We start from the raw sequence: 102586 nt of genomic DNA on the forward strand, positions 1-102586 counted from the left end.
CCCTCGCCCCAGATAATAAGGTACAAATAGTTCATATCAGATAACTATTTTAGACGCCTAATAGATAAAAAAATTCATCACTATGTCAATTTGATTCACTTTTTGTCCAATTAACCATCACTATGAATAAATTAACATATCGTACAAACAAAACGAGCGGCTTAATAGCCGCTCGTTTATTTATTCTGCTTATAATCAGCAATACACTTATCGTGTTTTAATCACTAGATTATTTGACTGTTTAACTTCTTCCATTACAACGTAGGTACGCGTGTCATTAACACCCGGTAGACGCAATAATGTTTCACCAAGAAGCTTACGGTATGCTGACATATCAGATACACGTGTTTTTAATAAGTAGTCAAAATCACCAGAAACAAGATGACACTCTTGAATATCTTCAAGCTCTTGAACTGATTTATTGAACTGTTCAAATACATCTGGCGCACCACGATTTAGTGTAATCTCTACAAACACCAATAGTGAAGCATCAAGAAACTGTGGGTTAAGTAATGCGGTATAACCACTGATATAACCTTGACGCTCTAAACGACGTACACGCTCAAGACAAGGTGTTGGAGATAAACCAACACGCTTTGATAGCTCAACATTTGAAATTCTGCCGTCTTTTTGAAGTTCATTCAAAATATTACGGTCAATGCGATCCAATTCCTTGGATGGTTTCTTTTTGGTATCTACCATTTTTTATTCCACCTTCTTACTTCCTTGCAAAAAAATATACTACATTTTATCTATTTTTAGAATCAAATAAGCCACAAGTCAAAATTAATAATCAATAAACACCTATAAATTGACTTGTAACCTAGACAAATTGACTGCCTAACATTATTTTCATGGCAATTTGAGCTTTATGATTCACTACCCACTCATATTCCTTGCCCAATATTACCAGTTGCAGTTTTTCCGCATGCTAAAAACTGAATATTTATAACCTGCTCACCCTGTAATTTAAGATGCGCATCGCTATGTAGTTATAGAAATTTTTACCAGATAAGAAATGATTGTCAAAGTAAAACAGCAGCAAAACTCGTATTAATCACTACGAAAACGCGTAGAAAACACCTAAAACATGTATCTTTGACTTCATTCTATTCGCGACAAAGAGCATTATCATATGAATAATTAACCATATAAAAGCACCTAATCTCTAGTCGACCATTTTTTAACCAAGCCTTCTTTGTTAACGTTTTTTTTCTTTTAACCCTAGCAAGAAACAAGTAAAGTCATTTAAAATCAGAAATTTAAGGTCAAGCCCGAATTATTCTGAACCTTTGACATAGACAATACGGCTAAATATAAAACAATTAATAATAAAAAAACGACGCGATAAAAATATAATCTGATTTTTCATTTTTATCTTTTTTACTTATTCATTTTCTTTCGTGTTTTTTTGTGACCCATATAACGTTTTATTTATTAACCTCTTTGTCTTTACTCAACGTTTTTTTTTCATATATAACGCCAAATTAGCAATAACCTATTCTTAATTCGACTCTTCCTTTACGTCTGCAATTTACCTACAATCAATTCTCAATAACAATAATCTCATTCAGCCTGGAGAAGAAATGAGTAACGTAAAACATTGTGAACTGCTCATCCTTGGTTCTGGTCCTGCGGGCTACACCGCTGCGGTATATGCTGCACGTGCTAATTTAAACCCTGTGATGATCACTGGTATGCAGCAAGGCGGTCAGTTAACCACGACGACAGAAGTTGAAAACTGGCCAGGGGATGCTGATGATCTAACTGGTCCTGCGCTAATGGATCGCATGAAAGCACACGCAGAAAAATTCAATACTGAAATTATTACCGACTACATTGTTGAAACTGATTTCAGCCAACGTCCTTTTTTATTAAAAGGCGAAAGTAATACTTACACATGTAATGCACTAATTATCTCAACAGGTGCGTCAGCAAAATACATTGGCTTAGAATCAGAAGAAGCATTTAAAGGCCGTGGCGTTTCTGCATGTGCGACTTGTGACGGTTTCTTTTACCGCAATCAAAAAGTAGCGGTTGTCGGCGGCGGTAATACTGCTGTTGAAGAGGCGCTTTATCTATCAAATATCGCCTCTGAAGTTCACCTTATCCACCGTCGTGATTCTTTCCGTTCAGAAAAAATCCTGATTGATCGTCTTATGGATAAAGTCGCTAATGGCAATATTATACTTCACACAGATCGCACTTTAGATGAAGTGCTTGGTGATGATATGGGGGTTACTGGTCTTCGCTTAAAAGATACTCGCTCTGACGCAACTGAAAAGTTAGACGTCATGGGTGTGTTCATTGCAATTGGCCACCAGCCTAATACCGCTATTTTTGAAGGTCAATTAGACATGGAAAATGGCTATATTAAAGTGCAGTCAGGCTTAAATGGTAATGCAACACAAACAAGCATTGAAGGTATTTTTGCAGCAGGTGACGTTATGGATCATAACTACCGCCAAGCAATTACCTCTGCAGGTACTGGCTGTATGGCTGCGCTTGATGCTGAACGCTATCTTGACGCCCAATAATCAGTAAACGTCCAAACCGCGACTTGATAAGTGGCGGTTTGTTTACCTCATAGTTAAATGTATGCTCACCATTTAACTATGAGTTACCCACCGTTAATACCGTAATGAAACCCTTATATGGATAAACAATTACAGCGCGATTTAACCAAATGGCTTAAATCCCAAAGCAAGTTAGCAAAACGCTGGCTTATGCTAAGTATTGGATTAGGCTTTTTGTCTGGTTTACTGCTTGTTGGACAAGCAGCATTACTTGCAAGTATTCTGCATCAGCTGATTATTGAACATGCTGATAAATACTCTCTAATTAACCAATTTATTGGTTTATTTGTCATTATCGGTTTACGTTCTCTATGTAGTTGGGGAAGAGAGATTTTTGGCTACCGTTGTGGCGAACAAATACGCTTACATATACGTCAATTAATTCTTAATCGCTTACAAAGCTTAGGTCCCGCCTATATAAAAGGAAAACCTGCTGGTACATGGGCAAGTCTTGTCCTTGAGCAAGTAGAAGAAATGCAAGATTTCTTTGCTCGCTATCTGCCTCAGATGTCATTATCTGTTCTTATTCCTGTCGTGATTTTATTTGTCGTTTTCCCCTTAAACTGGGCAGCAGGGTTAATATTCTTACTCACCGCACCACTGGTTCCTTTATTTATGGCACTGGTTGGCTTAGGTGCTGCAGATGCTAACCGCCGAAATTTTAAGGCATTACAGCGCTTATCTGGTCACTTTTACGATCGCCTTCAAGGGCTATCTACCCTGCGTTTATTTGATCGTGCAGAAGCTGAAGCAGAAAATCTTCATGCTGCTTCTCACGTACTTCGCAAACGTACAATGGAAGTCCTTCGTCTGGCTTTCTTATCTTCAGCAGTATTAGAGTTCTTCTCTGCTATTTCTGTTGCTATTGTTGCGGTTTACTTCGGCTTTGCTTTTATCGGTGAATTAAACTTCGGTAACTATGGTATCCCGATTACTTTATTTACTGGATTGTTCATTCTGGTTCTTGCACCTGAGTTTTACCAACCGCTACGTGATCTTGGTACTTTCTACCATGCCAAGGCACAAGCTATTGGTGCTGCAGAATCTATCGTTGAATTTCTTAATATTGAAGCAGACGAAATGACGGAAGGCACTAAAACATTAACAACGCCAGATAAAATCCAAATATCTGTGACCGAGTTAGAAGTATTAAGTCCAGAGGGTCAAAAGCTGGCTGGTCCACTGACATTTGATATTAATGCTAATGAACATGTGGCACTGGTTGGCCCAAGTGGCGCAGGTAAAACCAGTTTATTAAACGCGTTATTGGGCTTCCTTCCCTATCGCGGCAGTATCAAAGTCAATGGGATTGAACTAAAAGAGCTCAGCCACAGCGAATGGCGTCAAGCAATCAGCTGGGTTGGTCAAAACCCGTTACTTGTACACGGTACGATTTATGAAAACATCACATTGGGTGATCAGTTAGCAGAACAAGCCAAAGTGACTCAAGTTGCAAAAGAAGCTTACGCTGACGAATTCATTAATCGCTTAGAAAAAGGTTATCAACACCATGTTGGTGATCGCTCCGGTGGTTTATCTGTAGGTCAAGCGCAGCGTATTGCTGTTGCTCGCGCCATGTTACAACAAGGTGCGTTTTGGATTTTAGATGAACCTACAGCAAGCCTTGATGCTAACAGTGAACGCTTAGTCCTTGAAAGTTTAGACCGTGCTGTTGAGCAACACACCACATTGATGGTTAGCCACCGTTTAGATCAACTACATGCGATGGATCGTGTTCTTGTAATGGAGAATGGCAAACTTGTTCAAAACGGTTCGTTCGTAGAAATTAGTCAACATGGCTTACTCGCAGATATGCTAAGCCATACAGATAAGAGGGATCTCGATGCGTGATTTAATCCCTTACCTAAAACTTTACCGTAAGCACTGGTTTGGCTTAACACTCGGTATGCTCTTAGGTTTAGCTACAATTCTTGCTGCTATTAGTCTATTAACCCTATCAGGGTGGTTTATTGCCGCTTCTGCAGTTGCGGGCTTAACCATCGCGAGAGAAACATTCAACTACATGTTACCTGGAGCTGGTGTTCGTGGTTTCTCTATGGCTCGCACCGCAGGGCGCTGGGGGGAACGCGTTGTTAGCCACAATGCAACGTTTAAGCTCCTTGCTGATCTACGTTTATTTTTCTTTAGGAAACTCACACCACTGATCCCAGGCCGTCAAGCTAACTTACGTGATGCTGATTTGCTGAACCGTTTAGTTGCTGATGTTGATGCGATGGATCACATCTATCTAAGATTGGTTAGTCCTTTAGTTATTGGCGTATTAGGTATCGCTGCAATTACCGCATTTTTATCATGGTTTGATCCAACGATAGGCTTAACGCTTGGTGGGATCTTACTATCATTAATGTTTATATTGCCTATTCTGTTTTACCGCTTAGGTAAACGTAACGGTGAGCAACTGACAGTTGCAAAAGCAAACTACCGTGTAAAACTGCTAGATTGGTTGCAAGGCCATGCAGAACTCTTGCTGTTTAATGCAGAACCTCGTTACCGCCAACAAGCAGAAGCAGAGCAAGACCAACTACTTGCTGCTCAACGCAAAATGGCGAGTTTAACAGGCTTAGCTAATGGTATGTTGATGGCAGCCACAGGCTGGACCTTAGTGGTCATTCTATGGATTGCTGCTGATGGTATTGGTGGCCATGCGCCCGATCCATTTGTAGCTATGGTCGCATTTGCAACCATGGCAAGCTTTGAGATGATGATGCCAGTTGCTGGTGCTTTCCAATACCTAGGACAAACCATAACGTCAGCAAAACGCTTAAATGAAATCATTGAAGCTACGCCTGATACGGTCTTTGATCCAAACGGTTACCATGGTGATGCACAAGGTGAGCTGAAGATTGAAAATGTCAGCTACACCTACTACGGTAGCACTCAAACTGTTGTGAAGAATGTATCAATAGACTTAAAACAAGGTGAAAAACTGGCATTACTAGGGCGAACAGGTTGTGGTAAATCAACCTTACTTCAACTACTCACGCGTAGTTGGGATCCTCAGCAAGGTCAAATTTCAATTGATGGCAAACCACTTCCTGCATGGAGTGAAGGCGCTCTACGTAAAGCAATTACCGTGGTTAGCCAACGTGTTGATATCTTCAACGGTTCATTGCGAGAAAACCTTGTGTTAGCGAAACCCAACGGCACTGATGCTGAATTTACAGAAGCATTAATTCAAGTCGGTCTATCTCCCCTACTTGAAGATAAAGGGTTAGATACTTGGTTAGGTGAAGGTGGGCGTCAAATCTCTGGTGGTGAAAGACGCCGCTTAGGTATCGCTCGCGCACTGCTTCATGATGCGCCTATCCTACTAATGGATGAGCCAACAGAAGGTCTTGATCGCCGAACTGAGCAGCAAATATTAGCCTTGTTACTCGAACATGCAAAAGATAAAACCGTACTCTTTATCACCCACCGATTAGTTGGACTCGATCAAATGGATCAAATCTGTTTAATGGATGAAGGTGAGATCATCGAACGCGGTAAACACCAAGCATTACTGGCACAAAACGGTCGTTATGCAGAATTGTGTAATCGTATTTAAGTACTGTAATAGCCAAAAATAAATAAAGGCGATACCTGAGTGTATCGCCTTTTTATTATCTGTCTCATCTCACTATCAACTGCGATATAATCATTTAAGATTTACCACTACTATCACTAAAGTATGACTATTTATTTACCAGAGATCGATAGCAGCACTTACCAGTTCCCTCACCCGTCAAACGCCTTATCAGAACCTAATGGGTTACTGGCAATGGGAGGCGATCTCAGCCCCAAACGCTTACAAACCGCCTATCGTGAAGGTATTTTCCCTTGGTTTTCTGAAGGTGAACCTCTTCTTTGGTGGAGCCCTACTCCTCGTGGCGTTTTTCATCCACATACCTTTATGCCAAGTAAAAGCCTGAAAAAGTTTTTCCGCAAATCAGGCTATACCATTACGATTAACAAGGCATGCCATGATGTGATTCGCCACTGTGCAAGTTGTCGCGGACCAGAACAAACGTGGATCACCGAAGAAATGATTTCAGCCTATCAAAGACTACATACCTTAGGTATTTGTCATTCCGTAGAAGTTTGGTCTAATGAAAAACTAGTAGGCGGTTTTTATGGTGTTGAAATAGGAACCATTTTTTGTGGTGAATCGATGTTTTCATTGGCCGATAATGCATCTAAAATTGCATTATGGCAGTTTTGTCGTTATTTCTCTAAGCTTGGCGGTACATTAATTGATTGCCAGATGATGAACCCACACCTTGAATCCTTAGGCGCAAAAACCTTTGAGCGTTCGCTATTTTTAGACCATCTTTACCAGCAGCGAGATATTATACTGCCAGTAGAAACCTATCTTTCTCACGTTTTACCGATTGCACAGGCCTAACCAATGAATCAGTTATCACTACAAATCGGTCTAACACCAGAATCTAATTGCAGTTACTTACCTAATGAAACAGAGCGATTAGGGGTAGTAATAGAGCCACAGTGGCTATCACCCGAAGGCTACGACTTATTGATAGCCTCAGGTTACCGTCGCAGTAGTCACGCCATTTACAAACCTATGTGTGCTGCTTGTTCAGCCTGTACGCCTTTACGTATTGATTGCCAAGGATTCACACCATCAAGAAGTCAAAAGCGTCAGCAAGCTCAAATGAGAAAGCTGCGCTTCGAGTTTAAAACAGAGCTAGATGAAAACTGGTTTGTATTATATGAAAAATACATCCGTCTTCGTCATTCCACAGGATCCATGTTTCCAGCCAATAAAGAACAATTTTTTGAGTTTGTAACTGCCCCTTGGATGGCAACCGCATTTTTGCATGTTTATGAAAATGACAAACTTATCGCCATTGCTGTAACAGATGTATTTCCTGACGCTTTAAGCGCAGTATATAGTTTTTTTGAACCAGAGCATTCTCTCTCTCTCGGAACCTTGTGTGTACTTTTTCAAATAGAGTTCTGTCGCCAATCAAAGCGTCAATGGCTATATCCTGGGTTTCAAATTGATGCTTGTAAGGCAATGAATTACAAAACACGTTTTGTCCCTCATCAAAAACTTATCGATGGTATATGGCAGTAAGTTTGCTTAAATCTAAAGCAATACAAACTGAACACATCAAACAAAAGTCAATTTACGTAGAAAATACGTATTAATCGCGAACAAAAGCTGACAAAGACAACTGGCAAGGGTAAAATTACCACCTAAACTTTACACTTAAACAGTTTCGAGGCATTATCCAGCCCGATCAAGATGAATGGCTGGTAGCCTAAGAGGATTCAATGGCAAAAGAAGACGTAATTGAAATGGCAGGTACTGTACTAGATACACTACCTAATACAATGTTCCGTGTTGAGCTGGAAAACGGTCACGTAGTTACTGCTCACATCTCTGGTAAAATGCGTAAAAACTACATCCGTATTCTTACTGGTGACAAAGTAACTGTGGAACTGACTCCTTACGATCTAACTAAAGGTCGCATCGTCTTCCGCGCACGTTAATTTTCTTTCAAAATTAGCGATGCAGTGAAACCCAGCTAGATGCTGGGTTTTTATTTTATCTATCGAATGATATTTTCATATAGATAAAAAAAACGCCGCAGACTTTTTAGCCTGCGGCGTTCTAGTTTTATCGCATTTAATCACTAATGCGCAGGTTCCATCTCACTGCTGAACTGGAAATCAAGCTCATCATTGATAAAGTCAACACGCACTGAACCACCATTCACTAAACAACCAAACAGTAATTCATTCGCCAACGGCTTTTTCAAGTTATCCTGAATGACACGAGCCATCGGACGAGCACCCATTGATTTATCGTAACCTTTATCTGACATCCAGTTACGTGCACGCTCAGAGACTTCCATTGATACACCTCGCGCATCAAGTTGGGCTTGCAGTTCAACAATAAACTTATCCACTACTTGACTAATAACATCTTTCTCTAGGTGATTAAACCAAATGATATTGTCTAAACGGTTTCTGAATTCTGGTGTGAATACACGTTTGATTTCAGTCATCGCATCATGGCTATGATCTTGTTGAATAAGGCCAATTGATTTACGTACTGTCTCGGTAACACCCGCATTGGTTGTCATAACAAAAATCACATTACGGAAATCCGCTTTACGACCATTGTTATCTGTTAACGTACCGTTATCCATTACTTGTAGTAGTAGATTAAATACATCAGGGTGCGCTTTTTCAATCTCATCCAGTAGCACTACTGAATGTGGATTTTTAATCACGGCGTCCGTTAATAAACCACCTTGGTCATAACCCACATAACCAGGAGGAGCACCGATTAAACGGCTAACTGTATGACGCTCCATGTACTCTGACATATCAAAACGTAGTAGCTCAATGCCTAGCGTACGTGCAAGTTGTACGGTCACTTCTGTTTTACCGACACCTGTAGGGCCAGCAAACAAGAAAGAACCAACAGGTTTATTCTCAGCACCTAAGCCTGCACGACTAAGCTTTATTGCCTCTGTGAGTACATCAATGGCGTTATCTTGACCAAAGACTAGCATCTTCAGTTTGTCATCAAGATGCTGAAGTACATCTCGATCGCTTGATGAAATCGACTTCTCAGGGATACGTGCCATCTTTGCAATCATGGCTTCAATATCACCCACGTTCACCGTTTTCTTACGACGGTTAGCTGGCGCTAAACGACAACGAGCTCCCGCTTCATCAATCACATCAATCGCCTTATCTGGTAAATGGCGCTCATTGATGTATTTAGCTGAAAGCTCTACCGCTGCACGAATTGCTTTATTGGTAAAACGTACTTCATGGTGCGCTTCATATTTCGGCTTCAAGCCCATTAAGATCTTGGTTGTGTCATCAAGAGATGGTTCAATCACATCAATCTTTTGGAAGCGGCGTGAAAGTGCACGCTCTTTCTCAAAAATATTGCTGTACTCTTGGTACGTGGTCGACCCCATGCAACGTAACTTACCACTACTTAGCAACGGCTTAATTAAGTTTGCAGCATCAACTTGACCACCCGATGCTGCACCCGCACCAATAATAGTGTGAATCTCATCGATAAATAGCACGGCATGATCTTCTTTTTCTAACTGCTTTAAAATACCTTTAAAACGTTTTTCAAAGTCACCACGATATTTAGTTCCCGCGAGTAGCGAGCCAATATCAAGAGAGTAGATCACACAATCTTTGATAATCTCTGGCACCTGTCCTTCAACAATACGCCATGCTAACCCTTCTGCTATCGCTGTTTTACCGACTCCAGCTTCACCAACCAACAGTGGGTTATTTTTACGACGACGGCATAACACTTGAACAGTACGTTCTAGTTCTTTATCTCGCCCGATTAATGGATCAATACCACCTGTTTTTGCAAGTTGATTAAGGTTAGTTGCAAAGTTCTCAAGCTTATCTTCAGAATTTGCTTCTGCACGCTGTTCTTCGTTATTTCCCATATCTGATGAATTAACATCATCGTTGTCACTGTCTTTTACAGTGCCGTGAGAGATAAAGTTAACGACATCTAGACGACTAATATCACTTTTCTTAAGTAGGTAAGCGGCGTGAGATTCTTGCTCACTAAAAATAGCGACAAGAACATTAGCACCCGTAACTTCACTACGTCCGGATGATTGAACATGGAAAACTGCACGTTGTAAGACACGCTGGAAACTTAGCGTAGGTTGTGTTTCACGGCTTTCGTCATCAACCGGAATTAATGGCGTAGTTTGTTCAATAAAGGAATCAAGTTCACGACGCAATTGGTCTAAATCAGCGCGGCACGCTAATAAAGCCTCTTGAGCTGCTACATTTTCTAATAGAGCCATCAATAGATGTTCTACAGTCATAAACTCATGGCGCTTTTCTCGCGCACGGGCAAATGCACCGTTCAGGCTCGCTTCAAGTTCTTTGTTTAGCATAAGGCACCTCCCCTAAAAACCACTAAAAATGGCGTGCCGGAAAAAGATTATGCTTTTTCCATAGTACACAACAGCGGATGTTCATGTTCGCGTGCGTACATCATTACTTGCGCTACTTTTGTTTCTGCTACTTCTGCTGTGAAAGTTCCGCAAATAGCTTTGCCTTCATAATGTACAGCTAGCATTAACTGAGCAGCTTTCTCCAGATCCATGGAGAAGAAAGTTTGTAACACTTCTATCACAAAATCCATCGGTGTGTAATCATCATTATTCAAAATTACTTTGTACATCGATGGTGGCTTAACCTGAATCTCTTCCTTTTCTAAAATATCGGAGTCAGGACTAATCCATTCGTATAACTTACTCATAGTTTCATCTTAGTTCATTAGTTCACAAGCTGGCTATAGCGAAGCCAACAAAAAAGATTTTATCAAAATGTTAAAAAGAACACTTGACTGACTTGCTCTTTTTACTAAAGTGTTACCTGTAGTAGATATAATCTGCATCAAAACGCATTAGTATGCAAACTATCAAATGTATTGTTATATGGCTAATGCCAAATGGAAGTTGAATGCAAGAGGGATGTAATAGCATGGCAACAGGTACAGTGAAATGGTTCAATAACGCCAAAGGATTTGGTTTCATCTGCCCTGAGGATGGAGAAGATGATATCTTCGCCCATTACTCTACAATCCAGATGGAAGGATACAGAACACTTAAGGCGGGACAACAAGTTAACTATGAAGTGCAAACAGGCCCTAAAGGCTATCATGCTAGCGAAATCATCCTCGCTGAAGGTGATGAAGCTAAGTAATCTTGTATCTACCACATTGTGTATAATAAAGGTGAGTTTCGCTCGCCTTTAATTTTTTCCCTTCTATCTCAACATCTACAGCATTACTAACAGACAATAATAATAATGTGTTTACTTGTCTACGATCTAATGACTCAATGGACATTAAAAGTACGGCTATCACACGGTTATTCGCTAATCTTGTTCTGTACCAGAGAAATACATCAACATATTATGAATAAAAAGTGCATGACTAAAAAAGCACTCCCCACCGCTCAAATACAAACATATTTTTAACAATTACCCTGCTCTGTTTTCATCATATGCGAAAAAATCAGCGATGAAAACCATTGACTCATAGCCAAATATCACCTTTGAGAAGTTAAGCACGAACCACTGCTCTGAATGCCTAACAAGCAGACAAACTGTGTTTTTTGCATACAAAAAAGCCCAGCAGTGCTGGGCTCATATCTATATGTAATGATTAAATTACATTTGTTCAATCATATCATCCGCAAATTCAGAACACTTACGTAATGTTGCGCCATCCATTAGACGCTCGAAATCATAAGTCACTGTTTTGTTGCTAATCGCAGCTTCCATTGAGCTAATGATTAGATCTGCAGCTTCAACCCAACCTAGGTGACGCAGCATCATTTCAGCAGAAAGGATAAGTGAACCTGGGTTTACTTTATCCTGACCTGCGTACTTAGGCGCAGTACCGTGCGTTGCTTCAAATAGTGCAATGCCATCACCAATGTTTGCGCCAGGTGCGATACCAATACCACCAACCTGTGCAGCAAGTGCATCAGAAACGTAATCACCGTTTAGGTTCATCGTTGCAATAACATCGTACTCAGCTGGGCGAAGTAAAATTTGTTGCAAGAATGCATCAGCAATACAATCTTTAACGACGATCTCTTTACCCGTATTTGGATTCTTTAGAGTCATCCATGGGCCACCATCAAGTAGTTCAGCACCGAACTCTTGTAGCGCAACTTCGTAACCCCAATCTTTGAAGGCACCTTCGGTGAACTTCATGATGTTACCTTTGTGTACCAAAGTTAGTGAGTCACGATCGTTATCGATTGTGTATTGAATTGCAGCACGAACTAAACGCTTAGTGCCTTCTTCAGATACAGGCTTGATACCTACACCACATTGTTGTGGGAAACGGATTTTAGTTGCACCCATTTCTTCTTGTAGAAATTTAATTACTTTATCCGCTTCAGCAGTGCCCGCTTGGAATTCGACACCCGCATAGATATCTTCAGAGTTTTCACGGTAAATAACCATGTCAGTTAGCTCTGGTTGCTTAAGTGGGCTTGGAACACCATCAAAGTAACGAACAGGACGAGCACAGATGTATAAATCTAGCTCTTGACGTAATGCTACATTCAGTGAGCGAATACCACCGCCAACAGGTGTTGTCAGTGGGCCTTTAATCGCTACTTTATATTCACGGATAAAGTCTAATGTTTCTTGAGGTAACCAAGCATCTTCACCGTAAACCTGTGTAGACTTCTCTCCTGTGTAGATTTCCATCCACTCAATTTTACGATCGCCAGCGTAGGCTTTTTTTACAGCTGCATCGACAACTTTAATCATTGCAGGGCTTACATCAACACCAATACCATCACCTTCAATATAAGGAATGACTGGGTTGTTAGGAACGACCAATTTACCATCAGAATCTAGGGTAATTTTCTGACCTTCAACTGGTACAACTACTTTACTATCCATTTTAATCTCCTAGCGTCCATTTGTTATCTTTTTGTAAGATGCGAGCAAATCATACTTGAAATTTTAACGGCACGCCAATTGTGTTATTTTCACGTATAATAGACCTGTCTATACTACAAATCTCCATTACGGCAGTATTTATGAAGCCAAATACCATGATTCGTCAACCTAAACGTTCCAATAATGAGCGCAGGGCATCAAGAAAATTAAATAAACCTAAGCGAGCTCGCGGTCCACAAAAGATCATTTTATTTAACAAACCCTTTAACACTCTCACGCAATTTTCGGGCGAACCCGGCGACAGCACCCTTGCCGATTTCATTCCTGTAAAAGATGTTTACCCCGCAGGACGCTTAGATAAAGACAGTGAAGGTTTGTTAGTTTTAACCAATGATGGTGTGTTACAAGCTAGGTTAACGCAACCCAAGTCAAAACAAGCGAAAGTGTATTGGGTACAAGTTGAAGGCGCACCAACAGAAGCTAATCTGCAAGCTTTACGTGATGGCGTAGAATTAAAAGACGGTATGACACTGCCAGCAGGTGTTGAAGTCATTGAATCACCAATGGTATGGGATCGTAATCCCCCTATTCGCGAACGTAAAAGTATTCCAACGACATGGCTTGCCATTACATTAAAAGAAGGACGTAATCGCCAAGTCCGCCGTATGACCGCGCATATCGGCCATCCAACATTGCGTCTAATTCGCTATCAAATGGCACAATGGACGGTTAATGATCTTGCTCCAGGTGAGTGGCGAGAAGTCACATTAACTACCAGTGAACAATTGTAAACGCTGCTATTGATCTGTGTGATTGTTTCTTATCTCAAATCACACAGATTACCAACTAAAATGTAAAACACTCTTTCTCTTCAAAAAAACTACACATTCATAACTATATCTATTATTATCGACCTAAATAGCAAACGTTTGCGTAGCTAGTAAAACAATCTATTTATACTTTATATTTACGGCTTATTTGGCTGTTACCTATTGTATTAGTAGCGATTTTTCAATTTCGATAATGATATAAGACAGCGCATTACGCTATGTCACTTATTTATTGAAGTGTGATTCTGCTCTCGATCTGTTTCAGCTCAATGCTTTCTGTTAGAATTACGCTCTTAACACTAAATTAGCGACTGAAGAGAAATATGTCAGATAACAGCCAAAAGAAAGTCATTGTCGGCATGTCCGGCGGCGTAGATTCATCGGTATCCGCTTACCTACTCCTTCAACAGGGTTATCAAGTTGAAGGCTTATTTATGAAAAACTGGGAAGAAGACGATAACGACGAATACTGCTCTGCTGCAGAAGATCTCGCTGATGCACAAGCTGTATGTGACAAGCTGGGTATTCCTCTGCACACCATTAACTTTGCAGCAGAATACTGGGATAACGTTTTCGAGTACTTCCTAGCTGAATACAAAGCCGGTCGTACACCAAACCCAGATATTCTATGTAACAAGGAAATCAAATTTAAGGCATTCCTTGAGTTTGCAGACGAAGTACTTGAAGCTGATTACATTGCTATGGGTCATTACACCCGTCGTAGCTTCCCAACTGCGGCAGGCGAAAAGCCACAAATGCTTCGTGGTGTAGATAACAACAAAGACCAAAGCTACTTCTTGTACACCTTAAGTCACGAGCAGATCGCGCGTAGCTTATTCCCCGTAGGTGAACTCGAGAAACCAGAAGTTCGTCGCATTGCGGAAGAGCAAGACTTAATCACAGCGAAGAAAAAAGATTCAACAGGTATCTGTTTTATCGGTGAGCGTAAATTCACTGAGTTCTTAGGCAAATATCTACCCGCTCAGCCAGGTAAAATTGTTACCGCTGACGAAGGTAAAGAAATTGGTGAACACCAAGGCTTGATGTACCACACCCTAGGCCAACGTAAAGGCTTACATATTGGTGGTCAAAAAGGTGGTAATGGTCACGAAGATGCATGGTATGTTGTTGATAAAGATGTTAAAAACAACCTATTGATTGTTGGCCAAGGCAAAGATCACCCGCGCCTAAAATCAAACGGTTTAATTGCGAAGCAATTGCACTGGGTTGATCGTCAACCAATTCGTGAAACAATGGCTTGTACGGTGAAAACACGTTACCGCCAGCAAGACATTCCTTGCACCATCATCCCTGTGGATGATGAAACCATTAAAGTGATTTTTGATGAGCCTCAAATTGCAGTTACTCCAGGTCAATCCGCGGTATTCTACAACGGTGAAATCTGCCTAGGTGGCGGCATTATTGAAGAGCGAATTTAAAGGAGTTTCACCGTGGCTTACACTGTTTATGACCGAACAATCGCCTTTGCTGGTATTTGCCAAGCGGTAAAACTGGTTCAGGAAGTTGCCAAGAATGGTAGCTGTGACAACGATATTCTAGCCGCAACATTAAATAGTATTGTTGAGACGAATCCGTCTAATACTATTGCTGTATATGGAAATGAAGAAAACCTACGTATGGGCTTAGAGTCCATGGTGCGTGATATCGACAATAGCACGTCAGGAAGTGAAATTACTCGCTACTTAGTCAGTGTGATGGCACTAGAACGTAAGTTGGAAAGTCGTCGAGACAGCATGTCGCAGCTTGGTGATCGAATTGATATGCTAAAACGCCAACGTGATCACTTCGAGCTACTTGACGAGCAAATGCTAAGCAACATCGCGAGTGTTTATCTAGATATAATTAGCCCGCTTGGCCCTCGTATCCAAGTATCAGGCACACCTGCGCAGTTACAACAATCTCACGTACAGCATAAAGTCCGTGCGTTGTTACTTGCAGCTGTTCGTGGTGCGGTACTATGGCGTCAAGTCGGTGGTAAACGTCGCCACCTATTGTTTGGTCGTAAACAAATGATCGAGCAAGCAAAAATCTTGCTTGCGCGAAACTAAAAGCGACGATGTAAATATTCATAACATCTAGCTTTGGCTAACCCCTTAGCTAGATGAACAAATTGTTTTAACCCTTATAAATCAGGAGAGACCCAATATGGAACTGTCAGCATTGACTGCTGTTTCCCCAGTAGATGGCCGATACGGAAGTAAAACAAGCGCACTACGCAGCATTTTCAGTGAATTTGGTCTGCTAAAGTACCGCACAATCGTTGAAATCCGTTGGTTACAAAAATTAGCCGCTACTGACGCTATTGTGGAAGTTCCTGCATTCAGCCCTGAAGCTAACGCATTCTTAGATCGTGTTGCTGCTGAGTTTAGTGAAGAAGATGCGTTACGCATTAAAACGATTGAACGTACAACAAACCATGATGTTAAAGCAGTTGAGTACTTCCTAAAAGAAAAAGTTGCTGAGTTACCTGAGCTTCACGCAGTTAACGAATTCATCCACTTTGCATGTACATCAGAAGATATTAACAACCTTTCTCACGCGCTTATGCTAACTGAAGCACGTGAAAAAGTAATGCTTCCAGAAGTACGTAACGTGATTGATGCGATCAAAGATCTAGCAAATCAATTCCGTGATATTCCAATGCTTACTCGTACTCACGGCCAGCCAGCTTCTCCATCTACAATGGGTAAAGAAATGGCAAACGTGGCGTACCGCATGGAACGTCAATACAAACAAATCGAAAACGTTGAAATTCTTGGTAAGATCAACGGTGCTGTAGGTAACTACAACGCTCACCTTTCTGCTTACCCAGAAATCGATTGGCACCAGTACAGTGAAGAGTTCGTGACCTCTTTAGGTATCACTTGGAACCCTTACACAACACAGATTGAACCACACGATTACATCGCAGAGCTATTCGATGCATTCGCACGTTTCAACACTATCCTTCTAGACTTCGACCGTGACGTTTGGGGCTATATTGCACTAGGTCACTTCAAGCAGAAGACGATTGCGGGCGAAATCGGCTCATCAACAATGCCGCACAAAGTTAACCCAATCGACTTTGAAAACTCTGAAGGTAACCTTGGCCTAGCGAATGCTATCTTCGGTCACCTAGCACAGAAACTGCCTGTTTCTCGCTGGCAGCGTGACCTAACTGACTCAACAGTACTTCGTAACCTAGGTGTAGGTTGTGGTTATGCAATTATTGCTTACACATCAACACTGAAAGGCATTAGCAAGCTAGAAGTTAACGCCGATGCACTAGCAGCAGAGCTTGATAAGAACTGGGAAGTACTAGCAGAGCCAGTACAAACAGTGATGCGTCGTTACGGTATCGAGAAGCCATACGAAAAGCTAAAAGAATTGACTCGTGGTAAGCGTGTTGATGGCGAAGGTATGCGTGTATTCATCGATGGTCTTGACCTACCAGAGCATGAAAAAGCACGTCTAAAAGAGCTAACACCAGCAAACTACATTGGTGATGCTGTTAAGCTAACTGACAAGCTATAATTTCGTTATAAACGAGATCATAAAAGGCGAGAAGGTTGACCTTTCTCGCCTTTTCTTTATCTCGAATTTATCGATTAGACTTCCGTGAACATCACCAAACCACGGCGGTTCAATGCATTGGCTTTTAAGCTATGTCCTTTCACTATGGGATTCTTCTCGCCAAAATATTTCACTTCAAACTGGTAATGACTTTCATCAATTCGCGCTTTTAAATAGCTTTCAATCGCATGTGAACGACGCAGCGATAAAGCTTCATTGTAGCTATCACTGCCTTGATAGTCGGTATGACCTGCAATTAATATATCACCTGAAAGTGGCTTAATTTTAGCAATAAAACCATCTAACTCTTTAATATCTTCTGATTTTAAAACCGCTTTATCAAAGTCAAAATGCGAGATCAAAGACAAGTATATTTTCTTATCTTCCGCTATTGTTTTCGACTTAAGCTCTGCAATTAAAAGCTTCTTCACGGTGAGATCATCAAACTTATTGATGTTTTCTTGGCTAACATAAGTATCCGTTGAGCAACCACCCAATAACGCTAATAAACATAATACGAAGAGTGATTTTTTCATTAGAATTTACCTACTAAGTTAATGAAGACGCCTTTCGCGTTGTAATCATCGTTATGTACTAAATCATCATCAAATTTAGAAAAGTTATAACCCACACCAATTTTCACATTATCATTAATATGTTTATTCACAGACACTAATGCACCTTGCTCTAAATCATCGGTCACACGATCTTTTTTCCAGTGATACTCACCCGTTACATCCCAATCTTTCATCACTTTATAGCTTGCACTGACACCAGTTAGGAAGATCTCGTTCTTCACTGGCACATCACTGCTGTCTTTACGTTTATAAAGCTCAGATTTTTTCTTGTAAGCCCCTTTCAAACCAACATCAACATGGGCATTGACCGAATAAATCGTTTCACCTTCAATAATATGGCTCTTCTCATTATTGGTATCTTGCTCTTTTGAACGGTCAGTTTGATCGTAGTCTTCTAAATAGGTGTAGCGAGTTAAAAAGTTCAAGCGATCATTAAAAATAGGACGATAAGCTAAACCCACACTACTTTCTGTGTAGCGTTCAACGACTTCGTTTTTCGTTTCATCTTTAGATTTCGAGTAATTAAACTTACCAAACAAGGTGTATTCATCGGTAAGGTGATGGACATAACGGTTAGTGGTAACAAATTGAGTAACTTTGCTATCACCTTTATCGACACGGTATTCCACTTTATTTTTTAAACTGTAATCGTCTTTATCAACCGATGTATAAATACTAATCCCACTTCGCTCAATATCACCATTATCAGTACTTTTTAAGTTACTCTTTTCAAACGCAATCCCCGCGTCAATGTCATCACTCACATCATAATCAAAACCAAAGGAATTCACTTTCCCTTTGCCATTATTATCATCCACAAACTGATTCTCTTGATAGAACGATAACGAATCAGTTAGATCGGCTTTCTGACCAAAAACAATATTATTTTCGTTATCATAATCTTCTTGGATATAACTCGCATAAGTGGAATAGTCATCGTTAACTTGGTAATCTACTTTCGCTTGCAGAGAATCGCCGCGATCACCTGTGGCATATTCACCGGATAACGTCCAGTCATCATTCAGTGCAAACTCGGCACCCACTGCAACGCTATCGTCCTGATCAAAACTCTGACTGGCATTAACGGTTTTCTGCCCTTTAACGTAAACACTGTTGTCATCATTAAATTCATAATCGGCACGAACGCCTACCAAATCACCAGAGCTTTGCTGAGCATCATTATTAAGCTCATTAACATGACGACCAGCTGCGGCAATTTTTAGATATTCGGTAACTCGGTATTGAGCTTCGACTTCAACACGTTCGGTATCAGTAACTGTTTTACCGCCGCTGTCTTGCTCATCTAAATGATCAAATCGGGTAGTTAATTGTGTACGATCTCCAAACTGCAAACGTAGCTTCGAGCCATAAGCTAATTGTGCCAAGTTATCGTCTTGACTAGCATAGGAGTAATCCAAGTCTTTATCACGGTACCAAGCTTCAATATCGTTACCGACAGCACCAAAAGTTTCAGGCATAAGATCATATAAACTTGCAACAGCATGAACTTGGATCATGTCACCTTGACGTTTAGCACTTGGATCAGTATTTTCAATTTTATCGAAACTTAAACCACCGTCTTTTGATAAATAGTTACTGTCCGTTTGCTGCCCTTCAGAGTGAGAGAACTCCGCAGTTAAATAGCTTCCTTCCGTTGCTTTTAAAGTTAAATCAGCGCCTGATAACTGGTAGTCCTGGTTATCTTTTTGCTCTTGTACGTAAGTACTGCCAAGCGCAATATTATCGGTAAGCCAACCTTTTACACGACCACCAGCAGTCATTTGCTCTAGTGATTCGCTACCGTTTGGCACATATTCATAATCAACCGATAAGTAGTTTTCTAGATCGTTACTGGTTGATGAATCTAATACCCCATCACTACCAGATTGTGACTGCTGACTTAATGGTTTATTTAGCACAATACGACCTTGAAACGGGTTAATGGTATAATCACGACCCGATTGCAAGGTTTTACGGCTTTCCACAACACCTGTTTTACTGTTACGCACAACGAGAGTGACTTTGTCGCTGCCTGGTACAATTTCACCGTGACGAGTGCTGTATAAGCTACCGCCAGTACCTAAGAATTCATCATGAGAAGATAAGGTGTCAGCTTGTGAAGCAAAAGCGGTAACAGCAAGCCGATCATCACCAAATGACGTGGTTTGACGAGTACGATAATCCCCTTTAAAACCATATAAGCTACGGCTGTAATCTGCGTTTTCAGTACCTGTTAATCCAGTATTGAAATTACCCCACATGGCACTAGATTTGTCATATTGCACATCAAGATAGACTTTACCTTTGGTATTAACTACTTTCTCAATATTGGCTTCATCACCATAGTTGCCGTAATACATTTCGTCGTCATCGTCTAAGATGTCAAATACCGTTGTGTCGTCTGCGGCAAACGGATGTTTGAACATATCTTTTAACGCCGATTCTTTGGTATCAACATGGGCAACAACCTGAAGCTTGTCGCCAAACTTACCTTGACCGAAATACGCTAATCGACCACGGTTATAAATATCACCTTGGTATTGTTCATCAACAGCAAGTACGTCTTTATTACCAGAAACATGGTTACGGCCAAAATACAGATCCACTAAACCAGCTTGAGCATAGTAAGTATCGGGAATACGAACAAATAGCTGGTAATCACGCTCTTTGCCATCGTCATATTTCACTTTAACTGGGAACATATACGCATCTGTCGGCAAGTACTTTTCAACATACAATTTGCCATCTTCAACATCATACTCATCATCACCAATGGTTACAGTATCAACACCTTTAAGTCCTGTACCCATCATTTTTGCCATGCCTGATGACGTGGGAATGTTATGACGCATCAATGTTGCACGACCGTAACTGCGCTTTTCATTGTTATCAAGTTTATCGATTTCCACTTGTTTATCAGCACGGACTAAATCAGTAACACCGAGTGTCGATACATCCATGTTGCCATCTTTATCCCAAACCTTGAGTCTAAAGATCAGCTGCTCTCCTGCTTTGAACTGATAGCCAGTCTCTGTATTACCATCCCACTCAATATCAAAGTCATTACTCAGCTCATTACCTTTCAAGACTTTTAATGGCTGAGATAAATGACGATCTTTGCCACGATAAACTGAGAGTTGCCACTGCTTAATATAATGAGAGTAATTAGTTTGAATATTAAAGCGAAGGCTATCTGTCACCTTATTATGCTCAACTTCCACCTCATCACTGAGATCCACATTAAGTTCGGGTGAAAACTTAGTAATATCACGAGTAGCCCAAATAGCTCCCTCATCAAGATAGATACGAGAATTGTCTTTCTGAGTATGAATATCAGTTTTAATATTGGTTGACTCTGAGCTTAATAATGTCAACTCAGGCTCTGATGTTTGAGTCGTATTTTGATCGATGACAGATTGCGCTTGTACCATTAATGGGAACGCTGAAATGATTAATACTGTTATTTGACTTAATTTAAACGTTTTCACTAGAACCTCTTGTCGGTCACTACGCTGATTTAAAAACGTAGTAACACTGATACGAGCACTTTATTCTGAATTTTTTATCCCTTTATTTTGCTCGCTATATATTGATGTTCTGTACAAGCAAAATTACGTAAAGGCTGATATGAAGAGGCTAACAATTGCTGTTAAATGGGTTAACTCATAAGTATTGAAATGTTTTGATTTTGAATTTCAGAGAAAAAAACACTGTTTACGTCAATTAATATAAAATACAGGGCAAAATAAAATCATCATGAAAAATTAAGAGAAGTAGAATTTCTACCCTCTTAATATAAAAAAAATAAACAATTAAAATCATAAACTTGCAAGAAAGATTGTATAAATTTATCATAACGAAAAGTTTTGAATCCAATTTTCAGAATAGTATTAGCAACCAGATTAAAAGCAATTTATTACTACTTCTTATTGTTTTATCTAAAAATTACGATTAAAACCCTTCCGTTCTTTAATCATAAGAAATTAAAATTATTTCGCTGTATCAATTTATTTTTAAATATTTCACATCTCATAGATAGGTGTTAATACTCGTCAAAGCATATAGTGAAATATATCTAGAGATATAAAACAGCAGGACAAGATAGATTAATACGTACACTGTTATTCATTACTATATAAATGATGGGCCAGTACTCATTAAATTAATGGGTATGGGAGCGACTCTTTGATATCAAAAAGAGTCTGTAAAAATAGATATTAAAAAGGCTGATGAGAATGCATCAGCCTTTGATTTATCACTTAACTAATTAATGTTTGGTCTGAACACTGAAGTTAAACTTCGCCAGTGCGTGTGGTGTTATACGCTGCACTTTAGGGTTTTCACTGATCACTTTCATTCCTGTTGGTAAAGAATCAGTATCAACTTTCACAAGGAAGTTCTTACCTTTATTGTCTTTTACCCATTGATCAGGAATATGGTAACGACCAAATTGGTCGGTTTCGATCTTGATCCCTTCCGTGGTAATTAAACGAACTCCAGGAATACCATCTTCATAAATACCCACGTTTTCAATCACGATTTCCCAAACATATCCTGTTTTTGCTTGGTATAGATTACGTGTCACATTGAGGTTCTCCGCTGAAAGCCCTTGTTTGGTATCACCAGTTAATGTGCGCGTGATCTTACCATCAGTACCAAAGTGAACATGAGTACCGTTGCTTGTTGTTACGCTAAAGGCAAACGATGTAGCTGTTGTCGTTTTGAAACGGAGCACAGCTTTGTTACCTTGTTTCAAGGTTCGGTTTTGCGATTGGCCCATCAATGTTTTCACTGTAATAGCACTGCTAATAGGTGCTGCTTGTTTCACATCACTCACTACTGTCGTTTTACCGTCACGCATTAAGGTTGTTGAATTAGCAACATAATCCCCTTTCGGAAAGTCCGTTTTTACAGTAATGCCTTTCGCTGTTGCATCGGCTTGGAAGCCATCGCCATTTAAGTCTTCAAATACTTTACCTATGATGGATGCCGTATCAAATAACTTATCCGCTTCGACTTCAACTGTCGCTTTATCGGTATTCGACTTATCTTCACCTCGTATCTGCGCAACGGCGGTATTCACATATTTACCAAATGTCACCCCGGTACTAACACGCATTAAATAACGTACACGTACTTTCTCATTTGATTTCAGGTTAACTTTTCTAAAGGTTAATTGCCCCGACATCGCTGGCTCTTGGCTCAAAGGTTCATCATCTGGCGTATCAAATTCACCATCAGAGCCACTGTGAACGATTTGGGTTGAACCCTCAACATACTGAAAACCAGCAGGGTAATGATCGACAACCGAGACATCATAGAAGTTCGCTTTATTGTCGTTCTCCACTATCACTTCATACTCAACCACATCACCCACTTGTGCTGTTGCTTTTGATGCTGTTTTTGTTAGCTTCAAGTCGTATTCTGGGAGCATAGGTTTTACTGTTGATGCTAGCTTTCCTATATTAATGTTACGAGGTGTCGCTTTAACAATTGCCTTGTTATCTAAATAAAAGGCTGCATAGTCGATAACACCCACTAAATTTTTATCTACTGTGGTCGTAAAGGTATAAACCACTTTACTGTGTGGAGCGATGTGCAATCCCGTTTGTACATCTTTACCATCAGTGTAACTACCTACCGTTGTACCACGTTCAGTTCCTGTCGCTTTCGTTACGATTCTCCAATCTGTGTAAGCTGGGATTTGACGACCGCTATAATCTGCAGTATTCACTTTTGAAAACTCACTCATAAAGCCAACATTGTTAGCAAATGCGTCCGTATTATTTTCTAAAGTAATGGTATAAACCACGGTTCCACCCAGAACATAGATAAATTCGTCATCCCCCGTATTATTAGCATCATAGTCCGTTGTCGTAACAATAGTACCTGTAATATCAGGTTGTAATGGCGGTACAAAATTACTAGGAATATCCTGATCATTCACCGTTGCAATATTTTGCAAAGATCCATTAGCACTATCAACCACAGTACCAATGACTCTAAAGGTAACAGTCTGCTTTGGAGGCAGATCAAGTAAGAACTGAGTCTCTGTTTGCGCTTGAACCTGTGCGCCTTGTGGAACGGTCTCTACAACAAACTTTGTGCTGCCTTTTACAAAAGCAGGACCTATTGAGCCATCGCGGTATTTCACCTCTATCTCACTCATATCATCATTAACAACCATGTCATCAATCATGTTGTTCGATGTATTAGTGATGCTTAACTCAAAGCTTAAACCCTTATTAATAATATAATGTGATTCAACACTTGCTTTGGTTGCTTCAAAACTAGTTTTCTCAGGCTTTACGGTTGCCGTTGACTCCTGCTTGTTCTCACCAACTGTTATACTCGCAGTGTTAGTAATATCATCGATAATATCATTAGCAGCAGTGCCTATTACGGTGAATATCACAGCATCTAGCGGCGCAATATCCATCACCACATTCACATCTTTATTTTCAGGTAAATCTTGCTTTAGTTTGTTTAAATCGACATCCATCACTTTGGTGTTTTCATCACCAGCAATATAACTCACTTTCCAATGTGTTAATGCGGGTGTTGATTGACCTAAATTTGTTGTTGCTTCTATTTTGCTGATCAGATCTTGTAGCTCTACATGAGCGGCAAAACCTGCACCAGTATTTTCAACTTTAATATCAAAACCTACTTCACCACCATTTTGGTAGGTTGGGTTCATTGCTTCTTTGGTTAAAACAACAGCCCCTTCAATAGGCTCAATTGTCACTTCAGCATTATGATCATCACCATTAGTGTCGATGGCATGAGCGATATTGGTAATAGATCCAATCACGTTCTTATTCACATTTGCAGCAATATTTACCACCACTGAAGCGTTAGGCGCGATATCTAAAATGATACTTTCATTGCTTTCTTGCCTAACAACCTTGCTATCACCTAAGTCAGCAATTTTCATCACAAGCGAATTGGCATCAAAAGCACTGCCTGTTAATGGTGACGTTGGTGTGCCACCAGCAATTTCAGCTTCAATTTTTGATACTTCATCTTTGATATTTATGCTCGTCGCCCAACTCGCTTTGGTGTTATTCACTGTCACTGTGTAATTCACGGTTTGACCTGGAACAAACTCGCTAATATCAGCTGTTTTCTCAATCGTGATTTCAGATGCTTCTGGCGTGATAATCACTTCATTTGAAGCTTGATCATTCGCATAGGCAGTATTGGCAATATTACCGACAACATCGCTTGTAACCTGAGCATCAACGGTTATCACCGCTTCACTGTTTGGCGCTAAGTCCACTAATGCCGATAAACTACGATCAGGATTAGGTTTGACATAACCTTCGCCAGTAGTGACCTTGCCAGATATCACTTTGATTGATGATTTATCAAAAGCTAACCCTGTTCGATGACCTGCAAGTTCAGTTGTAATGCTATTAAATGCATCTGTCACTTTTACATTTGTTATCCATGCATCTGAATTATTCTTCAGAGTTAGGCTGTACGTCATGGTGTCACTCGGTACAAACGTTGGCTTGTTTACGGCTTTCTCTAGCGTAAATTCACCTTGCGTTGGAGTAATTATCGCTTCAGCAGATTTATTACCCGCCATTGCCACATTAGTAATATCCCCAACAATATTGCTTGCAACATTCGCCTCAATGTTAAAGTGTACTTTGCCATGTGGCGCAAGACTTACCATTGCCGATTCACTAGTAGTATTTATATCAACAAAGCTACCAAGGCTACCTTCAGATGTTGCTGAAGCCTTAATCGTTGCTGGATCAAACGCAGCTACTTTTGTACCAGTTGGATCAAATGCTTCGATTTTTGATACTTCATCTTTTAGCAGTACATCCGTTACCCAGCTATCAGAATCATTTAACAATGTAACTGTGTAAGTGATCTTCTGACCTTGAATAAAGGTATCAGTATCAGCGCTCTTAGTTAACGCAAAGTCCCCTTGCTCTGGCGTAATTGTTACCGTTTCAGATGGCGTATTTTCTTCACCTGCATAAGCGGTGTTATCAATTGCACCAATCACGTTATCAGCTACAGTAGCCTCAATCGTAAAAGTAACGTTACCGTCAGGTTTAATATCTGCAATAGCATCAATATTGTCAGTGACGTTATTGGTTACAGATGAGCCATCAGATGCTTTAGCAACTACTGATACAACGCTGAATACCACACCTTTAACGGGTGAACTCGCGCTATGTGCGATATCAGCTTCAATCGCTTTTAGATCATCTTTAATCGGGAAGTTATCTAACCATGTACCACCTGTATTTTTTACTGTTACTGTATAAGTGACTGGTTTACCCGGCACAAAGGTTGCCTTATTAACCGATTTAGTAATAGTAAAGTCACCACTCTTAGGAACAATCGTTACCTCTGCCGTTTTATCATTCGCCGTTGCGACATTGGTAATATCGCTAACCACGTTTTCAGCGACTTTAGCTTTAATTGTTAGCTCAACAGCACCTTTAGGAGCAAGATTCACTACCGCTGATTCATTAGCAAGATCAGATTCGATATAGCTTTTATCTGTTCCCTTTACATGCCACTCATAGCTAATACTTGACGATTCAAATGCATTTTCATCATTACCATCGTGAGATAGAGCCATGATCTTAGAAACTTTATCTGATAACTGAATATCAGTGATCCAGCTATCACTGCTGTTTTCAAGTGTCACTACATAAATCACTTCCTGACCTGTCACGAACTCAGCAATATCTGCCGTTTTCGTTAAGGTAAAGTCACCTGATTCTGGTGTAATTGTCACCATCTCTGATGGTGTGTTGTGATTACCTGCGTAGGCTATGTTATCGATATTGCCGATAACATTCGCTGCTACCGTTGCTTTAACCGTAAATGTCACACTGCCTTGCGGCTTAATGTCAGCCGTTGCATCAATAGTATCGGCTGCTGTGTTAGTAACTGTTGAATCTGGCGTTGAAGATGCTGTTACTTCAATTGCACTAAAGGCATTGCCTTTCTCTTTACTGCCTGAAGTTCCAATCACATCAGTTTGGATTGCTTTTAGATCATCCTTAATTGGAAGATCATCTAACCACGTACCGCCTGTGTTATTTACGGTAACGGTATAAGTAACAACTTGTCCCGGTACAAATGTTTTAATATCCGCTGATTTATTAATATCAAATTCACTTGCTTTAGGAGTAATTGTCACATCTGCGGCTTTATCATTGGCTATTGCTTCATTGATAATGTCACCGACAATGTTGTCAGCTACTTTCGCCTTAATGGTAAAGATCACTTTGCCTTTTGGCGCTAAAGATACCGTCGCTGATTCATTCGCTGAATTAACATTAACAAAGCTCTTAATTGCACCTTCTGATATCCAAGTAAAGTTAATACTAGATGCGTCAAATGCAGGTACTTTTACTCCAGCATGAGAGTCAGCAACAATCTTCGTTACTTGATCTTGAAGTGAAATATCGGAGATCCAAGCATCGCTACTATTACTTAACGTTACGCTGTACGTTACTTCTTGACCGGTTACATATGTCTCAGTATCTGCTGTTTTGGTTACCTCAAAATCACCTTGCTTAGGCGTGATAGTGACAATTTCAGAAGGCGTATTATCACTTCCTGCATAAGCGGTGTTATCAATTGCACCAATAACGTTATCCGCAACGACAGCTGTCACTGTAAATGTCACCGACCCTTTCGGTTTAATATCAGCTACAGCGTCAATGTTATTCGCTACTTTGTTTGTAACAAATGAGCCATCAGATGCTTTCGCTTCTACTGATACAGAGATAAAAGCTACGCCTTCAGTCGGTGATGTCGCATCATGAGCAATATCAGCTAAGATAGTCGTTATTTCATCCTTGATCGGCAAATCATTCAGCCACGCATCACCTGTATTTTCTACTGTGATGGTGTAGTTGATCTCTTGCCCAGGCGTGAAAGTTTTATCTTCATCTGCCACCTTTTTATCAATAATAAAGCCACTACTTTGTGGTGGGATCTCCTGTGAACTGTTATCTAAACCATTCACAAATGCGTGGTTAGGTTCAATCACACCAACCGCGGTATCTTTAATCATTGCCTCAACGGTAAAGTACACGGTTTGTTGTGGCGCAATATCCAGTTCAGTATCAAGCTGCTTATTATCTAAAGGCGTATTTACAGGTACAAAGGTATCAGGCAAGCCAGATACACCACCTTCAACACGATAAGTAATGCGATAATCACTATAAGCAGGCTCATTCTTATCACCCGCTACATCAACGTTTACATGTGATACAACGTCTTTAACCGTGATGTCATTAGCCCAGTTATTTGAACTATTTTGAACCTTAATTTCATATGTCGCTTTTTGTCCTGGAATATAATAGCTATTCGATGTGAACGGCTTACCATCAAGCTCAATCACATTTTTTGATGCACTAATATCTTTAGACTCAGGTGTTAATACAGCATCATCACTCTTCTTACCGAACACTGCTGTATTGGTAATATCCCCCAATGCATCATCGCTAATGGTAGCATCCACTAAAATCGTTATTTTGCCGACTTTAGGCGCAAGCACAGCCTTAGCTTTAATATCATTCTGCCCAGTTGTCAGTGGGATTGTTGTAATGCTACCGTCAAATACAGGCGTATTAACAGTCCAATGGCTGAAAGGAGTAGCTGTTGGATCTTGCTTACCGTCACCTGATAACTCAGCGACATTAGTAAGTAATTTACTTAATTCATCTTTCAATGCCACGGTGTAACTCGTACCGTAACCTTTGTTTGATAACTCAATTTTGTATTGGATTTTTTGGCCCGGTTGGTAAGTCTTGATTTCCTTACCTGCACTATCCATAACAATTTTCATTAGCTCAACATTGGCTGGCAGCATTTTAGAGACAGGAGATTTAGGATGTAGCCTGTCTCCAACATTTGCCACATTTTGGAATGTACCAACAATGGTAGGCTTAATATGCGCTTTAATATTAAACGTCACCACATTTTCAGGACCAATATCAACTTTTGTATCAAGTACTTGAGTTGAAGATGCAAAGCCTTCCACTTTACTAAATGCATCTTGACGAGCAAAAGCGTAGTCAATCAATACATCATCAAAAACAGGCTCTTCTCCACTATCAACGGTTTTTGCAGTGATAGAAGATAGATCATCTTTTATCGATAAATTATCAATATTCGCAGTACTTTGGTTGGTTACCGTCACTTGATACTCAATGTAACCACCCGGCATATAGCCTTTAAGATCTGGCAGTTTATTTTTCTCATCATCGTAATATGCAACTATCGTCTTGTTAGCAATGTATTTTCCGGCAACGGGGTTAGTGACTACTTCGGTGGTATTACCATTCACATCTAAGTTATTGGTAATTGGGCCAACCGCATCCTTATTTACGACAGCATTAACACTATAAACAGCAGTACCACCTAAAGGAATAATGGTGTCCGTTGTATTTATGCTACCAGCTTTGTCATAATGACCAGCGAAATACCATGTTTTATATTCACCACTATATTTGTCCGTTGTTGTAACAGACGAGAACGCAGGAGCTTGATTACCATCAACATCCAGCACCATTACATCAGCAAGTAAATCCTTAACATGCACATCAAAAGCATGAGCTTTTCCCGTGTTTTTAACGGTTAAGGTGTAATGTAATGATTTACCGGGTTCATAACTTTTCTGATCAACCTTTTTTTCAATCTCCAATTTAGGTTCATAAGGCTCCACCACTAAATCAGAATCGTTATTAAAGGTAATATCACCCACAGCATCTTCACGGATCTTACCTGTTACGGTATAGATCACTTTCTCCCCCGGAGCGACATCAATCACCGTATCGATATTCTTATTATCAGCAACGGTACCGTCTACCTTGCCATCTGTTGAAGTTGATGGTGCATCGTGAGTTTTTTTTGATTCTTTTTTTATAACGTCAACCGTGAATTCAGGACCTGAACCATGATCAAACGGATTACCTTCTGAGGTTGTACCGTCTTTATTAATGGTCTTAACTTTCAAGCCTTCTAGGTTCTCCAAAATGGCTTTGTTATTCATGTAGCCCAAGTTTGAAGAAGCCGTGACGGTATAAACGATTTCTGTTTTACCCGGAATATAATGAGATTCACTTAAATGACGAGTGATATTTCCACCGGTTGATGCTCGTTGTACCGATGCATCGGCATAAGCTGTGATCTCTTCCATTCGACCATTTTTAGGTGAACGATAAGTCACTTTAGCAACATTTTGTAGCCAATCATCAACCACATTGTCTTTAATGATGGCTGTAATTTGGTAAGTAACGCTATCACCGTCTTCACCTTTTGCCTTCAGTGAAATGTGATCGCTTAAATCAACATTTGTATCAAATGCTTGATAACTACCACTACCGATCTGCTTGGTTATTTTCCAAGAACGATAGGGTGTTCCTGTCGTATCGGCGTCATGGTTATCACCATTATTTGCTAGTGCAATATCAAGGCCTGAGATCTGATCGCTAACAATGACATGATCAACTTGATGTGCACTGTTATTTACAACATGTACAGTCCAAGTGTACTTATCGCCAGGGTGGTAACGTTTAAAATCAGGATCGCCATACTTATAAATACTAACGCTATTACCCGTCACGCCGTCTTCTTTTACATCCACAGAGGCATCAAAATGTTCACCTGAATTGTCATCAACAGTTGCAACGTTAGTGATTATTCCTTTACCTATCGCATTATGAGACACAATCCCTTTAACGTGGATTCGAAGCGTTTGATGAGGAGCCAAATCAAAACGAGCACGATCTAAATCTTTCGTCCCGTTCATTGCCGAAGATTCCGAGTTAGGAAAACCAAACAGTTCAGTACCTTGACCGCGATCTGTCGTTGATGAGTTTATATCATCATCAATCACTTCCCACCAAATTTTCCACGAATCAAAAATACCCAAACTAGAAATAGAATCAGTAACATGACCATCATTCACATAACCATCACGTTCGTAGTTTTGAATATCAATGGTGTAATCAAGTGGCTGATCAACGGTGTATGTTTCTGTTGAAACTAATTTACGTAAACGAATACGCGGCTCAGCAGGAACGACATCAACGTGAGTTGTTTTGATGACGTCACCTGTACGTGCTAATTCAGCTTGTGCTTGGTTAGTGAATTTTCCCCAAACCACGTGATCTTTACGACGAGGATCAATCTGTGCCGTTACAATAAATGTTACCGAGCCATCAGCTGGAACATTAATAACACTCTCTAAATCTTCATTATTTTCAGACGCTGTAACAACTTCCGCCCCACCGTCAGTATCCGTTGATACGGTCCATGACGTGAATACAGGCACCTCTTCACCCGCTTTTTCAAGTAACTCAGCTTTTATTTGAGAAATAGCATCCGTCACTGTCACATTTTTGGCAAAGCCCGCTGGAGATGGATTGGTTACTTTAATGGTGTAAGTAAACTCATCATCGTTATAACCGTACGCACGCCCCCCATCACGATTGGCGCCTTTAACATGCTTCTCTATCTTTAATTTTTCTAAACGAGGCATAGTAATAACAGTTGATTTACCTTGTTGTGTACCTTCACCGGCATAAGCCGTATTAGAGATAACACCGACAATGTCTTGTTTAGTCATAGCGGTAACAATGTATTTCACCGACTCATTCGGGAAAATAGTTGCTTTTACATCAATAGGATTTTTATTTAAATCACCATTAACATCAGGATTAGAATGTGGTCCCTGCTCTGTCGTTACATGAATATCAGTAAATGGATATACCTTCTTACCGTCAGCATTCTCTGCCGTGATTTCATTTAATTTATCAACCACAGGAATATCAAGTAACAAACCATTCGATGGGTTTTTTACTTCAATGGTATAAGTAATATCTTCACCCGGAGTGAACTTGTCTTGATCTACCGATTTCTTAATTTGGATCTTACCCTTTGGCATATCAATACCAGAGCCAGATTCATCAAAGTCATCACCACAAGCATTAGAATCTTGAATATGTCCAATCGTGGTGTCTTTCACTTTTGCTTTGATCGTATATTCGATATAAGAATTTGGCGCTAAATCGACCACAAAGTTAATGTTATCCGTTCGATGTGCCGACGGGTTATTCGCAGCAACACCAGCATCAGTACCTTTAGCAGTATTTTCTGCATCAATACTGTCGATATACCAATACTCAAATGGCGCCTCATCTGCACCTGTCGATTGCGTAGTGGTAGGACATGTCATCAGTTTATCTAATAAACTAATGTTGTTAGCAAACTTATGCTTATCTTTATTTGTAACTCTTAATACATAAGTAATTTCATCACCCGGTGAATACTCACTTTCAATCACCCTTTTCGTATTCTCTGTCGTGTTTACAAGCTGAGTGTTTGTATTCACTAATGCAGTTTCAGCAACTTGTTGTTTTTTTGCATCAAGCAACAATGCTTTATTACTGATCTCTGCAATAGCAACAGCTGTTGTTGTCGCTGTCACCGTATAGGTAATTTTACCCTTAGCAGGTAATGTCACTGTGTCATCAAGATCAGCATCTTTAAGAGGAGAAGACAATGAAGAATCAGCACCGTTTTCAACGGCGACAATAATATCCCATGATGTAAACGGGCTAGACTTATCTTCATCGATATGTGACCAGTTACTATTGTCGTCGATATTATTATTTGCCGCTTGTGACTGGATTGATGAAAGCGTATCAATCACATGATAATTACGTGCAGTACCGGCATGAGCAGCATTTTCAACCACTACGGTATAGGTAATTTTCTTACCTGTTTGATATGCCGTATTAGCAACGGTTTTAGTAATAGAAAGCTCTGGCTGTAAATAACCAGTGACAACCGCATCTAGTTTCTTTTTAAACCAGAAGCCCTTTTTAAATGAAACATGATCACTGGTATTAATATCGCTGATAGCATTTTCAACAGTCTTAGCTGTAATGATATAAGTAATTAACTCAGAAGGAGCAACTACAATATTTGTCGACACTAGATTCCCAGAAGTATTAAATACACCAGCATCACTATTATTACCAATAGTATCAACTTTATTAGAAACAGAAGAAAAGGCATTACCTTCACCTCCGGAATCAAGCATCGTAGTAATATCTGCAATTGATGCATTTAAATTTATATTTTTATAAGTAGTATCTTCAGAATTATTTTTAATGGTTAATGTATATTTAACTGATGAACCTGCATCATAATTCTTTGGTGCACTTATTGTTACCACCAAATCATCGGTAATATTAGCTTGCGCTGGAAGCACAGATAAACCAGTTATACATATCAATAAAGATAATATGAATCTTACTAATGTTGATAACAAAGGCATAAGCTTTCCGTATATCTTCTTATTAATTATTTCCACACCTTATTAATACTGACTAGGTGTCCCTATAAATGAACATTAACAAGAGAAAGATACAGGGTTAACTCATATGTTATGAATAATATTGAATTAAAAAATCAGAACACCACCGATTAGATAGGAAGCAATTTATAACACCCATCGCTCCAGTAACGGAAAACACAAAACCCAACAAAAACATAAATTTAATAACTTACAAAAGATAATGCAACATAAAAAATGCTAAAAAAACCATAAAGAAAGCTTAATTAACTAATGTTTCAATTACATACTTATCTTATTGATATATAGCCTTCAGTTATGTCTCCTAACGTTATTTCACTATCAATGACTGTTGCTTTTTTTAAATTATACTTTATCAAATATATGTGTAATACAAGATAAGTAGTGAAAAAAGGAATATAATATATTGCTTTTAAATTTGGAAAATCATAATAAAAAGTTAAATATAGCTCTAAAACACAACAAAAAGTCAATCGTTTAATTCTATTTTATCACATTTTTATCAATTTAAGATAACCTACAGTTAAAAGGTAATATCATTTTTATCATCAAGAAAACACATAAAATAACTTAAAATTTTTATTGTAGATATGCCTTATTGAACTTTAATTTTCAGAGGAATTAAGTAGAAGAATTTATACCTTTCTCTATTATTATTTTGATCTTTAACCTTAACTGATTGAGTATAATAACTGTGAAATTAAAGCGTCTTTCTTTTACCTTTTTTAACTTTGCTATTGGTTTTATGACCTTCGCAATCGTCATTATTTTAGTTACACTATCCTCTCAAAAAGTCAGTACTCAGTTATTCAAATCACATTTAAGTTTTTTAGAAGCCCAGCGTTACCATGCTTATATTAATGAGATAAAAACTACCTCCATTTTACTTGATAACTTACAATATCATTTATCATATACTTGCGATAAACATGATATTACAGAATTAGAAAAGATCAGTTATTACTCTCCGCAGATTGCTTCGATTCAACTTACTACTAACAGTGGTAAAAAATGCAGTGACCACCGAGATATCAGTTCACTATATTTATCACCTCTCAAACGTATTAGTCTAGATCCGCAAATAACTTTAATTGCAAACAGAAAAAATAATCAGTCAATTATTCAATACAATAAAAAGCTAATTGGCGGTAGCGTTATTGTTGATATCATACAACAACCAACTAACCCATTGCTCGCTAACTTGCCACAAAATAGCTGGCTACAGATGATTGAAGGTAATCAAACAACGCTATTTACCGGCGACCCAAAAAGTGCGATCAGCAAAATATTCTCTAATAAACATATTAGTAGCGACATTCAAAATATTATTGAACCTATTTTAACCATGTCATTAAACAACAAAGCATGGTTAAAGTATTATTCAACACCAACAGTAATCAATACTTACCGAGCACAGATACAACCCTATTTATTATTATTATTGGTACTGTTTACCTGCGCACTGATTTACTTATGCTATCGCCGCTATCATAGCGCTAGCATCATCAAATTTTTGGTAGAAAATGCGATTAAACAAAATCACCTTATCCCCTATTACCAAGCTATTGTTGATGCCAATAAACAGCAGATTTGTGGCTATGAAGTATTGATCCGTTGGGAAACAAAAAAAGGTAAAGTCATTTTACCTGATGAGTTTATTCCACAATGTGAAGCAAACGGAGTTATCACTCCACTGACTTTTCAACTCATTAATACGGTTGCGAAAGATATTCGAAAACTGGAAATGCTGCATCACGGTAAACCGCTGCCTTATTACTTCAGTATTAATTTAAGTGCAAGTGTGCTTCAAGATCCTGAACTAGTAAAAATCACACGTAATGCTTTACTACATTACAAAGTCAAAGCTCATAACTTAGCCTTTGAATTAACCGAGCGAGCTCCAATAAAAGACATCGAACTTGCCAGCCATGTATGCCAGAAACTTAATGATATGGGAATTCAAATCAAGCTCGACGATGTCGGTAATGGCTATTGTGATTTTCTAGCACTACAAAAACTACAAGCCACTACCATCAAAATCGATAAAATATTTATTGATGAACTAGATTGTAATAACAAAAATTCTATTGTGAGTTCATTGGTGGCGTTTGCTGATAAAGCAGAAGTTGAGGTAGTCGCAGAAGGCGTAGAAACCATTGAACAAGCAGAGTGCTTACTCACTATGGGAGTTCACTACCACCAAGGTTTTCTTTATAGCAAACCACAACCATTCACGAAAATATTAAAAAAATATCAATCTAAAAACGTTATATAAACAACAGCTAGAATATAAAAAAACACGGCTATAATTGCCGTGTTTTCTTTTGTTGGAGAATATTATCAAAAGCTCACTAAGCTACATGTAAACATGATACCGCATGTACATCACCACCTTGCAAAGTTGGTTTTTGCTTTGCACATAATGACGTTGAATTTGGACAACGGGTTCTAAATACGCAGCCTGAAGGGGGATTCATTGGTGAAGGTAAATCTCCTTCCAATAATTCAATGTGCTTATTACGCTCAAGCTCTGGATCGGGAATAGGTACCGCAGACATTAAGGCTTTAGTATAAGGATGTTTAGGATCAGCAAATAATGCATCACTTTCACCCATCTCAACTGCGTTACCAAGATACATCACCAACACGCGATCAGAAATATGCTTCACAACCGAAAGATCATGGGCAATAAAGATCAAACTAAGCCCCATCTCTTTTTGTAGCGATTTAAGTAGATTAACAACCTGAGCTTGAATCGATACATCAAGTGCTGATACCGGCTCGTCACAAATGATCATTTTAGGTTTTAAGATCAGTGCACGCGCAATACCAATACGTTGACACTGTCCGCCAGAAAATTCATGAGGATAACGGTTTATCACGTTAGGTAATAAACCCACTTTAGCCATCATCGCTTGTACTTGTTGCTTCACATCATCCGCTGAAAGCTTTGGATAAAATGCTTTTAATGGCTCCGCAATAATTTCCCCCACCGTCATACGTGGGTTTAATGATGCCAATGGATCTTGAAAGATCATTTGAATTTCTTTGCGTTTCTCTCTTAACGCTTCACGTTTCAACTTTGTCAAATCTTGACCAAGCCAAACCACTTGCCCATCCGTCGCTTCAACTAAGCCAATAACAGCACGAGCAAAAGTGGATTTACCACAACCTGACTCACCCACGACACCAAGTGTTTCACCTTCATAAATACGGATATTAACACCATCAACCGCTTTTAATTTAAGTGGTGGTGTCCATGGCCATGCTGATTTAGCAGCAATATTGAAGTGAACTTTAAGATCATTTACATCTAATAGTAATTTCTTTTCTGTGCTCATTACCATGCCCCCATATCAGAAAAACACGCACGTAAGCGACCATCATCGAACGGAGTTAAGATCGGCGACTCTTGTTTACAGCGCGCCGATACACGATGACATCGATCTTGGTATGGACACCCCGTAGGTAAACGTAATAAGTTCGGCGGATTTCCAGGAATAGTCGGTAACTCCTCGCCTTCAGTATCTAAACGAGGGATAGCACGAAGTAAACCTTCGGTATAAGGATGGCTTGGTTGATAGTAGATATCATTGATCTTACCGTATTCCATCGTTCGACCAGCATACATCACAAGTACCTTGTCGCAGCTTCCCGCAACAACACCAAGATCATGAGTGATCATAATGATTGAAGTATTGAAATCTTTCTTCAAATCATTCAGCAATTCCATAATCTGCGCTTGAACGGTTACATCAAGTGCTGTTGTCGGTTCATCAGCAATCAACAACTTAGGACGACACAATAACGCCATTGCGATCATCACACGCTGGCGCATACCGCCTGAAAATTCATGTGGGTACATGCTAATCCGTTTACGTGCTTCTGGGATCTTAACCGCATCCAACATGCGAACAGACTCTTCAAACGCTTCAGACTTACTCATGTTTTTGTGCAGCATTAATACTTCCATGAGCTGATCGCTCACTTTCATATAAGGATTTAGCGATGTCATCGGGTCTTGGAAAATCATCGCGATTTGTTCTGCACGAATTTTATTTAGCGCCTTTTCAGGCATATTTAAAATTTCATTGCCTTCAAATTTAGCACTGCCACTGATCTTGCCGTTTTTAGCGAGTAAACCCATGATAGCAAAAACGGTTTGGCTTTTACCCGAACCTGATTCACCCACAATACCTAAGGTTTCACCAAGGTTAAGCGAGAAATTTAAGTCATTAACTGCAGTAACAATACCATCTGGGGTAGTAAATTCGACACGCAGATCTTTTACATCTAATAAGCTCATATTACGTCCTTATAAATGAAACTAAGCATTGGAAACTTTATTATTGTTAACCATTTTGTTTCTTGCCTTGCTTCATCCTCTTATCTATCTTTTGGATCTAATGCGTCACGTAGACCGTCACCCACGTAGTTAAAACAGAACAATGTCACAACCATGAAGCTTGCAGGGAATATCAACTGCCAAATAGCCACTTCCATTGTTTGCGATCCTTCTTGTAACAGTGCGCCCCAACTAGTCATCGGCTCTTGTACCCCTAAGCCAAGGAAACTAAGGAAGGATTCAGTCAGAATCATTGACGGAACAAGTAATGTTGAGTAAACCGCCACAATACCTAATACGTTAGGCACAATATGACGAGTGATAATACGCCAGCGACTCACGCCGCAAACATGTGCGGCTTCAATAAACTCTTTGCCACGTAAAGACAGGGTTTGACCGCGAACAATACGGGCCATGTCGAGCCATGAAATGGCACCAATCGCAATAAAGATCAACATGATGTTACGACCAAAAAACGTCACTAAAACAATCACGAAGAACATAAATGGGATTGAATATAAAATCTCTAGAATACGCATCATAACGCGATCAGTTCGACCGCCAATGAATCCCGATGCAGCACCATATAGCGTACCAATCACCACCGCGACTAATGCACCTAAAATCCCGACCATCAGTGAGATCCGCCCACCAATTAGGGTTCGAGTATACAAGTCACGACCCAAACTATCAGTACCAAAAAAGTGTCCTTCAGCACCGAATGATGGCGCGGCATGTAGCGCATACCAGTCGGTATCATCAAACGCATATTGGCTAAACATTGGGCCAAAAATAACGGCAAAGGTAATTAAGAATAAAATCGCTAAAGAAATCATTGCCGCTTTATTTCGCATGAAACGCACACGCGCATCTTGCCATAAACTACGGCCTTCAATCTCCAAGTTTTCAGAAAAGTTCTCTAAGGCTTCTACACTATCTTTTTTCATTAACATCATAATTATTAGCCTCTTAGTAACGGATCTTAGGATCAATTGTTGCGAGAACAATATCCACAATGGCGTTAAAGATAATGGTTAATGAACCAATCAAAATAGTAATACCAAGTACTAAAGAATAGTCACGGTTAAACGCTGCATTTACAAATAGCTTACCAATACCCGGTAAACCAAAAATGGTTTCGATAACGACAGAGCCCGTGATGATGCCAACAAAAGCAGGTCCCATATAAGAAACAACAGGAAGAAGTGCAGGCTTTAAAGCGTGCTTAATTACGATATAAGGGTAACTTAAACCTTTCGCACGCGCAGTTCGAATGAAGTTACTGTTTAACGTTTCAATCATGCTACCGCGAGTAATACGGGCAAACGTCGCGACATAAAGAAGCGCCATACCAAACATCGGTAGCAACATAAATTTTGTAGAACCGTCTTGCCACCCACCCGCAGGTAGCCACTGTAGCTTAATCGAGAAAATGTAGATAAGAACAGGTGCGAGAATAAAGGACGGCATGACCACTCCCGCCATCGCAGTGGACATAATTGTATAATCGAGCCAAGTATTTTGTTTCAATGCCGCAATAGTACCAACAGCTACCCCCATCACTAACGCAAAAATAAAGGCGAAAAAGCCAATTTTTGCCGATACAGGTAAGGCTTTTGCCACCAACTCGTTAACAGTGAAATCTTTGTATTTAAAAGAAGGACCAAAATCACCTTGGACAATATTGCCAAGATAGGTGGTATATTGCTCTAAAACTGGTTTATCTAAGCCGTATTTCGCTTCGATATTTGCCATAACCTCTGGTGGAAGTGGACGATCACTTGAAAAAGGATTTCCTGGCGCAAAACGCATCAAGAAGAAAGAAATTGTGATCAATACCAAGAGAGTCGGTATGGCTTCTAAAATCCGTTTAGCTATGAATTTAAACATAAACGCTACCGTAATTGCTGTGAGTGCAAAGAGCAGCCTTCATTTCCCGAAGGCTGCATATTATTATTTTTATTTATCGCGAATTATTTCGCTTTGAAGTACATATCTTTTGAATAGATATTATCTTCTGGATTTTCCATTGGATACCCACCTAATTGTGGGTTAACCAAACGGGCATTAACATAGTGGTAGATCGGCATAATAGGCATATCTTCGGCTAGTTGCGCTTCTGCCTGTTTATAATCAGCCGCTCGCTGTGCGTCAGATTTTGCTAGAATTGCATCATCGATCGCTTTGTCATATGCCACACTAGAGTATTTCGGGTAGTTTTGTGAGTGACCACTATGCATGATAGCTAGGAATGTTGATGCTTCGTTGTAATCACCACACCAACCTGCACGCGACACGTCAAAGTTTCCTTGACGCTTAGAGTCTAGGTAACTTTTCCACTCTTGATTTTCAAGTACTGCTTTTACACCCAGTCCCTTTTTCCACATAGATGAAATTGCTACAGCAATTTTCTTATGGTTTTCAGAAGTGTTGTAAAGCAAGTTAAATTGAAGAGGGTTGTTTTGGTCGTAACCAGCCGCCTTTAAAAGTTCTTTTGCTTTAGCTAGACGCTGTTTCTGATCTAACTTCGAATATTCAGGCATATCAACTTCTAAACCATTGGTTGCCAATGGTGTAAAGTTGTAAGCTGGTGTCTCACCTTTACCTACAATAAATTTCGCCAATACGTCACGGTCAATCGCATATGACAATGCTTTACGTACATTTGCATCATCAAAAGGTTTACGTTTCGTATTAAATTCGTAGTAATAAGAACATAAATAAGGAGTGACTTTTACGTCTTGCGGATACTCTTTTTCAAGACGTTTAAAATGCTCATTTGGCATTTCATTAGTTATATCTAATTCACCTGCTAAAAAGCGGTTCATTCCAGCCACTTGGTTCTCTATTGGGAGGTATGTAACTTTATTAATAACCGTATCTTTGTTATCCCAGTAATTATCGTTACGAGTCAGTACAATACGCTCGTTTACCACCCATTTATCTAACTTGTATGCACCGTTAGATACGTAATTACCTACTTTCGTCCAATCATCACCAAACTTTTCAACTACTTTTTGGTTTACTGGTTTCATTGAAGTATGAACAAGCATGGATGCAAAGTAAGAGACTGGCTTATCTAATGTTACTTTTAAAGTATGTGTATCAACCGCTTCAACGCCTAATGTATCTGCTGGTTTTTTCCCTGCAATGATATCTTCAGCGTTTGCCATTGTTGTCATTTGAATATATGACGCGTAAGGAGATGCTGTTTTTGGATCCGCTAAACGGCGCCATGTATAAACAAAATCATCCGCAGTAACAGGATCACCATTAGACCATTTTGCATCTTCACGAAGGTGGAAGATCCAAGTTTTATTATCTGCTGTTTCCCACGACTTAGCGGCACCAGGTACTAAGTTACCTTTACTATCTTGGTTTACTAACCCTTCAAGTAAATCGCGAATAACATTTGATTCAGGTACACCTGATACTTTTTGCGGATCCAGCGATTCTGGCTCTGTTCCATTACCGCGAACAAGCTCTTGCTTATCAGCAAGTTTTACATCGGATGGGACTTGTGCCGCAAAAGAAGAAAAAGAAGTGGCGGCTACGGCAAAACTTGCACTCACCATGAGTGCTTGAGTGATTTTATTCTTGTACATGCATTACTCCAATACATCAGTTTATAACGTCCGTGACGTTCTTCATTTGGCTATTTTAAATAGCTTTATTGGCTAGTTTTTATCCTAAAACAGGCCAATCAAACCGAAGAATTATTCAAAACGTTACCAGAACATAACTATATTTACCATATTTTAACAATTGAAAGCTTCTTTATGCTAAGAAGATCACTATTAATTAGTTTTTAACACTATTAATAACAATGTAATTAACGTTTCATTTTTATAAACACTTAAAAAACAGAAAATAACACTACATAAAACCAATAAATAGCCTAATAAGCAGTAAATAAACTCAAATAAAACCAAAACGACAGATCATAAAACCACAAAACAAAACATTTTCACAACATTGTGTTTACATTTTTATTTCACGCACAAAAAAGCACCGATACTATCGATGCTTTTTTATACAAATGTTATAGGGGAATTACTTGTTTTCGCTATCTAATTTAATCAATTGTTTATCGTCATTTACTGATTGTTCTCTTTGCTCTAATAGCAATTGTGAATCATCATCCTCTGGCTGATCTGTCATGCCAATATCATGCATAATTTGTTTCATTTTCTTATTAGATACGCGTCTGTGCTTCATTGAACCCTCCGCTGTCAAGCTATGCCAGTAGACCTCAATTACCACTTGTTCTGCTTGGTCTAACACCAGCAACCAATTTCTATTTAATAACTAACCGCATTTAAAATATGGCACACATCTACGCAGTTCGCCTCTAATCTGTCATAAAACTTTATTTCTTATTTTTTAAATAACTAAAAATGATTAACAATTTTACTGATAGATAGTTTTATTATATCGACATATTTATCCATAATTTCACATACAAAACATAAAAAAGAGGGGTAATATTATTAATGTAAAGTATTTATGCTTAGTTTTAAAAATATTAAAAAATAACCCCCTTCAATTCCATTTAAAGAGTATTTTATGAGACCAGTAGGTTGTGCGTCACGCCCAAGTCCATCACGTTTTCGCCCTAATTACGTACCATCTAGCGTGATAACACGTGATAAGAACAAGAAGAATAACCAATCACAATAACCTATAACCATCTACTGTTTTATAAGTAAAAAAAAGGAGCCTTTCGGCTCCTTTTATTTTTATTCATTCGCTAGTTCCAGCGATCAGCGGCTGATGTATCCGTTTCTCGAGCATCTACCCAACGGCTTTGCTCTGGTGTTTGTTCTTTTTTCCAAAAAGGTGCACGGGTTTTTAAAAAATCCATAATGAACTCACACGCTTCAAAAGCAGCGCCACGGTGAGCACTTGTTACGCCCACAAACACAATCTGATCACCTAATGCTAAATCACCTACACGGTGAATAACACGAGTTTTAAGCAATGGCCAACGTTGGTATGCTTGATCAACAATCTCTTGAAGCGATTTTTCCGTCATTCCAGGGTAATGCTCTAAAGATAGCCCCGTCACGGCATCACCTTGATTAAAGTCACGTACTTTACCGATAAAAGTTACAACAGCGCCAGCTTCAGTGCCTTCTGCTAATTTTTCATATTCATCAGCAACCGAGAAATCATCAAACTGAACAGAAATCATCACTTATCCCCCTGTTACTGGTGGAAAAAATGCTACTTCATCACCATCGGTTAATGGCGTATCTAGTGAACAAATAGTTTGATTGACAGCAACAAGTAACTTGCCTGATTCTAATGCCAATTGCCATTTGTCGCCACGTGTTGCCAATGCCTCACGTAACGCATCAGCATTAGAATAAACCGCGTCAACTTCAAGGCTATCAGTACCTACAAGTTCTTTTACTTGTGCAAAAAAGAGAACCTTAATCATGCTTCTACCTTAAAGTGACCTGATTTACCGCCTGTTTTTTCTAAAAGACGCACTTGGCTAATCACCATATCTTTTTGTACTGCTTTACACATATCGTAAATCGTTAATGCGGTAACAGAAGCTGCTGTTAATGCTTCCATCTCTACACCCGTCTTACCCGCTAGCTTACAACAAGACTCAATACGCACTTTGTTTTCAGCAGGAATCGCTTCTAACTGTACTTCAACTTTCGAAAGTAGCAACGGATGACAAAGTGGGATCAGATCCCAGGTTTTTTTCGCCGCTTGAATGCCAGCAATACGCGCTGTCGCGAACACATCACCTTTATGGTGCTGACCTGACACAATAAGCTCTAATGTTTCGGCTGCCATGTGAACAAAAGCTTCTGCGCGCGCTTCACGAACGGTTTCTGCTTTAGCAGAAACATCAACCATGTTGGCTTCACCTGATGCATTAATATGTGTAAATTGATTCATTATTTAATCGTTCCTCAACGAAGCGATACGGAGCCTAGTAGAGATATGTATCTCAACTAAGCTCAATAAAAGTAGGAAAAGTAGACTGAATTAACCGCCAATGGATGCTAGGTTTGGCGTCATACCTGTTTTGCCTTCATCCAAGAAATGGCTAACCGCTTTTTCACCCAGCCCAGCTTGAATACGTGCAATTAATGATTCTTTTTGATCATCACTTGCCAGTAAATCACGCAACTCAACACCTTGTTCACCAAACAAACAAAGATGTAATTTGCCTTTCGCAGAAATTCGTAAACGGTTGCAGCTTTGACAGAAATTCTTTTCGTAAGGCATGATCAAGCCAATTTCGCCCATATAATCGGGGTGACAAAAAACTTGTGCTGGGCCGTCATTACTACCTTTAATTTTCAGTAGCCAACCATTAGCGATCAAATGATTACGAATACTCACCCCTGAAAGGTGATGGTTTTGAAAAAGACTGTCCATTTCGCCAGTTTGCATCAATTCGATAAAACGTAATTGAATTGGGCGAGTTTTAATCCACTCTAAAAACTTAGGTAGTTCATGTGAATTAAGGTCTTTAAGAAGTACCGTATTAATTTTAACTTGCTCAAAACCGGCATCAAAAGCCGCATCAATACCATCCATTACCTGATGGAACATATTCTCACCGGTAATTTGATAAAACATCTTAGGATCAAGGCTATCAACACTGACATTGATATGCGTTAAGCCAGCATCGCGCCATTCGTGGACGTGCTTAGCCATACGATAACCATTAGTGGTTGTCGCTACTTTATTGATCCCAGGGATTTCAGCTACCGTTTTGATGATATCAGTAAAATCACGACGTAAACTCGGCTCACCACCTGTGATACGTATTTTACTGGTGCCACACTCAGCAAACGCTGAGGCAACTCGCTGAATCTCATCCAATGTTAAAAAGGAAGGTTTTTTCTTTTCTGTTGGATGATAGCCATCTGGCAAGCAATAGGTACATTTGAAGTTACAGACATCTGTAACAGAGAGTCGTAAGTAATAAAACTTACGATGGAAACTATCTTCTAATTGTTTCGCCACGGAACACCTTTCCAAATACGGGAGGTCAATTCATTTCTAAATAAACCCTGGTGACAAATCGTCACTGGCATTAATCACCTATCAACTTTTGAACGTATATATTAATGTTCAACATCTCTTAGTAACTTAGTGAAAAATGCTCGGAGTTATGGCAGTTATGCAAAGCAAATCGTTCCTTGAGAGAATATTACACAACAGCATTTCTTAATATAAAAGTATCAGAGTTTTTCCATATTTGACAAATATTGGAAAAAAACAGTCTGTATTCTACCTTTCGAGTAGGATCACGACAATACTAGTTAATAATTTAGGCCGCAATTGACCAATAAAAGTGAGGATATTATGGCAAATATAATGGAATCGGCTTCAATCGAAGATATCGCGCTCTATTTACAACGAGAAGATGGTATTGATGCAGACTCAGCACAAAGTGCTGCACAACAAGTCGTTGATGGTTTTATAGATATGCGTGATAAAGGACTCATAAAAGGTTGGTATTTTGATGAGTTAGGTCATTTAGAACTGCTTCCTACCGAATCGGCATTATCAATAATTGAGCGTCAAAAATGACACCAATCTAATGTGATTTTGCAAATGTTGATTTTCAAACTGCAATCAATATTAAGTCTGATTAACTTAATTTTGAGTCAAGAATGGGCGTACTCCGATTAAAAAGCTCATGAAGTCAACGACAAAGCCATGTGAACGCCTTAGCTTTTAGTCGGCATCAGTTTTGCAATGTCTATATAACTAGGCATTGTAAATCTTGTTATGGAGTGCATTATGGCTAAAGTATTACCACTACTTTTTCAAAAGCGCCATGTTCTTCCTTCTGGTCGGATGCAAATTTATATCTCACCTGTAGATCAAACACCTACCCTGAAAGCTGCACTCGCTTCAACAGATGGGTTAGGCATCTGTATGTATAGCGACAAAAAGGAAGCTCAACATTTATTTCATATCGGTACTCGTGTCACGATTGATGATTTCAATCAAGAAAGAGGCTCTCAGTTAATAAAGCTTACCGTTTCGGGTCATAACAATTTTAAGATCCAATCGATAAAACAAACAACAGACGGTGTATTTTGGGGAGAGACAACGTCTTTACCCTGCTGGGAAGAGATAACAATCAATAAAGAACAACAATTACTTGCGATTCGTCTAAAGAAAATGTTTGAAAAATTCCCTGATCTTGATGAACTCTACAAATGCAAAGACTTCAATAACCTCAGCTGGTTATGTCAACGTTGGTTAGAAATATTACCGTTACCTACTGTCGATAAGCAGCATTTACTTAATAAGCCAACTTGTTTGAATACATACGATTATTTAATGAGCATGATAAAAACAAGTCACTAAACTCTTTATGTGAGATATCACAGGTAATTTACACAGCAACAAATGCAACACAATACTTTATTTGCTAATCTGATTTCTTATAAAAATACTACACAGCCTACACTGTGCTTAAGGCAGATAAATTGAAAAAGAATATTGTTGCCATCGGTGGCGGCCATGGCTTAGGACGGATCCTATCCTCGCTTTCTTGTTACGGTTCAAAAGTAACAGGTATTGTCGCGACAACCGATAATGGTGGTTCAACGGGTCGTATTAGAGCTTGCCAAGGTGGTATTGCTTGGGGCGATATGCGTAACTGTATTAATCAATTAATTACAGAGCCGTCAATTGGTTCGATGATTTTTGAATACCGTTTTAAAGGTAATGGTGAGTTGAATGGTCATAATCTAGGTAACTTAATGCTTACGGCATTAGATAACCTCTCGATTCGCCCACTTGATGCAATTAATCTGATCCGAGATATGTTAAATGTTGAAACTCAGATCATTCCAATGTCAGAACATCCATCAGATCTCGCTGCTATTACCTACAGTGGTGAGATCATAAATGGTGAAACCAGTGTCGATGAATTACAAGAAGTGCCTAAACGCCTCTATCTCGAACCTGCAGTGCCTGCAACAAAAGAGGCTTTAAACGCAATCAATCAAGCTGATTTGATATTACTCGGCCCAGGTAGTTTCTTAACAAGCGTTATGCCTGTCTTACTATTACGTGATTTAGGTATCGCGTTAAAAAACAGTAACGCACAAATCGTGTTTATTACTAACCTTGATAAGGAACACGGTCCAGCGGGGAAAATGTCACTAGAGACCATGTTACATTGGTGCGAAAGAGCAATGAATGGACGCAAGATAGATACAATCTTGACCGATAAACTTCATACAGATTTAAACAGTAAGTTTAATTTGCAAATTGAAGATCTTGCATCCAGTAATCATGAGTGGAGACATGACCGAGATAAGTTAAAGCATGCGGTTGATAAGCTCATGATTTCCAGCTAATTGCTTATATTCAACCACCATACCTTCGACCATTTGTCTAAATTCAGATAAATGGTCAATCATCCAATCATCTTGTCCTTGTTTTACTCGATATTCACATTCTTGTGCCATTAATGCTAAATCGTCCGCGCCAAAACTTGCGGCACTGCTTTTTATTGCATGGCTAATTTCGCCAATTTGATCAACGGAAGGATGTGCCGATAATTGCTTTGAATATTGTTCTAATTCATCACTGAAAACATTTAATAGCAATGACACGGTATCCTCACCAACTTCATCAGCAAGGCGTTTAATTGTCTCAGAATTTATCGTTGTTGCCATTTAATCCATCTCCCTAGCACTGGCATTAGTGTCTTGCCAAGATTGCAATTTACGATATATCGTTGATGGACTGACTTCCAGTAAGCCTGCCGCTCTTGGAATATTGCCATCGCAAGCATCAATCGCCCATTGAATCGCTCTTTTTTCAACAACCCAGAGCGGCTCTATTTTATTTTTTTGATGATCATGTGAATAAATAGATTCATCAGCAAGGTTTTCTCTCTGTACTTTTTCAGGTGTAACCTTGGAATAAGATGCAATTTCTACGCCGTTAATTGAATTAATAGGCGGCGGAACCATTTCCAGTTTTACTTCATCATCAGTATTCAAAACCACAATATTACGAATCACATTTTGCAATTCACGTACATTACCAGGCCAAGAGTAGGACTCAAATAATCGTAAAACTGGCTCAGAAAAACGACTAAAGCTTTTCCCTTCTTCCAACGACATCAAACCTAATAGCGCATGAGCGATCTCTATAATATCTCCGCCACGCTCCCGTAACGGCGGTAAAGAGATAGGAATAACATGTAAACGGTAGTAAAGATCTTCTCGAAATCTACCTTCTTGAACTTCTTCCCAAGGGTTTCGATTAGTTGCACAAACAAAACGGACATCAACACTGCTCATTTTTGATGAGCCGACTTTTTGATAGGTTCCGGTTTGAATAAATCGTAACAATTTACTTTGCAAATCAAGATCCATTTCACATAGCTCATCAAGCATTAGCGTGCCATTATGTGCCATTTCAACTGCACCTTGTCGCTCCGTTGAAGCCCCTGTAAATGCACCTTTTACATGTCCAAACAATTCACTTTCAATGAGGTCTTTAGGAATAGCAGCACAGTTTAGAGCAATAAACGGTTTATCGTGACGTGGGCTGGCTGCATGAATCGCTTCTGCACACACTTCTTTACCCGTACCACTTTCACCTGTGATGAATACCGTCGCTTTACTTGAAGCTGCAGATTCAATAACGCGATATACCGCCTGCATTGGTAAACTATTACCAATAAATCCTTGATATTGTGCTCCATCTGATTGCTTAGATTGAGTACTGGTATTCGATTTACTTTCGGCTTTAAGTGCTTTGTTTACTGTAATTCGTAATCGATCAGCCTCACAAGGTTTAATTAAAAAGTCTTGTGCGCCATAACGAATAGCTTCAACCGCTATATCAATAGAACCATGTGCAGTCATTATTACAACAGGAACATTACCGTGCTCTTTTCTGACACGTTCAAGCACTTCCATTCCCGTCATATCAGGTAAACGGAGATCTAATAGAATTAGATCAGGAATAATATCTTGAATAAAGCTCAGTGCTTCCTTCCCTGTACCAACAATGCTTACATTAAGTCCAAGAGGGTTTAAGTAAGATTTGTACAAGGCCGCAACTGACGCTGTATCTTCAACCATTAATACTTGGCGTTGCTGCATTCTGCTCTCCATTGCTCCTCCTAAAACAAGCCCCTTAAACTAATTGTAATCAATAGAAAAAAATATGGGGGATAGATTTCTTTTTTTTCAATTATCCCATATTGATTCGCAAATTAATTCGCAAATTGCGAATATCTGTTTTTATTTGTGCTTAAGCGCAAGCAAATAAGTGCTACTCAAAGATAGGAAACACGCAGGATTGTTTAAAAAAATACGATTTTTAAAAGTTGGCACACTACATGCTTTATATAACGTGACTCTTAAGTTAAGAGTCAACCTAGCCAACTGACGTTGTTTGTGGATTTTTTTCACTAAAACAATGACGCCAACCGAACCTTTTTTATCGGTTGGCTTTTTTTTGCCTAAAATTCAAGATCCACAAGAAAAATAGCCAATAGCCAATTAACTATTGGCGATAAATTGCTGCCTTAGTTTATGGATCTTATCGCGAGTTTCTGCCGCTTGTTCAAATTCAAGATTTTGTGCAAAGTCGTACATTTGTTTTTCCAATACCTGAATTTGTGACTCTAGCTCTTGTGGAGAAAGCGCAGAATACATTCCTTTACTTTCTGCCACTTTGTGAAGATCTGCCGCTTTATTTCGCGACTTACCTCGAGAACTTGGAGCACCTAGTTCAAGAATGTCACCAATTTTCTTGTTCAACTTTTGAGGTGTAATACCGTGCTCAAGGTTATATTCAATTTGCTTTTCACGACGTCGCTGAGTTTCGTTAATTGCACGCTCCATTGAACCCGTAATACGATCACCATAAAGAATCGCTTTCCCTTCTACGTTTCGAGCAGCTCGACCAATCGTCTGTATTAATGAACGTTCAGATCGTAAGAAACCTTCTTTATCAGCGTCTAGAATCGCAACTAATGACACTTCAGGCATATCTAAACCTTCGCGCAATAAGTTAATGCCCACTAACACATCAAACTCACCCAATCGTAAATCGCGAATAATTTCCACCCGCTCTACAGTATCAATATCAGAGTGTAAGTAGCGTACCTTCACACCATGCTCTGTAAGATATTCAGTAAGATCTTCTGCCATACGCTTAGTAAGGGTCGTAACTAATACTCGCTCACCTTTTTTCTCTCTAATATGTATTTCAGAGAGCAAATCATCCACTTGTGTACCAACAGGACGCACTTCAATTTCAGGATCAAGTAATCCCGTAGGGCGTACCACCTGCTCTGCTATATCATTACCCGACTTTTCAATCTCATAATTACCCGGTGTAGCAGACACATAAATCGTTTGAGGCGCTAACGATTCAAATTCTTCAAACTTCATCGGTCGGTTATCAAGCGCAGAAGGAAGACGGAATCCATATTCAACTAAGTTTTCTTTACGAGAGCGATCACCACGGTACATCGCGCCAATTTGCGACACAGTTACGTGTGATTCATCAATGATTAGTAAGCCATCAGCAGGTAAGTAATCAAACAGTGTTGGTGGTGGCTCACCCTCAGCACGCCCACTAAGATAACGTGAGTAGTTTTCAATACCAGAGCAGAAGCCTAGTTCATTCATCATCTCAATATCGAATTGTGTGCGCTGACTAATTCTCTGCTCTTCTAAGAGTTTATTGTTACCTAAAAACTGCTCTTTGCGCAAAACCAGTTCTTTTTTTATCCCTTCAATCGCGTCTAAGATTTTCTCTCGTGGCGTAACATAGTGTGTTTTAGGATAGATAGTGGTACGTGGCATATCACGATGCGTGATGCTGCCAGTCAGGGGATCAAAGGATGAAATACATTCCACTTCATCATCAAATAACTCAAGACGAATCGCTTCTTTTTCTGACTCTGCTGGGAAAATATCAATCACTTCCCCACGAACGCGAAAAGTACCGCGCTCAAAGGCCATATCATTTCGGGTATATTGCAACTCAGCCAGTCGACGAAGGATGTCACGTTGATCAAGAAAATCACCACGTCGAACATGCAGCATCATCTTTAAATAAGAATCAGGATCACCCAAGCCATAAATAGCAGACACAGAAGCGATAATAATAACATCGCGTCGTTCCATTAAGGCTTTGGTTGCTGATAGTCGCATCTGCTCAATATGAGCATTAACCGACGCATCCTTTTCAATGAATGTGTCCGTTGTAGGCACATACGCTTCGGGCTGGTAATAGTCATAGTAGGATACAAAGTATTCTACGGCGCTATTTGGAAAGAACTCTTTCATCTCACCATATAGCTGTGCTGCCAACGTTTTATTTGGTGCAAGGATCAAAGTAGGTCGATTAGCTTGAGCAATAACATTGGCAACGGTAAACGTTTTACCTGAACCTGTTACGCCAAGTAACGTTTGGTGCGCTAGTCCTGAATCTAAACCATCAACCAATTGAGCAATAGCAGTAGGTTGATCTCCTGATGGTGAATATTCAGAAGCAAGAGAAAATAAGTCGCTCATAAATTACATATCCAGCAATAAATTACTGTTTACATTGTGGATAGACCATTAGTAATGTCAACTACTGGAAATACTTGAGATGAATAAACTAAATTGCAGATAAAAAAATAGCTTCAATATTAGTTAAGTGAACACTGAGAGTTTGAACACCAAACATGACTCACAGAATAAAAGACCACAACTATTTACAGCTGTCTGAAAATAGCCCCCTTTGGGTCTTAACTAACTAATATTGAAGCAAACAACATTACATTGTAACAAGCTAACTCAACTTTTAAGCAAAACGTTTAGCTAAATTTGACGTGTAGGCATTAAGTACCCTTATCTTAAATCATAAGTTTAAATGCCTGACTCGAATCCAGGAACTTAATGTGGAATGAATCATAAAGCGAAGGATGGATAAGGTAAAAGTGACCGCATGAATATAAATAAAGGATAAATAACCCAGACTTATATGTCGTTCTGAATTTCAGAATATTGATGCTTATCACCGTAGAAATAAAAATATAACCAACTAATTAATAACAATATTTAGGTTGTCATTGTTAAATGGTGAATTTCACAATGAGCAAAAAAGTTAAAAAATATATGATTTTTTTTATCTCTTTTTATGAAATTATTATCCAAAGATCAAAATAACGCAGAAAAATGAATCTAGATCAATTGACCAACTATGTTGTAAGACGTATTATGCACTCCCCTAAAAGAAACATCTAAGCCTCATATCGTTAACCTTTCAAAAACAATTAATCATTAACGTTTACATCCACAGCTTATACCTATTCTATTCAATTTTTTAGCTTACAGAAAATCAAGCATTAATAATGTCTGCTTTCTTGGCAAGAACACTTATAGATATGAATATAATCAATAATAGTATTTGAAATTAGTACCTTTTTATCATTCATCTCTCTCAAACATAATAAAGCGATAAGCTCAAACCATCACTTTCCAATACGTTTACAAGATGAAATGAACACACTTATCCACAGTTTTTGTGGATAACTAAGTTAAATACTGGTCAAATCTACTATTCTAAAAATCAAGCATTATTTAATACGCACCTAGATGCACTTTCGTGAAATTAAGCCTTTTATATAACCACACCAAAAAAAAGCCAGCATATCGCTGGCTTATCTTTAGTAGGGTATTGTCTGATGTATTAACAGCTATATTCCATCATAAATTGAATATCTTGCCCTTCCTCAAAATAAACAGGTTCTACGCCATATTGGAATAGCTTTAATGGCTTACCATTTGCTGCATGGTAGCTTAACTTTCCATCTAATAACTGCAACCATGTCCCTTCTGGAATCCCCACAACAGGCTCATGCTTATTCACTTCTAAAAACTCTTGAATACGCTCATCACGGGTTTCTCCCATATGACCTTCAACCGAAGCTTCTAGATAATGCGGGTTTATTTGGAAAGGAACAAAGTTAAGTGAGCTTAGCACTGCACCAGTGACAATCGGCATATCGTTAGTGGTGCGAATAGTTGGGCAACCAATATTGGTACCTGCACTCCAACCAATATAAGGAATACCTTTCGCTAATACTGCCTTACGTAGCGGTCCAACTAAACCTAAATCATGAAGTTTTTTATTTAAGACCCATGTATTACCACCACTTACAATAATTCCTTCAGCTTCCTCAATGGCTTTAACTGGATCGGCTGCTTGATGAATACCTGTTGCAATACAATCAATACCTAAACGATCAAATGTCGCTTGTACCATAGCCACACGATCATCATGACTCGATCGAATCACAGCATAAGGAATAACAAGAAAATGTTTAGCGCCAGTTCGCTTAACTTGCTCAACAATTGCATCACCCGCAAATTCCATTACATGGGTATTACCTGCAATTTTACCGTTACTCAATAATAAAATATCCATCACATCTATCCTATGCTCATTCAATGATGCCATCATCTCACACGATGATCACAAGTGCCCTTACATAAAACGAGGTTTAAAACTGCTTTACAAGCTATCCAAACATATTTTGCGAAAACTTAACTCACCATCACAAGCTTTCTGGCTAAGACATACAGTCAAATAACAATTAATAAACACAAAACCAAAAACTGATAACTTCTGCGTCATATGCAGTGGGTGTTTTTTGATCGCACAGCTAAACAAAGACGTAGTGACTAAATTAAAAACTTATATTTCATGATCTATGTTTATGAAAAACACAATAATCGCTAAAACCCTACACCACAGGAGTTGTTATAACGGCAACAAAATCAGATAATGCTTAGATCTCTTTTAATAATAATGAAGCCGGTATGACTGAATACCTCCTATTACTTATTGGTACAGTGTTGGTTAACAACTTTGTACTCGTTAAATTTTTAGGCTTATGCCCTTTTATGGGCGTATCTAAAAAATTAGAAACAGCTATTGGAATGGGCTTAGCAACCACTTTTGTGCTAACGCTTGCTTCTGTTTGTGCTTATCTTGTTGAAACTTACATTTTGGATCCACTAGGGATTCAGTATCTGCGCACACTTAGCTTTATTCTAGTAATTGCCGTTGTTGTGCAATTCACAGAAATGGTCGTACATAAAACAAGCCCAACGCTTTATCGTTTATTAGGTATTTTCTTACCACTTATTACCACTAACTGTGCCGTGTTAGGTGTAGCCCTATTAAACGTAAATGAGCGTCATAACTTTATTGAATCTGTTATTTATGGTTTTGGTGCCGCAGTGGGTTTCTCACTTGTGCTTGTTTTATTTGCTTCTATGCGTGAACGCATTGCTGCAGCAGATGTACCTGAGCCATTCAAAGGCGCATCCATTGCGATGATCACCGCAGGACTGATGTCTCTTGCATTTATGGGCTTTACTGGATTGGTGAAATTGTAATGAGTGGGATCCTTATCGCAGTCATTGCTATTGTTATTCTGGCTGCCATTTTCGGACTAATTCTTGGTTTTGCTTCGGTTAAATTTAAAGTTGAAGCCGATCCTATCGTTGAGCAAATCGATGCCATTCTGCCACAAACTCAATGTGGCCAATGTGGCTATCCTGGCTGTCGCCCTTATGCAGAAGCGATTGCCAATGGCGATGTGATCAATAAATGTCCTCCTGGCGGTCAAGTTACTATTGAAAAATTAGCTGACCTAATGGGTGTTGATGTTCCTGATTCAACCCAAGGTGAAGAAGAAAATATTAAAAAAGTCGCTTTTATTCATGAAGATATGTGTATTGGCTGTACTAAATGTATTCAGGCATGCCCTGTCGATGCCATTGTCGGCGGCACTAAATCTATGCATACGGTCATCAAAGACGAATGTACAGGTTGCGATCTCTGTGTTGCTCCCTGCCCTACTGACTGTATCGAAATGATCCCAGTTCAAGAAACGCCTGATAATTGGAAATGGCAACTAAACCAAATTCCAATCGTAAATATCAGTGATGCACCGAGTACAGAAAAGGTAGAGTCGTAGTTATGCTATCTATCATTGAGCAAATTAAACAAGGCAAGTTGTGGGATTTCCACGGCGGTATTCATCCTGCTGAAAATAAAAAAATCTCGAATCAAGCACCTATCGTTAGTGCTGGCATTCCACAAGAACTCGTTTTACCACTTAAGCAGCATATTGGTTCTAAAGGTGACATTATTGTTGCTGTTGGCGACAAAGTGCAAAAAGGTCAAGCACTGACACAAGGTGACATTGCAATGTGTGTCCCTGTTCATGCGCCTACATCTGGCACAGTAATAGCCATTGAACAACGTACTACTGCTCACCCTTCAGGTTTAAGTGATTTATGTATCGTTCTTCACCCAGATCACACTGATACGTGGGGTGAGAAAAAAACATATGCCGATTATCAAGATCGTGATCCCGCAGAATTGATCGAAACAATCCGTTTAAGCGGTATCGCTGGATTAGGTGGTGCTGGTTTCCCTACCGCAAGAAAACTTCAAGGCGGTTTAGGTAATGTTGATATTTTAATTATTAACGCGGCTGAGTGTGAGCCATATATTACTGCCGATGACCGACTCATGCGTGATTATGCTGAAGAAGTGATCGAAGGGGTTCGTATCCTTCGACATATTATTAGCCCAAAGCTAACAATCATCGGTATTGAAGATAACAAACCTGAAGCGATTAAAGCCCTTGAGCAGCATGTCACCGAAGCAGACAACATTCTGATCCGTGTTGTACCAACAAAATATCCATCAGGTAGCTCAAAACAGTTAGTTAAAATCCTAACAGGCAGAGAAGTACCAAGTCAGTCACGTTCAACTTCTGTTGGCGTTATCATGCAAAACATAGGTACTGCTTTTGCAATTAAGCGCGCTATTATCGACGGTGAACCACTGATTGAGCGTGTTGTTACACTAACTGGTGAAGCCTTTAAGAAACGTGGTAATGTTTTTGCCATGTTAGGTACACCGATTGCCTACTTGTTAGATAAGTTTGGCTATAAAGCCGATAAAAAACATCCTCGTGTGATCATTGGTGGATCGTTAATGGGATTTACCCTCCCGCATTCCAATGTGCCGATCACCAAAATAACAAACTGTATTTTGGCACCAAAACGCAAAGAACTCCCATTACATACCTATGAAATGGCATGTATCCGTTGTTCTGCTTGTGCAGATGTTTGCCCATCATCATTGCTCCCACAGCAATTACAATGGTACGCCAAGGATCAAAATTACGACAAGTGCGAAGAATATAATCTAAAAGATTGTATTGAATGCGGCGCCTGTGCGTATGTCTGTCCAAGTGAGATCCCTCTTGTTCAGTACTATCGCCAAGCAAAAGCTGAGATCTGGGCGCGTAGCCAAGATGAAATGAACGCAGAACGAGCTCGTCAACGCTTTGAAGCAAAACAAGCACGCATGGAGCGTGATAAGGCTGAACGTGAAAACCGCTTTAAAAAAGCTGCTGATTCTCGTCGTGATGAAATGGCAAAAACTGGGGGTGATGATGCAGTCGCAGCTGCTATTGCCCGCGTAAAAGCCAAACAAGCAGCAGCCGCTAAAACAGATACAGCTGAAGTGAAACCTGCTGTTGCAGCAGCGATTGCAAAAGCAAAAGCAAAACAAGCAGCTTCAGCACAAGGTGCAACTTCAGAGAGCCTGCCAGATAACAGTGAAATGGCGAAATTACGTGAAGAGCGAAAACGTCAAGCTCGTGAACGTAAGGCTGAAAAAGAAGCTACAGCAAATAACCAACCTGTAGCTGAAAATGACAATAAAAAAGATGCTGTCGCAGCCGCCGTGGCTCGCGCTAAAGCAAGAAAAGCTGCGCAACAATCAGGTACACAAGCTGAAGTTGAAGCTGAAAACTTTGATCCTAAAAAAGCCGCTGTTGCTGCTGCCGTCGCTCGTGCTAAAGCAAGAAAAGCCGCACAACAAACAGAAACACAAGCTGAATCAACACCAGAATCTGTGGTTGAAGCTGAAAACGTTGATCCTAAAAAAGCCGCTGTTGCTGCTGCCGTCGCTCGCGCTAAAGCAAGAAAAGCCGCACAACAAGCAGAGGCACAAGCTGAATCAACACCGAAACCTGTAGATGAAGCTGAAAACATTGATCCGAAAAAAGCCGCTGTTGCTGCTGCCGTCGCTCGCGCTAAAGCAAGAAAAGTGGCACAACAAGCAGAGGCACAAGCTGAATCATCATCGGAACCTGCAGTTGAAGCTGAAAACGTTGATCCGAAAAAAGCCGCTGTTGCTGCTGCCGTCGCTCGCGCTAAAGCAAGAAAAGCCGCACAACAAGCTGAATCAGCATCGGAACCTGTAGTTGAAACTGAAAACGTTGATCCGAAAAAAGCCACTGTTGCTGCTGCCGTCGCTCGTGCTAAAGCAAGAGAAGCCGCACAACAAGCAGAGGCACAAGCTGAATCATCATCGGAACCTGTTGTTGAAGCTGAAAACGTTGATCCCAAAAAAGCAGCTGTTGCTGCTGCCGTTGCTCGTGCTAAAGCAAGAAAAGCCGCACAACAAGCAGAGGCACAAGCTGAATCATCATCGGAATCTCTAGATGAAGCTGAAAACGTAGATCCGAAAAAAGCTGCTGTTGCTGCTGCCGTCGCTCGCGCTAAAGCAAGAAAAGCGGCAAAGCAAGCCGCCAAAGAACAACAAAACATTGAGGAAGATTAACCGTGGCGTTTAATATTGCCAGTTCACCCCATGACCATAACCGCCGAAGCACCAGCGCTATTATGCGTACAGTTATATTATGCTCGGTATTTGGCGTTATTGCTCAATGCTACTTCTTTGGTTTCGGTACTCTGATCCAAATTGTATTAGCATCTATATCTGCAATCATATTTGAAGCTATTATTGTAAAACTGCGTAAACGTCCAGTTGTACCTTATTTAAGAGATAACACAGCCCTGCTTACTGGCGTATTAATTGGTTTATCAATCCCACCATTAGCACCTTGGTGGTTGACTGTTATTGGTGTGTTCTTTGCTATAGTCATTGCAAAACACCTTTATGGCGGTATTGGACAAAACCTATTTAACCCCGCGATGATTGCTTATGTCGTACTACTAATTTCATTCCCAGTACAGATGACAACGTGGTTACCACCAGCATCATTGAGTGCTCAACCAGCCAACTTTATGGATAGTATTTATGCAATCTTTACTGGCTTTACTCAAGATGGATTTAGTGTTCCGCAACTGAAAATGTCAGTTGATGGTTACACGATGGCAACACCGCTAGATACTCTAAAAACATCGTTACACACAGGCTTTACAACAGCTGAAACAATGGCAAAACCTGTTTACGGTGCGATTGCGGGTATTGGCTGGGAATGGATTAATATGGGCTTCCTTGTTGGTGGTTTAATCTTATTAAAGCTTCGTGTTATTCAATGGCATATCCCTGTTGCTATGCTAACGTCACTATTTTTGATCAGTAGTCTTGTTTACATTGTGCACCCTGATACGACTGGTTCTCCATTGTTCCACCTATTTTCTGGTGCAACCATGTTAGGTGCTTTCTTTATTGCCACCGATCCGGTAACAGCATCAACAACGGTAAAAGGCCGTTTAATATTTGGTGGCTTTATCGGTGTCATGATTTATCTGATCCGTACATGGGGTGGATTCCCAGATGGCGTTGCCTTTGCCGTTTTACTTGGTAACTTATGTGTACCACTTATTGATTACTACACTCGTCCTCGTACTTACGGGCACTAATTAAGAGAACAGCCATGTTTAATGCAATGAAAAAAAACGGTGCTATTCTTGCAATTTTTGCGTGTTTAGCGACAGCGCTAGTAGCCCTGACTAACTACCTAACGGAAGATCGTATAGCAGAACAGCAGCGCCTACAGTTACTGGATACTTTAAACCAAGTGATTCCCGTAGCAAACCACGACAACTTACTCTACAAAAGTTGTACTTTAGTTAGAGATCATAAGCGGTTAGGTACATTAGCTCAGATGCCAGCTTATATTGCTAAAAAAGATAATAAGCCTGTTGGTGTAGCTATTGAAGGTATCGCCCCTGACGGTTATAGCGGCGCAATTAAAATTATTGTTGGTTTAGACATGAAAGGCGTGATCACTGGCGTTCGTGTATTACAACAAAACGAAACACCAGGATTGGGTGATAAAATTGAAGCCACTGTTAGTAACTGGATTTACAGCTTTAATGGTAAGCGTGTAAATGGGGATAACGACCCATCATTTAAAGTGCGTAAAGATGGTGGTGAGTTTGATCAATTCACAGGTGCGACTATAACACCACGAGCAGTCGTCAAAGCAGTGAAAAATATTTCGTTATACTGGGATCAAAACCAGGATAAAATCATCAACCAACCACTTGATTGTGCAGGTGAGTGATATGACAACTAATAAAGAATTGATGACAAATGGCCTATGGTCAAATAACCCGGCAGTTGTTCAACTGCTTGGTCTTTGCCCTTTACTTGCCGTTTCATCAACAGTGACAAATGCTTTAGGTTTGGGGCTTGCGACGACTTTAGTACTGATAGGCTCAAACTTAATTGTGTCTTTAATTCGTCACTGGGTACCCACTGAGATCCGTATTCCAGTATTTGTTATGATCATTGCCTCACTCGTAACCTGCGTACAGTTATTGATGAATGCATTTACTTTTGGTTTATACAAGTCATTAGGGATCTTCATCGCCTTGATTGTAACCAACTGTATTATCATTGGTCGTGCTGAAGCCTTTGCCTCTAAAAATGCGCCATTACCAGCAGTACTCGATGGTTTATGGATGGGGTTAGGCATGACATCTGCGCTATTCATTCTTGGCGCAATGCGAGAATTATTGAGTAAAGGAACCTTGTTCGATGGTGCTGATCGACTACTAGGTAGCTGGGCATCAGTCTTACGAATCCAAGTATTCCATTTTGATTCAGGGTTCTTACTTGCAATGTTACCACCGGGTGCCTTTCTTGGTGTCGGTTTAATGATTGCAGCCAAAAATGTGATTGATAAACGCCGTCAACAAAAACAACCTAAAGAAGAATCAAAGCCAACGGTTGAACGTGCTCGCGTTACTACCGTAGACTAAAGAGTAAACCCAATAAGTATCATGCTTATTGGGTTTCTTTTTATTACATATCGCGACAAAATAATGGAATAGTAAAATGCTTAATTGCAACGACAGATGCTCACTCTGTCACTCCCTACTTATATTGCAATAAGCCTTATTTGGAATAGAAAATGAATAATCAAAAACGCGTCCAAATTCTTGAACGTTTACGCGCTGAAAACCCACACCCTGAAACAGAGCTTCATTGGAGCACGCCTTTCGAGTTATTGATTGCGGTATTACTCTCGGCCCAAGCCACCGATGTCAGCGTAAATAAAGCAACCGACAAGCTTTATCCTGTTGCAAATACCCCCCAAGCTATTTACGACTTAGGCGTTGACGGCGTAAAAGAATATATAAAAACTATTGGGTTATTTAATTCTAAAGCAGAAAATGTCATTAAAACCTGCCGGATTCTCTTAGATAAACATAACGGTGAGATCCCAGAAAACCGTGAAGCATTAGAAGCACTACCGGGGGTTGGTCGAAAGACAGCAAATGTTGTTTTAAATACGGCATTTGGCTGGCCGACTATTGCAGTGGATACTCATATATTCCGAGTTTGTAATCGAACTAAATTTGCAATGGGGAAAAATGTCGATCAAGTTGAAGAGAAACTATTAAAGGTTGTGCCAAAAGAATTTAAAGTTGATGTTCACCATTGGCTAATATTACACGGACGCTATACCTGCATTGCGAGAAAGCCGCGCTGTGGCAGCTGCCTAATAGAGGATCTCTGCGAATACAAAGATAAGGTAGACATCTGATTAATAAAAGATTTAATTCAATAAAAAAGGAGCTTAATCGCTCCTTTTCGTTTCTAATATTAGCAATTAAAGTGGTTCACAATTTACTTTAAAGCCATATGCTTTACGCTTTTCTGCCATTTGTTGCGCACCTTCACCTAACTTGGCAAACATCTCATTACGTTCTTCCGCTGAGGGTTTATCAGTACTCGCATCAATCGCTTGTTGCAATTCCACTCGAGCTTTATCTTTATCATCCATCAAATAACTATTTTGTGCTAAAGCAATATAAGCCAAACTACGACCTAATGGTGTCGCTGTATGACCTAACGCTTCGAGTTCTGCCGTTGCACCAGATTCACAGGCTTCTAGCTTGCCAATTGCTTTTGATACTGGCGCTAAATCAGCGCTCACCACTTCTTTTAATACTTTCTTAGTTGTTTCATTCGCCGCTTTTTCAGTAAATTTACCCACACTAAAAATACCCACACCTACCGCAACCAATACAACAACAGCTATTAAAACAACTTTATTCATAACGAAAATCCTTATCTAAACAATGTAAATCATAACCAAAAACCATAAATTCTTTGTTAACTAATCATCAAATTCATAATTTCAAAGCTAAAAATTCATTAATATCCATACAAAAACACGGTTGATAATGATAATAATTATCATTAATATCTAGTTAACGTTTTTTACTAGTTATAATTTATGAAACATTTATTCCCAGAACTACCCTATGACTTCAATGCATTAGAACCTTATCTTGATGCAAGAACTGTTGAGATCCACTATAGCAAACACCATAGAGGTTATTTTGATAAGTTTATGGCTGCGATTGAAAATACAGATCTCAATAACCAGCCCATTGAAACCATTTTAAGCAATATATCTCAATACCCTGCTGCAGTTCGTAATAATGGTGGTGGTTTCTATAATCACAACCTCTATTGGCAATGCATGTCACCCGAAGGCGTTCGCCATCCATCAGGTTTACTTGCAGAAGCAATTAATGCACATTTTGAAAGTTTTACTAAGTTCAAAGAGACATTTTCAACATTAGCTGCCAATCATTTTGGTGCAGGGTTTATTTGGCTCTCTGTCGTAGATGGACGCCTTGAGATCTCGGCAACGCCGAACCAAGACAACCCGTTAATGGATACGGTAACAATACAAGGTACTCCAATTCTTGCGCTCGATGTATGGGAACATGCTTACTACTTGAGTTACCAAAACGTCCGTCCTGATTACATTGACGCATGGTGGCACTTAGTCGATTGGGAACAAGTTGAGATAAACTACCTTAGCGCGTTACAAGCTTTCTAACCGCAAAGCAATACCACTTACAAAGGATAATGACATGGATATTTCAGAGTGGGAAAGACACACCTTAATGGCTGATGATGCTAAGACTAACAATAACCCTTTGATGTCTATTGTTCATTATCAACTCGCGCTATCTATTGCTCAGGAAATCACGGCAGATTCAACTGACACCGAGCAACTAACGGATCTCTTAACGATGAAAGTCGTTTCTTGCCATAATCTTGCTAATTTTTGGCGACAACATGGCGATTCAGACTACGAGTTAAAATATTTACAACTTGCCTCTGAACAAGTTATTGCATTAATCCCACAGTGCAAACAAACGCAATGCCATAGCTATATAAATTCTTTGGGGTGTTGCCAATCGGCATTGGTTGGCTTTTTAAAACGACACCCCAACCCTGCTATTGCTAATCAAGTAAAAGCCATTAACAACTATTCAAGTTGTGAACTAATTGCCTCCTTTAAACTGCATTAATAAAAATAAGGCTCGTTACATCATTCGATAATAACGAGCCTTATCCCATCCAGTTTCCCATTCGTGATTAATAAATCGGACTTTGTCCTAATGAAATCACAACTCGACGATTTAAATTTCGTCCCATAGGGGTTGAGTTATCAGCAATAGGACGTCTCTTACCGTAGGCTTCCACTTGAACACGCTCGGCAGGTAATCCTAATGATTGAAAATATTGACGTAGTTTTTCCGCTCGTCGCTCTGACATCTCTTGGCTTTCTGTAGTACCGGCAATCGAGTCATTAAACGCAGCAACTAAAACCAAATCAATATCGTCAGAATAACGAACAAAGTCGGCAATTTGAGCAAGACGTTGTTGCGAAATTTTATTTAATGTGTCGCTATTTTCACTATAGTGAAGGACAGAAAATGCGATATCTTCAAATCCATAGGGTAATAGTTTACTCAGACATTGGCTAAATGATTGATAACCTTTTTGAAACGCAACGGCGGATAATCCAACCTCTAATAAGCGGTTTTGTCGCTGCCAATCTTGATACATAAATGTAGGATTTCGCCCATCTTCTAATTCAGCAAGCATATTCCACACCGTTTTCCCTTGAATATAGCCATCAAACTGCTTAAAAAATTTAAGTCGTGTCATGGTATTTGCTGAATCACCAGGCATCCAACGAGCAGGCATAGAAGTTAGACGGACGTTTCGTGTTTCTCCCATCGGACGATACATTTTTAATTCAAAGGCAACAGATTGTTTTTTGCTAGAACGTGCTACGAACTCACCGTCACCATAGCCCGGTATATGATGTGACAAACGACACTCGAGCGGCGTATCAACAATAACATTCCACTGTGATTGATTAGGCGACGCGATATATTGCTTCCCAGCCCAACTTGGCAATGAAAACAATAAAATCAATATATACAATGACCTAGGCCATTTTTTAAAAATAAGAAATGTCATTATCCAAATATCTTAATCTAACGTCTCGAAATATAAAGGCTGACTTTTAATTGATACTAATTAAACCTCTCTTTATATCGACCATAACATCCATTGCTTTAACAATTCAGAACCCGTTTCACATTAAGAAAAAGAGGCAGACCATTTTTGTTTATACATCAGATCAAATTGGTATCAAGAGATGGATCTGACATAATGGCCCATTCCTTTATTTTGACAGCAGTGTTATGAGCCAAGATAACGAATTCAATACATTAAAAAGTCGCTTTCGCGGCTACTTTCCCGTCGTCATTGATGTAGAAACCGCGGGATTTAACGCTAAAACAGATGCATTACTTGAAATTTGCGCCGTTACATTACAAATGGATGAAGATGGATGGCTAAAGCCAGCAACAACAATCCACTTCCATGTATCTCCTTTTGAAGGCGCGATTTTACATAAAGAAGCTTTGGACTTTAATGGGATCCGTGACCCTTTTAGTCCACTACGTGGTGCGGTATCTGAAGAGCACGCTTTAAAAGAAATCTATAAGCAGATCCGTAAAGAACAAAGAGCCTCTGATTGTTCTCGCGCTATAATGGTTGCGCACAATGCAACGTTTGATCACAGCTTTGTTATGGCGGCATCTGAACGTGCAAAATTAAAGCGTAACCCTTTCCACCCGTTTGCAACTTTTGATACCGCTGCATTAAGTGGGCTTGCATTTGGTCAAACGGTATTGGCGAAAGCATGCCAAACGGCAAATATCCCATTTGACAATCGTGAAGCACATTCAGCGCTGTATGATACAGAACGTACCGCTGAGCTATTTTGTGAGATAGTTAACAAATGGAAAAAATTAGGTGGCTGGCCTTTAATGGCACCTCAAACAGAAGAAAGTGACAATAACTAATTCAATCTATCTCAAATATAAATAAATTCACTGATAAGCTCATATTTTATATGAGCTTTTTTTAATATGTTTCTTATTTCTAAATATTTAAATTAAACGTTTTAAACACTTACTACAAAACCATGCTAAATAATTGGAACTAAAGTATTAATTTTTGTGATTACAAAAATTTAACATTTATTTAAACACCTCTATACTCTTTCTGTACTTTACATTTTGTTTTTCCTACATGGATGAATAAGAAGCTAAACAATAACTTACAGAGAGGCAGTATAATGTCCGTAAATAAACGCTTTCTTACCGTATCAATAGCAGCAGCACTGGTATCTTCATTTAATGTTCAAGCCGCTGGTTTCCAGCTTAACTCTCAATCAGCAACCGGTTTAGGCCGTGCATTCTCAGGGGATGCAGTTATAGCTGATAATGCCTCAGTCGTAGCGAAGAATGCTGCTGCAATGGCGTTATTCGACAGACCTGCAATGTCGCTTGGCCTAACAGTCATCGACACTGATATCAAAGTCAAAAATACAAGCATTGTAGCTTCTCCATTTAAGGTTGACGATGCATCAATAGGCGGCATCAGTTATGTCCCTAACCTTTATTACATTCACCCTATTAATGAAAAAATTGCAGTAGGTGCCTCCCTTTATTCTAACTTCGGTACATTAACTGAGTTTCCAGGAGGGTATGGAAATAATGTACAGGTGCCAGAACTTAAGGGTCAAGCAGATATATACGGTGGTACAACTGAAGTTAAAAGTTTAAACCTTGGTCTAAGTGCATCTTACCGTCTAAACAAACAGCTAAGTCTTGGTGCCGGTATCGATGTGATTTATGGTAGCGGTAAATTTACTCGCGGTAGAGGACTTTCTCCACTTCCAAGTTCAGTAACTGGCACAAGTGATTTCGTTGATATTGATGCTGATGGTTTTGCATTGGGCTTTAATTTAGGCAGTGTATTTGAAGTCGATGATAATAATCGTTTTGGTTTAACTTATCGATTTAGCCCTACTCTAGAAGCCAAAGGCGATATGACTTATATTCCTAATGCCTTTATTGGTAAGCCATATGATCTAAGTGGCGAAAAGTTAAAAATGCCACTCCCCGACATGGCTGAATTCTCTGGCTTCCACAAACTTAATGACAAATTTGCAGTCCACTATAGTATCCAATGGATCGGCTGGAGTAGCTTCGACAAGTTAGAGACGACTGGTGGTACAGTTATTAAAGACTATGAGTGGCAGGATGGCTGGCACTACGCCATTGGTGGTACATATTACTTAAATAATGATTGGACACTACGTGCAGGTTATATGCATGACACCAGTGCTCAAGACCAAATGACCTCGATTTCAGTACCTGACTCCGATCGAAACTGGATCTCTGGTGGCTTTACTTACCACTTAGATAGTAAATCTAATATCGACTTCGGTCTTACTTATCTGATGGGTAAAGATGTTGATGTTAAAGAATCACAAGAAAATGGCTCTTTACCTTTGACAGCGACAACAAGAGCCAATGCGTGGCTTTACGGCATCCAATATAGCCGTAGCTTCTAATCATTCCTACTTTTAAGTTTAATATGGCTCAGTTGATTATCGATCACTGAGCCTTTTTCTTGCCTGATAATCCAATCAAAAACATCCTTTTAAGTGATTTAAAATCATACAACCTTAATAAAATGTAGTTCAAAACACATTTTGTCCTCGACATGTGCAAAAATTTAAGCAAACTGGTGAAAACCTGGTTATTTCTCATCAACAATTCTGTGATTAGTCACACACTTTGAAATAACCAAATAAACGAAGTTAACAGTTTCCTCATTAAAAACGGATGGAATAAAGTTTTATGAACCCTGTAGTTATAGCGGTATGTATCATGCTGATACTCGCGTTAATGCGAGTGAATGTGGTGGTCGCGCTAACCTTTAGTGCCATTGTTGGTGGCCTTATTGGTGGAATGTCTCTCACTGATGCGGTGTCAGCCTTTGAAGGTGGTCTTGGTGGCGGTGCAACCACAGCGCTAAGTTATGCCATGCTCGGTACGTTTGCCGTTGCAATCTCGCGTTCAGGTATCACGGATGTACTGGCGCAAAAAGTGATCAAGCGCATTAGCGGCCATAATAACGCTGCTGCTGCAATGGGCGTCAAATATAGCGTTCTTATCATTCTCGTCTTACTTGCCATTTCTTCTCAGAACGTTATTCCGGTACATATTGCCTTCATCCCAATTGTTATTCCGCCGCTACTGCATGTTTTTGCCAAACTAAAATTAGACCGTCGTTTAATCGCTTGTGTATTAACCTTTGGTTTAGTCACCCCTTATATGGTGTTGCCTATTGGTTTTGGCGGTATTTTCTTAAATAACATCTTACTTAAGAACTTACACGATAACGGCTTAGATGTATTAGCCAGCCAAGTACCCGTAGCAATGCTTTTACCTGCTTGTGGCATGTTATTTGGTTTGTTGGTGTCGATTTTTATCAGTTACCGTAAACCACGTGAGTATTCCGTTGAAAAGATCCTTGCCAGTGAGCCAGAGAAAAAAGAAATCGACATGCGTCATGTCTATGTCGCAGTTGCCGCTATTTTTGCCGCATTAGGCGCACAATTATATAGTGGCTCGATGATCATCGGTGGCCTTGTTGGCTTTATGGTGTTTACTTTCACGGGTGTCATTAAGTGGAAAGAAACCCATGATGTGTTCACCAAAGGTGTTCATATGATGGCGATGATCGGCTTTATTATGATTGCAGCAGCAGGTTTTGCTGCGGTAATGAAAGCAACAGGCGGCGTAGAAACCTTAGTGAATTCCCTTGAAGCTGTGATTGGTAATAACAAACCTCTTGCTTCACTGCTAATGCTGGTTGTGGGTTTATTAGTAACCATGGGGATCGGTTCTTCGTTTTCAACCATTCCAATTCTAGCCACGATTTATGTACCACTTTGTCTATCTTTTGGTTTCTCACCAATGGCAACCATCGCGATTGTAGGTACTGCAGCAGCATTAGGGGATGCGGGTTCTCCAGCTTCAGATTCGACTTTAGGTCCAACATCAGGTTTGAATGCGGATGGTCAGCACGATCATATTTGGGATTCGGTTGTACCGACGTTCATCCACTATAACTTGCCATTAATTGGATTTGGTTGGTTAGCTTCTATGGTGTTATAAGCCATATATTCTTTATCAAGACAAACAAAAAAACCGCCAATTTGGCGGTTTTTATTTATCAGCTAAACACTATTTAATAACGTTTAGGCGTAATAAATTATTCAGCAGAGGCTGCGTCACGACGTTCAGCAACTTCTTTTAATAATGGCTGAAGCTCACCTTTTTGGAACATCTCAAGAATAATGTCACAACCACCGATAAGTTCACCTTCAACCCATAACTGTGGGAAAGTTGGCCACTGCGCGTAAATTGGAAGTTCTGCGCGAATATCTGGGTTTTGTAGAATATCAACGTATGCAAACTTTTCACCACAGCCCATTAGTGCTTGTGAAGCTTGAGAAGAAAAACCACAGCTCGGTAGCTTAGGTGAACCTTTCATGTAAAGTAGAATTGGGTTTTCTGCGATTTGCTGCTTAATTTTGTCGATAGTTTCCATAACTTCCTCGTACAACCTTAATAGTAATAACTTAAACCCTACCATTCTACTTGGTTATCGTCACCAATAAAAATACTTTCCCATACTAAGCGAGTGCTTTTGATGCAATGCCAGATCTCAGTTTCAATACCCTTGTTTTTTAAAAGGTCATTGACGCTTTGATTAACGAGGTATAGGGTATTTTTTTATTTCCAAGTCTTTTAATAAAGAAAAAACTTGCTAAAATAATCCGGTCAGATTCAAAAATAAATAAGTAAGCCTTGATGCTTACTGGAAGCAATAATGTCGTGGCGAAAGCCACCAAACCAATATGGAGAATTGAGCAATGGCATTTGAATTACCAGCTCTACCTTTCGCAATGAACGCTCTTGAGCCACACATTTCTCAAGAAACTCTTGAATACCACTACGGTAAGCACCACAACACTTACGTTGTAAAGCTGAACGGTCTTGTTGAAGGTACAGAGCTTGCTGAAAAATCACTTGAAGATATCATCAAATCTTCAACTGGCGGCGTATTTAACAATGCAGCTCAAGTGTGGAACCACACGTTCTACTGGAACTGTCTAGCTCCAAATGCTGGCGGCGAACCAACAGGTGCAGTAGCAGAAGCTATCGAGAAAGCATTCGGTTCTTTCGCTGATTTCAAAGCAAAATTCACAGATTCAGCAATCAATAACTTCGGTTCTTCATGGACTTGGTTAGTTAAGAAAGCTGACGGCTCTCTAGAGATCGTTAACACTTCTAACGCTGGCTGCCCAATCACAGAAGAAGGTGTTACACCTCTACTAACTGTTGACCTATGGGAACACGCTTACTACATCGACTACCGCAACCTACGTCCAAGCTACATGGATGGTTTCTGGTCACTAGTAAACTGGGATTTCGTTGCTAAAAACCTAGCAGCATAATTGCTCATAAAATAAGCGCAAACCCAAAATTAAAGCCGTAAATAGAAGCATCTATTTACGGTTTTTTTGTATCTGAATTTCTATCGGCTAAATTAGAAATATCACCGCTCCCCAAATAGATATGCACAAGGATGCAATAATAAGCTAACCATTCACTGACAATTCATATGGCTATTTAATATACATTAGCCAAGACTGACACCCTTATCCTGAAATAAGAGAGTTATACGACGTGCACTACAAAAATTTACCCCCACTTCTACTTACCCTAATGGCTTTAACATTATCAAACTTTGCTCAAGCAAAAGATGATGAGAAACCACAGGTGGTTCCTGTTACTGTCGAACCCATTTCTACCAAAGAGTTTGTCGCCACATTAAATGAGGTTGGTAAGATCACTGCGATTGATTTTGCAGAACTAACCTTTAGTACGCCCGGTAAACTTGTGGCTATCAATTTTAAAGACGGTGACGTAGTAAAAAAAGGGCAGATTATTGCCAAACTAGACAGCAGTAAAGTTAAAGCAGATCTTGATAAAGCATCAAGCTCACTCACTACTGCAAAGAATAAAGTTCGACGTGTTATTGAACTAAACAAAAAGCAGCCTGGTGCACTATCTAAGCAAGACTTTGAAGAACTTCAGGATGCTGCAAACCTTGCAGCTGCAGACTATCGCCAACAACAAGCAATTCTAAAAGATTATTCATTAACCGCCCCTTTCGATGGTGAGCTCACAAATTTCACAAAATCAAAAGGCAGTATGATTGATGCTGTTACACCTCTGGTGAGTATTTATAACCTAGATCCTGTTGAAGTTACCTATACCATCAGCCAAAACGATCTTGGTAAAGCAGTAAAAGGCCAACCCATCACAGTAACGGTCGAAGCATACAAAGATATGACATTTAACGGTGTTGTGGATTACGTTGCACCTGCCGTTAATAAAAATACTGGTCGTGTAGCAATTCATGCTCGTATTGAGAACCCAGACCACGTTTTAGCACCCGGTATGTTTGCACAAGTAAGCCAAATGGTGAATGGTCGAACTAATCGAATTGTGGCGCCACAAAACGCTATTCTTGCCCATAATGAAGACCGTTACGTATGGGTCGTTGATAAAAACAATGTTGCAACTAAGCGATACCTTACGTTAGGTAAAAACCTTAATAATGGCTATGTGATTGTTGAAAAAGGCTTAAAGGTAGATGACATTGTGGTTGTCACTGGTCATCAAAAAATCGATGATGAAACTTTAGTAAATATCATCAAGACTCAAGCATCGACAGCTGATGCGCCTGCACAAGAGCCAAAAAAGAAAACAACCGATCCAGCAAAAGCCGGAAAAGAAGAAACTAAACCAGTGAAGGAGCAGAGCAATGAGGCTACCTGAAGTCTGTATTAAACACCCGGTTTTTGCTTCAGTTTTAAGTATTGCAATTATTCTTATTGGTTTGTTTTCTTTCCAAAAACTTGCAATTCAATATTTCCCGGATCACAACAGCCCCAAAGCAACGGTTACCGCCAATATTGATGGAGCCAGTGCTGACTTCATGTCACGAAATGTCGCAACACATTTAATTAATGCCGCAACAGGGTTAGAAAGTGTCGATATTATGACGACTGACTGTACCCAAGGTAAATGTACATTAAATGTAAAGTTTGACGACGGTATTACTGATGTTGAATATGCGAACTTAATGAATAAGTTACGTAGCAGCATTGAAGCTATCATTGATTTTCCGCCAAGTATGGTTGATAAGCCGACTGTTACCGATGATTCAGGTGATAAGGGCTCAGCAAGTAACATTATTACCTTTATCAATAAAGGAAAGATGAGCTCGCAAGAGATGTACGACTTCATTGGTCAGCAAATCAAACCTCAGTTTAGACATATTCAAGGTGTCGGTGGGGTATATGGGCCGTATGGTGGTGCAGCAAAAGCTGTCCGTGTTTGGCTTAACCCAAACCGTATGATGGCACTCAATGTTAAACCCGCTGATGTTGTAACAACGTTAAGTGCATACAGCTCATCATTTACGGTTGGTCAGATCGTTGGTGAAGCGCGTAATTTCCAAATTAACCCAGTTACTCAAGTAACCAGTGTTAAAGATGTACAAGATCTTGTTATCCGAGTCGATGATGGCAACATTATTCGTATCAAAGATATTGCTGATGTCAAAATGGGTGAAAACAGCCTGACACCAAGCAAACTTAAAGTGAATGGTGAAACCGCAATGTCACTGCAGGTGCTACCACTAAAAAGTGAAAATCCTGTTGATGTTGCCGCACGTGTAAAAGCTGAAATCACCAAGATGCAGCAACACTTGCCTGACGGTTTAGAAATGAAGATGGTCTATAACCAAGCCGATTTCATTCAAGAATCTATTGACCAAGGCTTCCATACCCTTTTTGAAGCTATCGTTTTAGTATCTGTAATTGTGGTACTTTTCCTTGGTTCACTGCGTATTGCATCAATCCCAATTATCACCATTCCTGTGTGTATTATTGGTGTTTTTGCAGTAATGTCATTTCTTGGTTTCAGCATTAACGTGCTGACTATTTTAGCCATTATTCTTGCGATCGGCCTTGTGGTTGATGATGCTATTGTGGTGGTTGAAAACTGTTACCGCTATATAGAAGAAGGTGAAACACCGCTTAATGCTGCCATCAAGGGTAGTAATGAAATTATCTTCCCTGTAATAGCAATGACAATGACACTAGCAGCGGTTTACCTGCCTATTGGTTTAATGTCAGGTATGACAGCGGATCTGTTCCGCCAATTTGCTTTTACCCTTGCAGCATCAGTGATCATCTCAGGTATGGTCGCACTAACACTTTCACCGATGATGTGTGCTTATTTAATTAAACCCGTAGCACAACAACCTAAATGGTTTGCTGCAATTGATAAGCAGATTCACAAACTATCACTAGGTTACACGAAACAACTCTCTAAGTGGTTTGATCGAAAAGCATTGATGGGTGGCATCGCACTCGCACTGATCGCACTTTCGGGTGTCGCTGTATGGTATATGCCACAAGTATTGTTGCCGACAGAAGATACAGGCTTCATTGATGGTACTTCAGAAGCACCGACTGGTGTCGGTCGTCGCTATCATATCAAACATAACTCTGAGCTAAATACGGTTATGGGAGACAACAAAGATATTGCTGCGAATTTATCTTATATCGAAGCAACACCATCAAATCATATTTTACTCGAACCTTGGGGTAAACGTACTAAACCAGCAGATGAGATCGTTGCTGAGCTTACGGAAAAGGCAGCAAAAACACTATCAGCTTACAGTATGTCATTTAGTGTACGCTCAGCTGATGGTCTAAATGCAGCAACCAATTTGAAACTGCAGCTTAAGACCGTTAATCGAGATAATACGAAGCTTAATGATACCGCTAACCGTATCGTTAAAAAGTTAAGTGAGTATGATGGTTTAACTCGCGTTAAAAGCTCATTACTTCGAGATCAACTCCGATATGACTTACGTATTGACCGTAACGCAATTATCTTGTCAGGCGTTGCTTATACCGATGTAACCAATGCACTATCGACCTTCCTTGGCTCATTAAAAGCTGCGAACTTACAGGCTGATGATGGTTACACCTACCCTATTCGTGTTCAAGTAAACCGTAAAGATCTGGGTAACTTCGATATTATTGATAAGCTTTATGTCGCATCAGAATCGGGGCAGAATATTCCGTTGTCTGAATTCGTCTCAATTAAAGCAGTAACATCTGAGTCCAGTTTTAAGACTTATATGGGACAAAATAGTGCCGAGATCACAGCGACATTAATGCCAGGTTATACCGCGGGTGATGTACGCGACTACATTGATGAAAATGTTCCTGAGCTACTTGATGACTCGCAAAGCTATGCCTATGACGGTGTGGTTAAAGAGTTAATGGACTCACAGGATGGTACACAAACGTTATTTTTAATGGCGCTAATTTTCATCTATCTGATTCTAGCTGCGCAATTTGAAAGTTTTGTTGATCCATTAATTATTTTGCTGACAGTCCCTTTATGTATTGTAGGCGCTGTATTGACCCTCTGGGTCTTTGGGCAAAGCCTCAATATTTACTCACAAATAGGCTTATTAACCTTGGTCGGATTGGTCACTAAACACGGTATCTTGCTAGTTGAATTTGCCAATGAGCAACGTAAGCATGGTAAAACTGCCATAGAAGCTGCAATCCATAGTGCCCGCTCACGTTTACGTCCAATTTTAATGACATCATTGACCATGATCTTAGGTGCTTTACCATTGGCGTTCGCATCAGGTCCTGGCTCATTAGGTCGCGTAAATATTGGTTTGGTCTTAGTGGGTGGATTAACCGCCGGCACATTTTTCTCGCTATTTCTTGTTCCAGTTGCTTATGTCGGAATGAGTAAGCTAAGAGAAAAAGACGTACTAAAAACTATATTAAGTGGCCGTGGTTTCCGTCAGCGTAAATAATACTAAATCAACGTCGCTATAAACAAAAACGCCTGCATCACTGCAGGCGTTTTTTTATTATCAATTGACTAATATTATACTTTTTCAGAAAGGATAATACGTAACGTACGGCGAAGTGGCTCAGCAGCACCCCATAGTAACTGATCACCAACAGTAAAGGCGTTCAGGTAATCATCACCCATCGCGAGTTTACGTAGACGACCTACAGGTACCGATAGTGTGCCCGTTACCTTAGCTGGGCTTAGCTCTTGCACCGTCACATCACGATCATTCGGGATAACTTTTACCCAATCGTTATGCGATGCAATAATTTCTTCGATTTCATCTAGCGGTACATTTTTCTTCAGCTTCAATGTTAGTGCTTGGCTGTGACAGCGCATCGCACCAATACGTACACAAGTACCATCGATTGGGATTGGAGAGTCCTCTAAGCCAAGAATTTTGTTCGTTTCAACAGACGCTTTCCACTCTTCTTTGCTTTGACCATTTTCACGCTTCACATCAATCCAAGGGATCAAAGAACCGGCTAATGGCGCACCAAACTCTTGTGATGGGAAATCGCTTGAACGTAAGGTATCTGCCACTTTACGGTCAATATCAAGAATCGATGTTGATGGATTCGCAAGCTCACTAGTCACTGAATCGTTAATCACACCCATTTGGCTGATCAACTCACGCATGTTCTTAGCACCAGCACCAGAGGCCGCTTGATACGTTTGTGACGTCATCCACTCAACAAGTCCTGCCTTATATAGGCCACCGACAGCCATCAGCATTAAGCTAACAGTACAGTTACCACCAACATACGTATTGGTACCGTTGTGAATACCCTGCTGAATTTGATCAAAGTTAACAGGATCAAGTGTAATAATTGATTCTGGCTTCATACGTAATGTTGATGCCGCATCAATCCAATAACCTTTCCAGCCAGCTTGTCGTAATGCTGGATACACTTTTTCAGTATAACCGCCACCTTGACAGGTAATAATGGCATCAAGTTTTTTTAAGCTTTCTAAATCAAAAGCATCTTGCAGCATACCAGCATCTTTACCTAAATTAGGCGCTGGGATACCAATCTGAGAGGTTGAATAGAATACAGGGTCAATCAGTTTAAAATCGCCCTCTTCGACCATACGTTGCATCAGTACAGAACCGACCATACCACGCCAACCAACTAAACCTACTTTCATCATTTGCTACTACACTCCCTGTCGTAATTTAACTGCTGTTTCCATCTATAGAGATTTAACGGCTTAAAAACAAGCATAATTTTTATATCTACCTAAAAATATTATCGCAAAAAAGAGTAACAATCTTTGTTAATTTATCGATATTTGAATTTCTTATCACTGGTATTAGTTATTTTTATAAGTTCAAAAATGCAACAACAAAGAAGAATAAAGCAGCAAAAAGGCTTAAAAACTAGTACTTAACGTGTGTTTTTGACTCTAAATATGGAATTAAACAATCAAGCCCATATAATTCAACCAAATACATATCTTTGAAAATACCCGACTATCCTGATAGTCTCCCCTGTCGATTTTTATTAGATATATTATTCAACAATTGAGAGTATTTTAGTTTTTTAAACTAATTTGAATATTATCATTATATTTTTAAACAAATAACAAGAAAAATAAAACCAATATACAAACACAAAATAAAAACCATTATTTAACAAAATAAACACAAAAAAAGCAGCGCTTTTGCTTATCTTTTAAAGCAAAAGACTCAGGTCACATAAAGAAACATTATTTATCGCGGTTTTAGAGCCACCTGCTAGAGTAGCCAACTTTGTTACAAGCTGTGATGCACGTGATTTATTAACCAGTATAGAAATATTAATTACTGACTTTGGGCTAACAGCTCATTTACAGGTACGATAAACAAGGTTAGAAGTATGGAAAAACAGACTGTCGTGAAACTACCCTCGTTGATGCAAGTTCTTGTTGCTCTCGGTATTTTCCTTGCACTAGCATTCTCATTTACTGCTAAGTTAAATTTACCTATTCAGCTAGCACTCTACATCGGCTGGTTCATCATTATCGGCTTAGGTATAAAACTAGGTCATGATTACAAGTCATTAGAAAAAGCCGCAACAAAAGGTATTGCTAATGGTCTAGGTGCCGTATTAATTCTGCTTGCGGTTGGTGCTCTTGTAGGCACTTGGATTGCAGGTGGTATTGTTCCAACCATTATTTACTACGGTCTAAAAGCCATCCACCCATCCATTTTCTTGCTAGCAACAATGATCATTTGTTCATTAACCGCATTAGCAACCGGTACTTCTTGGGGTGCAGCAGGTACGGCAGGTATCGCTATGATGGGTATCGGCCAAGGTTTAGGTATTCCCGCGCCTATGACCGCTGGTGCTGTTCTTTCTGGCTGTTACTTCGGTGATAAAATGTCACCACTTTCAGATTCAGTGATCCTTGCATCTTCTATGTCCAACGTAGAAATCATGGAGCACATTAAAGGCATGTTGCCGATCGCATTAATTAGTTATGTGATCACTGGTATTATGTTTACTGTTGTGGGCTACCACTACGCTGGTAACGTGGACATGTCTCAAGTAGATTCTGTGATTCAAGCAATGGATAAGCAATTTGTTATCTCACCATGGTCTTTTATCCCTGTGGCTATTGTCTTGGTATTACTGGCTTTACGCTTACCATCATTCCCTGTTATTACGCTTGGTTCTCTATTAGGTATTATTTGGGCTGTGATGATCCAAGGTATGGATCCTTTAGTTGCTTTTAATACTGCATGGGCACCATTTTCTATTAGCTCTGGTGTTGAGTTTATCGATGCAATCCTTAACCGTGGTGGTATGTCGTCAATGCTTGGCTCTGTTGCCGTGATCATCTTCGGTCTTGGTTTTGGTGGTTTATTAGATAAAGTCGGTGTACTTCAAACTATTGCCCGTCTTTTTGAAAAACGCGTAAATTCCGCAGGTAGCCTATCCATTTCCACTATTGCTACAGCTTTCCTTGGTAACGTGTTTGGTTCTGCGATGTATGTATCACTGATCCTAACACCTAAAATTTGTGCGAAAAATTACGACCGTCTAGGCTACCAGCGTAAGAACCTTTCTCGTAACGCTGAGTTTGGTGGTACGTTAACCTCAGGTATGGTGCCGTGGAGTGATAACGGTATTTACATGGCAAGCATTTTAGGTGTTGCGACATTCTCATACGCACCATTTATGTGGTTAAGCTTCGTTTGTATTATCGTAACGATAGTCTGTTCATTCATGGGATGGTTTGTGGATCGCTGTCCACCAGCATCAGAAGCCCAATTAGCACAAGATGATGAAGAAGAAGCACTTGCTGTTAAACAGTTAACTTCATAATTCTGAAATTAAAAAGCCCCATCTATTGGGGCTTTTTATTACCTGTTTATAAAACAGTTTGTTACACTAGCATATACCATTAATTAATCACCATTTCGATATAACTGTTCCGCTTCATCTTGCGGCTCCAACTCATCAAATATCACTGGTGAAATGCTATCACTGCTAAACTGCAAGGTGACTGGATCAGAATAATTCGGAACATTGTCATAGCTAAACACCGAGTAAAATTTCGGTATATTGGCATTCCCAAATCGGTCAAATGTATATTCATCCTTGCCAGCATAAAGCTTTACGCCGTCTAGTGGTGTGCGAGGAGGATGAAAGCAATTTCTAACTACATAAACACCCACAAAGTCTGGATCGTCAGGCTTCTTCCAGGTCAATTTCGTTGCACCATCAACTAGTGTGGCATTTAAGTCTGTTGGTGCTGCCACTGGTTGTTTTCGACGTTCTATGTACTCAATAACCAACTGCGGACATTTTTCACTATCACAATTGAACCAAGTCACCATGGCATTTTTGTGCCTTGACGCCGAAGTGGCACGGATGATCAAATTAAGAGGCTGCCCACTGCTAATAACATCTTCTAAATGTTGTCTTGCAGAGCTATCAAACATAAAGCTTTTTCTAGGCGATTTAGATAAACCGATACTACTTGCCTCGTAACCTAGGTATTCGATTTTTTCACGATTTTTTACGCTATAAAAATCAAGGTTATCAATTTCAGCAATATCAACAGTGAAGCGCATTGGTTGTGCAATCTCTCTCGATTGCTCATGCTCTATCTCAAAATAGGCTTGAGTGATAACAATCTCTTTTTCCTGATTGAGGCAGTCTAATGAAAACATGACTTGCCCAAAGACTGTATTTTCATCACTGTCAAAGCCACATTGGATAACATTCTTTTGTGGTGGTTCTTGTAGGGTAAAAGTATGACAATCACTTGCCGATATCGCGACCTTAGATGTTTTTTTGGTGTAGATAACTTCCAAGCTTGGGCGGTAATGAATACCACCACCAAAACGGCCATATCCGATATCAAATTGCATAATTTGGGAATCATTGCCAATTGGAAGCGAAGTCGGCCCCTGAATTTTGAGAAGTAAACGTCCTTGATTTAGTTGTTGCTGCAGTAACTGTTTTTCTATCGCACTGAAACACCATGACTTCCAAATACCTTGTGTTATTTGATCGGAGCAAATGGCATCACCTAGGGTTTGTTGCGGTACAGCTTGATGAATTTGATCAAAACTTCGGATATTGGTGATTTCTTCTGGATCAAGAATAGAAACTGACCATTCACCATAATTTTCTATTTTGGCGCCTACACGATTCATTGGATATAGCGAAAAACAGGCATCTTTGATAATTGCATCTTCGGGCAATCTATCAATATCAAAAGCAATGACACCATAACAAATCCCTTTAGTTTTATTGACACCAATAAACAGAGAGTTATATCCAAAATGCTCCGCATTAAACTCTTTTGTTAATTCCCCTACATAGCCAATTTGTTCAGCTGCGGGGAATAAGGTGTAAGAAAACTCATCTTTTGCCAAATTTGTTTTTATCTTAAGTTCTGGAGCGAAAGGTGATTTTATTCGTGTCACCCGATTCACTTTTCTCAAATTATAAAAGTATCGATGACCAGATTGTAATTGACTATCAGTGAAACTATTTTCGGAAGTATTGGCGATTAAGGTTTCAGGAGTACAATGGTATTTGGGCGTATCACTTCGATAAATTTGATAATAGCAATTACTATCGTCCTCACCACTATTCCAAACTAATTCAACTTGGGTATCATCAACCTGCTTAATCGTGAAGTTTTCAGGTCGAGATGGCGCAAGTTCAGAATAATCAATCGCACTATTTAACGCATAAAGCAAAGCAGGAATATTCTCATTCACACTTTGCGTCATGTTAACTAAATAGTCCGGTATATTCCGACTACCTACCTCGACAACACTGGAGAGAATCCCGCGATCATAGTAGTACTCACGACCACTTCCATGGATCAAATTAGCAGGTGGCTTACCTCTGTGTATGCCATATTGTCTGTTTGTTACTTTATGAATTTTATGCGCCATATTGGCGCATAAAATATTCAAGTCGGTCCCTTCAATTTCAGCTTCATGGTTAAACTTATGAGCAGGGAAAAACACGTTCCCCTGCGAGTGATAATCTAACGCAATACTGATATTTTTATGTTCTTCAACAAACGTTTTGATAGCTTGTGTTTCTGGCTCTGAAAATGCCTCAGGTCCACTGTAAATATTCGACTGAGTATCAAAACTACGCTTAAAATTCACGCCAAAGTTTCGATTCAAATCAACGCCAAACGTGCCGTCTTTATTATCTCGTCTATTCTTGCGCCAAAATGAAAAGTGTTGTCTTGAATATTCAAAACCGTCAGGGTTAAGACAAGGCACCATATAGAGTGTGTTTCGCGTTAATGCCTCAACAACATCGGGATTGGAAGGATAATTATCAAGAATATACTGAATAAAATTCACTGCTAACTCGATACCAATCCATTCTCTTGCGTGAATCGTTCCCGTATAAAGCAATGCGGGCTTCAAATCTGCATAAGCCACATCTTGTGACAAAGTCACCATCATGATTGGACGATCTTCATGAGTCTGACCGATATTCTGCAACCGGATCAAGTGAGGATACTTCTTCATCGCCTCAGTGAGAAAATCAATCGTATCTTGATAAGAGAGATATTGTTTTTTCATTACTCAACCTCACTCGGCTGAGTATTCCAAGCTGCAATAATTGCATTGAGTTTTTTCTGCTTTAAATTACTCACTTCAAGTAATCGTGAAGGATGATTATTCAAGACATCCAACGTTCCAGCTACACCAAAACGCTCAACAACCTTGTTAGCTAGATTTACTCCGATCCCTTTAACTGAGGTAAAAAACTCGATTATCTGTTGTTGATTAAGCGCATCCTCTGTCTTATCTGAATCAATCGCAGCTGTTGGGTATTGCGCTTGCTCGACACCTAAATCTAGTGTCTTCTCTAATTCCGCTTGCGGTTTCGGTTCTAAAAACTTTGCTAAAAACTGATTCAGTCCGTTATCACCACTATGTAGACCTTGTAAGTTCCAGACTTCACTTGGCCACTCTTCATTTAAGTCATCTTGGATGTTTTCTAGCGCATATAACTTATCTTGAGGATTTAATTCACCTGTATCCGTTGAAAATGATGCTTGTCCAAATGAGATATTACGCATCGTTCTCAATAGCGAAGAATCAATTTTCCCTAGCTCTTCCCAGTTCTTATGAGGGAAGTAAGGTTTTTTAAACATCTCAGGCGCCAGTTGCCACATTAAATACTGTCCAATCCAATCACGAATATAAGGAAAAGCAGCAAACGCCGTCGCACATTCTAAAATGCTGTATTCATCGTTGTGACTCACTGCAATATCACATGCCCAATATTCAGCTTTCGCAGCTTTAGATGCATTAATTGCAACTTCCAATACTTTCTCTGGAATGGCTTGATAATCCATACTGCCACCTTGGCTAGTATTGGTTAGCCACTCTCCTTCTGGCGGTCTACGCCAAAAAGCACAAACAGGTTTATGCCCAATCAACATCACACGAATGTCCGCTTTCATTGGAACAAAATCTTGTATATAAGCCGGAAAATAACGACGTTCAGAAAATAGCTTTACTGCCTCATCAGCACTATCAACTTTGTGGACAAAATACCCACCGTAGTTTGATGGCCCATAAGAACGTTTAATAATTTTCGGGTAACTTGTCTCGTTGATATAATCAAGTGCCTCTTCCACATTATAAAATATCTTTGTTTTAGGAATAGGTAATTGATACTTATGGCAAAAATGAGTGACGTTTTCTTTCGATTTATTACAAAACTGTGCATCCAAAGACGGAATAAACTTCACATTCGGAAGTGCTCTTGAGATATCACGAAATGTTTCGTAAGCAGTAGCTGGAATATTACCAATCAGTACATCAATTTTTTTTCTTTTCACTTCATTGATAAAGCGCTGCTTATCATTAGCCCAATGATACGTCACTTGCTCAATCTTATCCGGCCAACCTTTGAAATTCGAACGATCAAAGAAACGTAAGACATGATCTAAATAAAGTAAGCCAAGTTTTGGTCGAGAAGTTGCATTAACGCTTTGCATATTTCCTCCTTAAATTATGCGAAATCAGTGTAGTTAATATCAGAAGCAACGTTTGAATTAGTGGATGTGTTTTTTGAGCGATGGCTCTGCTTTCTTGTTTTTCTATCTATAAGCTCAACAATGCATTGAATTTTCTTAGCATTAAAATTGATGCCCATTTTTTCTTGTTCTGGTGTTGCAAAAGCAGGAATACCGTTAACTTCAAGCACAACATACTTTTGATGCTCGATATCATAAATAATATCAACGCCCGCAATTTCTAACCCCGAAATGCGTGCCGCTTTAAGGGCGAGCTCAATTACCTCTGGCGGAGCTTCTCGTTGTATGACATTACCACCGCTTGTAATGTTAGTTTTCCAACTCCCCTCGGCCGCTTTTCTGCCATAACAGGCAATAAACTGATCATCGACAATATCAACACGGTAATCAGTGAAGTCATTTTCTATGATACGCTCTAGGTATAGCTGAGGTGATGCTTGATTCACGATGTAAGGATAAATTAAGTCAAGATCACGCTCACTTTCGAGTTTGATGATCCCGTTACCTCCCCAGCCATTGATTGGTTTACAAATGGCTTGTCCTTGCCAAAAATGGAAATGCTTTTTTAAGTTATCTATATTTTTTTTATTGCAAACAACATAGTCTGGCGTATTAATACCATGCCTTTTTAATAATTGAGCTGTTTTAAATTTATCTTCAGTTAATTCAAATGCTTCATAGTTATTAATAGTTGGAATAATAGTGCTAAGCGTTTGATACAAATACGTTTGATAAGGTGTTTGCTGACCTGCATTATATGAAAAAAACAGATCTAATGAGCCCATATCCTGATCGTTACAGAAAATACTTCCGTCATGAGCAACCGCATTACCAAGATCAAGGTTGGTAACAACGCTGATACCTCGTTCGTTTAACTTAGAGGTTAATTGGTTCTGTATCTGCTCACCACCACCGTTTTGATACATCCATAATCCAATACGACGTTCCATTTTAACTCCTACTGTAAATACGCCATAAACATAAAAATCCCCCACTCATGTAAACATGGTTTCATATAAGCTTGTTAAAATGCAATAATTAATAATAAATTAGTAGCATATTAAAATTGCATTTATGTGGAGTTAGCTATGAAACACGATGATTATTTAATTCTTAAGACAATGATGAAAAAAAACTCTTGGACCAAAAACAAAAAAGGGGTCGATGAGTATGGTCAATTGATGGCTGGTTGGCTAAAAGAGCTTGATATGGACCTTCAGTGTTTTCAGCGTTCAGAAATAGGTAATCATCTGCTCTTTACCTCTTCACATGAAGATCAATCCCCAACTCTTCTTCTCCTTGGTCATCTTGATACCGTATTTCCACCAGATACGTTTGAAGAAGTCAGTGAGGATGAAGAGTGGCTATACGGACCTGGTGCATGTGATATGAAAGGTGGGAATTTTGTTGCTTTAATGGCACTACGTAATATCTACGAAACACTGGGGCAAGTTCAAAATATAGATGTCTTACTCGTCAGTGATGAAGAAACAGGAAGTGATGACAGTAAGTCTCTACTTCGAACTATTGCGCCAAATTACAGTGCTTGTATTGATTTTGAAGCAGCCGGAAAAAATCATGAAGTAGTAACTGCACGTAAAGGAATTGCTACCTACACCATTAATATTGAGGGTAAAGCAGCACATGCTGGTAACCATTTTTGCGATGGTGCGGATGCCAATTTAGTCGCAGCAAAACTTCTTATTCAGTTAGCCGAACAAACCGATCTTGAAAATGGAACCACAATCAATGTCGGAAAAATAAATGGTGGTATTGGTGCTAATACAATATCACCACACGCTACTCTCACCGTGGAAGCTCGCTTTACGAGTCTTAATGAGCAAAAACGAATTATTGATGTTATTCCTAAACTCGTTAATCACTATAACAAAGATGGTATTACCCTATTTATTGATGGTGGGTTACAGAGAGATGTTATGGTGCCGACTTCAGATCAAGCAGCATTAATTGATAAGCTCTCGAGCATTATTGGTATCCCGTTAAAAACTGAAAAACGAGGAGGTGTCAGTGATGCTAACATTATTGCGGGAATGGGCGTACCTACTCTTGATGGCTTTGGCCCTTATGGCGATGGCGATCATACCAAGCATGAGCGAGTATCGAAAAAAAGCATTAAGAGAAGGATCTTAGAAGTGACTAAGGTATTGGAATATTATGCTTCTTAGAATTAAGAAGCACCTGGCTTTAATCAGCAGTTGTAATATTGGTAAGACGGTGGATTATTCTTAGTTCAATACCATTTAACACTAAGAGAACTCTGAAGTTGTATGACTACTTTAGAGTTCTACATAATCCACTGATTAGATCAAAATACATCTGTTCATACTTTATGCTAAACCGACCCTGGATTAGCCCGTTTTTGTCAAGATCTCTGTTTTGCCTGCTGATATTTGGGCACTATGTAAATTGTCTAATTTAAATTGTATAGCCCTAATTGGATGACGCCATAAGTAACGTGGAAATGTCCAACGTAACACATGGATCATTTGTAATCGTTTGGCAGATTGGTAGCAATGCCCAATACAATGCGTACAACTTGGCTTATCATCACCTAGTCGACAACCTGTTACGCGCTCCTCAACATACTCGATAAGACTTTCACATTCAGGGCAAACAATTGCCCCACGGTGCAACGTTTTACAATATAGGCGAATCATCGCTTTCACTGCGTTCAGTTCACGTTGCGAACGAACTGAATGATTGTTTTGAGCTATCATAGTGGCGTTATTATCCACTGGGACTATAAAGATCCAATGATAAAGATCAATTTTTCGAAGAAATCATAATTTTTTGAGCAAATATCGAAATTTAAGCCAAAATATTGATTAAAAGGCATACTTTAATACATTGTTCAAAAAAAGAACTAAATGTAAAAATCACCTCCTAATCAGTTTAATAGATACTTCAACTGGGTTTATACTCTACTTTTATGTGTGTTGACGGGAAAAGTACATACCTTAAAGTAATACCTCTTAATCATTTATTACCTTTGTTGCTAATCTATATTGTTGAGGATTCTATGATTCCATTTGCTCTCGATTTAAAAACAATCAAAGCCGTTATTTTTGATTTAGATAATACCTTGGTGACTTCAAACATTAATTTTTCTCAGATACGCCAACAACTGAGCTGCCCCCAAGATATCGACTTATTAAGTCATATTGAAACACTGAACGCTAATGAAAAGGCGCATGCCAATAATATTATTTTTGAACATGAACTTTCTGATGCAGAAAGCTCTTTTCCGATGACTGGGTGCCATGAACTACTTATGTATTTGCAAGCAAATGAGATAAAAACGGCAATTATTACCAGAAACTGCTTGGCAGCAACTCACAAAAAACTCTCACATAATCAAATCAGTGTTGAGCGTGTAATCACCCGCGAATGTTTCCCACCAAAACCTAATCCATCCTCTCTAGAGTCACTAGCAAAGGATTGGGGGTTGATGAGTGATGAAATACTTTATGTTGGTGATTATTTTTATGACTTGCAAGCGGCTTATAACGCTAAGATGCCGTCTTGCTTGGTCCATCATGGTGAGGAATTAGCGTTTAGCCATGCCGCTTCATTGGCTTTAAATGAACTAAGCGATTTACTTTTTCAATTTCAATTATTAAAGAAAAACTAACAAGGCCATCATAAAAATAGCCTTGTTAAATAAGTCATCATAGTCAGCAACTTATCGAGTGACAAATGTTGCCATTTGACTATTAAGTTCAGTAACTTGTTCTTTTACTTTAGAAGATGTTTCTGCTGCACTTTGACTATGGTTGGATACCTGATTTACAGAATCAGTAATATCAGCCATGAGAACGGTAATTGAATTTGTTGCATGTGATTGCTGCTCTGCGGCTGCGGCAAGCTCTTCCATTTGACCATTTAATTGGCCAATTTTTTTTGTGGTCGAGAGTAACCGCGACACTGCTTTTTCAATATGTTCAGCACCTTGATCGGCAAGAGTTTGACTACTATCAATTTCTTCAACCACAGCATGTGTAGAGTGTCGAATCGCATTAATAATATCGTTAATTTCTGTCGTCGATTGGGTTGTCCTTGTTGCTAACATTCGAACCTCGTCTGCTACTACAGCAAAACCTCGGCCTTGCTCTCCAGCTCTTGCAGCTTCAATAGCAGCATTAAGTGCGAGTAAATTCGTCTGCTCAGCCAAGCCTTCAATCACTTCCGTCACCCGACCAATCGCTTCACTTTCTTTACTTAATCGCGTTACCTGAGTACTCGCCGTAGCAATATTGTTGTGCAAGGTTTCCATTGTAATTTTATTTTGCTCTAGTGCATCACGCCCTAACTCGATTTCTCCTTTAGAGTCTGACAACTTTTGTACCGATAACGTTACCTGCTCTAAAGTATTGGCTGTGGCAGAGGCGATTTCTTCCAATTGGCTTCCCATTTGTTCAATGCTCGCTTGTTGGTGCACCACGTTCGATGATGTGACATGTGCAGAAGTCAGCAAATCTTCCATGCTTACATCAACTTGTTGAACTTTATCCGTAACACCAGAAACAATTTCTGCCAGTGAAGCATTCATTCTATTTATTGATTCTGTTAAAACGGCCAGTTCATCATTACCAACAACCTTAAGAGGGGGTTGAGATACATCACCAAAAGCAATCGTCTTTGCTCTCTCAGACAGCAATGAAACTCGGCGACCAATCGTATTTCCCATATATTTTGAAATAGCGATAGCCGAACTAACAATTAGTACAATGGCAATACACATGGTCGTTAGCGCATTTTGAATCGATTGATTAATTCCTTGCCCGCTTTGATCTGCCCGCTGTTGCTGTGCTTGAACTACCGTTTCTAAACTCTGCTCAAGGGCTACGGCTGAAGGTAATAGCTCATTTGCCATAAGTTGATTCGATTTATTCCACTCAGGTGAGAGACGAAGGGCTATCACATTCTCTGCTAAAGGAAAGTAAAGTTGCTGCATCTCTTTAAAAAGCGACCATAACGATGCGTGCTCTTCCGTTAGTCGATCTAACTTTTTATCAATTTCAGCTACTGATTTTTTATGTGACTTAATTAAATCTCGATATTTATCTAAGTACTCTTGCTGCCCATACAACAAAAAATCGCGAAGTGAAGCCAATGCATTTGCTAGTGATACATAGCTGTCAGCATAAACCTTAAAAAGTCTTTTTCTCTCACCGCCAAACGGGTTACTGGATTCTTCATTAATCAAACTTTGGATCTGATCTAATGCGACCTCAGCAATGGGGGCCGCTTCATTAATGAAAAGGTTATGGGCAGGTAAATTTTCACGGCTATGACTTAAAACAAGCAATTGATTCAATGATGTCTTAACAGATTCCCATTGTTCTTGAATGGTGTTGAACTTCTGCGCTGAAATCAACGTTTGAAGCGTTGGCAAAGACTCATTAATAGAGGCAATCGTCTTGTGAACATCTTTATTCAATTGTTGGCTATGCTGATCATCTCCTCCCAATAACATATAAGCACGAATAGAAGATAGCGATGCTTGTACCGATTGCTGTATACCTCGGCTCGTATCGACAGTCGGTATATCAGAAGTCAGTAGAGAAGATGCATATTGTTCAACCGTCGAGATATTTCGATAGGTAAATACCGAAGAAACAATAAAAAGCAATGTCAATAAGGCAAAGCTCAGTTGTAACTTCCTTGATATCGTAAGTTTCATCCATAAACTCCTGATAAAAATATTAATAAAATATAGCTAAATTTTACAAATTATTAAACAAAACAGTAAAAAGAATTAACATTTATCCGAATTTAGAGATCTACTGCAAATTGCTTTTTTATAGAACGAGTTAGATAAAAACAAAGCGCCATAATTTTGACGATCTCATACCATGCAGAGACTAAAGAAAACAATCAAACGTGAGAAGAGATAAAGACGTGCTTTAGAGTATTACGATAAATAAATAAATAGAGAGCAGAGTAACTTATTCAACATCGGCCATATTTTACTAGAATGAAAATGGTATGGCCGATGTCACTTATAATGATTAATTATCCGAATTTAAACGACGTAAAAGTTGATCTTTTAAATTCGGCGGCGTGCCTTTAATGGTTAACGTATCTGTTTCTGCATCATAGAAAATACGCTCACCCAGCAACATACTGTCGAAATTAAGCGTCATACCACCGCCAGAGCCCACAAATTTCGTAAGTTTACGCATTGCAGTACGATCGGCAGGAAAGCTTTCTTCTAACTCATAACCTTGCTTTGACGTGAATTCATAGAAGTTAGTACCGTCGTCAGAAGTCGGTAACTCACCCGCAAGCTCTTTCACCGCGACTTCATCACCCGCTTGTAGTTGGCCATTACAGTAATCATAAACCTGCTTACGATATTGCTGTTTTTCTTCTTTATCTAAACGTGAATCAGCACAGAAATCTTCCACAGCTTGCATCAGCACTTGGTTTTGTTCTTTAACATCTAAGCCAACATCTGCTTGCATAAAGTCTAAGAAAAAGTCTGCAATTTTACGTCCCACACGCCCTTTCGCGAACGTTAAGTAACGCTTAGATTCAGGATCGGTTTCCCATGAAGACAAATCAATTCGCGCAACAATATCCATTTTGGCGATATCAAGGTAGTCAGTCGCGCTAATACTTAATTGCTCAGTCACCTTCATACTGTGACAGGTCGGTAACATGCCAATAAACAGGTAATCTGTTGCTAATGACTGGTATTCCGCCATCACAACCGTGCCCGCTTCAGCAAAAGGATACTTAGCCAACTCAGTTTGTAAACGCTTAACAGCCATATCTGAAAACGTTAAGAAATCTAATTCGCCTTGACGGAATTGCTTCAGCCAATGAGAAAACTCACTGTCTTGAGCAAAAAGTGCAAACCCTTTTGCCCCTTTACTGCTGTAAATGCGATGGAGTTCAGCCACGAGATCTTCAGTCGATGCATCGTTCTCAAGAGTCTGATTTCTTAAATGTATTTCTAGTTCATCTTGGTCGTTTTTTGTCAATTGATGAAGAATGACATTAGAAAGTGTTAGGCTCATAATGAAAAGGTTTTCAAGAAAAGTGAACTCTAGGTTATCATAAGTCGCTTATGTAAACATTAAACAAGATTTCTTATGCCAATTACTTCAAAATACAGCACTAAACAAGTTGAACAAATCATTGATGACATGTTCGATGTACTTGAAAAACATAAAACATCACCAGAATTAGCACTGATGGTTGTTGGTGATATTGCAACCAATATTATTAACGCGAATGTGCCGGCTGCTCAACGCGCAGTGATTGCAGAAAAATTTGCTAAAGCTCTGCAGACCTCAATTAAAAAAGACTAAGTTTAATAGTCATATTAAACTTGCATTGAAGACTGAGAAGAATTGACATTTATGGTCGCCAGCGGAAATACCTACAAAGAGAAAGTCTCACAGCTGATTAGCTGGGGGCATTGGTTCAGTTTCTTTAATATCATCGCCTCCATGCTATTGGGTACGCGATATATTACACATTCAGACTGGCCAGCAACGCTGATCGGGCAACTTTACCTTTTATTGAGTTGGGTTGGCCATTTCGGCTTTCTTGTTTTTGGCATCTATATTCTGATCATATTTCCAGCCAGCTTTTTGATACCTTCACAACGTTTAATGCGTTTATTTGGGGTATTAGTCAGCACCGTTGGTTTAACTGCCCTATTACTTGATACCTATGCTTATCAAACAGTAGATTTACATTTAAGCCCATTAGTATGGGATTTATTGTTAAGTGGCGATAAGACAGAATTAAATGCTAGCTGGCAATATCTATTTGTCGTTGTTCCAGTCATCTTCCTCTTTGAGCTCATGTGCTCAGAGTGGGTATGGCGCAAACTTAGAAAGCTAACCCGTAAACATGTTGGCGGTCCTATCGCACTTGTTTTTGGGGTTTGCTTTCTAGGTAGCCATCTAATTTACATCTGGGCAGATGCAAATTTATACCGTCCTGTAACCATGCAGCGTTCTAATTTTCCTTTCTCTTATCCTATGACGGCTAAAACCTTCATGGAAAAGCATGGTTTACTTGATCGACAGGAATACACTAAGCGCCGTGCAGAGCAAGGCATACAAAACAGTGAATTTGTTCGCTATCCGATCAGCAAGTTAAGTTTTAATGATCAAGGCACAGACCAAAACCTGATGATCATTATGGTTGATAGTCTACGCAGTGATATGTTGACATCAACGGTTATGCCTAATTTAACAGCATTTGCTCAAAACAACCTGAATTTCACCAATAACTACAGTTCAAGTAATAGCGATTCGACTGGCGTATTTGGTCTGTTATATGGCTTACCAAGTGGCTATATCAATAGTATTCACGCAGAGAAAAAATCTCCCGTATTACTCAATACTCTTCAAGAGCGTGATTATAATTTTGGCTTATTCAGTGGCGAGAACTTTGACCTACCAATTTATCGTGAAGCAATTTTTGCCAATACTAAATTGGCAGTAACAGATTCACGACACGCTCGCGATATTGAAAGCGATTCTCATGCAATAAAAGATTGGGATCATTGGTTAAGTAAACAAAAATCAAATAAACCATGGTTTAGCTTCCTTGAACTGACCTCTGTTCAGCAGTTTAAAGAAGGTGAACATTATAAACCTCGCTTTACTCCTTCATTAGGCAGTAATGCCATTAATGAAAAAGGAGTTGATTCCACATTGCTGCTTAAAAACAGTTACCGTAATGCTGCGTATCATATTGATGAAATGCTCGGACGAGTGTTTGCTCAATTAGAAGCAAAAGGTGATATGGCAAATACCATTGTGGTGATTGCCTCAAACCACGGCACTGAATTTAATGAGACAGGTAACAACACTTGGGGAGCTGGCAGTAACTACAGCCAATACCAAATAAAAGTGCCGCTGATCATTCACTGGCCCGATCATTCTGCGCAAGAAGTGACACGCTTAACAAGTAATTTAGATCTAGTGCCAACACTAATGGAATCATTACTTAATGTGGCTTCCGCGAACACAAATTACAGTTCAGGTGTGAGTTTGTTTAATAACAATAATAATCGTCGTTGGTTATTAGCTGGAGATGATTCTGATATTGCTGTTGTTGAAAATAAACAAACAACCGTGGTTGATAAATATGGTAACTACAATGTCTACGATAAAAATTACCAATTAGAAGATGAAGGCAAGCCAAAGCTTTCAACATTAATGCAGGTCATGAATGAATTAAAACGTTTCTATGAACCGAGACATAATCAAGATAATGACAAGTAATTATTTATCGTAAACTACAAATAAAAAGCAGCGCTAATTAATCGCTGCTTTTTATTTATCAGTGGTAATCATCTCTTGCATCGTGATAACAATGCTCAAATCCATCTTGCCAACCATGAGAATACTTACCCTGCTTTGCCATTCGTTCAGGATCACGTCTAAACCCCTTCTTATACATCATTTCATCAAGCTTTCTGCTATGACACCCATCTTGATAACCATCAAGATAAGGGCGTGTAAAACCTAACTCAGACAGCTGTTGATGACGACTTGTCGTGCATCCCATTAATAAAAAATATAAGCACAAACAAAAAAAAATCTGACGATATATCATAGTTAGTACTCCTCTCACTTTCTTTTACCCAGAAAATCATTACTGATTGAAATATGAGCATTCCCTTAAGGATAGAAAAATAAGCATCATTAAAATGTCTAAATAAAAAGACAATAAATGTATCGCTTTTATCGTTTTTTGTTCTTACTTTGAAAAATAATATATTTTTGTAGGATTTATCGCGCCTATTCATTAATAAATAGTTTGGATAAAAACAATGAAATTTATATTAAAATAAAATTTTATTTAATTGTAATATTTTTTGAATAATGACTTGCATTGATATTTTGTATCAAAAAATACAAAACAGCAGAGAAAGCAACACTCAAAATACCTTAAGTGAACTTTCGTAATATTTTTTATTGATACTTAAGCTATTCTTAATTAACTGTAAAAATAATTATAAACTACGCATCAATAGCGCAATTTAATAGTTAATTATTATACTTTATAAATTATTTAAGCTCGATTGCTGTTTTGCATATTGCTTTGGAGGTATTCCCATTTTATTTTTAAAAAATGTAATAAAAGCACTAACTGATTCATAACCTAAATCATCTGATATTCGTTGTACAGGCACTCCATCCGAGAGCTTTTTAAAAGCTAGAATTAGATGTAACTGTGCACGCCAACGAGCAAAAGACATTCCAAGTTCTTGATTTACGAGTCGACTAAGTGTCCTTTCACTCATCGCAAATCTTATAGCCCATTGACCAACTGTATTTCTATTTGAAGGATCATCTAACAGAGATTCTGCAATCTTATGTAGTCTAGGTTCCTTAGGTATTGGGAAATCAAACTGTTCAGTAGGCATTAAAACCATTTGATCGATTAGTACATCAATTATACGACCTGTTTCCTTTATTTTCGAATGTTGATGATCAAGGTGACATAAATAAGTGATTAACTCTCGTAATAAAGGAGAAATTGACAACATCACTGGTTGTTGAGGTAAGCCTTCAATACAAGGATCAATAAATAGATTACACACCTTCGCACCTGGCGATATACGAATATTATGAGGTGTCTCTGTTGGTACCCATACCGCAGTATTTGATGTCATCATCCAAACTCTATCAGATACGTTACATGTAACATATCCACTCAATGGCAAAACAAGTTGACACTTCTTGTGGCTATGTATTGGTGTTTCACTTTTTTTTTCTATGCCACTTAAGATATAACCTATTGCTTTTTGTGAATATGAATCTGAATCAAAATTTGGATCAAAAGACTGATATTGCATAATTACTCTCTAAAATATTTGTGTGATGAATATATATCTCAAAAAGTAACAGTGCAATAGCACATTTAGCTATTTGACAAACTTGATTTTCTGCCGAATTTCACGTTCAGGAAACATTTTTGCTATTTTGCAAGCCATCCTTACATCAAGGAGAATTTTTTTCTCTAAATCATGTATTTTTAGCTAGAAGAGTTTGATAAAGCTTAAGAACAATGACATAAAAAAATTATAGATAAAATAAATTTATTTGTATTATTTTTAAGAATCCCCCCTCTTTTTAATCATGTGACTTAAAAATATTGATATCTAAATTAATCTTTTCAATATTGTATAAATTGCTAATTCTATATCTTAATAATCTTGTATTTTAGATACATAATTAAACAAGTTTTCGACTTTATATAATTACATTATTATCGATTAAAGTTAGTGATTGTAAGCTAAAAAATGAAAGAATTTGATTACAGCTAATTTGTAGTTCAACCCCAGAAACACATACAGAAAAAAGTAAAAAACAACGAAATATTATTACCAATACTCGCTAAATAATCTTTCCCTCAGCAACAATATTATTATTAATTGGAATCCTGATTTCCTAATAGGCATAATTAAGAAAATCTCATTTAATTGCCTAAGAAAAACTACACCTCAAGTATTACTTTGCTCGCACTTTTTGCTCTTAATTTGAATAACAGCACAATTTTGTGGGTTATATCGCGCCTATTTATCAGTGAACAGTTAAAATATAAACAGTTAAAAATAATATTAAAAATGAATTAAGCTCAATTGGAATTTGTCCTTTAATGAAGAAGCACGTTGATCTTTTTTATCAAAACATTACAAAGCAATGGGGAAATGCGCATAGCTTACGTACCATATGTGAACTGACTTGCCGTAATCTTATGGAGTGTTTTGACGTTCATCATTGCCAGCTGATTGTTGCTTATAAAGGACATTGGCAGTCTCTAGTACAACTGAATGAAGCCGGTATCCAGTATAGCTTTCCACCTGTTGTGATTTCAGAAGAAACACATACCGATATTTACCAATCACTTATAGGGCAAAACAGCACACAACCCTTCACTACCTCTAATGGTGATTTTCATCGTGCATGGCTGCCATTACTCCGTCGTGAGCAACGCATCGGCTGGCTAATTATAGATTTTCCTCATGTAGCAAAAGTAGATATTGAGGCATTCCGTCAATTGTGTACGCTACTCGCCACTGAAATTGATGCTGACCTTTTATCGCAAACAATCAAAACAGAAAATAGCTCTCGCCGACACGCCGAGCAAGAATTAAGAAACAGCCAATACGAACAAGATCTACTACTTGAACAACTTAAAGCGATGCATAGTATTTCATTCATGTTATGGCGAACAAAGTCAATCAAAGAAATGCTCTTTATTGCCGTTGATGAAGGAAAAAAACAACTCGAAATCGATCGTATGGCAGTCTTTCTATTTGATAAGGAATACCGCATGCATGGTACCTATGGTACAGACATTGCGGGTAATACTATTGATGAATATTATTTTGAGTCAGTGATCCCTGAACAATGGTACGCCGCACGAACACTTGAAGAAAAAGAATACCTCGCCGTTCAAGAAAACACCCCGCTTTATCACGATTTAAAGCAGGTTGGCTTTGGCTGGAGTGCCTATATTGCCTTATGGGATGAAGATACCCCAATTGGTTGGATTGCTTGCGATAATCTCTTAACAGGTCGTCCTTTCCGTACTTATCATCACCAGTTATTAAAACAATACGGGTTTATTATTTCGCAGCATCTTGTTCGCCATCAGGCTGAAGATCGTCTCAAACGGCTCAATAGAGATCTCGAAAAGCGCGTACTTACCCGTACTGAAGAGCTTAATAACGTTAATAAGATGCTGGAAAAAATTTCTCGTCTTGATCCATTAACCAATATAGCTAATCGTCGCGTATTTGATGAGTCAATTGCTGATGAATGGCGTCGAGCTGAAAGGCATCAGTTGCCCATTTCTTTATTGATCATGGACATTGACCACTTCAAACAATATAACGATTATTTAGGTCATGACGCCGGTGACGTCTGCTTAAAGACAATAGCTCACGGGCTGGCTGATATTGAAAAACGTGCAGGCGCGTTATTTGCTCGTTTCGGTGGGGAGGAGTTTGTCTTATTACTGCCAGGTCAAGACAGTAAAGCCGCTGTTTTTTCAGCGAAAAAAATCTTAGCTACGATGAATGAAATGGCGTTGCCTTTCCCCCAGAATGAAGAGTCAGAGACGAAAACAGACTCAATAGTCACCCTCAGTATTGGTGTGAGCTCTATGGTACCGACTCAAGGCAGTAATTATAAAATGTTATTTAATACCGCAGATAAAGCCTTGTACCGCGCAAAAGGTGAAGGGAGAAACTGTTACAGACTCTTACTCTAGCTTTAATACAAAGTGGTTACTCACTCAATAACGTAACCACTTTGTACTCTTCATATCTTCTATTTTTCTTTTGGCTTTCGTTTCCGCGTTGTTTTACTCGTAGTATTAGATGAAGATTTTGCTCCTGCCGTTTTCTTTGAGTATCGACGCTTAGCTCCCCCTTTACTCCATTCGGGTGACTTTAGATCGCGTAAGCTTTGTGGAATATCGGAGACTTTCACTTTTTCCATCAAGGCTGTTACCTGTACCTCTAATGCACCCATAAAGGGTTGATAAGCATACTTTTTATCTGCCATATCCTGTAGCTGATGTTCCCAATGCGCTGTCATATCAGGGTAGGTTGCTTCATTCGGCAAAGCATAAATTAAGCCTCTCCCAGCCTCTGTTGCATGAATTGTTTTACCTTGTCGATGTAATAACTGACGCTTAAATAAAATTTCTAAAATACCGGCTCGCGTTGCTTCAGTGCCCAACCCATCAGTATCACGTAAGATTTTCTTTAACGATGGATCAGAAACAAAGCGTGCTATCCCCGTCATTGCTTGTAATAAGGTCGCTTCCGTAAATGCTTTGGGAGGCTCAGTCATTTTGTCTTTTATTACACCATCTCGACAGGTTAATACCGTACCTTTTGTCAATGGTGGTACTTTATCAGCCAGATCGTTATCATCACCTTTATCATCTCGCCCTAATAATACCCGCCAGCCCGCATCCATTAGTTGACGCCCTTTTGCTACAAACTGCCCTTTAGCAATAGTAAAGACTAACTTAGCTTCTGCATAAATCGCTGCAGGGTAAAATTGCATCAAGTATTGTCTTGCTACTAATTGATAGATCTTCGCTTCACTTGAGCTTAAGCTTTGTGGGTTCACCGCTTTTGGCGTAGGGATAATCGCATGGTGAGCATCCACTTTTTTATCATTCCATGCTTTGGATTTTAATGATGTATTTGCGCTAGAAACTGCATTCGATAAGCTATTGTCAGTATTAGCAATAGCACGGCAAACCTCACCTGCTTGCTTAAAATGATCGTTAGGTAAATAGCGACTATCAGAGCGTGGGTAAGTGATCACTTTATGCTTTTCATATAACGACTGACAGGTACTTAAAACATCAGCCGCACTCATACCGTAACGTTTAGCAGCATCAATTTGTAATGCAGATAAAGAGTAAGGTAATGGCGCGGCTTGCTTGGTTTCTTTACGCTCAGATTCGGTGACTTCCGCGGGTTGCCCTTTTATACGACTCACCACATTTTCACAAAGCTGCCGACTGAGTATTCTTCCCTCTTCATCTTGATAAGGCTCGCAAGCTTTACTTGGTAGCCATCGCGCCTGAATCTCTTGCTCTGCATAAGGAATAAATGCAAAGACATCATAAAAAGGCTTAGGGATAAAATTAGCAATCTCATCATCACGACGCACCACTAAACCTAAAATCGGTGTTTGTACGCGCCCAACAGACAATACCCCACGATAGCCCCCTTTTTGCCCAAGTAAGGTGTAAGCTCGGGTCATGTTCATGCCATAAAGCCAATCAGCTCTAGAGCGAGCTAATGCTGATACTGACAATGGTACAAAATCATGATTACTGCGCATGGAAGATAACGCTTTTTTAACCGCTGCAGGGTTAAGATCAGAAATAAGTAGCCGTAATGCGGTCTTTTTCTTTGTTGCTGGTAATTTAGCGTAATCTATCACCTCATCCACCAGCAATTGCCCTTCACGATCAGGATCGCCAGCATGGACAATTTCTGAAGCAGATTTTGCTAACTTTTTAATTACCGCTAATTGCTGTTTCGCCGCTTTACGTGGAATAAGCTGCCATTTTTCAGGAATTATTGGTAGATCATTCAAATTCCACTTTTTATAACGTTCGTTATAAGCATCAGGCTCGACTTGTTCAAGTAGATGTCCAATACACCAAGTAACAATATCGCCATTACCGACTTCGATATAACCATTATTATTTTTATGAGGTCGGGGGAGAACTGCGGCAATCGCCCGACCTAAACTTGGTTTTTCTGCAATATATAAACGGCTCATCAAAATCTTTATATGAGGGTGAATAATGCTGAAACTGTACCTAAAACAGCGCAGTGCAGCAAGAAATACTGGATATAAAACCAGTTAGCAACGCCTAATTTTGTTTCCTAAATGTGATAATATATTCCTTAATCAATACTGAACAGTCGATTTATAAGAGAGATAAATGCTTAATCTAAAAACATTGACCCCCGTATTCGCTGTTGTATTGCTGCTTGGCTTACTCTGGGTTGGGAAAGATTCATTACATAACTTTATTGAACATAACGATTTCAGCCATCCCGCTAAACCAAACTTTGGTGCCTTCCTCAACATTGATGAAAAAAAGAAAGCCTTCTTTGACTATCTATACCCGTTTGTTGAAGAAACTAATCAACAGATCTTAGAAGATCGTCAACAACTAAAAATCCTGAGTAAAGATCCAGCCAAGATCGATATAGATAACGACTTAATTACGACGCTTAGTCAGCAATATGATCTGCCATTACCCAAAAAAACAATTACCCAGCAATGGCTAACAGAATTATTAAAACGCGTTAATGTTATACCTGCACAATTAGTCCTCGCGCAGGCAGCATTAGAATCATCATGGGGAACATCACGCTTTGCTGAAAAAGGAAATAGTTATTTTGGCGAATGGTGCTTTACCAAAGGGTGCGGTATTCCACCATTAGATATTGATCTTGAGCATTATCATGAAGTGAAAAGTTTTCCTTCTGTCCATGCTGCAGTGGCGTCTTATTTTAATAACATAAATACTAATGATGCTTATAGTGAACTACGTAATATTCGTGCACAACTGCAACAAGATAACCAGCCAATCACCGCACAAGCATTAGCCCATGGCTTACTCGAATATTCACAAATTGGCCATCAATACATCCAACGCTTACTAGACTTAATAAACTCAAATAAAGATCTTATTCCTACCTCTTCTTCATAGATAAAAAAAGCTGATCGTTAATGATGATATTAACTGATCAGCTTCTATTCCATACTATCGAATCACATCATTATTGCGCTTCAAACCACGCTTTTACTGCTTGATAATCACCACGAAAAACAATGCGTTCTGCCTTTTTACTTAACTGATAGGTGTACATGGGATCATAATATTGTTCAAGTAAAGGCACTAACCAGCCATCATGATCTGACACAGAGCCCGTTGATTGCATCACTTTAATTGCATGTTTCTGCGCATCGAGTATTTCTTGATGACGCTCTAAACCTAAACGCTTACGAATGTTAAACATGCCTTTTTCAAGGTATTCTTCAAACAAGATCCAGCCTTGCTCTTCACCGTAATGGGCAACATAATCACGTTGCATTGTGATCACATAATCATCCAATAAACGATCTAAACGCACATCTATCGGATCTTCAATAACGGCGATGGGCGATTGTTTCATCGTAGCTTGAAGCGATAATGGCACCATCACGCAGCCAATACTCTTACCTTCATCTTCATAGATAAAACACTCAACATCACGCGCCTGTTTTTTCAACATTTGAATAGCTAAGTCATTTTCAAACGCGATTTGAGTGCGCTGTGGTGTGACAAACCGACCAAATGATGAACCACGGTGATGGGCTGCACCTTCAAGATCAATACCGTTGGTAAGCTCATTGACCATAATGGTTTTACCATTACCCGTATTGCCCGCCACAATCGCAGTTGGCTTTTGCGCAATTTCATCAATGGTATCGATTAAAAAGCGGCGAAGCGCTTTATAACCACCAGTAATAAATGGAAAGTCAATCCCCGCTTCTTTAAGCCACTGTTGGGTAATTTGAGAGCGTAGACCACCACGAAAACAATATAAATACCCGCTAGGATTCGCTTCACAAAACGCTTTCCACTGGGCAACACGCTGTGCTTTTACTTCGCCATGGACTAATTCATGACCCAGTTTAATGGCTTCTTGTTGGCCTTTATTTTTATAACATGTACCTACTGCTGCACGTTCATCATCCATCATCAAAGGACGACTAACAGACGTAGGAAATGCGCCTTGAGTAAACTCAACCGGCGCACGCATATCCATTAACGGTATGTCATTAACAAACAGACTACGAAAATCTTCGCAATTGGGACGTTGCATTAGCAAACCTCGATTAAGGTATCGCCATCCATCGCCTCTAACTCACCAATCGCTTCCAGCAAAATGTCGTATTTTTTCGCAATTTCAATTAATTCAGCTTCACAATCAGGTGTTGCTGCTAATAATAAGCCACCTGATGTTTGTGGATCGCATAATACCGCTTTTTGCTGTTCGGTCATTTCACCAAGTTTGTTGCCATAACTCATAAAGTTACGCTCAGTACCACCTGGTACACAACCTTGCTCAATGTACTCATACACGCCAGGCAATGTTGGCACTTTATCAAACCACAGTTTTGCTTTTAAATGACTGCCTTCACAGATCTCAGTTAAGTGACCCATTAAACCAAAACCAGTAACATCCGTTAGTGCTTTAACACCAGCAATGTCAGCAAAATCTGCGCCCGGTTTATTTAATTTGCACATCCAATCGCGTGCTAATCCTTGGTGCTCATCAGCCAACTTAGATTTCTTTTCTGCTGTTGTTAATACTCCAATACCCAATGGCTTAGTGATATACAGCTTACAGCCTGCTTCAGCACTGTCATTACGCTTCACACGAGCAGTATCAACAATACCTGTAACAGCAAGACCAAAAATTGGCTCAGGGGCATCAATAGAGTGGCCGCCAGCTAGTGAAATCCCAGCTTCGCGGCATACAGAGCGACCGCCTTCAATAACTTGTTGAGCAATTTCAGGGGCTAAGATATTGACAGGCCAACCTAAAATAGCAATCGCCATAATAGGCTTACCACCCATCGCGTACACATCGCTGATCGCGTTCGTTGCGGCAATACGGCCGAAATCAAATGGGTCATCAACGATTGGCATGAAGAAGTCGGTAGTACTTATCACTGATGTACCATTACCTAAATCATAAACGGCAGCATCATCTTTACTTTCATTACCCACCAAAAGGTTAGGATCTGAGAATGGGGCTAACTGGGTGCGTAAAATGGTATCGAGAACTTGGGGAGAAATTTTACAACCACATCCGGCACCGTGACTGTATTGAGTTAGGCGAATATTTTCCATGACACGCTCCAAAAAAGGGAAAGAGCCAAGGATTCTACTCCTGCCCCTAACACCTGTCATCTTTAGAGCGAATATCACGCTATTTTTCCATTGATATAAATCAAAAATAGCTTTAAAAACAATCAATCCGAGCTAAAAAAGGTGATACCTCTCACGGTATTCATCACCGAATAGGTATCACCTCTTTAAAAAATAGTTTTGAAATGTTTAATCGTTAAAGGTATTCAACGAACTGGTTTAAGTCACGCTCATGCAGTTTAGCTTCACGACAATTAGCCGAACCTAAATATAAAAAGCCAACGATCATATCTTCACCTTCTACACCTAATGCTTCACGTACAACGGGATGATAAGCCCAAGAACCCGTGCGCCAAAATCCAGAAAAGCCTTGTGCTACCGCCGCCATCTGCATCGCTTGTACCGCACATCCAGCTGATAAATGTTGCTCAATTACAGGGACTTTATGCCCTTCTGTTACCTTACTAACAACCGTAATTACCATTGGTGCACGAAATGGAGCCTTAGACGCTTTTTCAATCACAAACTCTTCGAGATCGTCGGCTTTAGCCGCTGCAACTAAAATATCAGCAAGACGTTGTAATCCATCACCTTGAGAAACAATAAAACGCCATGGCATTAAACCACCGTGATCGGGGGCACGCAGACCCGCTCGAAAGATATTATCCAATGCTTCCCCTTCAGGTGCAGGTTCAACAAGTTTAGGAATAGAGCGACGATTAAGTAACAGTGATAACGCGTCCATGACAACCTCAAATGAAAATAGTTATTTTTTAAATGTATCATGGACACTACAAGAGATTAAGGTTCTAACCCTTTATTTTTAGCATATTCATAACCAGTCTAAATATAGAGGGCTATCGCAGCAATATCAGATAGAGTGCTTAACCAACAGCTCTTTTTCTGACTCAGGTTTCACTTCCAATTGCGCTAACTCATGCTCTAATTTTGGTGTTAACCAAGCTGAATTCACTCCCCAGTAAAAGAAAAATAGACTAACTACAGCAACAACAGCCATATCATAACCAAATGGAATAATATTGATCCCACCAAATTGATCACTGCCAATAAACGAAAGTATAATCATAGTGACAAAATAACCAAGTAACCAAACACTCGACTTCATGTGTTGTTTAATATTTTTCCAACCGCGTTTATTTTGAAAGTAAGCATAAATCACAAACCCTAGCAGTAGAATAAAGATCACTTTGCCCGTCAACGGCCAGCGAGACCAATAAAGCACTTCAGATGAGATAGCAAAGCCTAATGGTGCAATGATTTGTAAAGCCTTTAAACGAACAGGACGTTCAGCATCTGGAGCAAGCTTTCTCAGAGACATCGCCGCCATTGGACCTACAATGTAAGTTACGACCGTTGCCGCAGAGATAATCCCTGCTAATTGCCCCCAGCCTCGGAATAGGTATAAGAAAATAAAGCCGACAAATAAATTCACCCACAACGCAGCACGGGGAATATGATATTTCGGGTGTAATTTCGACCAAGATTTTGGTAAATGGCCATACTCACTCATCGCAAATAACATCCGCGTTGTTGTCCCCATATAGGTAATACCTGTCCCTGACGGAGAAACAAAAGCATCCACATAAAGCAACATCACAACAAGGTTAAGGTTTAAAGCTATCGCTAATTGAGCAAATGGCGATGAGAAATCTAAACTCCAACCTTTAATAGCAAGCTCCGATGGTTCAACACCGCCAATGAAAGCGGCTTGTAATCCTAAATACAAAAATACAGCGATGATAAGCGTCAGAATAATTGCTCTTGGTAAATCTTTACCGGGATTTTTAGACTCTCCTGCAAAGTGCATCGGGCTTTGAAAGCCATTATACGCAAAGACGATACCTGCTGTTGCGACTGCTGTTAATGCACCAGCCCATCCATAGGGCGCAAAGGAATGATTAACGGCGGTAAAGTTTTGCGGATGAAAGCCTGCGGCAACAATCGAAGCGACACTAAAGATTGGGATCGCTATTTTAAAGATCGTAATACTGGTTTGAGATTTACTAAATAAGCTGATACTCCAGTAATTAAGTAGAAAGTAAATCAGCATGAGTCCTGCAGCAATGAGTAACCCAATAAACGACAAACTTTGGGTTTGAGCATTAAATATTGTTGATGTAATAGGTTTAGCCCATTCCCACTGCCAAGAGTGCATGTACTGTACCGAAGCTTCAGCTTCAATAGGAATAACTGTCACAATTGAAAGCCAAGTAGCCCAAGCCGCCATATAACCGACAATAGAGCCATGAGTTAGCTCTAAAAATCGAACAGGGCCACCAGATTTAGGGAATAAGGTTGCGACCTCGGTATAAGTCAACGCAACAACCAACACAGCTATACCGCCTATCACCCATGAGACGAGTGATGCAGGTCCCGCAATTTTTGCCGCATGATAGGCGCCAAAAAGCCAACCCGAACCAATTATCGAGCCAATACCAGTCATGGTTAACGATACTAAGCCCATCTTCCTTTTAGGCTTTAGTTCTAAATTATTATTCATTTATAGTTATCCTTCCTGTTATTAATACCGACTTTACAAACTGCTCTTATTAGAATTTAAAGCAGCCAATGCTATCCAAAGTGAAAATTCAAAAAATTTAACATTAATAAAAAAGTGGTTTTATCGTGGTAATATTAATAATGCTGTAGCAGAGGTAACTAAGCAGAAGCGTTTACTTATATATTTTTAGCGATTCCTATATTTTTTAGCATTGGATAAAGTCGTAGGTCAATAACGATAACCTTTTAGCAACACTAGATTACTAACTAAAAATTTCTATTTTATTCTATAAGTCTTGAATCTACAGGAAGGAAAAATAAATTTCACATTTATATTTTCACTTTATTTTACATCTTATTTTAATGTTTATTCGCTATATCTGATTAATTTTATCAAAATAAAAAAAGATCCTCCCACCTCTTCCCATCAAAAAATATCCACATTTAAAACATACATATAGAATTAAAGTCTCATCATTAAGCTTGAAACACTATTAATTGCACAACGCTTTTTTTAAGATCTACGCCACAATTTACATAAATATATTGATGATTTTCATTTAAAAATTGGAGTATTTATAAGTGTTTTTTATATCAATTATCGATAGGTGAATTAATCTTCCTGACTATTATTCAATAGAATCAAATCATTCATTAAACATGTACCTTTTATTTTTTTAAACAAACAATGTTTTATATTTAATAAAAATGGAGTAATTATATCGCCTTTATTTTTGGATTCATCAAATATAAATCAATGAATATATTAACTTTAATCTTTTTATAAAA

75 protein-coding genes and 1 riboswitch are annotated in these 102586 nt (G+C 39.3%); of the genes, 37 read left to right on the forward strand and 38 right to left on the reverse strand.

Features of this window, described 5'->3' with window-relative positions:
• Positions 1-207 precede the first annotated feature (207 nt).
• Positions 208-702 (reverse strand): leucine-responsive transcriptional regulator Lrp, encoded by a 495-nt coding sequence (gene lrp, locus CTN01_RS03115; RefSeq protein ID WP_005368765.1) that lies wholly within the window; start codon positions 700-702, stop codon positions 208-210.
• Between the two features lie 884 nt (positions 703-1586).
• Here lrp and trxB point away from each other — a divergent pair.
• The 6 genes from trxB to infA all read left to right on the forward strand — a co-directional run bounded on the left by trxB (position 1587) and on the right by infA (position 8090).
• On the forward strand, positions 1587-2537 hold the full coding sequence (gene trxB / locus CTN01_RS03120) for a thioredoxin-disulfide reductase (RefSeq protein WP_045127827.1): 951 nt from the start codon (positions 1587-1589) through the stop codon (positions 2535-2537).
• Between the two features lie 117 nt (positions 2538-2654).
• Positions 2655-4427 carry a heme ABC transporter permease/ATP-binding protein CydD gene (gene cydD / locus CTN01_RS03125; RefSeq protein WP_045127826.1) on the forward strand — a complete coding sequence of 591 codons (1773 nt, stop codon included), beginning with the start codon at positions 2655-2657 and terminating at the stop codon, positions 4425-4427.
• Positions 4420-6141 carry a heme ABC transporter ATP-binding protein/permease CydC gene (gene cydC / locus CTN01_RS03130; RefSeq protein WP_045149534.1) on the forward strand — a complete coding sequence of 574 codons (1722 nt, stop codon included), beginning with the start codon at positions 4420-4422 and terminating at the stop codon, positions 6139-6141. The genes cydD and cydC overlap by 8 nt, the downstream gene beginning before the upstream one ends.
• Before the next feature lie 123 nt (positions 6142-6264).
• Positions 6265-6978, forward strand: a complete 714-nt coding sequence (gene aat, locus CTN01_RS03135) for a leucyl/phenylalanyl-tRNA--protein transferase (protein WP_045127824.1) — start codon at positions 6265-6267, stop codon at positions 6976-6978.
• 3 nt (positions 6979-6981) lie between these two features.
• Positions 6982-7671, forward strand: coding sequence for an arginyltransferase (locus CTN01_RS03140; RefSeq protein ID WP_045127823.1), 690 nt, complete (start codon positions 6982-6984; stop codon positions 7669-7671).
• Positions 7672-7871: 200 nt separating this feature from the next.
• Positions 7872-8090, forward strand: a complete 219-nt coding sequence (gene infA, locus CTN01_RS03145) for a translation initiation factor IF-1 (RefSeq protein WP_005368778.1) — start codon at positions 7872-7874, stop codon at positions 8088-8090.
• Between the two features lie 143 nt (positions 8091-8233).
• Here infA and clpA read toward each other — a convergent pair whose 3' ends face one another.
• Together clpA and clpS are read right to left on the reverse strand one after the other, a co-directional pair.
• Positions 8234-10501: an ATP-dependent Clp protease ATP-binding subunit ClpA gene (gene clpA, locus CTN01_RS03150; RefSeq protein ID WP_045127822.1), complete on the reverse strand. Its 2268-nt coding sequence runs from the start codon at positions 10499-10501 to the stop codon at positions 8234-8236.
• 47 nt (positions 10502-10548) lie between these two features.
• Entirely contained in the window at positions 10549-10869 is a 321-nt protein-coding gene (gene clpS, locus CTN01_RS03155) for an ATP-dependent Clp protease adapter ClpS (RefSeq protein ID WP_005368782.1), read from the reverse strand.
• A gap of 224 nt (positions 10870-11093) precedes the next feature.
• Here clpS and cspD point away from each other — a divergent pair, with 224 nt between their 5' ends.
• Entirely contained in the window at positions 11094-11315 is a 222-nt protein-coding gene (cspD, locus tag CTN01_RS03160; RefSeq protein ID WP_005368784.1) for a cold shock domain-containing protein CspD, read from the forward strand.
• 468 nt (positions 11316-11783) lie between these two features.
• Here cspD and icd read toward each other — a convergent pair whose 3' ends face one another.
• Positions 11784-13037: an NADP-dependent isocitrate dehydrogenase gene (gene icd / locus CTN01_RS03165; RefSeq protein WP_005368786.1), complete on the reverse strand. Its 1254-nt coding sequence runs from the start codon at positions 13035-13037 to the stop codon at positions 11784-11786.
• A gap of 155 nt (positions 13038-13192) precedes the next feature.
• Between icd and CTN01_RS03170 the strand changes: the two genes are divergently transcribed.
• The 4 genes from CTN01_RS03170 (at position 13193) to purB (ending at position 17401) form a co-directional block, all read left to right on the forward strand.
• Positions 13193-13828 carry a pseudouridine synthase gene (locus CTN01_RS03170; protein ID WP_230626981.1) on the forward strand — a complete coding sequence of 212 codons (636 nt, stop codon included), beginning with the start codon at positions 13193-13195 and terminating at the stop codon, positions 13826-13828.
• Positions 13829-14190: 362 nt separating this feature from the next.
• On the forward strand, positions 14191-15306 hold the full coding sequence (gene mnmA / locus CTN01_RS03175) for a tRNA 2-thiouridine(34) synthase MnmA (protein WP_045149536.1): 1116 nt from the start codon (positions 14191-14193) through the stop codon (positions 15304-15306).
• 12 nt (positions 15307-15318) lie between these two features.
• Positions 15319-15936, forward strand: a complete 618-nt coding sequence (gene hflD / locus CTN01_RS03180) for a high frequency lysogenization protein HflD (RefSeq protein WP_045129836.1) — start codon at positions 15319-15321, stop codon at positions 15934-15936.
• A gap of 97 nt (positions 15937-16033) precedes the next feature.
• Positions 16034-17401 (forward strand): adenylosuccinate lyase, encoded by a 1368-nt coding sequence (gene purB / locus CTN01_RS03185; RefSeq protein ID WP_005368795.1) that lies wholly within the window; start codon positions 16034-16036, stop codon positions 17399-17401.
• Between the two features lie 74 nt (positions 17402-17475).
• Here purB and CTN01_RS03190 read toward each other — a convergent pair whose 3' ends face one another.
• The 3 genes from CTN01_RS03190 to CTN01_RS03200 all read right to left on the reverse strand — a co-directional run bounded on the left by CTN01_RS03190 (position 17476) and on the right by CTN01_RS03200 (position 33289).
• Complete coding sequence (locus tag CTN01_RS03190; protein ID WP_045127820.1) at positions 17476-17976, reverse strand: OmpA family protein; 501 nt, start codon at positions 17974-17976, stop codon at positions 17476-17478.
• Positions 17976-21506, reverse strand: a complete 3531-nt coding sequence (locus tag CTN01_RS03195; protein ID WP_045149537.1) for a porin family protein — start codon at positions 21504-21506, stop codon at positions 17976-17978. The genes CTN01_RS03190 and CTN01_RS03195 overlap by 1 nt, the downstream gene beginning before the upstream one ends.
• Positions 21507-22285: 779 nt before the next feature.
• The gene (locus CTN01_RS03200) at positions 22286-33289 is read right to left on the reverse strand and encodes a DUF11 domain-containing protein (RefSeq protein WP_244156080.1); all 11004 of its coding nucleotides are present in this window, start codon (positions 33287-33289) and stop codon (positions 22286-22288) included.
• Positions 33290-34088: 799 nt separating this feature from the next.
• On the opposite strand from CTN01_RS03200, the gene CTN01_RS03205 reads away from it, so the two are divergent.
• Positions 34089-35669: an EAL domain-containing protein gene (locus CTN01_RS03205; protein WP_045149539.1), complete on the forward strand. Its 1581-nt coding sequence runs from the start codon at positions 34089-34091 to the stop codon at positions 35667-35669.
• A gap of 76 nt (positions 35670-35745) precedes the next feature.
• Here CTN01_RS03205 and oppF read toward each other — a convergent pair whose 3' ends face one another.
• The 10 genes from oppF to moaA form a co-directional block, all read right to left on the reverse strand.
• On the reverse strand, positions 35746-36735 hold the full coding sequence (oppF, locus tag CTN01_RS03210) for a murein tripeptide/oligopeptide ABC transporter ATP binding protein OppF (protein ID WP_005368804.1): 990 nt from the start codon (positions 36733-36735) through the stop codon (positions 35746-35748).
• Entirely contained in the window at positions 36735-37700 is a 966-nt protein-coding gene (gene oppD / locus CTN01_RS03215; RefSeq protein ID WP_045083348.1) for an ABC transporter ATP-binding protein, read from the reverse strand. The genes oppF and oppD overlap by 1 nt, the downstream gene beginning before the upstream one ends.
• Positions 37701-37780: 80 nt before the next feature.
• Positions 37781-38692 carry an oligopeptide ABC transporter permease OppC gene (gene oppC / locus CTN01_RS03220; RefSeq protein ID WP_039872485.1) on the reverse strand — a complete coding sequence of 304 codons (912 nt, stop codon included), beginning with the start codon at positions 38690-38692 and terminating at the stop codon, positions 37781-37783.
• Between the two features lie 16 nt (positions 38693-38708).
• Positions 38709-39629 (reverse strand): oligopeptide ABC transporter permease OppB, encoded by a 921-nt coding sequence (gene oppB / locus CTN01_RS03225; RefSeq protein WP_045149540.1) that lies wholly within the window; start codon positions 39627-39629, stop codon positions 38709-38711.
• Positions 39630-39712: 83 nt separating this feature from the next.
• Complete coding sequence (locus tag CTN01_RS03230) at positions 39713-41344, reverse strand: ABC transporter substrate-binding protein (RefSeq protein WP_045149541.1); 1632 nt, start codon at positions 41342-41344, stop codon at positions 39713-39715.
• Between the two features lie 448 nt (positions 41345-41792).
• Positions 41793-41957, reverse strand: coding sequence for a hypothetical protein (locus CTN01_RS03235; protein ID WP_230626967.1), 165 nt, complete (start codon positions 41955-41957; stop codon positions 41793-41795).
• A gap of 532 nt (positions 41958-42489) precedes the next feature.
• A complete protein-coding gene (moaE, locus tag CTN01_RS03240) occupies positions 42490-42933 on the reverse strand; it encodes a molybdopterin synthase catalytic subunit MoaE (protein ID WP_005368817.1) in 444 nt (147 codons plus the stop codon).
• A gap of 3 nt (positions 42934-42936) precedes the next feature.
• Positions 42937-43182, reverse strand: a complete 246-nt coding sequence (moaD, locus tag CTN01_RS03245; protein ID WP_045149544.1) for a molybdopterin synthase sulfur carrier subunit — start codon at positions 43180-43182, stop codon at positions 42937-42939.
• Positions 43179-43658 (reverse strand): cyclic pyranopterin monophosphate synthase MoaC, encoded by a 480-nt coding sequence (moaC, locus tag CTN01_RS03250; RefSeq protein WP_045149546.1) that lies wholly within the window; start codon positions 43656-43658, stop codon positions 43179-43181. Before moaC ends, moaD begins: the two co-directional genes overlap by 4 nt.
• A gap of 90 nt (positions 43659-43748) precedes the next feature.
• Entirely contained in the window at positions 43749-44738 is a 990-nt protein-coding gene (moaA, locus tag CTN01_RS03255) for a GTP 3',8-cyclase MoaA (RefSeq protein WP_107342083.1), read from the reverse strand.
• Positions 44727-44896: riboswitch (molybdenum cofactor riboswitch) on the reverse strand. (Overlaps the previous gene by 12 nt.)
• 184 nt (positions 44897-45080) lie before the next feature.
• On the opposite strand from moaA, the gene CTN01_RS03260 reads away from it, so the two are divergent.
• The 3 genes from CTN01_RS03260 (at position 45081) to yvcK (ending at position 47098) form a co-directional block, all read left to right on the forward strand.
• Complete coding sequence (locus tag CTN01_RS03260; protein ID WP_045083343.1) at positions 45081-45308, forward strand: hypothetical protein; 228 nt, start codon at positions 45081-45083, stop codon at positions 45306-45308.
• A 213-nt stretch (positions 45309-45521) separates the two neighbouring features.
• Entirely contained in the window at positions 45522-46097 is a 576-nt protein-coding gene (locus CTN01_RS03265; RefSeq protein WP_045149548.1) for an LON peptidase substrate-binding domain-containing protein, read from the forward strand.
• Between the two features lie 104 nt (positions 46098-46201).
• Positions 46202-47098: a uridine diphosphate-N-acetylglucosamine-binding protein YvcK gene (gene yvcK, locus CTN01_RS03270; RefSeq protein ID WP_045149550.1), complete on the forward strand. Its 897-nt coding sequence runs from the start codon at positions 46202-46204 to the stop codon at positions 47096-47098.
• Here the strand turns inward: yvcK and CTN01_RS03275 are convergent.
• From CTN01_RS03275 to pepE, 4 genes are all read right to left on the reverse strand, one after another.
• On the reverse strand, positions 47060-47419 hold the full coding sequence (locus tag CTN01_RS03275) for an Hpt domain-containing protein (RefSeq protein ID WP_045149552.1): 360 nt from the start codon (positions 47417-47419) through the stop codon (positions 47060-47062). The two genes, yvcK and CTN01_RS03275, sit on opposite strands and share 39 nt — an antisense overlap.
• On the reverse strand, positions 47420-48874 hold the full coding sequence (gene luxO, locus CTN01_RS03280; RefSeq protein WP_181318072.1) for a quorum-sensing sigma-54 dependent transcriptional regulator LuxO: 1455 nt from the start codon (positions 48872-48874) through the stop codon (positions 47420-47422). It lies immediately after the preceding gene.
• A gap of 390 nt (positions 48875-49264) precedes the next feature.
• A complete protein-coding gene (gene uvrB, locus CTN01_RS03285; RefSeq protein WP_045083339.1) occupies positions 49265-51292 on the reverse strand; it encodes an excinuclease ABC subunit UvrB in 2028 nt (675 codons plus the stop codon).
• Positions 51293-52454: 1162 nt separating this feature from the next.
• Positions 52455-53192 carry a dipeptidase PepE gene (gene pepE, locus CTN01_RS03290; protein WP_045149556.1) on the reverse strand — a complete coding sequence of 246 codons (738 nt, stop codon included), beginning with the start codon at positions 53190-53192 and terminating at the stop codon, positions 52455-52457.
• 395 nt (positions 53193-53587) lie between these two features.
• Here pepE and rsxA point away from each other — a divergent pair, with 395 nt between their 5' ends.
• The 7 genes from rsxA (at position 53588) to nth (ending at position 60606) form a co-directional block, all read left to right on the forward strand.
• Positions 53588-54169, forward strand: coding sequence for an electron transport complex subunit RsxA (gene rsxA, locus CTN01_RS03295; protein ID WP_045083337.1), 582 nt, complete (start codon positions 53588-53590; stop codon positions 54167-54169).
• Positions 54169-54753, forward strand: coding sequence for an electron transport complex subunit RsxB (gene rsxB, locus CTN01_RS03300; protein WP_045083336.1), 585 nt, complete (start codon positions 54169-54171; stop codon positions 54751-54753). Before rsxA ends, rsxB begins: the two co-directional genes overlap by 1 nt.
• Before the next feature lie 2 nt (positions 54754-54755).
• Positions 54756-57422: an electron transport complex subunit RsxC gene (gene rsxC, locus CTN01_RS03305; RefSeq protein ID WP_107342084.1), complete on the forward strand. Its 2667-nt coding sequence runs from the start codon at positions 54756-54758 to the stop codon at positions 57420-57422.
• Between the two features lie 2 nt (positions 57423-57424).
• The gene (gene rsxD, locus CTN01_RS03310) at positions 57425-58471 is read left to right on the forward strand and encodes an electron transport complex subunit RsxD (RefSeq protein ID WP_045148405.1); all 1047 of its coding nucleotides are present in this window, start codon (positions 57425-57427) and stop codon (positions 58469-58471) included.
• 14 nt (positions 58472-58485) lie between these two features.
• Positions 58486-59118, forward strand: coding sequence for an electron transport complex subunit RsxG (gene rsxG, locus CTN01_RS03315; RefSeq protein ID WP_045083335.1), 633 nt, complete (start codon positions 58486-58488; stop codon positions 59116-59118).
• Position 59119: 1 nt separating this feature from the next.
• Complete coding sequence (locus tag CTN01_RS03320; RefSeq protein ID WP_005368852.1) at positions 59120-59818, forward strand: electron transport complex subunit E; 699 nt, start codon at positions 59120-59122, stop codon at positions 59816-59818.
• Positions 59819-59970: 152 nt separating this feature from the next.
• On the forward strand, positions 59971-60606 hold the full coding sequence (gene nth, locus CTN01_RS03325; RefSeq protein WP_045083333.1) for an endonuclease III: 636 nt from the start codon (positions 59971-59973) through the stop codon (positions 60604-60606).
• A 66-nt stretch (positions 60607-60672) separates the two neighbouring features.
• On the opposite strand, the gene CTN01_RS03330 is transcribed toward nth, so the two are convergent.
• On the reverse strand, positions 60673-61122 hold the full coding sequence (locus CTN01_RS03330; protein WP_005368856.1) for a hypothetical protein: 450 nt from the start codon (positions 61120-61122) through the stop codon (positions 60673-60675).
• 180 nt (positions 61123-61302) lie between these two features.
• Here CTN01_RS03330 and CTN01_RS03335 point away from each other — a divergent pair, with 180 nt between their 5' ends.
• Both CTN01_RS03335 and CTN01_RS03340 read left to right on the forward strand, forming a co-directional pair.
• Positions 61303-61917, forward strand: a complete 615-nt coding sequence (locus tag CTN01_RS03335) for a superoxide dismutase (RefSeq protein ID WP_045129822.1) — start codon at positions 61303-61305, stop codon at positions 61915-61917.
• A gap of 34 nt (positions 61918-61951) precedes the next feature.
• The gene (locus CTN01_RS03340) at positions 61952-62395 is read left to right on the forward strand and encodes a DUF2753 family protein (protein ID WP_045148404.1); all 444 of its coding nucleotides are present in this window, start codon (positions 61952-61954) and stop codon (positions 62393-62395) included.
• A 67-nt stretch (positions 62396-62462) separates the two neighbouring features.
• On the opposite strand, the gene motY is transcribed toward CTN01_RS03340, so the two are convergent.
• Entirely contained in the window at positions 62463-63356 is an 894-nt protein-coding gene (gene motY / locus CTN01_RS03345; protein WP_052666588.1) for a flagellar protein MotY, read from the reverse strand.
• A 227-nt stretch (positions 63357-63583) separates the two neighbouring features.
• Between motY and rnt the strand changes: the two genes are divergently transcribed.
• From rnt to CTN01_RS03360, 3 genes are all read left to right on the forward strand, one after another.
• Entirely contained in the window at positions 63584-64249 is a 666-nt protein-coding gene (rnt, locus tag CTN01_RS03350; protein WP_045148403.1) for a ribonuclease T, read from the forward strand.
• Between the two features lie 275 nt (positions 64250-64524).
• The gene (locus tag CTN01_RS03355) at positions 64525-65808 is read left to right on the forward strand and encodes an outer membrane protein transport protein (RefSeq protein ID WP_045148402.1); all 1284 of its coding nucleotides are present in this window, start codon (positions 64525-64527) and stop codon (positions 65806-65808) included.
• A gap of 289 nt (positions 65809-66097) precedes the next feature.
• Complete coding sequence (locus CTN01_RS03360; RefSeq protein ID WP_045083330.1) at positions 66098-67420, forward strand: Na+/H+ antiporter family protein; 1323 nt, start codon at positions 66098-66100, stop codon at positions 67418-67420.
• Between the two features lie 97 nt (positions 67421-67517).
• On the opposite strand, the gene CTN01_RS03365 is transcribed toward CTN01_RS03360, so the two are convergent.
• Entirely contained in the window at positions 67518-67856 is a 339-nt protein-coding gene (locus CTN01_RS03365) for a Grx4 family monothiol glutaredoxin (RefSeq protein WP_045083329.1), read from the reverse strand.
• Between the two features lie 325 nt (positions 67857-68181).
• Here CTN01_RS03365 and sodB point away from each other — a divergent pair, with 325 nt between their 5' ends.
• From sodB to CTN01_RS03380, 3 genes are all read left to right on the forward strand, one after another.
• Positions 68182-68766 (forward strand): superoxide dismutase [Fe], encoded by a 585-nt coding sequence (gene sodB, locus CTN01_RS03370; protein WP_005368883.1) that lies wholly within the window; start codon positions 68182-68184, stop codon positions 68764-68766.
• 232 nt (positions 68767-68998) lie between these two features.
• Positions 68999-70156 carry an efflux RND transporter periplasmic adaptor subunit gene (locus CTN01_RS03375; RefSeq protein ID WP_052666586.1) on the forward strand — a complete coding sequence of 386 codons (1158 nt, stop codon included), beginning with the start codon at positions 68999-69001 and terminating at the stop codon, positions 70154-70156.
• Positions 70143-73235, forward strand: a complete 3093-nt coding sequence (locus CTN01_RS03380; protein ID WP_045148401.1) for an efflux RND transporter permease subunit — start codon at positions 70143-70145, stop codon at positions 73233-73235. Before CTN01_RS03375 ends, CTN01_RS03380 begins: the two co-directional genes overlap by 14 nt.
• A gap of 74 nt (positions 73236-73309) precedes the next feature.
• On the opposite strand, the gene asd is transcribed toward CTN01_RS03380, so the two are convergent.
• Positions 73310-74428 carry an aspartate-semialdehyde dehydrogenase gene (gene asd / locus CTN01_RS03385; protein ID WP_045083326.1) on the reverse strand — a complete coding sequence of 373 codons (1119 nt, stop codon included), beginning with the start codon at positions 74426-74428 and terminating at the stop codon, positions 73310-73312.
• Between the two features lie 707 nt (positions 74429-75135).
• Here asd and nhaC point away from each other — a divergent pair.
• Positions 75136-76587 carry a Na+/H+ antiporter NhaC gene (nhaC, locus tag CTN01_RS03390; RefSeq protein WP_045083325.1) on the forward strand — a complete coding sequence of 484 codons (1452 nt, stop codon included), beginning with the start codon at positions 75136-75138 and terminating at the stop codon, positions 76585-76587.
• Between the two features lie 83 nt (positions 76588-76670).
• Here the strand turns inward: nhaC and CTN01_RS03395 are convergent, their stop codons facing one another.
• The 3 genes from CTN01_RS03395 to CTN01_RS03405 are packed head-to-tail and all read right to left on the reverse strand — an operon-like array spanning position 76671 to position 81750.
• Entirely contained in the window at positions 76671-79331 is a 2661-nt protein-coding gene (locus CTN01_RS03395) for a M14 family zinc carboxypeptidase (protein WP_045148400.1), read from the reverse strand.
• Positions 79331-80761: an ATP-grasp domain-containing protein gene (locus CTN01_RS03400; RefSeq protein ID WP_107188263.1), complete on the reverse strand. Its 1431-nt coding sequence runs from the start codon at positions 80759-80761 to the stop codon at positions 79331-79333. The genes CTN01_RS03395 and CTN01_RS03400 overlap by 1 nt, the downstream gene beginning before the upstream one ends.
• 14 nt (positions 80762-80775) lie before the next feature.
• The gene (locus CTN01_RS03405) at positions 80776-81750 is read right to left on the reverse strand and encodes an ATP-grasp domain-containing protein (RefSeq protein ID WP_045148399.1); all 975 of its coding nucleotides are present in this window, start codon (positions 81748-81750) and stop codon (positions 80776-80778) included.
• Positions 81751-81888: 138 nt separating this feature from the next.
• Between CTN01_RS03405 and CTN01_RS03410 the strand changes: the two genes are divergently transcribed.
• A complete protein-coding gene (locus CTN01_RS03410; protein ID WP_045083323.1) occupies positions 81889-82986 on the forward strand; it encodes a M20 family metallopeptidase in 1098 nt (365 codons plus the stop codon).
• 183 nt (positions 82987-83169) lie between these two features.
• Here CTN01_RS03410 and CTN01_RS03415 read toward each other — a convergent pair whose 3' ends face one another.
• Positions 83170-83538 carry a nitrous oxide-stimulated promoter family protein gene (locus CTN01_RS03415; RefSeq protein ID WP_045083322.1) on the reverse strand — a complete coding sequence of 123 codons (369 nt, stop codon included), beginning with the start codon at positions 83536-83538 and terminating at the stop codon, positions 83170-83172.
• 302 nt (positions 83539-83840) lie between these two features.
• Here CTN01_RS03415 and CTN01_RS03420 point away from each other — a divergent pair, with 302 nt between their 5' ends.
• Positions 83841-84452 (forward strand): HAD family hydrolase, encoded by a 612-nt coding sequence (locus CTN01_RS03420; RefSeq protein ID WP_045148398.1) that lies wholly within the window; start codon positions 83841-83843, stop codon positions 84450-84452.
• Between the two features lie 51 nt (positions 84453-84503).
• Here the strand turns inward: CTN01_RS03420 and CTN01_RS03425 are convergent, their stop codons facing one another.
• Both CTN01_RS03425 and yejK read right to left on the reverse strand, forming a co-directional pair.
• Complete coding sequence (locus CTN01_RS03425; protein ID WP_045148397.1) at positions 84504-86504, reverse strand: HAMP domain-containing methyl-accepting chemotaxis protein; 2001 nt, start codon at positions 86502-86504, stop codon at positions 84504-84506.
• Between the two features lie 328 nt (positions 86505-86832).
• Positions 86833-87846: a nucleoid-associated protein YejK gene (gene yejK / locus CTN01_RS03430; RefSeq protein ID WP_005368908.1), complete on the reverse strand. Its 1014-nt coding sequence runs from the start codon at positions 87844-87846 to the stop codon at positions 86833-86835.
• A 75-nt stretch (positions 87847-87921) separates the two neighbouring features.
• Between yejK and CTN01_RS03435 the strand changes: the two genes are divergently transcribed.
• Positions 87922-88140, forward strand: coding sequence for a YejL family protein (locus CTN01_RS03435; RefSeq protein WP_045083319.1), 219 nt, complete (start codon positions 87922-87924; stop codon positions 88138-88140).
• A gap of 51 nt (positions 88141-88191) precedes the next feature.
• Positions 88192-90075 carry a DUF3413 domain-containing protein gene (locus tag CTN01_RS03440; protein ID WP_045148396.1) on the forward strand — a complete coding sequence of 628 codons (1884 nt, stop codon included), beginning with the start codon at positions 88192-88194 and terminating at the stop codon, positions 90073-90075.
• 58 nt (positions 90076-90133) lie between these two features.
• Here CTN01_RS03440 and CTN01_RS03445 read toward each other — a convergent pair whose 3' ends face one another.
• Complete coding sequence (locus CTN01_RS03445) at positions 90134-90409, reverse strand: hypothetical protein (protein ID WP_045129814.1); 276 nt, start codon at positions 90407-90409, stop codon at positions 90134-90136.
• A gap of 448 nt (positions 90410-90857) precedes the next feature.
• The gene (locus CTN01_RS03450; protein ID WP_045127806.1) at positions 90858-91655 is read right to left on the reverse strand and encodes an AraC family transcriptional regulator; all 798 of its coding nucleotides are present in this window, start codon (positions 91653-91655) and stop codon (positions 90858-90860) included.
• Between the two features lie 803 nt (positions 91656-92458).
• Here CTN01_RS03450 and CTN01_RS03455 point away from each other — a divergent pair.
• Entirely contained in the window at positions 92459-94078 is a 1620-nt protein-coding gene (locus tag CTN01_RS03455) for a sensor domain-containing diguanylate cyclase (protein WP_045148394.1), read from the forward strand.
• A 59-nt stretch (positions 94079-94137) separates the two neighbouring features.
• On the opposite strand, the gene CTN01_RS03460 is transcribed toward CTN01_RS03455, so the two are convergent.
• Positions 94138-96123 (reverse strand): DNA topoisomerase III, encoded by a 1986-nt coding sequence (locus CTN01_RS03460; RefSeq protein WP_045148393.1) that lies wholly within the window; start codon positions 96121-96123, stop codon positions 94138-94140.
• A gap of 166 nt (positions 96124-96289) precedes the next feature.
• Between CTN01_RS03460 and CTN01_RS03465 the strand changes: the two genes are divergently transcribed.
• Positions 96290-97066, forward strand: coding sequence for a glucosaminidase domain-containing protein (locus tag CTN01_RS03465; RefSeq protein WP_045083313.1), 777 nt, complete (start codon positions 96290-96292; stop codon positions 97064-97066).
• A 70-nt stretch (positions 97067-97136) separates the two neighbouring features.
• Here the strand turns inward: CTN01_RS03465 and mnmH are convergent, their stop codons facing one another.
• From mnmH to CTN01_RS03485, 4 genes are all read right to left on the reverse strand, one after another.
• On the reverse strand, positions 97137-98225 hold the full coding sequence (gene mnmH / locus CTN01_RS03470) for a tRNA 2-selenouridine(34) synthase MnmH (protein WP_045148392.1): 1089 nt from the start codon (positions 98223-98225) through the stop codon (positions 97137-97139).
• Complete coding sequence (gene selD / locus CTN01_RS03475) at positions 98225-99259, reverse strand: selenide, water dikinase SelD (protein ID WP_045148390.1); 1035 nt, start codon at positions 99257-99259, stop codon at positions 98225-98227. Before selD ends, mnmH begins: the two co-directional genes overlap by 1 nt.
• Positions 99260-99473: 214 nt before the next feature.
• Positions 99474-100022 (reverse strand): NAD(P)H nitroreductase, encoded by a 549-nt coding sequence (locus tag CTN01_RS03480; RefSeq protein WP_045083310.1) that lies wholly within the window; start codon positions 100020-100022, stop codon positions 99474-99476.
• Positions 100023-100148: 126 nt separating this feature from the next.
• Entirely contained in the window at positions 100149-101798 is a 1650-nt protein-coding gene (locus CTN01_RS03485; RefSeq protein WP_045148389.1) for an APC family permease, read from the reverse strand.
• Positions 101799-102586 lie beyond the last annotated feature (788 nt).

Origin of the sequence: Photobacterium angustum (genome assembly GCF_003026365.1) — a bacterium.
GTDB classification, from domain to species: Bacteria; Pseudomonadota; Gammaproteobacteria; order Enterobacterales; family Vibrionaceae; genus Photobacterium; species Photobacterium angustum.

Excerpts from the sequence above, each read along its gene's own strand:
- lrp (WP_005368765.1), bottom strand. The coding sequence starts at position 702 with ATGGTAGATACCAAAAAGAAACCATCCAAGGAATTGGATCGCATTGAC.
- trxB (WP_045127827.1), top strand. The coding sequence starts at position 1,587 with ATGAGTAACGTAAAACATTGTGAACTGCTCATCCTTGGTTCTGGTCCT.
- cydD (WP_045127826.1), top strand. The coding sequence starts at position 2,655 with ATGGATAAACAATTACAGCGCGATTTAACCAAATGGCTTAAATCCCAA.
- cydC (WP_045149534.1), top strand. The coding sequence starts at position 4,420 with ATGCGTGATTTAATCCCTTACCTAAAACTTTACCGTAAGCACTGGTTT.
- aat (WP_045127824.1), top strand. The coding sequence starts at position 6,265 with ATGACTATTTATTTACCAGAGATCGATAGCAGCACTTACCAGTTCCCT.
- CTN01_RS03140 (WP_045127823.1), top strand. The coding sequence starts at position 6,982 with ATGAATCAGTTATCACTACAAATCGGTCTAACACCAGAATCTAATTGC.
- infA (WP_005368778.1), top strand. The coding sequence starts at position 7,872 with ATGGCAAAAGAAGACGTAATTGAAATGGCAGGTACTGTACTAGATACA.
- clpA (WP_045127822.1), bottom strand. The coding sequence starts at position 10,501 with ATGCTAAACAAAGAACTTGAAGCGAGCCTGAACGGTGCATTTGCCCGT.
- clpS (WP_005368782.1), bottom strand. The coding sequence starts at position 10,869 with ATGAGTAAGTTATACGAATGGATTAGTCCTGACTCCGATATTTTAGAA.
- cspD (WP_005368784.1), top strand. The coding sequence starts at position 11,094 with ATGGCAACAGGTACAGTGAAATGGTTCAATAACGCCAAAGGATTTGGT.
- icd (WP_005368786.1), bottom strand. The coding sequence starts at position 13,037 with ATGGATAGTAAAGTAGTTGTACCAGTTGAAGGTCAGAAAATTACCCTA.
- CTN01_RS03170 (WP_230626981.1), top strand. The coding sequence starts at position 13,193 with ATGATTCGTCAACCTAAACGTTCCAATAATGAGCGCAGGGCATCAAGA.
- mnmA (WP_045149536.1), top strand. The coding sequence starts at position 14,191 with ATGTCAGATAACAGCCAAAAGAAAGTCATTGTCGGCATGTCCGGCGGC.
- purB (WP_005368795.1), top strand. The coding sequence starts at position 16,034 with ATGGAACTGTCAGCATTGACTGCTGTTTCCCCAGTAGATGGCCGATAC.
- CTN01_RS03190 (WP_045127820.1), bottom strand. The coding sequence starts at position 17,976 with ATGAAAAAATCACTCTTCGTATTATGTTTATTAGCGTTATTGGGTGGT.
- oppF (WP_005368804.1), bottom strand. The coding sequence starts at position 36,735 with ATGAGCACAGAAAAGAAATTACTATTAGATGTAAATGATCTTAAAGTT.
- oppD (WP_045083348.1), bottom strand. The coding sequence starts at position 37,700 with ATGAGCTTATTAGATGTAAAAGATCTGCGTGTCGAATTTACTACCCCA.
- oppC (WP_039872485.1), bottom strand. The coding sequence starts at position 38,692 with ATGTTAATGAAAAAAGATAGTGTAGAAGCCTTAGAGAACTTTTCTGAA.
- oppB (WP_045149540.1), bottom strand. The coding sequence starts at position 39,629 with ATGTTTAAATTCATAGCTAAACGGATTTTAGAAGCCATACCGACTCTC.
- CTN01_RS03230 (WP_045149541.1), bottom strand. The coding sequence starts at position 41,344 with ATGTACAAGAATAAAATCACTCAAGCACTCATGGTGAGTGCAAGTTTT.
- CTN01_RS03235 (WP_230626967.1), bottom strand. The coding sequence starts at position 41,957 with ATGAAGCACAGACGCGTATCTAATAAGAAAATGAAACAAATTATGCAT.
- moaE (WP_005368817.1), bottom strand. The coding sequence starts at position 42,933 with ATGATTTCTGTTCAGTTTGATGATTTCTCGGTTGCTGATGAATATGAA.
- moaD (WP_045149544.1), bottom strand. The coding sequence starts at position 43,182 with ATGATTAAGGTTCTCTTTTTTGCACAAGTAAAAGAACTTGTAGGTACT.
- moaC (WP_045149546.1), bottom strand. The coding sequence starts at position 43,658 with ATGAATCAATTTACACATATTAATGCATCAGGTGAAGCCAACATGGTT.
- CTN01_RS03260 (WP_045083343.1), top strand. The coding sequence starts at position 45,081 with ATGGCAAATATAATGGAATCGGCTTCAATCGAAGATATCGCGCTCTAT.
- CTN01_RS03265 (WP_045149548.1), top strand. The coding sequence starts at position 45,522 with ATGGCTAAAGTATTACCACTACTTTTTCAAAAGCGCCATGTTCTTCCT.
- CTN01_RS03275 (WP_045149552.1), bottom strand. The coding sequence starts at position 47,419 with ATGGCAACAACGATAAATTCTGAGACAATTAAACGCCTTGCTGATGAA.
- luxO (WP_181318072.1), bottom strand. The coding sequence starts at position 48,874 with ATGGAGAGCAGAATGCAGCAACGCCAAGTATTAATGGTTGAAGATACA.
- uvrB (WP_045083339.1), bottom strand. The coding sequence starts at position 51,292 with ATGAGCGACTTATTTTCTCTTGCTTCTGAATATTCACCATCAGGAGAT.
- pepE (WP_045149556.1), bottom strand. The coding sequence starts at position 53,192 with ATGGATATTTTATTATTGAGTAACGGTAAAATTGCAGGTAATACCCAT.
- rsxA (WP_045083337.1), top strand. The coding sequence starts at position 53,588 with ATGACTGAATACCTCCTATTACTTATTGGTACAGTGTTGGTTAACAAC.
- rsxB (WP_045083336.1), top strand. The coding sequence starts at position 54,169 with ATGAGTGGGATCCTTATCGCAGTCATTGCTATTGTTATTCTGGCTGCC.
- rsxC (WP_107342084.1), top strand. The coding sequence starts at position 54,756 with ATGCTATCTATCATTGAGCAAATTAAACAAGGCAAGTTGTGGGATTTC.
- rsxG (WP_045083335.1), top strand. The coding sequence starts at position 58,486 with ATGTTTAATGCAATGAAAAAAAACGGTGCTATTCTTGCAATTTTTGCG.
- CTN01_RS03320 (WP_005368852.1), top strand. The coding sequence starts at position 59,120 with ATGACAACTAATAAAGAATTGATGACAAATGGCCTATGGTCAAATAAC.
- nth (WP_045083333.1), top strand. The coding sequence starts at position 59,971 with ATGAATAATCAAAAACGCGTCCAAATTCTTGAACGTTTACGCGCTGAA.
- CTN01_RS03330 (WP_005368856.1), bottom strand. The coding sequence starts at position 61,122 with ATGAATAAAGTTGTTTTAATAGCTGTTGTTGTATTGGTTGCGGTAGGT.
- CTN01_RS03335 (WP_045129822.1), top strand. The coding sequence starts at position 61,303 with ATGAAACATTTATTCCCAGAACTACCCTATGACTTCAATGCATTAGAA.
- CTN01_RS03340 (WP_045148404.1), top strand. The coding sequence starts at position 61,952 with ATGGATATTTCAGAGTGGGAAAGACACACCTTAATGGCTGATGATGCT.
- motY (WP_052666588.1), bottom strand. The coding sequence starts at position 63,356 with ATGACATTTCTTATTTTTAAAAAATGGCCTAGGTCATTGTATATATTG.
- rnt (WP_045148403.1), top strand. The coding sequence starts at position 63,584 with ATGAGCCAAGATAACGAATTCAATACATTAAAAAGTCGCTTTCGCGGC.
- CTN01_RS03355 (WP_045148402.1), top strand. The coding sequence starts at position 64,525 with ATGTCCGTAAATAAACGCTTTCTTACCGTATCAATAGCAGCAGCACTG.
- CTN01_RS03360 (WP_045083330.1), top strand. The coding sequence starts at position 66,098 with ATGAACCCTGTAGTTATAGCGGTATGTATCATGCTGATACTCGCGTTA.
- CTN01_RS03365 (WP_045083329.1), bottom strand. The coding sequence starts at position 67,856 with ATGGAAACTATCGACAAAATTAAGCAGCAAATCGCAGAAAACCCAATT.
- sodB (WP_005368883.1), top strand. The coding sequence starts at position 68,182 with ATGGCATTTGAATTACCAGCTCTACCTTTCGCAATGAACGCTCTTGAG.
- CTN01_RS03380 (WP_045148401.1), top strand. The coding sequence starts at position 70,143 with ATGAGGCTACCTGAAGTCTGTATTAAACACCCGGTTTTTGCTTCAGTT.
- asd (WP_045083326.1), bottom strand. The coding sequence starts at position 74,428 with ATGATGAAAGTAGGTTTAGTTGGTTGGCGTGGTATGGTCGGTTCTGTA.
- nhaC (WP_045083325.1), top strand. The coding sequence starts at position 75,136 with ATGGAAAAACAGACTGTCGTGAAACTACCCTCGTTGATGCAAGTTCTT.
- CTN01_RS03395 (WP_045148400.1), bottom strand. The coding sequence starts at position 79,331 with ATGAAAAAACAATATCTCTCTTATCAAGATACGATTGATTTTCTCACT.
- CTN01_RS03400 (WP_107188263.1), bottom strand. The coding sequence starts at position 80,761 with ATGCAAAGCGTTAATGCAACTTCTCGACCAAAACTTGGCTTACTTTAT.
- CTN01_RS03405 (WP_045148399.1), bottom strand. The coding sequence starts at position 81,750 with ATGGAACGTCGTATTGGATTATGGATGTATCAAAACGGTGGTGGTGAG.
- CTN01_RS03410 (WP_045083323.1), top strand. The coding sequence starts at position 81,889 with ATGAAACACGATGATTATTTAATTCTTAAGACAATGATGAAAAAAAAC.
- CTN01_RS03415 (WP_045083322.1), bottom strand. The coding sequence starts at position 83,538 with ATGATAGCTCAAAACAATCATTCAGTTCGTTCGCAACGTGAACTGAAC.
- CTN01_RS03420 (WP_045148398.1), top strand. The coding sequence starts at position 83,841 with ATGATTCCATTTGCTCTCGATTTAAAAACAATCAAAGCCGTTATTTTT.
- CTN01_RS03425 (WP_045148397.1), bottom strand. The coding sequence starts at position 86,504 with ATGAAACTTACGATATCAAGGAAGTTACAACTGAGCTTTGCCTTATTG.
- yejK (WP_005368908.1), bottom strand. The coding sequence starts at position 87,846 with ATGAGCCTAACACTTTCTAATGTCATTCTTCATCAATTGACAAAAAAC.
- CTN01_RS03435 (WP_045083319.1), top strand. The coding sequence starts at position 87,922 with ATGCCAATTACTTCAAAATACAGCACTAAACAAGTTGAACAAATCATT.
- CTN01_RS03440 (WP_045148396.1), top strand. The coding sequence starts at position 88,192 with ATGGTCGCCAGCGGAAATACCTACAAAGAGAAAGTCTCACAGCTGATT.
- CTN01_RS03445 (WP_045129814.1), bottom strand. The coding sequence starts at position 90,409 with ATGATATATCGTCAGATTTTTTTTTGTTTGTGCTTATATTTTTTATTA.
- CTN01_RS03450 (WP_045127806.1), bottom strand. The coding sequence starts at position 91,655 with ATGCAATATCAGTCTTTTGATCCAAATTTTGATTCAGATTCATATTCA.
- CTN01_RS03455 (WP_045148394.1), top strand. The coding sequence starts at position 92,459 with ATGAAGAAGCACGTTGATCTTTTTTATCAAAACATTACAAAGCAATGG.
- CTN01_RS03460 (WP_045148393.1), bottom strand. The coding sequence starts at position 96,123 with ATGAGCCGTTTATATATTGCAGAAAAACCAAGTTTAGGTCGGGCGATT.
- CTN01_RS03465 (WP_045083313.1), top strand. The coding sequence starts at position 96,290 with ATGCTTAATCTAAAAACATTGACCCCCGTATTCGCTGTTGTATTGCTG.
- mnmH (WP_045148392.1), bottom strand. The coding sequence starts at position 98,225 with ATGCAACGTCCCAATTGCGAAGATTTTCGTAGTCTGTTTGTTAATGAC.
- selD (WP_045148390.1), bottom strand. The coding sequence starts at position 99,259 with ATGGAAAATATTCGCCTAACTCAATACAGTCACGGTGCCGGATGTGGT.
- CTN01_RS03480 (WP_045083310.1), bottom strand. The coding sequence starts at position 100,022 with ATGGACGCGTTATCACTGTTACTTAATCGTCGCTCTATTCCTAAACTT.
- CTN01_RS03485 (WP_045148389.1), bottom strand. The coding sequence starts at position 101,798 with ATGAATAATAATTTAGAACTAAAGCCTAAAAGGAAGATGGGCTTAGTA.